The organism is Lonsdalea quercina subsp. quercina, from assembly GCF_000688655.1.
GTDB classification, from domain to species: domain Bacteria; phylum Pseudomonadota; class Gammaproteobacteria; order Enterobacterales; family Enterobacteriaceae; genus Lonsdalea; species Lonsdalea quercina.
Genome location: NZ_JIBO01000001.1, coordinates 57,672 through 173,014, shown reverse-complemented (window position 1 = coordinate 173,014; position 115,343 = coordinate 57,672). Strand labels below are relative to the sequence as shown.

Here is a 115,343-nt window from a genome sequence, read left to right as displayed (position 1 = left end):
TCTCTAATAAAAAAGGATATTATTATGAGAATTGAATCGCCGAAAAATTAAGTCTCTAATAACATAACCACTAATCAAAACCGGATTATATCTAAGCCTAATGCTACAAGGAGTGTAATATTATGGTCCAACGAACGGTAGCATCCACCCATTATTTTGAGATGATATACAAAACCTTGAAAATAATCCCAATCGGTGATCTTTTTCTCGCGCAGGGAACTCCATTGCGGCAGAGGAAACCCGATAAAGGCCGAAGATATCAGACGCGTTCAGCAAGGCCGAAAAGCAAAGAATCAGTTTACTGTCAAAAGCAGCCTACCAAACACCCTTACCTCATCGCCAATACTTTCGAACGCGTTTTCTCTGTAAACGATTCCACAATTTACTTCTCGTTTATTTTATTACCATTAATAGTGTTTTATTCTCTTTACCCTCAGGCTCTGCTTAGGCATTATTTTCGGGCAAAAGTCACCACCGGTTCCCCCCCTTTATTTTCACTTTAACGATGTGAGTTCTATGAAAATCAATTATTTTATACACGATACGATTAAGCCTTATTTCACACTATCGCCTCACCCTCTTTGTCGAGCGATGATTAAACCGCGTACAAAATTCAAGACAAAGAAGATATGGACTCGTCACGAAGATGCGATGCGCCGGGAGGAAAAGACGGGTCACCGTGGGCCGCTGATTATGCGGTCACGGCGCTGGAAATATTTCGCCAACGGGGAATTCTATTTGCTGTACAGTCGACGTCAGCAGCAGGCCGCCAACGGGGTGACTCCACAGGGTGAGAGGGGGATCACGGATGCACTCAAAAAGTGGACTCAAAGCCACCTCAACCTGCTGCCGAGCACGCTGGCTCTCAGACCAGTCGAGGGATCCCATGACTGACGTTAACTGGACCCTGTTTCTCATCGCCTCATTTACCTTTTGCGCCATTCCCGGAAAAGATGTGCGGTGCATTACCGGTAACTTTGATCGGTTTGGCAAGAAAGCCGCGCTGAGCGGAATCGTCGGTCTGGCGCTGGGGTACTCTTGCTATGTCATTTTATCCTGGCTGATCGTCAGCTTCACGCTGGCGGCTTCCCCCGTCGTGCTGACCGTCCTCAAGCTGTTGGGCGCCTTGTTTCTAATCTGGGAAGGTAGTCGCATTTACCGCATGCCCCCGGCGTCGCGTTATTTGTCTAAATATACGAAGATGACGACGGCACATCCGTCATCCTTTTTTCTACAGGGGACAACCCGCAGCCTCCAGAACCTCCAGGCGGGCCTCTTTTCTCTCTCCTTCTTTTCCCAGTTCATGACCCCGAACAGCTCTGGCGATATGTTTATTCTAATGGGAACGCTGTTTTGCCTGGGGACTTCCGCTTTCAATCTGGCGTATTGCTACTTGTCTCCCTGGCTTAAGAGGTTGTCCGTCAACGACATCGACTTTTTCCTTTCCAAGGTCCCGGCAATGCTGATGTTGGCTATCGGCAGTTGGATGACATGTGAAATTGCCTGGGAGGTCATGCCGGAGTAGCGAGAAGAGGACAAACGCCTCGCGATGCGCCAGCCGGTTGACTGTCGGGCGCATCGCGCGGCGCTCGTTAAATAGAAGATCGACCGTTCCATCAGGGAGAACGCGCCCGGTATCAGGCGCGTTCTTTCTGTTGTTTTAGGCCTCAGACTCGCCGGAATACGCAATCCCCTGACGCAGACGCCATGAACTCAAGGCAAAGGCCAGCAGTGTGATCACAACGGCATACAGCATGTTGTCGCCGATAACACAGGCGACGCCAAGACAAAACAGGCTCGCCAACAACGCCATGACTCGTTGATGTCCGCGCAGCAGGCGACACGCCGACAGAGAAGCCGCCAGATAGATCATCACAAAGACACCGTTGGCGCAGGCAATCAGGCTATCCAGACCAATAGACCATCCGTACTTGAGGGCAACCGTGATGGCGACGGGCAGTATCGCGAACAATGTCGCCACGACCGGCGCATGGAAACGGTTACGGTATGCCAGACAACGGCTTAGCGCGCCCTTTCCCTTCATCGAAACAATCAATCGGGTGAAACTGATGATATAGAGATTGACTGCGGNAAGGCAGGTCAAAAACCCCATCAGCCCCGTCACTATCGCTCCCGTTCGCCCAAATGCCTGCCCGATCAGCCGGGGCAACGAGGAGATATTGTCGACTTCGTTGCCAAAGGCGGAAAACCGCAGCACGGTGTAGCTCAGCAAACAGTACAGGCTGAGCGCAATCGTCAAAGAGATAACCATCGTGCGGGGAAAATCTCTTTCGGGAGAAGCAAATTCCGGAGCGAGATGAGCGACGGCTTCAATCCCCACAAAGCACCAGAAAATAATGCCCATCGCCTTGAAGAACGGTAATAGACTCTCACCCCCCGTCGGTATGATCTTAGGCGCGGCGCTCGGTACCGCTATGAATCCCACCACGATGACGCTGATGAGCACCAGCGCCGTCAGCACGGTAATCCCGAATTGCACATTGCCCGACAGCGTCACGTTGAAGGTATTGACGATGAGAATCAGCGACAGCATGAGCAGCGCGAAATAACCGCAGTAAACCGGAGGAAGGCCCAGGCAGTACACCAGATAATTAGCGCCGGTGATCACCACCACCGGCGGCCCGATGGGGATGACAGACAGGTACAGCCAGGAGATGCTTTGCCGCAGGCGGTGTCCGTAGGCCAGTTCAACAAAATGCGCGGTACCGGCACTGTGAGGGAATTGACGCCCCAATAGCGCAAAGGTGAATACTACAGGCAGCACCAGCAATGTCATACCTAGCCATGCCAACCACGCCCACGCTCCGACCAGTCCGGCCACCATCGCCGGAACGATGAATACGCCTGAACCCAATAACGTAGAAACCAGAAAACCGACACCCTGATGTAGGCTTAACTTACCGCACTGCTCAGACACGACATCTCTCCCTTTATCGAATCCCTGTCATCCAAATGACGACAATGACACAAGCCGTGAACACGTAACGCTTTATCATCGGGACGGTCGGCATTCCATATTTCGATCAACGAACGCTCACGAATATTGCCGTATGAAGGCTGGCTCATATTGAAACAGTCGTAAACATCTCCGACAGAATTCACATTCAGATTCGTNCCGATGCGATGGCAATCTCCAGCCAATTCACCGACGATGATCCCGCGATCATTTTCACGCTTGATAATTTTAATCGGCCATTCGAAGCCCATATCCCGATCATACTGCCGGATACGACCCACCTCTTCAACCAAACGCGTATAGGGCACCAGAAAATCTTCATAACGATGTTGTTTAGCACTGCCTTCATACAGCACGGTATCAACCAGCGGAAAAATAGTATGGCTGCGGCAGTAATTCCAAATATCGTAAATTTCATCGATATTCTCAGGCAAAACTGACGTTTCAATCGCCAGTCGAGTATTCCCTTTTTCCAGTCGGTTAAAACCAGCGTCCATAAGATTTTTCAGCCCACGGCGCATTTTAGAAGCAGCATTATGAATATCACCGACAATTTTATTCTGAACATCGTCTTTGAAACTATTGATTTTTCCTATAATGGAAACATCGCGAGCATAAAGTTTCCGTGCGGTATCACTATTAATCGCCGTCATATTAGAGAAAACGATACAGTGTAAACCCTTATCGCCAATATAGTCGATCACCTCCCAGAAGTTACGCGCTAGCAGCGGCTCCCCAGCGCCCGCAACCAGCACCGTTTTAATGCCTAACGCAAGTCCATCGTCCACCATTTTTTTTATTTCTTCTGTAGACAGTTCATTGTCGAACTTTTGGGTCTGGGTATAGCAGAAGGGACATTTAAAGTTACAAATGTTTTCCAACATAATGGTGAGCGTTAGCAACTGACGATCTCTTAGTGCGAAATAAACGTCCTGTTTAGTAAAGGCATTTCCGTGAAGTGAATACATTGCTTCTTTATCCTTAATTAGAAATAGTAAAATGCCTAGATAAACTATATCTATATCCTTAATTTAAAATTGATCAAGGTCAATTTTAAAAAATTGTCAGTTTTAATCATTACCGAAAATATATAAACAAAAAAAACAATTTTCAGTTATAAATGAAATTAAGTTATAGCCAGCGAAGAAAAACCATAAGATGAAATCTTAATGCGAATCAATTAAATAATTAATAACAACCAAAATCTATCACCGCATTTCAATAAAAAAACAATTTAGCGTTTTATTTTTAATGTTATGAACTTATTCTATCGCCCTATTACCCTCTTTTTCGCAGACGAAAATCCACTTCAATAATAAGCCATGAAACCGTTGTTCCATCGTGGTGCCTAAATAGCGTGGCGTGCTGAGAAAGAGTGCAACGACTTCACCATGAACTGCGCCTGTTCATCCCGCTTCGCACGCGGCAGAGTGTCTTTTCCCTCGCGGCATAGGCGATAACAGCGGGAACGTGTATCATCCCGGCCGGATTATTCCGTTTAACACACTGGCGATGGCACATTATTTGCTGCCGTTAGCGCATAGCAATCATAAATTCTTGGATGAAACGGGATAATGTTATGGCGAAAGAGAGCGCAGATAACCAAAGAAAACTGGGGTTATGGCAGGTAGTGATTATGGGCGTCGCATACATGACGCCCATGACCGTTTTCGACACCTTCGGGATTGTCTCTGGCCTCACCGAGGGCCGAGTTCCGCTCGCTTATTTGCTGGCGCTGGTGGCCGTTCTGCTCACGGCGCTCAGCTATGGCCGCATGGTGAAGGCCTTTCCGGAAGCAGGCTCGGCCTACNCCTATACCCGTAAGACCTGCGGCAATCAGGCCGGATTTATGGTCGGCTGGGCCTCACTGCTGGACTACATGCTGCTGCCGATGATCAACGCGCTGCTCGCGGGAATTTACCTGAGATCGCTATTTCCTCAGCTACCGCCGTGGATTTGGATTGTCGCCTTTACGTTGCTGGTCACCTGGATTAACAGCCGCAATATCAAATTACTGGCCAACCTGAACTTTCTCTTTGTCGGGGCGCCCGTATTGCTGATGGGCGTGTTTATCTATCTGGTGATACAGGGCGTCAGCCATCAGGGCGGTCCCGATGCCGTCTGGACGCTGCGTCCCCTGTTGAACGGCGACACCAGCGTGATCCCGCTCATCGGCGGCGCGGCGGTGCTGTGCTTCTCTTTTTTGGGATTCGATGCCGTGACGACCTTGTCCAATGAGACACGCTCGCCGAAGCGCACCATCCCTCGCGCCGTCTTCCTGACCGCTCTGATCGGGGGCGCCATCTTCTTCACCGCATCCTGGTTTATTCAGCTGTATTATCCGACCAACGCCCAGTTCAAAAATCCCTCAGAGGCGATGCCGGAAATCGTTCTTTACGTGGGCGGTACGTTATTTCAGTCGCTGTTTCTGGTTGCGATACTTATCAATACTTTCGCCTCCGCGCTGGCTTCTCACGCCAGCGCCGCGCGCCTGCTACACATCATGGGGCGCGACGGCATTTTCCCCGGTTCGTTGTTCAGCTATGTCCACCCGCGTCTTGGCAGCCCGCTGTTCTGCGTGCTGTTTATTGGCGGACTGTCGATGAGCGCCATGTTCTTCGGGCTGGATACCGCCGTGTCTTTGATTAGTTTCGGCGCGCTGGTGGCGTTCACCGCGGTCAACGCATCGGTCATCGCTCTTCACGTCATTCGAGACAAACGGCTATCTTCGGCCAAAGAGTGGTTATTCAACCTGGTCCTTCCGCTGCTGGGCATCGGCACCATTGGCGTGATGTGGGCGCATCTGGACAAGGATTCGATGATTCTGGGTCTGGTCTGGTCGGCGATTGGGCTAGGCTGGATTATCTGGTTCCGAATCACCAAGCGCGAACTGGTGTTCTCCTCCTGACCTGTCGCGGTTCCCGAACCGCGCAGGGCCGCCCGACTCTTTTTTAGCCGCGACGCCGCATCATATCGTCCCGACGTTCGGCGTCGGCGCGCGACTTCTCACTCACCGCCCGAAGCCAGTGAGCCGCGCGCTCCGCGCTCAAAATAAACACGCCGTCATCATCTGCCAGAGCCATATCGCCGGGACGAACCGTCACCCCGCTGACGACGATGGGATGGTTGACCACGCCGCCGGTTCCCTGTGCCCACGTGGTGATAGCGCTGATACCACGGCAAAACACCGGCCATCCCAACGCCCGCAACGCCCGCGTATCCGTTACCGCCCCTGACACGATCACGCCCGCCACGCCTTTGACCTGCGCCGCCAACGTTCGCAGTTCGCCCCAGCAGGCACGCTCGGCGTCTTCCATCGCGTCGATGACCAGCACATCGCCCGGCTGACTCAGCAACAGCGCCTCGCGCAGCGCGCCGCCGTCCGGCATCCGCAGTCTGACGGTCACCACGTTGCCCGCCAGACTAACGCCCGGAAACAACGGGCGCACGCCACGCAGATAGCCCTCATCCGTCAGATGGCCCAGCGTGGAGGTCTCTATTTGCCGCCACTGGGCCAGTAGATCGTCGCTCACCTTCTGCTGACGCGGCAGTATGTCATAAGTCATCGGCTCGCCTTCTCTGACACGGGNCGCTCGCGGCCAAAAGGAATACACAGCGGCGTCTGGAAAAAGGGATCGGGGATAATACGGCAGTCCAGATTGAACACCGTTTTCACCATTGTCTCCGTTAGAATGTCGGCGGGTCGTCCCTGCGCAAACGCCGTGCGGTTATGCACCGCCACCATGTGATCGGCGTAGCGACAGGCCAGATTCAGGTCGTGCAGCACCATCACAATCGTTTTACCGGCCTGACGGTTCAGATCGCGCAGCAGATCCAGCACCTCAATCTGATGCGCCAGATCGAGATAGGTCGTCGGCTCATCCAGCAACAGCACCTCCGTATCCTGCGCCAGCGTCATCGCAATCCACACCCGCTGCCGCTGGCCGCCGGACAGCGCGTCCACCGGCCGTTCGGCCAGATCCGTGATCCCGGTCTGCTGCAACGCCTGAATGACGCGCGCCTCATCCTCTTGCGACCACTGCTGAAACCAGTTCTGGTAGGGATAGCGCCCCAAACTCACCAGTTGCCGGACGGTGATCCCCTCCGGCGCATCCGGTCGCTGCGGCAGGATCGCCAGTTGCCTGGCCNCCGCCAGCGTGGACTGGCGATGGATGTCCTCGCCGTTGAGCAGCACGGCACCGGCCTGTGGCGCCAGCAGCCGGGCGAACGACTTCAATAGCGTACTTTTTCCGCAGCCGTTGCTGCCGATGAGCACCGATATTTTGCCGCGCGGCAGCCGGATATTGAGCCGGTCGATGATGATCTGCGGCGGATAGCCGAGCGTCAGATCGCGGCTGGTGATAGCGGTCATGCTTCGTTACCTCAATGGCGTTGTTTCAACAACAGATACAGGAAAAACGGCGTGCCTAACGCCGAAACAAAAATGCCCGCCGGTAAGTCCAGCGGCAGGAACAGCGTACGCCCGCACAGGTCCGCCAACAGCACCAGACCCGCGCCGCAAATGGCCGTCATCGCGGCCTGTCCGGCGAAGGCGGGACCCACCAGCCGCTTGGCGATGTGAGGTGCGATGAGTCCAACGAACGCCATCGCCCCGCCCCAGGCGATCGCCGCTCCGGCCAGCGCCACGCTGACGGCCAGCAGCCCGAGCCGGCTCCACTGCACACGGACGCCAATCCCCTGCGCCAAATCGTCGTCGAGCTGCTGCGCCGTCACATGCCGCGCAACGCCCATCCACAGCGGAACGATCGCCAACAGCCAACCGGCGAGCGTGCGGGTTTCCTGCCAGTTGGCGGCGTAGACGCTACCGGTCAACCAGACATAAGCCGATAGCGTGGTCGTCAACGGACTGAAAACCAACAGGAAGGTCGTAACGGCCGTCAGCAGCGCCGAAATCCCCACGCCGGTGAGCACCAGTCGTTGCGGCGAGACGCCCGCCCGCCAGGCCAGCAGATAGACCGCCAGCGCGGCGACGGCGGCGCCCAACATGGCGGCGAACGGCAAATAGCCCGCCCCCAACGCCATCGTTGGGAAAGAGAGAGAGCAGACCATGGCGGCGCTGGCCCCGCTGGTGATGCCCAGAATATCGGGCGAGGCCAGCGGGTTGCGGATCATCGCCTGCAATAACAGGCCGGAAAGCGCCAGCGCCCCGCCCACCAGCATCGCCAGCAGGCTGCGCGGCAGTCTCAGTTCCGTCACGATAAAAGCGATCCCCGCCTGTCGCCCATCCGCCAACGACTGTAATGCCGTCCAGGGCGACAGCGGGATCTTACCCAGACACAGCGACAGCAGCAGCAGTCCCAGCAACACCCCACTGGCGATCAGCAGACGAATCACCGTTGAAAGATTGATCTGTCGGGAAAAGCCTCGACTACGCAGGCACACGATCTTATCCATGTCGACCTCCGCGACGCAGCAGAGACAGGAAGCAAGGCGCGCCAAGCAGCGCGGTCATTACGCCGACCGGCACCTCTTGCGGCAGGATGACGATACGGGCCAGAATATCCGCCAGCAGCAGCAGCGCGGCCCCTAACAGCGCACATCCCGGCAGCCGCCAGCGCTGGTCCATCGGAAATAGGCGCTTGGCGATATGCGGGACGACCAGTCCAATAAAGCCAATATTGCCCGCCATCGCCACCGCGCTGCCCGCCAGCACCACCACCAGTACGCACATCATCAGCCGAATCCGACCGGTACGCTGCCCTAATCCACGGGCGATCGCCTCGCCCGCGCCCAGGACGTTCACCTGCCCCGCCAGCAGCAGTGAGGCCGCCAGCGCAATCAGACAGCCCGCCAGCAGCGGGCGAATCATCGTCAGATCCCGATCCGCCACCGACCCGGCTAACCAAAACAGAATGGTATCCAGTCCCTCCTGACTGACCACCAAAATGGCCTGACTGAAGGCCGCGAACATGGCCGAAATCGCCGCCCCCGCCAGCACCATGCGCAACGGATTGAGGCGTCCCTGCCCCAGCGTACCGGTTAACCACACCAGCCCTCCCGCCAACGCGGCTCCCGCAAAGGCCGCCCCCTGCCCAAACTGCGGCGACACCGACGGCAGCAGCGCCGCGCAGACAATCAGAAAAAACATCGCCCCGGCATTGACGCCGAACAGTCCCGGCGACGCCAGCGGATTTCGAGTCAAGGCCTGCATCAGCGCCCCCGCGACGGCCAGACTGCCGCCGACCACCGCGGCAACCACCGTCCGCGTCAGTCGCGTCGAGGTCACAATGCTGTGACTCACATTCATGGCGTCGGAATGAAACAGTGCTGCCGCTACCTGCGCAGGCGGGATAAACACCGGCCCCACGGTCAAACTCACCAGGGCCAGTAGAAAGACCAGCAGAACACAGCCCGCCAGTGCGATAACACGATAACGCTCCCGAGCGTGGCCCCGCCTCATGATGCGCCGCCTTGCGTGACCCGTTCAACATCCGTCAGTATGCGTTGCGCGCCGAGAATACCGCCGGACAAACTCCAGGTGACGCCATCCNCCCGCCACACTTGCCCCCGCTGCGGAGCGCGCATCTGCCGCCATAGCGGGTGTGCGATAACCCGTTGGTAATGTCGCATGGCGGAAGCGCGTTCCGTGCGCAGAAACACAAAGAAGATATCGGCGTCCACGACCGGGAGACTTTCCAGATTGGTCAGTTTGAGCGAGACGCCCGGCTGCGCGCGGCTGGCTTCGCTCCAGCCAAACCCCAGCTCGGTGAGCACCGATCCCGGGAAGCTGGCGGGCAGATAACTGCGGATGTGATCTTCGCGAATATCCAGCACCGCGACGGTCGGCGGCCACCGACGGCCAAACTGTGGTTGCAGTCGTCCTCGCAACTGCGCCACCCGACGTTGCNAGTCCGCCAGCAATGCCTGTGCGGCCGCCTGCCGTTGCAGCGCCTGCCCCATCGCCAGTACGGTTTGCCTGAACTGATAGATCTCATCCAGCATCGTCACCGGCGCGATACGCGACAGCAGCCCGGAGATCCGCTGGTGCCGAAATCGGGATGCGACAATCGCCTGCGGGCGCAGCATCACGATGTCTTCCAGGCTAGGCTGCGTCTCCAGACCGACGATTGGCACCCCCGACAACGCCGGACGCAAATAGCGGTAGGTCGGCTTCTCACTCCAGGACTCCACCACGCCGACGGGCGTAATGCCCAGCGCCACGGCGGTGTCCGTCGCCCCCTGAAACAGAGTGACTACCCGAGGTTCAGCCGTGTCGGCCCACGCCAGACGCGGCCGGTTCAGCCCCAGCGGCAGCAAACCCAACGACAGCCGCAGTACGCTGCGGCGAGAAAGATGTCGGCGATGCACGTTAGCGGAGACCTCTTTCTAGCTGAATAAACGGGTTCACCACCTCGCCTTTGCCAAACGGCATGCTGCCCGGTCCGCCGGCGCGGGCGAGGGTCGGGGTGATCAGCAGTTTCTGCGGCCAGGTTTCGCGCTCGAACAGCGAATCGTGCAGCATCTCCCGCATATCCGCTTCCACGATCACCTCCGCGATAGCCTGCTCGATTTCGGCGCGCAAGGTGCGCCATAACGTGGCGGGAGCGATGGCGTAGACGGCGGCCAACGTGTCGATGATGGCGCGCAGGTTGACCTGTATTCCCAGCGTTTGCAGCCAGAACAGCAGGTCCGGCAATCGTTGGTGATAAAGCGTGTTGGCGGTGTTGCCGGGCTTGAGACGGTAGACCGGGTCCTGCATGCCATGCTTATTTAGCGTCGGGACGTGGATACGCAACGAGTCATGGTCGCGCAACAGCAGGCCGTGCGCCCGCCCCGCCTTCCAGACCAGCACCGCGTTTTGGCCGTGAATCTCCCCCAGCATCCCCAGCCGAAACAGGCGGAAATTCAGCGTGAAGAAGCAGCGGCACAACTCGGCGAACAGCATCAATACGTTTTCTTCGGCGACGGGCAGCGCGCGGTATGCCAACCAGTCGTCGAAGAAGTGGCGACGGCTGTCGGGCAATAACGTGCCCAACGCCGCCATCGGCAGCAGTCGGCACTCCGCATCCTGCAACAGCTGAGGCGGATAGCGACGCACCATCGCGGACAGGTGGCGCGGCGCCTCGTCGAACAGCGTCGCCTGCGGCGGCATGAATGCCCACCAGCGTCGTTCATCGCAGAGGAACAACCGCGCTTTTAGCTCCTCATCACGCGCCAGCGCCTCATGCAACAGCGCCTCGCTCAAATTGCCATTGATCATTTTGACGGCGGGTAGATAGCGCGACGCGCCCAGCGAATAGATCGCCATCGGCAGCTTCAGGTAATCCGCGCTGGCGAAACCGGGCGTCATGGAGCGCAACGACGAGGNCGGCAATGCTCCGTCGGATCGAAACGCCAGCCGACGGCAGCGCCCATCGTGCAACGCATCGCCCAAGAGCTGATCCAACACGTGCGCGTCCTGCCAGGGGTGTACCGGCAGCGCCACGTGACTTTCGTCCAGTCCGCGATCCACCAATTCGTGGGCCAGCCGGAGGCGATCGTCCGCCGTCAACAGATAGTCCGCCGGGGTTTGTCGCGGGAGATCTTCAATCCCTTCGCCGCACAGCAGGCAGTCGCGGGCGACGGCCACCCAACACAACGTCACTGGCCGGGCGAACTCCGCCACATAGTGCTGATAGTCCTGTGAATTCAGCCCCTGCTTCGCCTTGGCGGTCGGGTGATACGGCCGGTCGCGCAGCGAGGCCCACTGCTCCATGATATGAAAGAAGTCCGCATTATCGCGCGTCAGCAATTCATCGGTCTTGATACGGTGTGACTGCGACAGCGCCGTTTGCTGCACGCTGGTTTCCAGCGCTTCAAGAAACAGCCGCTGTCCCTGCGCGTTGTGCTCCGATGCGCCCTGAGCGGCGAAGACCCAGCGCATGAAGTCTTCCGGCGACAGCGCCTGCCACTCCGCCGTTTCAGGATCACCGACATAGACCGCCGATAGCGGCGCTTTCTCCCATGCCTGCGTGATGCCCGGCCTGAGCGCCACCAGCAGCGTCATCGCCTCCGGCGGTTGGCCGCGCCACAGCCACAGGCGCGCCTGCTCTGACGAAGACAGGCAGGCGCTCAATGGACTGGGGNGACCGTATTGCTGTCGCCAGGCGGTTTCCGACAATAGCGTGAGCGCCTCCGCGCCGAAAAACTGCTCCGCCAGCAGGCAGTCGATCAGATCCTGCATGACGATCTGCTCGGCGCGCAGACGGTGAAAGGACAGTGATGTTTCCATTCCTTAGACTCCTTTATCCGAAGACATTGTGGCGGCCAGTCTGGCCTGTAGAGCGCGGAAGGCGATGCCACGTTCATCCCCCAGAACAAATGTGCCGACGCCGCGCGCGCGCCAGCGTTCGAGGTCGCCCGGCTGGCGTGGAATAGCGCAATAGGGCACGCCCTGTTGTTGCGCCGCCCGCCATACCGTCGTCAGCGCGTCCTGTACCGCCGATTCGTCGATGCGCCACGGCATCCCGAGCGACTGAGAAAGATCCGCCGCGCCCTCCAGAATCATGTCCAGCCCCTCGACGGCGGCGATAGCCGCCGCCTGCGCCACGCCCGGCCCGCTTTCAATCATCGCGACCAGCAGGATCTCATGGTTGGCCCGGCGAACGTACTCCGCCAGACTCGTCTTGCCGAACGCGCCGGGACGGCCTGCGTTCAAACTCCGAACGCCTCTGGGGTGATAGAAGCAGGCGGCCACGGCCTCCCGCACCTGCCTCGCCTGCTCCACCATCGGCAGCACGATCCCCTGCGCGCCGCCATCCAGCAGGCGCAGAATGGTTTTCGGGTTGCCGTCGGCGACCCGTACCAGCGGCGTCAGGTCATAAGATTCCGCGGTGCGGATCATGTTCTCCACCGTTTGCGGGTTTATCAGCACATGTTCGGTGTCGATAATCACAAAGTTGAAGCCTGCCTCCGCGATCAGCTCTATCGACGCGGGCGAGGGAATAGAGGCAAACAGCCCGTAGGCTGGCGTTCCCGCCGCCAGCTTGCGTTTCAACGCGTTGACTCTCAGCATGAGGACGGCCTAAAGGGATAGAGCGGATTCGGCACCGCTTTGAAGCGGCGCTCGCCGTCGCCGAACAGACGGCGCTGGGTGAGCGCTTCCACCTCGTAGGTGGGCGCGAACACGTCAAATAGGGCATAGCGCGAGCGGTGCTGCGGATGCGCGGCCTGATAGTCAAGAATGACGTCGGCGGCCATTCGCCAGAAGCGCGACTCTTCCAGGCCATAGTGCTGACGCAGGAAGATCGCCATTTCCGCCAGACAAATAAAGAAAAAGGCGTCGCAGGTGAAGTCGCGCACCGCGTCGACATCGTCCGTCAGAATGAACGAATTGCGGTTGATTTTGGCATGGCTGGGGGGCAAGGGCGCCAGTTCCGGACAGCGATCCGGCCGCGCCAGATGCTGCGGCGAGTAGCGTACGCCGTCGTGAAAATCTTTGAGCGCGATGCGCTGCGGCCAGCCGTCGCGGGCGATCAGCACAATGTTCTGACCGTGCGACTCCATACCGATCCCCTCGGCGAACAGCATATGCACGATCGGCAAAACCGTGACGTTCAGCATCTGCCGCGTCCAGTTCTCCAGCCCGTACTGCCGTATCCAGGGGTCGATAAACGGAACCGGCTCCCCTTCGCTATAGCGATTTTCGACGTGGCTTAAGCCATTGAATGGGATCGCCTGCTCCCCCGGCAGCAAATAAGAGTGAATGCTTTCGCGCCACAGCGCGCCGAGCACGCCATAGGTCTGCGCGCTGCGGCTGGCGGGGTGCTGACGGGTATCCAGACTTACCCCGGCGATTTCTCCGAGGATGACGAATTTCAAGTCACGCGCGGTCTGATCGCTTTCGATCAGCTGCTGCAACCAGTCGGTGATGATCGGCCCGTTCATGACCGTGTGGCGGGCCAGAATTCGGGTGCTGGAGGTGTTGGTGATACTCAGCGACAGCTTGACGTAAGGCCGAGTGCTAACCGACCGATTCGCCAGCGTGCGGATAGATTGCTGTGCCTGCCAGCGGTCTGGAGTCGTCCCCAGACAAATTAACTCGCCGCTGACCAGCTCGCTATGACAGGCTGGCAGGATCNCGTTGCGCCACTGCCAGGGATGCGCCGGAATCAGCCAGTAATCCGCCAGCCGTTTTCCCTGCTGTTCCAGCCGCTCGGCCCAGACTCGCCGGCAGGCCTCGCCAACTTCTTCGTTTAGAAAGCTAGCCAAATCCAGACGCGACGAATGATTGACGGACGCCAGCCCCTTTGCCACCGCCAGCCAGACCAGCGCAATCGGTTCTGCGAATTCCGGTCCCCACTGCGCGTTGTCATTCAGCGTGAAGCCGATGCGCGATTTGTAGCAGGGGTGGTAGCTGTGGGCGTCCATGAAGTGGCGCTCCAGCGCGTCGAAATCCAGCCGATGCGGCTCCGCAACGGGCGGGCAGGACTGCGCGCGGGACTGCAAATCTTTCAGTTGCGTCTGTTCCAGCTCCTGGACGAAGCGGGCCAGACAGGCCGGATCTTCGCTCTCGCTCAGCAGTTCGGACAGCAGCTGATGCAGCGACGGGATCGCGACCCCACCGTCACCGTCGAACCGGCGAAGGCTGGCGTAGTCCAGTCGAATCAGGTCGAAGCTGTCGCTGAACAGGCCGGTGCAACGATATTCCACCGGCCGGTTTTCCGCGTCGCGGCCCTGAATCACGAACAGCGATTGTCCGCCATCATGCGGCGTCCGCCGAAAGGCCAGCACCTCTTCATACAACAGCGTTTGCAGCAGTTGCCCGACCACGCGCTGTACCACCTGCTGGTAACGCGTCTTATCCATCTGCAACAGCCATTGACAGTCGGCGGCGTACGCATGCTGTCCGGTGGGTAACGATGTCTCCATGAGTATTGCCTTTATCCGTTGACGGTTAATAAAATCCTTCGCTTCAGCGCGGCGCCCTGTGCGGGGCCAGCAAGGCCGCCGCCTCGTCCGCCGACGCCTCCGCGCGGGGGAAGCGCAGAGCGCACGGCAGCGCCAGAAAAATCAACAGGCCGGTGGCCATAAACGTTTCGCCGATGGCCGACGATCGCAAGGACGCCAATGCCGCTCCGGTGCCGGTCATCCGCCATTCGAGGTAGAGCGCGGCCACCACCATCGCCAGCGAGNCCGCCAGCCTGCGCGCGATGTTGTTCATCGCCGCGCCCTGCGTTACCAGCGCATCCGGCAGCACGTTCAATCCGGCGGTAGTCACCGGCATATAAGACAGGCCCAGCCCCGCGCCGCGCAGCACCATCAGGACGAAGACCCCCCAGAGCGAACTCTGCGGCCCCAGCAGGCCCAGCCCACAGGTCGCGAGACCGGTCAGCAACAGACCCGCCGCGACCACGCGCGACGGCCCGTGGCGATCCAGCAGACCGCCGCCGATCCGCCCGAACAGGCTGGCGCTCAGCGCGGTGCACAGCAGCGCCAGACCGGTGTCGATCGCGCTGTAGCCCAGCACCAGCTGCACCAGCAGCGGCAACAGCACTAAACACTCAAACATGCCGACGGACTGAATCACGGNGATCGCCACGCTCAGGCGATAGCCGCGTAGCCGGAACATGCGCAGATTCAGCAGCGGCTCGGCCTTCCCCCAGGCGCGGCGCGTGAACAGCGTCAGGCTGAGCGCCGCCAGCGTAAGCAGCGTGATATTCAGCGGTTCAGACAGCGCGGAGATCGGATGCAGGCGGCTGGTCGCCAGCAGCAACAGACCGATACCGGCGGCGATCAGCGCGTAGCCCTTGGCATCGAACGCTGCCTTAGTATTCAGAGGTGTCATGGGTAAAACACGCCTCCCCATCAGCAGCGCCAACAGTCCGAACGGCAGATTGACGGCAAACAACGCGCGCCAGCTAAACGCCTCCAGCAGCAGTCCGCCGCAAAGCGGCCCCACCGCTGGCGCCAGCATCACCACGGCGCTCCATATCCCCGTGATGCTCCCTCGCTGCTCCCGCGGAAACACCGCAAAAATCAGCGTCAGCGATAGCGGGATCATCAGGCCGCTGGCGATACCCTGAGTCACGCGCGCGCCGATCACCCCGACCATTGACGTCGCCATCGCGCCGGCGAGCGACCCCGCCATAAACAGCGTCACGCCAATGAGATAGAGCCTTTTATGTCCCCAGCGCGCACCAAGATAGCCGGTCAGCGGCATGGTCATCGTCATGCTGACCATGAACCCGGCGATGATCCACGTCGCCAGCAGCGGCCCGACGTCGAACACGTTCATGAAAGCGGGCAACGCCGGGTTGAGCGCGCTGTTGCTCAGGCTGACCGTGATCGTGCCGAACAAGACGTTGGTCACCACCAGCGCACGAGAGCGGGCGCTAGCGCTCATGACGCTCCTCGCCCTCTTCGGGGGCGGACACAAACCACTGCGGCGGACGCGGATGGCACAGGAAGTCGGCGTGAGAGATGTTGTAGCCGTAGGCCCCCGCCATCGGCAGCACCAGAAGATCGCCGATGCGGACATCGGCCAGTCGACGGTCTCGGCTCAGAACGTCTTTGGGCGTACACAGCTGTCCAACCACCGTCCACGTCTGCCAGCGCGTCGGCGCCCTTTCCTCTTCCGTTAGATGAATCACCGGATGATCGTGCCCCTGAGCGACCGGCAGACGAAACTGGTGCGTGCCGCCGCGGCAGACCAAGAATCCCTTGCCGTGGCTGACTTTCGCATCCAGCACCTCGACGACGTAGTAGCCGCAGTAGGCGCTGATGAACCGCCCCGGTTCGAAGCGCACCACCGGCGCATCCTCCAGCGCGGCCAACCGCTGCGCCAGAAAACGGCACAGCGACGGCCAGTCAAACTGTTCCGCGTTGAGGTAGTCCACGCCGATACCGCCGCCGACGTTCAGATGCGTCACCGTCTCCGGCTGCCGCGACAGCGCTTTCCAGCGCGGCCAGCGGCTGAGATAGAAGTCCAGCAGTTGGTGGTGTCGCTCCGCCTGGAGCTGGTGCGACATGGCATGGACGTGGAACCCTTGCAGCCGCAGATGGCTGGCATCGTCAACCGCCGTGACCGCCGCCGCCAGTTCAGACTCGTCGATGCCGAACGGCGTCGGCTTCCCCGCCATTGCCAGCTTGGTGGTCAGCCCGTCGGACAGCTGGGGGTTGATGCGGATGAACACCGGTTGCGTCCGCCCATGCCGCTGCGCGCAGCGTTGCAGGCGGCGGATTTCGTGCTGGCTCTCCACGTGCACCGCCGCCACCTGGCGCTGCAACGCCGCATCGAAGTCGGCATCGAGCTTGCCCGGACCGGAAAAGACGAAGGGTCGCGGCGTCGNGCAACCCGCTACACGCTCGATTTCGCCGCCCGAGGAGATCTCAAACCCATCGACCCACGGCGCGACGGTGTCCAGAATCGGCTTCTCACTGTTGGCCTTAATGGCGTAATAAAGCTCGACGCCGGGCGGCAGCGCGGCCGTGACGGTCTTCACGTGTCGACATAGCGCGGTCAGGTCATAGACGAAGGCCGCCAGCGGGTCGGATTCCTGTTGTTGCAGGCGGCGGATCGCCGCGACGACGTGGGTCGGCAGCTCAGTCACGACGCCCCTCCTCATGCCACGGCGCGGGCAGGTTCACGTAGCCCGCGGCCCGGTCGGCCTCGGCAGAAAGCCGCNCCTTGAGATTGGTTTTACAAGCGATTGGATGGCCCTTAATCAAGGCTTCCAACTCGGGCGCAGGCGCCTGAAGCTCGCTCAGGATCGCCTTCAGCTGTTCACGCACCCGCCGCCACATCTGCGGCGCCAGCGCAGGACGTTCGTGGCTCAACGCCAGTACCGCTTCCGACAGATGATTCACCAGCAGGCAGTACTGAAGACGGTTCCAGCCCTGCTGGCGCGAATAGCGCAGCGAGGCCCGAACGCGGGGATGCACCTCGTCGCCAATCACCCGCATGCCGTACTCGTCGGTTAACTTCACGCCCTCGAAGTCCCGCAACAACACCTGATGCGGTCGTCCCTGCCAGTGCACCAAGACGCTATTTTGCAAGTGCGGCTCCATCACCACGCCGTGGTTGAAGAACAGCGCCAGCACCGGTCGCAACAGCAGCGACTGGTAGTCGTCGAACCAGCGCAGCAGGCTGTGATCGTCGAGCGGATGTCCATAGTGCGCGTGCAGGAAGGGAGGGAGCAGCGGGCGCAGATCCGTCCCACGGGCGAACAACGTAGCGGCCATCAGGCTGTTTTTCGCGCCGGTATGGCGGCAGAAATTTTCTCGCAGAATGGCGCCGGTCTGCTCCCTGAACCAGTGCCGGTCGCTTTCGCTGGCCGTCGCGGGACTCCAGCTCAGCACGCCCGGCTCTCTGGCCGCCACCAGACCGCCCAGCGAGTCTGGCTGTCGCGTCAGCAGATCGGCGAACAGGCGGTCAATCAGCACCGTGCTTTCCAGCTCATACCAGGCATTTTTGCGGACACAATTGGTGATGCGAACGTTCAGCGATCCTTTGATGAAATAGTCGTGATCGTCAAGGTACCAGGTGCGGATCGAGGCGGTGGGACTGGCGACCCGGCTGCTGGCGCCCAGATCGCGGATTTCGCCGTCGCGCAGCCGCTGCTGCACCCGTTGGNCCTGCATAAACAGCCTTGCCTGCACCGGATGCATACAAATGATGGCCCGGTCGGCGCGCGCGTGGCGCTGGTCGGCGAATCCGTCCAGCACCTGCTCAGGCGTAAGGCCGTTAGCGCCGATGTGCAACCCGTCCTTCGGCACCTCGAACTGGTGCAGCGCCGCACGGGCCTGAAACTCGGGCGCCCACGGCGTTTGCCCCAACGCGCTCGGCCACAGGCGCGCCTTGGGCGCTGGGTGGCTGGGATGGCCGAACCACAGGCCCTGTTCACTGAGCAGATAGTGGCTGAGAGGCGAAGCCGCCGGGCGACGACCGTTGTGCGCCACAATCGCTTGCACCAGCCGTTGGCTCTGCCCGATTTGGGCCTGAAGCTCGGGATTGCGGTGGCCGGCCCAGGCTTCGCAGGCGGTGAGCAAGTCCGCGACAAAGCGGTCGAACGCCGGGCAATACCAACATTCGCCCGGCACTTTCAGGTAAACGTCCGAGAGATAATACTGACTGCCGAGGCTATCCCGGCGGTCAACCATAACGAACAGTTCCCGTTCCTCCGGCAGCCGGATCGTCAGGGGAACCCCTCGCCAGTCAGCGCCGTCGAAGTAGGCGCCGGGCGGGATGCCGCGCATATCATCGGGCCAGGTATAGCGCACGTGGCCCTGCGGAATGGCGAACTCTTTGATCAGGCAGTTCAGCAGTCCGTGTACGGCCGCTTTTTCGCCCGTCATTCTGGATAAGACGGCGTGATCGAGGTTATTCATCTCTGCTCCATAAGTGGTGCGTTCGTCCGGGTGCCGCTACCGTGGCGAGCGTTTTTTCATCCTGAAAAGCGAGTTAGAAATCGACGCTGTACCCCAGAGTGAGGGTCCTCCCGCGCCCGGAAAAGTAACGATCGGAATTCACAATCGCGCTTTGCGAGTAGTAGGTGATGTACTCTTTGTTAAACAGGTTGGCCACGGCCAGCTTGAGCTTGCCGCGCGGCAGCGCATAGCCCACCGCGGCATCGACCAGCAGGTAGCCGTTGAAGTCTTTCTCCGCGTCGTCCATCGTGCGGTCGAACGCATAGTTGGCCTGAATAAAGGACGTCCATTTCGGCGACCAGGTGGCGGCCCAGCTCGCGGTCAGACGATCCGGCGGCACATTCAAACCGTCGAGTTTTCCGTCAAGACTGCCGTTGCCGTCGCTGTCGTAACGGCCGCGAATGTGGGAATAGCCCACTTTCAGGCGATGATCGTCGTTGACCTTGTAGCCCAGCGTCGCTTCGATGCCGTCAATGCGGGTTTTCTGACGTTCGCTCTGGTAGGTGCCGTTCACGTCCACCACGCGTTCGCCCAGTTTGGAGGAGGATTCGTAGTAGCTGACCTCAAGGTCGAACGGATCTTGCTGGACGCGAAACCCGGCTTCGATGTTGTCGGTGACGATAGGCTCCAGCGGCAGCTGAGACACCGACTGCCCAGCGGCGCGAATACCGCGCAGCGTACGCCCGACGTCCGGGATACCGAATCCTTGTGAATAGTTGGCGAACAGGCTCAGCGGCGTGTAAGGCGTGGTCCAGACGGCGCCGACGTTATAAAGCGTTTTGTCGAAGTCCAGCTTGCCGCCTTCAACATCGACGCCGTTGTTGGCCGCGACGGTGCGGAAACTGTCGATATCCAACTTGGCGTATTCGTAACGCACCCCGGCAGTGAGCTTGAGCGAGTCAATCGGCTGGATATCCAGCTGGAAGAACGGCGACAGATCGGTGTACTGCATTTCCGGCGCATAGGTGCGTTGGGTCAGCCAGAGGTCTTGTTTTCCCCGATCGAACAGGGTGTCGAAGCCCAGCGTGGCCTTGAGGTAGTCGTCCCAGAGATCGTCTTTGGTCAGCGCCAGTTTGCTGCCATAGCGGCTGGAGACGACGCGCGACTGATCGTAGAGCTGGCCGCGNGGAGCCAGCGCAGGATCCTGAAAGGAAGCTGACCGGTCCGCGCCAAACAGGGATTCATAGTTCTGGTAATAGACCAGCGCATTGAATTTCATGCCGCTCAGATTGTAGTTATCATAGGTCGCGGAGGTGGTCCAGACGCTGTTCTGCGGCGCATCGCCGACCGGACGACCTTTTTCCGAGGTGGTCGCTATGCCGCTGTCGCGATCGCCGGTCACGCTCAGATAGTTCATTTTGCCTTTGATCTGATACCGGTTGAAGCTGAGCTGCACGCGCTGGTCGTTATCCAACCAGTAGCCGACCTTGGCGAGAATGTCGTAGGCGCGAGAGTCCATCAGGTCGCCCTGCGTGTTGTCGACCCCCACCGCCCGATCGTCGCCGTCCAGAAACAGGCCCTGATCTTCGTAGCTCAGCGAGAACAGGTAATCCAGATACTCCTGACGACCACTGAAACCATAGGTGGTTTTGTAGTTCATGGTGTCGCCTTCCAGCTGCGACGTCGGCGTCGTGGCTTCCACGCTGAAATGCTGGCTGAAGGAGTCCGGCGCGGGGCGCCGGGTGATAATATTGATGACCCCGCCGGTCGCGCCGATGCCGTTGCTGGCGCTGGCGCCGTGGATGACTTCGATACGGTCGACCATCGAAAAATCGATGGTGTGCATTTCACGCCCCGTGGGACGCAACGGGTTGGACTGGGGGATGCCATCTACCAGAATCAGCGGTGCACGACCGCGAAAGGTTTCTCCGCTGCCGCTCATTTTCTGGCGACTTGGCGCCATCGTCGGCAACAAATTACTCATGATCTGCGACGAGTCGGAGGTCAACTGACGCTGCTGTTCAATCTGTTCTTTCGAAATAATCGTGACGACCTGCGGCGAGTTCTTTTTTTCCGTATCCGTTCTCGTGGCCGTCACCACCAGTTCGTTGTCATTGTTGCCGACGCTGTCCGCCGCATTGGCCTGCGACCACAGCAATAACGGCGTTAACGCATAAAATGCCCGAGCCTTCATTCAATTGACCTCGTGATGTTTTCCCAGAAATACGGCCCGACCTGGGGACGGTGCCGGAAATGTCGCGTCGGCCTGCATCGCCGCCCGCGTATAAAACGTTATGGGCGGGCGATCGCCAGCGCCTCGCCAAGCGCCCGCTCAAAGCGCGCAACGGCGATTTCACACTCCGCCGGTGAAATCGTCAGAGGCGGCAGCAGCCGTACCACATTGCCGTGGCGGCCGCCCCGCTCCAGCAGCAGCCCTTGTTGGAAGCAGCCATGTTGGATCGCCGCCGCCAGCGGCGCATCGATGGGATAACTGCCGTCGGAGGACGGCGGCAGGCGTTCGTCCACGATTTCAATCCCTAACATCAGACCGCGGCCACGGACCTGCCCCAGGCAGGGGAAGCGTTGCTTCAGAAAAGTCAGCGCCTGCGTCAGCCATACACCGCGCGCGGCGGCCTGCTCGGGAAGCCGTTCGCGGATCAGGATCTCCAGCGTGGTTTTCCCGGTCGCCATCGCCATCTGATTTCCGCGGAATGTGCCGCTGTGCGCGCCCGGCATCCAGGCGTCGAACGCTCGGCGGATCCCCAGTACCGCGAGGGGCAGACCGCCGCCGACGGCCTTGGACATGACGATGATGTCTGGCTCGATACCTGCCTGCTCAAAGGCGAACAAGGTGCCGGTGCGCCCGAATCCAGCCTGGACTTCATCCACGATCAGGACGATACCGTACTGCCGAGTCACGTCTCGGAGCGTCCGTAGCCAGCTGTCCGGCGCAGGATTGACGCCGCCTTCGCCCTGTACCGCTTCCACAATTACGGCGGCTGGCAACGGCATTCCGCGCTCCACGTCGGCAATAAAATCAGTGAGATAGTGATTCAAAGCCTTGACGCCCGCTTCCCCGCCGATCCCCAAGGGACAGCGGNAAAGGTGGGGAAAAGGCAGGAACTGCACGCCGGGCATCAGGTTCTGTAGCGGATCTTTCGGGCCGGTATTGCCCGTGACCGCCAGCGCGCCGTGCGTCATTCCGTGATAGCCACCCGAGAAGCTGATGACGCCGCCGCGTCCGGTGAAGGTTTTGGCCAGTTTGAGCGCGGCTTCCACGGCATCTGCCCCGGAGGGACCGCAAAATTGCAGACAATAGCTGTCCGCGCCGCCGGGCAGCAGCGCCAACAGCGTTTGGCTGAATTCGTCTTTGAGCGGTGTGGTGAGATCAAGCGTATGCATGGGTAAACCGGAGAGCAGGAAATTTTGAATACTGGCGACTACCTCGGGATGATTGTGGCCCAACGCCAATGTTCCCGCGCCGGCCAGACAATCCAGGTAGTCTTTGCCCTCAACGTCCGTCACCCATGCGCCATGCGCTTTGGCGATGGCCAGCGGCAACTTTCTGGGGTAACTGCGCACGTTGGATTCCATCCACGACTGGCGCGTCAGGAAATCTGAATTTTTTTGATTAACATGCCGGTCAATCGCCAAGTGCTGCTGTGCCATCCGTCACCACCTCCTGTGATTATTTTGGATGACAACGATTATCATTAACAATTAGAAGACACAAGTGTTATTTTCTTGATGTAAAAATGAATAAATCCTTACAAATGGCGAACTTTAACCATCAATATGTTGATGATGAAGTGACTTTTATGAAAAAAGTGTGAGGTAAGAAATGCGCGTAAGAAGTGTAAAGAACCATTTTTTGTGGCGGCTGTCTCAAAATCATGTTTAAAAAAATTGATTAAGATACGCGTAAAATAGATAAGCCAATGAAATTAGTGCGGCCTGCCATATAAAAAGCCAGCCTGTTTCCAGGCTGGCTTGGGTCACGGTACAGCCCTAGGCCGACCCGTGCTACATGGAAAATTACACGGCAAATTCCCTATTCGCGGAATTCGTTTCAGCGTCCTTTTCGCATGACGCCCGCACGTTCTCCAGCGCGCTTTCCGCTTCCGCCAAAATCTGACAGCATTGCTGATGCGTGATCGTCAACGGCGGCTCAATGCGCACCGACTTCGCATTGTTTAACGTCCCCGCGACCAGTACGCGACGCTGGAACAATTCGCTGGCGAAGGCGTAACCAATTTCGTTTTCCTGGAACTCGAAGGCCAGCAGCAGCCCCTTTCCTCGCGCCGCCAGAATCAGGTCTGGATATTTAACCGCGAGTTTTTGCAGCCCGTCCAGCAGGAACTTGCCCTCTTTGGCGGCCTGACCCGGCAGATCGTCTCGCAGCAGCACATTGATGGTCGCCAACGCCGCCGAACAGGCCAACGGGTTGCCGCCAAACGTCGTAGTGTGCAGGAACGGGTTCTCAAACAAGACGGAGAACACGTCTTCCGTGGCGACCGTCGCGCCGATCGGCATCACGCCGCCGCCGAGCGCCTTAGCCAAACACAGGATATCCGGCTGTACGCCATAGTGCTGACAAGCGAACATTTTACCTGTACGCCCCATCCCGGTTTGCACTTCATCCAATATCAATAACGCCCCGATTTCATCACAAAGCGCCCTGACAGCCGGTAGATACTCTTCCGGCGGCACAATCACCCCGCCTTCGCCCTGGATAGGTTCCAGTATAACCGCGGCAATGCCTTCGCCGTCCTGCTGGCATTGTTGGACCTGCTGTTTCATCGCTTCGATATCGCCGAACGGAACATGGTGGAAACCAGGCACCAGCGGCATGAACGGTTTGCGGAACACCGGCTTTGCCGTCGCCGAAAGCGATCCCAGCGATTTTCCGTGGAACGCCCCGTTCGCAGCGATAAAGCTGAATTTACCGTGAGGAGCCTGATAGGCTTTTGCCAGCTTCAGGGCGGCCTCCACAGACTCCGTACCACTATTGCTGAAAAAACTGTATTTCAATTTTCCGGGCGTAATGGCGGCCAGCGTTTTCGCCAGCATGCCGCGCAGCGGATCTAACAATTCCTGACTATGCAACGGCTGTTTTGATAGCTGTTTTTCTACTGCGGACAGTACGGTGGGGTTACGGTGCCCGACGTTGAAAATACCGTAGCCACCCAGACAATCCAGATATTCGTTCCCCTGCGTGTCGAGCAAAGTGTTGGCGCTGTTGGAGCGCCATTCGACAACACCGTAACCTCCGTCTGAGGTGACTGATTTTCTATACTCAAGAAAACCCGGGTTAACGTAATCGCGGAAAGAATCGAGAGTTTCTTTATTTAGCGTCTCCATATCTTCCTGACTAAGGGTATCGCTCATGATCCATTCTAATGCCTGCTGAGAACACTCTAGCGGGTTAAGTTGAGAAAAGGGTCTGGACAAAATGCGCTCCTTATTAAACGGGTATCACGTGATACCATTATTAGTAATGCACAAAACAAGCCAACTAGCCACCCCTTTATTTTCTGAACTTTCCGCCGGATAAAAGGTATTTTTCGATAACCAACTCAAGACCATCCTTAATTCATAAAATAAAATTTCCTTAAAATACATAGCATTACATTTAGGTAAAACACAATGAGTTTAATTGCACGCTTTGAGTGCAAAATAATTTATCTCGCCCTAATAAAGGGCAAAATGAGATCTCGATACTGTTATTTAATGACCCGTCACTCATTTGATTTCAAGAAATATATTTACAGGATAAATAATGATGAGCACGCGGAATAATAATGAATATCTTGCTATATCAGCATATTTCTCCTGACAACATCATAAAATTCATTACGATAAAATCTAAAAAAAAATAACACCTTAAACGTCATGTTATGTTTTCGATGACCACAGGCAGCCCAGAGGGAGCGAGCGATGTGCTCCCGCAACACACAATGATTCCCTTCAAGGGACTGATTTTCAGCGGTTTAGCGATGAAAACGAGGGGCGCCGCATGAAAGCACAGAGGAAAATCCAGGGCAAATGCCAGTACCACTTGGTACTCCCCATCTTCACACTCTTTTCCCATCACGCCGCTCCATTTTGCGCACGGAAACGCCGGCGCTCGTTTCGGGGAGAATGAGAGAGTCATGACACCCCAATGAGGCGCGATGAAAAGGCGAAGTGAAATGATGCCCTCCTCCGAAGACGTCACAATAAGGAGGATCGTGTATTCGGCCGCTTATAAAGTAATACGCCCTCTTACTCATCAAAGCCCTGGGGCAGGAGATAGCCCGACACTATGCAAATCACAGGATAGAAGAAACGGCCTCTTTTGTTCTGACGTTTCCCGCAGTAATTATTGAGGATAATAATGTTAAACAGATCNCTCCCGCGAGCTATTGTTTAAATGCTGTCCTGCATCATAATTGATAGGGCTATCTCATCTACTTCATAACCTGAAAAATTAAAGTCGCATTCAATCTATAACTAAACCAACTTAAGCCACGCAGGCCTTCAACAACACCAGGCATGAGCATCTTATTCCTTCCCCCGTGGATGACCCTCCTCATCCTTTTTATAACGCGAAGCATTCATGTCGAATACACACAGGGATTGACTTTCCATAAAAATAAAAATTACGAATAAAAACAGATACATATAAAATACTGATGATATTTCCCCCCACTTCTATGAATACAGCTTATGAATAGCCCCCTCATTCGATACAAAACAAAAACATCCTTTAAACAAAATAAAAACAAGAAAACTCACTAATACCTTTGAATAGCAAAAGAATGAAACATGCCAAATCCCGACGTCTAAACCACGCCACTAAAAATCAGTTTCTTTATTTAAATAATTAAATTAACCCATGGCGTTTGTTATTGAGAGCCACGTCCCCTATTTAACGCAAAGATTGAGAAAATTCGAAATTGGAGAGATAGGTCAAAAAATAAGACGGGATGCGATATCTATAGTACCCACGACAAAAGTAAGTCAATTTTAATTAACGCACTCGTTTCAGTGAGTAATGAGGATTATATGGACTTTATCATTCAACTGGTCATTGTCCTGATCTGTCTATTTTACGGCGCAAGGAAAGGTGGGATCGCGCTAGGATTACTAGGCGGTATCGGGCTGGTCATACTGGTCTTCTTTTTTAAACTCGAACCAGGGAAACCTCCCGTCGATGTTATGCTGGTCATTATCTCCGTTGTCGCCGCATCCGCTACGCTACAGGCCTCAGGCGGGCTTGACGTCATGCTGCAAATGGCCGAAAAAATGCTGCGGCGCAATCCCAAATATGTCTCTATCATCGCACCTTTCGTCACGTGTATTCTGACGATTCTCTGCGGCACCGGTCACGTGGTTTACACCATTTTGCCGATTATCTACGACGTTGCGATCAAAAATAACATTCGTCCGGAACGACCGATGGCCGCCAGCTCCATCGGCGCTCAGATGGGCATTATCGCCAGCCCGGTTTCCGTCGCCGTTGTCTCGCTGGTCGCGATGCTGGCCAACTTTACTTTCCACGGCAAGCATCTGGAATTTCTCGACCTGCTCGCCATCACCATCCCCTCAACCCTGCTCGGCATCCTGGCTATCGGGATCTTCAGCTGGTTTCGTGGGAAAGATCTGGATCAAGATCCGGAATTTCAGAAATTCATTTCCGTACCGGAAAATCGGGAGTACGTCTACGGAGATACAGCGACGTTACTGGACAGAAAACTGCCGCGCAGCAACTGGGTCGCGATGTGGATTTTCTTGACCACCATTGCCGCTGTCGCGCTGCTGGGGGCGGTAGAAGAACTTCGCCCGGCCTTCGACGGCAAAGCGCTGTCGATGGTGCTGGTCATTCAGATGTTTATGCTAGTGTCCGGCGCCCTGATCATCATCATCACCAAAACCAATCCGGCCTCTATTTCCAAAAACGAGGTCTTCCGCTCGGGCATGATCGCCATCGTCGCCGTGTACGGTATTGCCTGGATGGCCGAAACGATGTTCGGCGCGCATTTGGAGCAGATTAAAACCACTCTCGGCACGCTGGTGGTGGAGTATCCCTGGGCCTATGCCCTGATCCTGTTGTTGGTGTCCAAGTTCGTCAATTCGCAGGCCGCCGCACTCGCCGCCATTGTGCCCGTCGCATTAGCCATTGGCGTTAATCCCGCCTATATCGTGGCTTCCGCGCCTGCCTGCTACGGCTATTATATTCTTCCGACCTATCCGAGCGACCTGGCGGCCATTCAGTTTGACCGTTCAGGAACGACGCATATCGGTCGTTTTGTGATTAACCACAGCTTCATTCTTCCCGGCCTGATTGGCGTATTCACCTCCTGTGCGTTTGGATGGGTTTTCGCCGCCATGTATGGTTACTATTGAGTCGCACCGCCACGCCGACGCACTCTGACGTCGGCGGGCCGCCCTCTATTTCAGCGTAAAAAAACCGCCCGGCGTCATCCTGACCGGGCGGTTTTCTATTGCCACAATACGCGTTATCAATACGACGCGCGGGACTGCTGCCAGAGTTCAACGCATGCCTGCGCTAATGCCTGCGTCGTATCAATACTGCGCGCCAGCCAGCGTGAATTGACGGCGGCCAGCCCGGGAGCCACCTCCGTACAGGCCAGAATCAGCCTTGTTGCGCCTCGCTTTGCTAGCCTATCGGCCAGCTGTTCCAGCAAGACACCGCCTTCAATGAGTTCACCGCGCTTGACCGCGTAACATCCCGGCACAAACAGCTCTTCCATCTCTTGCGGCGTCGGTTCCAGCACCTCGTTGCCCCCGGCAGCCAGACGTTGCTGATACCACCCCGCGCGCAGCGTACCGTGCGTGGCAATCAGTCCCGTCACCTGCGGCGGCACGGTGACGTGCTTATGCATCGCTGCCAGCGTGGCGTCCGCGATATGCAACAGGGGCGCGCGGCTCGCCGCCGTGAGTGCGTCGAACCAGTGGTGCGCCGTGTTGCAGGGGATCACGATATGACTGAGCGGCAGCTTATTCAGCGCCCGAATGGCTTCCAACAGCACCGGCAGCGGCGATGGACCCGTCCCCGCCAGCGCTTTTTGGCGATCCGGGATCTGCGGCACATTCCACACGACCAGCGGGACATGATCCTGATCGCGGTCGGCTGGCGTCGACACAATGATTTTCTGCACCAAATCGGCCGTCGCCAGCGGACCCATACCGCCCAACACGCCAATGAGACAGTCGGTCACGATCAGCGCTCCTGCTGTTCAAAGAACTCGCGGTAGCCAAACAGTCCAGCCGAACCGCCCGTATGAATAAAAACGACCTGCTCGCCTTTCTTGAAATGGCCTTTTCTGACGAGGTCGATCAGTCCTGCCATCCCTTTTCCGGAATAAACCGGGTCGAGCAGGATCCCTTCCAGACGCGCCAGCAGTTGGAGCGCCTCCCGCGTCCCCTCGTTAGGGATGCCATACCCTTTGCCGACATAGTCGCTGTTAGCCTGTACGGCAGCGCGCGGCAGCGTCTCGTCAATCCCCAGGCGCTGCCAGATCTGCTTCGCCAGACGGTAGACGTTCTCTTCCTGCTTCTCTTTCGGCGCGCGTACGCTGATACCCAGCACCGGTATGCCACTGCGAACCGCCGTCAGTCCGGCGACCAGACCCGCCTGCGTACCACTGCTGCCCGAGGCATGAACAATATGATCGACACGCAAACGCTGCTGGCTGGACTGAAACAGCAGCTCTTCCGCGCACGCGACATAGCCCAAGGCGCCCGTCACGTTGGAGCCGCCACCGGGAATGACATAAGGGCGGNGGCCTTCTCGACGCAGCTCGTCCGCCAGCGACTCCAGCGCCTGCTGCATGTCCGTGCCCGCGGGCAGATGGTCGACGATCTCCCCNCCTAACAAATTATCCAGCAAGATGTTGCCCGACCGCTGATAAGGCTCGCCGTAGTCTTCAACCCGTTTTTCCAACAGCACTTTGGTTTTCAGCCCCAGCTTCGCCGCCGCGGCGATTGTCTGGCGCACATGGTTCGACTGCGTGGCGCCCTGCGTCAGGATAATATCGGCTTCCTGCTGCAACGCCTCCGCCATCAGGAACTCCAGTTTGCGTGTTTTGTTGCCGCCCGTCGCCAGGCCGGTCGCATCATCGCGCTTGATATAAATTGTTGGGCCGTTGAGATAGGCCGTCAACGCCGGCAGGGGTTCGAGCGGGGTGGGGAAATGCCCCAGTGACAAACGTGGGAAACGAGCAAGGTGCATCTTATTCTCCTTAAGAAAATCGGTATCACGTTCTATTTGAAAGCGGTGTGTCGTCTGCGTTATGGCGCCAGGCAACTTTTTGAATAAATGTAATAAACTTTAATGGCGTCGCTTAATCAGAAAATAACGGGATGCGCCTGCTATGGCGTGCAAATTCCGGTCCTCATCGCTTGTCAGGAATCATCTGACATCAATGCAATAGTTTCTAACTTAAACCGCGCAGCGCTCCGCCGTCATTCATCATCAGGCGACCTGTGTTTGCAGCTGGCTCAATTGGCCCCAGCTGACGTCATCCACATAAATCCCCTCTTCCACCCGCTGCCGGTAAGCGATTTGTTCCGGTTCGCCCGGCAGCAGTAGTTCGCCATCTTCGCGGGACTGCCGGATCCACTCCAGCAATACAGGAATTTCCTGTTGATAGTGCGCGTTGCCCCCCAGACGATCGGGGTCGATCAAAATGGAGAGCATGCTGTTGATGATCTGGTTGCCTTTCCCTGTCGCCGTACGCTCATTGCTGCCGCCGGTTAATACCGCGCCCAGCAGCGAGCAGATAATGGCCAGGCCGGAGCCTTTATGCTGCCCGAACGCCAGCAGCGCGCCAGTGGGCTGTTCCATCAGCCAGCGAGGGTCCACAGCGGGTTGGCCCTGATTGTCCACGATGCAGCCAGGCGGCAGCAGTTTGCCCTCATTCCACGCGATGCGAGCCTTGTTGCCGGCAATCACGCTGGTGGCAAAGTCCAGGATCACCGGCGCTTTACCGGCAACGGGGATACCCGCGCAGAACGGATTCGTACCCAACCGCGGCTGGACGCCCTGCCACGGCATCACCACCGGGCGGTTATAAACGTTGGCGAAATGCAGGGACACCAGTCCGGCGTTCGCCGCCTGCTCCGCCCAGGCGCCAATGCGTCCAAGATGATGCGCATCCGCCAGCCCGACCACGGCGACGCCGTGTTCTTGCGCGCGCTCAATGCCCTCTGCGATAACTTGCCGGGCGACCACCTGACCGAAGCCATGCTGTCCGGCAAAAGAGATCAGCGGCCCCGCATCCAGCGTTTTCTCAGCTACGGCGTGAGGACGCAGCCCGCCATCGCGAATGGCGGCGATGTAGCGCGGCAGCATGCTGACGCCGTGCGAATCATGCCCTTTTAAACTCGACTCCACGAGGTTATCCGCAACCAGACCGGCGACTTCTTCCGTCACCTCAACCGCCAGCAAACACTCGCGCAGATAACCGCGTAAATAGTGATGAGAAAAAACGGGCATGACATTTCATTCCAGGTTAATTGACAGAGATAAATATCATGCACCGTATTTTTTATTCGATAAGTCAAAATTAGTGCTTTGAATAGAAGCAAATTCGCTAAGCAATATTCAGGCTTTCTTTTACCGAGATTGATACAAATAAAATACCGATAAATTATTCCAAAATAACATTTATAAAATTCACTCTCCTGCTCATAGCATACGCAAACTTTCTTTTCGTCCGGCGGACGCCGTTTCGTATTTGTTTATTTTTTTATTTAATATAAGTGAGAAAAATATGAATTCATCAGGCAAGCAGAAAAAGAGGGGATTGACCGGACGACTGGCTGCGTTGACCTTATTGGCAGGACTGGGCCTGAGCGTCGTCCCCTTGTCCGCGAAGGCGGAAGGCAACCTCCGCATCGCTCAGCAGTTCGGCATCGGCTATCTGATCCTCGACGTGGTACGAGACCGGCAGCTCATTGAAAAACATGGCAAGCAACAAGGCGTGGATATCAACGTGGAATGGCGCACGCTTTCCGGCGCCACCATTATTAATGAAGCGTTGCTTTCCGGTTCGCTCGACGTGGCTTCCGCCGGCGTCCCCCCCGCGCTGACCCTGTGGGACCGAACTCGCGGCCGGCAGAACGTGAAAGCCATTGCTTCGCTCGGCTCCATGCCCAATTTCCTCCTCAGCAACAATCCTGCGGTAAAAACAGTGCGAGACCTGAGTGAAAAAGACCGCATCGCCACCCCCGCCGCGGGCGTCGGCTTCCAGTCACGCACCTTGCAAATTGAGACCGCCAAGCTATTCGGGGATGACGATTTCAAGCGTTTCGACACTATCACCGTCAGCTTGCCCCATCCGGATGCCAGCGCCGCGCTGACCGCAGGAGGTTCTGAGATAACGGCCCACTTTTCCAGCCCGCCGTTTCAGTATCAAGCGCTGGAAAACCCGAAAGTGCACAAGATTCTAAGCTCTTATGACGTGCTTGGCGGTCCTGGCTCCTTCAATTTGTTGTACACCACCCAGAAGTTTCACGATGAAAATCCCAAGACTTATCGGGCGTTTTACGCTGCACTGAAAGAGGCCGCAGACATTATCAAAGCGGACAAAGCGGCCGCGGCGGAAACCTACCTCCGCGTTGAGAAATCGCGCCTGCCTCTAGAGCTGGTGAAGCGAATTGTCGAAGACCCTGAAATCGACTTCACCGTGACGCCACAGCGAACCTATGTCTACGCCGAGAAGCTGTATGAGCTGGGTATCCTGAAGAATAAAGCCGCGTCGTGGAAAGACTACTTCTTCGAAGAAATTCACGATCAGCCGGGCAGTTGAGCCATATTTCGGAGAAACGAGAGGCCCCAAGCAAATTCGCGGTTACACGTCTTTCTCTTGGCTGGACGCGTGTGATGGCGGTGCGGCAACAGAGCAAGGAGCAGCCAAAGCATAAAAAAACGCAGCGTGACTCGGTCACGCTGCGTTTTAAACGGGGAGCGCACCTAGGCGGATGTAGTGCACCTAGGCGGGGTAGTCCCGCGATGGAAGCGAGAATATCAGTGGGCGGCTTTGGAACTCAGGCCGCGAATTTCACGCTCGTAGGAACGCGCTTTTTCCGCATCAAACTGTCCTTCCCACTTAGCGATAACCAGCACGGCCAGGGCGTTACCCACCACGTTCAACGCAGTACGCGCCATATCCAGGATACGGTCAACACCCGCAATGAAGGCCAGACCTTCCAGCGGGATACCCACACTGCCCAGCGTCGCCAGCAAAACGACAAAGGATACGCCCGGGACGCCGGCAATCCCTTTCGAGGTCAACATCAACGTCAATACCAGCACCACTTCCTGACTAATAGTCAGGTCGATTCCGTACAGCTGCGCGATAAAGATAGCCGCAATACTTTGGTACAGCGTGGAACCATCCAGATTAAAGGAATAGCCCGTCGGCACCACGAAGCTGGTGATGGCTTTTGGCGCACCGTAAGCTTCCATCTTTTCGATAATGCGCGGCAGGACCGTTTCGGAACTCGCCGTCGAGTAGGCCAGAATCAGCTCGTCTTTAAGGATACGGATAAGCATGCTGACCCGCAGTCCGCAGACGCGCGCCACCAGTCCCAACACCACCAACGCGAAAAAGACGATCGCGCCGTAAACCATCACTACCAGCTTTGCCAGCGGCCACAGCGAAGCGAAACCGAAGTTGGCGACGGTCACGGCAATCAGCGCGAAGACCCCAACCGGCGCATAGCGCATGATCATATGGGTCACTTTAAACATCGTTTCCGATGCGCTGCGGAAGACGTTCAGCAGTGGATCACGCTGTTCGCGCGGCAGAGAAGACAAGCCCAGACCAAACAGCACGGAGAAGAAGATCAGCGGCAGCATGTCCCCTTTCGCCATAGAGTCGAAAATGTTGGGCGGAATGAGCGACAGAATTGTCCCGACCAGGCTATGCGCCCCGCTCTGTACCTGTTCGGTGGTTTTCTCATATTGTGAGATATCGACGCTGGTCAATGTCGACATATCGATGCCGTGTCCCGGCTGGAAAATATTCGCCAGCGTAATGCCGAGAATGATCGCCACCGTCGTCACGACTTCAAAGTAGAGAATGGTTTTCAGACCAATACGGCCCAGCTTCTTGGCGTCTCCCACACCAGCAATACCGACGACCAGCGTGGTGATCACAATCGGGACCACAATCATTTTGATCAACCGAATAAAGATATCACCGGCCGGGCTGAGAACATTGACGATCAACCAATGTTTTTCGCTCGGATGTTCATGCAAAAAGGCCCCAAGGGCAATACCAATAACCAGGGCGATGAGAATTTGCCACGCCAAGCTAATTTTTTGTTTTTTCATGTCACTTTCCATTTCCTGTGCTCCGATCCTCGCAGGCAACGGTTCTACCGGCGCCTCATTCCATCAGCGGATGCTGAATATGTTCAGACGAGGGGGAGGTTACAAAGATGAGGTGGTTTTTTATTATAGCAGCGGCCGAATGAGGCGTGCTGTCTATTTATCATGCAAATAGTTATTCACTTAAACCGAACAACTATATGTATTTAAAAACAAAATCGCTGTTTTTATCAACAACGCATCTTGTCTAAGTTATTGTTAAAACGGGGATGCTACTATCACAGGTGGGTGAGATCAAGCCAATCATAGATAAGCATTTTCATAATTATGCTGTTAAGCAATACGATTTTTCCTGCTTTGGCTACAGAAAATTCAGGAATATCAGTGCTATTTTTTAGCGCCATTCAGAATATAAAAGTACGCGTCATCGCTACAAAAAAAGAAAAAAAAGCGGGGTACGCGTGTAAACAGGCATCAACGGCTTTATTCCCTGCATCGCGACAACGGAAAAGTTACGACTCAGTGGGTTAGGCGCTCGGTGACACCGCCGTTTCCGGTGAGACGTCGCCTGTATGGGAAGTTGATGGCGATAACGTTGTAAATAAAACGGCGCTAGCGAACAAACGGCCTTGTTCACCAGAGCACCGCCCGGCGGACGTCAGATCTGGTAATCGACGACGTTTTCACTATCGCTTTCGGAAAAGACTCGCTGCTTGATTTCTTCCAGCGTCAGTTCCGGGTTGCAGAGTTGTATGAATTGCCAGGTATAGTTGCGTTGCAGCTGACCGCGTTTGAGTCCCAACCAGACGGTATTGGCCTCGAACAGGTGCTCCGCTTCGATGCGTACTAACCCGGCATCGCGTACGGGGTCGTAAGATTTGTCCGCCAAAATCCCCACGCCCAAGCCTAATTCGACATAGGTTTTGATGACGTCGGAGTCCTGCGCGCTGATGGCGATATGTGGAGAAAGTCCTGCGGCGAGAAATGCCCGATCGATGCGCGAGCGCCCGGTGATTCCCTGACGATAGGTGATCAGCGGCACCGTATTGAGTTTATCCAACGTGATGGGGCTGCCGTCCGCCAGCGGATGTCCTGTCGGCACCAAAATGGAGTGATGCCAGCGGTAGTAAGGAAAGGCCGCAAGCGATGTCGTATTCATCAGCTGCTCAGACGCGATGCCAATATCCGCTTCACCTGAAGACAGCATCGCTACAATTTCTTCCGGCGTCCCCTGATGAAGCACTAACTGCACCTGTGGATACTGCGCCCGGAACGACTGGATGACCGAGGGCAGACTATACCGGGCCTGAGTATGCGTGGTGGCAATCACCAATTCGCCCGCGTCGTTGTCGCTAAACACATTCGCCAGCCTGCGGATGTGGTTGGCGTCGTTCAGGATACGTTCAGCCATCACCAGCAGCTCTTTCCCTGGCTCCGTCATCCCCAACAGACGCTTGCCGCGCCGGATAAATATTTCGATGCCCAGCTCGTCCTCCAGCTCACGAATATGACGGCTCACCCCTGACTGCGACGTGTAGAGCGTATTAGCCACCTCGGTCAGGTTATAGTTGCACCGTGCCGATTCCCGGATGATTCTCAGTTGTTGAAAGTTCACACTTTGCTCCGCCTTTGTGCTACTTGTTAGCACTATTCATACGAAGTAATGTTATGCCGTACAAATAAACAAAATTTCCTATATATAACTTTTAAAGATATAGAACAGCGCGAAATGAGTATGCCCGCCCGACAGGCCGCAACGGACGGCCCGCTGCGCGCATCACCGCAACGTCATTCATTAGGATCGAGACTGTGTTATCGGGAATTTTTTTTGCGCTATCCGCCGGATTGATGTGGGGACTCATCTTTATCGGGCCGTTGATCATCCCCGACTATCCTGCGGCTCTGCAGTCTAGCGGACGCTATCTGGCTTTTGGACTGATCGCCCTGCCGCTGGCATGGCTCGACCGCAGCCGACTGAAAAAATTGTCCCGCAGCGACTGGTTCGAGGCGCTCCGCCTGTCTGCCGTCGGCAACCTGCTCTATTATCTGTTCCTCGCCAGCGCGATCCAGCGTACCGGCGCGCCAGTTTCCTCCATGATTATCGGCACGCTGCCGGTCATCATCGCCGTCAGCGCCAATCTGTTATACGGCCGGGAAGACGGTCAACTGGCCTGGCGGCGGCTGGCGCCGTCCCTACTGCTGATTATCATCGGACTGGTGCTGGTCAATATTGCCGAGCGTCAGGGCGCGGCTGAATCCGTTCCGCTGCCGCGCTATCTCAGCGGTATCCTCCTCGCGCTGATGGCCGTCGTTTGCTGGACCTGGTATCCGCTGCGTAACTCCCGTTGGTTGCGGCAACACCCCTCGCATCATCCCATGACCTGGGCGACGGCGCAGGGCATCGCTACGCTGCCGCTGGCTTTCGTGGCGTACGTCATGGTCGGCGGCTATCTGGCGCTGACTTCGCCATCTTTTTCCCTGCCCTTGGGGCCTCAACCTGAACGATTTGTATGGCTCATGCTGGCGATCGGTCTGCTGGGTTCCTGGCTGGGGACGATTTGCTGGAATGCCGCCAGCCAACGGCTTCCCACGGCGTTGATGGGGCCGATGCTGGTGTTCGAAACGCTCTTTGCGCTGGTCTATACGTTTATGCTGCGCCAAAGTTGGCCGCCTGGGATCACACTGGCGGGCATCGCCTGTCTGGTTTGCGGCGTTATCAGCGCTATGCGCATCAAGCCGAAGCCCATCGTCAGCGCCGACGTCATTCACTAACGGCCCCCCCTTTTCCTACTCCGGCGATAGGCGATAATCGACGAGTTCGAGCGCTCGCCATCTCTTGAGGACACACCTCGCGTCAATCGCGTCCCCACGCCTGTTGCCGCGCCGTTTTCACTTGACCGAGCGCCGCTATGACGACGATCAGTAAACCTGTCTTCCGTATCGGTCATCATCAGGCACCAGGACACCGTATCAGTCACTGCCCAGCGTCGTGCCCTCAGCAAAGCCAGCCCGGCTTAAAAAAACCGTTTCGCCTCGGCCAGATCAACGAGAGGCAGACTAGGCTTTAACGCAGGACACGGCAGGCCACGCTGCCGATACGCCATTGGGAACGCTCTCCCGCGAAGAGCGCCGAAGGAGATACCCTCATGAAGAAAGTGATCACCGTCTGCCCTTACTGCGGGTCAGGCTGCAAAATTAACCTACTGGTTGAAAACAATAAAGTCGTCGGCGCAGAAGGCGCTCAGGGCATGACCAACGAAGGCGAACTTTGCCTGAAAGGCTATTATGGCTGGGACTTTCTCAACGATACCAAGCTGCTGACGCCACGTTTAAAAGCGCCCATGATCCGCCNCCAAAAAGGCGCTCCGTTCGAGGTGGTCTCGTGGGATGAAGCCATCGCGTTCGCCAGCTCTCGACTATTAGCCATTCGCGAAAAATACGGCCCCGATGCCATCATGCATACCGGGTCGTCCCGCGGTCCCGGCAACGAAACCAATTACGTGATGCAGAAATTCGCCCGGGCGGTCACCGGCACCAATAACGTCGACTGCTGCGCGCGCGTGTGCCACGGCCCTTCCGTCTCCGGCCTCGACGTCACGCTGGGCAATGGCGCGATGAGCAACTCGATTTGCGAAATCGAACATACCGAGTGCGTTCTGGTCTTTGGCTATAACGCCGCCGACTCACACCCTATCGTTGCCCGCCGCATCCTTAAAGCGCGCGCACGCGGCGCCAAGATCATCGTCTGCGATCCCCGCCACATCGAAACCGCCCGCATCGCCGATTTATGGCTACCGTTGAAAAACGGCTCCAATATGGCGCTGGTCAACGCTTTCGCCAACGTGCTGATAAATGAAGACCTCTACGATAAGACCTTTGTGGAACAACATACCGAAGGCTTTGAGGAATATCGCGCCATCGTCGAGAAATACACGCCCGAATCTGTCGCCGAGATCACCGGCCTGGCCCCCTCGCTGATCCGCGAGGCAATCCGCATGTATGCCGCCTCCCCTTCCGCCACCATCCTGTGGGGCATGGGCGTGACGCAGTGGACGCAGGGGGTGGACGTCGTCAAAGGTCTGTCAGGACTGGCGCTGCTGACCGGTAATTTGGGCCGCCCCAACGTCGGCGTAGGTCCGGTGCGCGGACAAAACAACGTTCAAGGTGCCTGCGATATGGGCGCGCTGCCCAATCTGTTCCCCGGCTATCAGGACGTCACCGATCCGGCGATTCGCGCCAAATTCGCCCAGGCCTGGGGCGTTTCTTCGCTTCCCGCGCACAAAGGTTTCACGCTGACCGACGTGCCGCACAAAATCAAGGCCGGAAAAATCAAAGCCAACTACCTGATGGGCGAAGATCCATTGCAAACCGAACCGGACCTGTCGCTGGTGCGCCAGACATTCGATGAGCTGGAATTGCTGATCGTTCAGGATATTTTCATGACGAAAACGGCGTCCGTCGCCGACGTCATCTTTCCGGCCACCTCATGGGGAGAGCACGAAGGCGTTTATTCCGCCGCCGATCGCAGCTTCCAGCGCTTCTATAAAGCGGTCGAGCCTCAGGGAGACGTGAAACCCGACTGGGAAATCATCAGCTTGATGGCGACCGCCATGGGATATCCGATGCACTACCGCAATACGCAGGAGATCTGGGACGAAATGCGCGAGCTGTGTCCGCTTTATACCGGCGCCACCTACGAAAAAATGGCCGGTTTGGCCTGTATTCCGTGGCCCTGCGAAACGCCGGATAGCCCCGGAACGCCGTGGCTGTATGCCGGCAGCAAATTCGACCGTCCCAACGGCAAGGGGCTGCTGTTCGCCACCGAATGGCATCCGCCGATGGAGCAGACCGACAGCCAGTACCCGATGATCCTCTGCACCGTTCGCGAAGTCGGCCACTATTCCTGTCGTTCCATGACCGGTAATTGCACCGCCCTGCAAACGCTGGCGGATGAACCGGGCTATGTGCAAATCAATCCGGTGGACGCGGCCGAGCTGGGGTTACAGGATCAGCAACTGACCTGGGTGGCGTCGCGACGCGGCAAAGTCATCAGCCGAGCCGCGGTCAGCGAGCGCATCAATAAAGGCGCTGTCTATATGACGTATCAATGGTGGATCGGCGCCTGCAACGAACTGACGCTCGACGAGGTGGACCCCATCGCGAAAACGCCGGAATACAAACACTGTGCGGTGCGACTCGAACCGATTGAGGATCAGAACTGGGCGGAAGAGTATGTGCAGCGGGAGTACAGCAAGTTGAAAGCCCATCTGCGTGATACGGCGGAAGTGGCTCACTAAAACATTACGTCACCCACGCGTCCTGTTTATGGGCGCGTATTAACCGATACACTCTCTTTTAATAAGCACGGCTTAATGGCCCTGACAGGCAATAGTCGCTCGTTCTGCCCCTCAAGAACTTGTCAATAGACGCGCATCACAAGGATGAAAAATAGTGGCGTTATATTTAACGACGAACATACCAACAAATAACATGGTAATTACATGCCTGAGGCGGATTTAATTTTTACTGCAATTGAAGTAATGATATCAATAATATTTGACAGATATTTTCCGCTCATATCGCGAAGTCGAAACGCGTTATTCAAATAACATTGCAGGCGAAATCTCTACGCTTTATTTCATTTAATCAATTACACGAATAATTTAAATTGCTGCTAATTTAACCTGCATCATAAGTAAATCTAATACCTAATCGAGGTGGATAATCCCCCGACAACAACGAACATCAAACCAAACAAAAACAATAAGATAAAAACAAAAATCACACAAGCTACGTAATTTCCATCCACAGTAAATATCAAAAAAAAATCACTTTTCGCTTTTTTTAGCGACTTTTGTATTTCCCCTGGCGGGAAAAAACGGTAAAACCCTTGATTCACTGTTATTAATAAGGCAAACACAATACGCCCAATAACAAGTCAGAGTGTCGGCTGAGTGTGTGAGGAAATACGCATGAACCGCCACGCTGCAATAACACGGTGTTGTCTGTACACATTCATCAACATGAGGTTCGTATGCAAAGGCAGAAGTTACTTTTACAGATAGTGGTCGCTATCGTCGTGGGGATCATCGTCGGATGGGCCTGTCATGAGTACCTGGATAGTGCTCGTGCCAAAGAAATCGCGTCCTATTTTAATCTGATTACCGATGTTTTCCTGCGCCTTATCAAGATGATTATCGCACCGCTGGTCTTCGCCACGCTGGTCTCTGGTCTTGCCAGCATGGGCGACGCTTCTGCCGTAGGACGCGTGGGTCTGAAAGCCATGATCTGGTTCGTCACCGCCTCCATTCTGTCGTTGATTATCGGTATGGCGCTGGCCAACCTCTTCCAGCCGGGCGCGGACATGAATCTGGTCGCGACAACCACGCATGTGTCGACCGGGTTGAGCACCGATGGATTCACGTTGAAAAGCTTCATCAGCCACATCTTCCCCAAAAGCATTGTCGAAGCGATGGCGAACAATGAAATTCTGCAGATTTTGGTCTTTTCACTGTTCTTCGGCTCCGCGTTGGCTTATGTGAAACAACATAACAAGCATGCCACCACGATTCAGTCCTTGATTGATGAACTGGCCAAAGTGATGTTCCGTGTAACAGATTACGTCATGGGACTCGCGCCAATTGCCGTCTTCGCCGCTATCGCCTCCGCCATCACGACACAAGGCCTGGGCCTGCTGTATGACTTCGGCAAACTTATCGGCGAGTTTTACATCGGTCTGGCGCTGCTGTGGGGCGCACTGTTCCTGGTGGGCTATGCCTTCCTGGGCAAACGCATCGTCGTATTGGGTCAATTGATTCGCGAACCGACCGTACTGGCCTTCGCTACCGCCAGCAGCGAGTCCGCCTATCCGAAAACCATGGAAGCGCTGACCAAATTCGGCGTGCCGAAGAAAATCTCTAGCTTTGTACTGCCGCTGGGTTACTCCTTCAACCTCGACGGTTCCATGATGTATCAGTCCTTCGCCATCCTGTTTATTGCGCAGGCCTACAACATTGACCTAAGCCTGACCCAGCAGGTTCTGATCCTGCTGACGCTGATGATCACCAGTAAAGGCATGGCCGGCGTCGCCCGCGCTTCCGTTGTGGTCGTCGCCGCTACGCTGCCTATGTTTAGCCTGCCGGAAGCCGGTATTTTGCTGATTCTGGGCATCGACCAATTCCTGGATATGGGCCGTACCGCCACCAACGTCATCGGTAACAGCATTTCCACCGCGGTGGTCTCCAGTCTGGAAAAAAATGTCCACGACGTTGATGAAGAGGGGGATGAAACCGCGACTTCTACTCCTCCGGCAACGCAAATAGAGCAACAGCACGCCTAACTATCTCGTCAACCACCAGAAACAGCGGCCATATGGCCGCTGTTTTTTTCATCTAATGCCTATTTTCCAGTCTGGGATTTCTAAAAAAACATCACTTTGCGCATTCTGACAGCAAACAAACCTGATTTCGGGTTTCCGCCTTTGACATGCCCCCTGCCCCTCGTTATCATGCGCCCCGTTCACACGATTCCTCTGTAGTTCAGTCGGTAGAACGGCGGACTGTTAATCCGTATGTCACTGGTTCGAGTCCAGTCAGAGGAGCCAAATTCTTGTTTTCATGCCGCTCTGCGAATTCTTATGTGATTTTGATTCAATGAGTTAGCTTGAAAAGTCCTCCCGGTGCATTTTCAGTTTTACCTCCGCATCGGGAGAATTTGGTGGTCAGATTTGGGGTCAAGTTGGTTCGATGACGGAGTGACCCCCAAATGTCTCTTAACGACTCAAAAATCCGCAACTTAAAACCATCCGCTAAACCCTTCAAAGTTTCCGATTCTCATGGTCTGTATCTGTTGGTTAATCCAGGCGGCTCACGTCTCTGGTATCTCAAATATCGTGTTAATAGAAAAGAATCCCGTCTCGGCTTAGGTGCCTACCCTGATGTCTCTCTGGCCGACGCTCGTCAGCAGCGCGACGGCATCCGTAAAATGCTGGCACAGAATATCAACCCAGCACAACAACGTTATGCTGAAAGAGCCACTGCCTCGCCAGAGAAAACCTTCAAATCAGTGGCACTAAGCTGGCATAAAAACAACAGAGCCTGGTCAGAGAACCATGCCATTCGTCTGCTTGCCAGCATGAACAATCATATCTTCCCGATAATTGGACACCTGCCAGTCACAGAACTAAAAACCCGCCATTTCATCGACCTGCTGAAAGGAATTGAAAAAAAAGGTCTGCTGGAAGTGGCAGCACGAACCCGACAGCATATGTGCAACATCATGCGCCATGCCGTGCATCAGGAGTTGATAGAGCATAATCCGGCCGCTAATCTTGACGGTATCATCGCCCCGCCCGTCAAACGCCACTACCCTGCTCTTCCGCTGGAGAAACTACCGGAACTGTTGACTCGCATTGAGGACTACAAGCAAGGGCGAGAATTAACCCGTTTGGCAGTATCACTTACTCTGCACCTGTTCATCCGTTCCAGCGAGTTGCGTTTTTCCCGTTGGTCTGAGGTCGATTTCAGAAACAAAATCTGGACCATCCCAGCCACACGCGAAGCTATCCCCGGTGTCCGCTACTCAGGGCGTGGCGCGAAAATGCGAACACCGCATATCGTTCCTCTCTCCAGTCAGTCCATCACTATTCTGAAACAGATACGGGAAATATCCGGGTATCAAGAGCTGGTATTTCCCGGCGATCATAATCCTTATAAACCGATGTGCGAAAACACGATCAACAAGGCTCTAAGGCTGATGGGTTATGACACAAAAAATGAAATCTGCGGCCACGGATTTCGCGCAATAGCCTGTAGCGCGCTGATGGAATCTGGGCTGTGGTCGCAGGATGTCGTTGAACGTCAAATGAGTCATCAGGAACGTAACGGCGTTCGAGCAGCTTACATCCATAAAGCTGAATATCTCGATGCTAGAAAAGCGATGATGCAATGGTGGTCGGATTATCTGGATACCAACCGAGAAGGACATGTTGCACCATACATTTATGCTCAACAACATAAGACGGCTGGAGCGGCCTGATCGATAATGCACCTAAGAGCAGATCCTGATAACTGGATCTGCTTTTCAGACTGCGAGAAAATCTTGCCTCAACCTTGCAAAAAATCGTGAATTGTCAGGAAATTACTCAGACCGGATAGAGGAACGAAGGTCTATTGAGGGGTAATCAATAACGTAGAATTAGGGTTACTTTTCTTATAACGATGGTACTGCAAGATTAGCATTGCGAGATCCTCATCGACAGCATAAAAATACGCTTCCGGCACATCCAGCACCGCCGCAAAGCGGCGAACCAAACCAAAATCCGGTGAACTGACTTCCCTTTCATATTGGCTTACGCGAGAACTCGACGTCTCTTCATCCAGTCCAGCGAGACAACCGAGCTCGACCTGTTTTAATCCTGCATTCACTCGGGCCAATCTTAATCGTTTCCCAATCACGGCATTACCTGCTTCGCAGATTAACATAAGCCGATTATCGCCGTTCCCGCTAGGCCTCTCTTGAAGTGGTTCTTCACCTAGTAAATTTAAAATTTATTTTTGGTTATTTTAAACTCAAAAATGAAGATTTAATTCATTGAGAGTAGGAATAATTAAATCTAGAAGGGTAAGTGCACAGGAATTGAACACCAGACGCATTAGGACACCAACCTTACTGAGGTGTGATGAGCAGCGTGGAGTTCGGGTTGGCTTTCTTGAAACGGTGATACTGTAAGATCAAGGTGGCGAGATCGTCATCAACAGCATAGAAATACGCTTCAGGAACATCCAACACTGTAGCAAACCGAGAAACCAACCCAAAATCTGGCGCACTGATTTCTCTTTCATATTGGCTCACACGAGAGCTTGCTGTTTCCTCATCCAGACCAGCGAGGCAACCGAGTTCAGCCTGCTTCAATCCCTTGTTCACTCGGGCTAGTCTTAATCGCTTACCAATCACGATGTTACCCACTGTGCTGATTAACATGTACTAATTATCGCCTCTCCAAACAGCCCCTTCTTAAATTATTTCTTTATTTAATAAATTTTGCCTTTATTTTTGATCTTTTTTTGCTCTAAAATAAAGATATAGTTTACCTAGAAAAGCAAAGGTTTAATCTAACAGGAGGGAATATGAACAGTGAACAACGAGTACAACAAGAGGACTGGCATCCTGCCGATATCATTGCAGCCTTACGCAAACGGAAGACAACGTTAGCTGCTGTATCACGTAAGGCTGGTCTCAGTTCATCGACGCTGTCAAATGCACTAATTCGACCCTGGCCGAAGGGTGAACAACTTATTGCGGACGCTTTAGGCATACCAGCGAGTGAGATTTGGCCGAATCGTTACTTCGATTCACAAGGGAAACGTATTCCGAGAGAAATACGCCATAAAAAATAATTAAAGCACTTTTGGGATTTAAAGGTCAAATACAAACTAAAACAGGCGATTATCCAAACTCGACTCAATCGTACCGCATCGTCAATTGGTTCGTTATTGATTTCGAACCAATTGATATGTCCCGATTCAGGATCTTTGCATTCATTTTTAATACTGAGTTTGGTCGTGTTGCTGTAAATCAAATCACAACGCTAAGAATAAAAACCCACATAAGGTACTCACTCCATCTGCTGCTAGCGTCCTAGTTTGAACATTTTAGTGACAAACAGCGAAAAGCGATTGATAACGTCATCGTTTTACCAAAAACCACTCACTTATCCTATTTATCATTTTTAGAATCTTATCTACACGTCATGGCTGCATAAGGAAACGTTAACCACCTATGCGATAGGTCATTTTCATATAAAGGAGATGAATCATGATAATGAAAAATAGGATGTTCAATATTAAGAGAGATGAATTCAACTGGATTACGATACCAGAAGCTATAGTTTTAGCGACAAAGATAGGAAAATCACCATTAACAGAAGCTGATATTTATCGCAGTGCCTTATGTGGAAATATCAACCTTTCTATCTACTTCCAATCATCAGTAATTCTACGAAGAATTAAAACAAAAAATGCTAAGATAAAATTTAAACCGATCAGAAAGCATCTGATTAACCAGCTATGCATTCTCGAAAAAAACTGTCTCATTAATAACCGAAACTTGATAGTCTCTACCGAGGGGAAATATATTCATATTTCTCAAAGAGTGATTGATACTGCACTTATCGGCTATGAATACGTACTGGTTCAACATTTATTAGCAAGATCTCTGAGTATTCCACTACCCGTAATCGGAGAAAATCACATTAACTATGGTTTCACAGTCAACATTGATGACGATCATTTTCAAATATTTGAGAAGGTCAGATATCGTGAAAGGATAAAACAGCAAATCGCGAGACTTCCTAAGAACATCACATCGGATATTACTAAAAAAACCCCATATCTAAAAACAAATCAGTATAGCCATCGAGAATATTTTCCAATTCATGATTTACCAAAGGATGCCTGTTTTGTCATTAAACATACCGAACTTAAAAAATTAATTAACATGCCAGCCAAATATGATACTTCTCCGCCTTCCTCAACGCGTATATCTACACCATTATCGAGGCTGTTCTGGCTTGCCTGTAAAAACAATGAGTCTATAAGCCCATTAATCAGCCAACCTTATAAGCTTCTGTCCATCTTTGAACAGTGGGCTTCAAACGAAGGCATAACCGATCGATTCAGCGGCGATACGTTAAAAACGGCGCTTGAACGTGGTTCACCGACGTCTATTTAAGCACCTAATTAAAATGACATTACACGCTTCAATCTAAAAACCCGTATTAAGGATTGTGGTGTCCGTAATACGGGCTCTTCAACTTTCATACCTTTCCTCACTGTGTTTTTTTGTCATCTCCGGGCATATGCCATTTCTGCACTGGAGGTATTGATGACATCGCATCAGTTATTACGTCTGAAACAAGTGGAAGTAAAAACCGGCCTGAAGCGCTCGCAAATCTACCTATATATGAAAGAAGGCTCCTTTCCTTCTTCAATAAAGATTGGACCGGCCAGCGTGGCTTGGCTCGAATCCGAAATCGACGAATGGATAAATCTTAAATTAACTAACCGTTTAACACGCTCAAGGGAGATATAACATCATGATTCCCTCCCTAAATTATGCGGTGTTAACAAACGCCCTTACCGCTCTTAAGGAAGGCAATTTTCGTTATTGTGAAACGTTAGGATTTACATTCGACGAACTGAACGCTCTCAATCAGCTATCCCTCGACGAACTGTTTATTGTCAGCCGAGCATCAGCACAGTTTATGTCGATTACTGTCCGTCACGACGTTCTACAACAGATCCTGACGCTGTCCCACCAAGAAGCCCAACGCCAGCAGCAGATAAATCGCGCCGTCAGATTGGGAGGATCTATTGCACTCTTGAATCACTTTTTTGGCCTCACCTCGAATGAAGTCTGCGCTCGTCGCCGATTGCTGGGTGTCACCATCCCTTATGGCCGAACGCCTGTTCCAGATGAAGACATTGATGCAGAAATCTGGCTGTCATGGAAAAAGAACCGCTCTGAAAACCTTGATACACCTGAAGCGCTGGAAACAATGATGCTGGTTACTGAGTCCTTATCTTCTAGGGAAAAAGGGCTCTCCCTGACCGCCGTCTGGAACCGTATCACCCTTTGTGAGAAAGAAGCACTGAACAGGAGGATATTGCATGCCAGATGAGATCGATCGCGATCAGGAATTTAATGAGCAACGCCTGGAAGAGATGATTGAACAGAACCGTTTCAAGCCAGCAACTACACCTTCATTACATTATTGTCGTTTGTGTGGTGAACCTATTCCCGAGCAGAGACGCCAAACCCTGCCGGGCGTGACAACCTGTACGGAATGCCAAACCATACTTGAGCGCCGTCAGCGCTGATAACAAGATGACACTCGCGCAGAGTAATTATATCCTCTGCGCGTTTTTTCATTATCCGAATAAGTCACTATTCGTATTTTAAGCAGCTAAGCACTGAATAAAAAACCGTTACCATTGTTACTTAGCTGTATTGCTTCAGACTTGATCTGGCAGATCTTTGTGTTAGAACTCGATAGAACCTCACGGTCAGCAACGAGCGAGGAACGGAAGTTCGTTTTCAGGTAACATACTCCATATGCAAGAGGATCTCTAAAAGAGAATGGGGCGTCTAAGCGGGATACTTACAACGATTCTTGCCGTATTCACAGTAAGCACTCATTTGGGCGTATTTTTATTCAAATAGCAAACACCAATAAAAGGAATTTTCATGAACAATATTCCCTCTATGCCGCAGTTAGGAATTTATGTCTCAAAAATCGATCCCACCCTTCGCATCACTGTAACCGACGTTGATATTGTTGATGACGATGATGACTCTCCTGATGATGAATTGTTTTATTTAGTCCGCTGGATCGAGGGGGAAGATGAAAGTGATATGTCTGCGATGGAATTTGAGCTAGACCCAGTAGAATGGCAGGCTTTCGTTGAGTCTGAGCAATTAGTGTTTGAGCGCGATCCATACATGGATTCAGCCCCCGAAAATTCAAACCTTGCGAAAATTCGGGATTTACTCATGAAGAGTAAACAGAATGATCGTTCGTAAGTACCCATCAGGAAAGTGGCTTAGCGAGTGTTATCTATTTAGGGCAAACGGCAAACGAATTCGCAAGAAATTTGCCACCAAAGGTGAAACACTTTCACATGAACGCTGTATAATAAATAGCACGTCCGNCCTGCCGTCTAATACCCGCCTTGTACGGGGTTTGTGCTTTATGAACCTAAATCTTAACTCAGGAGTAAGGTAGTGGACACTTTGTCTATTAAAGGGATTTTTGAAGTTCTCGTTAACAATTGGGTTCCTGGTATCTTCACCTTCTTTTTAGGTATCTGTTACTCAAATATCGTTGAAAAAAAGAAACTTAAACAGAAGCTAAAGAACGATATTCTTGAGATCTTCATACCGGTCTTCAATGCAGGGAACGAGATCTCATTCGAAATCGCGGAGAATGCTTGCAGGAAGATGAAAGGTACCTTTCAGTCATACAAGAGAATATATCCAGGTATCTTCAACAAAGAGGTAGAGAGTGAGCTTGAAGACCTACTAAAAGATGGTTTCCTCATAAATGGTGAAGTTAATCCGCATTACTTTGAACCAGACAATATTGAGAACCTGATTAAAAGATTGTAGCTTCATTCAAACCCCGCCCTTGCGGGGTATTTGCATCATGCGTCAATAACAGCTATTTGATCTGCGTCCCGTTGATCCGCGCAATATTCTATTAGATATTGCCGTTTTTGGCACAAAGCAGTCTGCAAGAAGCGCAAAATAACTGCTATGAGCGAAGACCTGAATTGTATCCCGCATAATCGTGCCATTCACATTTAGAGGTCATATGCATTCAAATATAAGTATATTTTTCTGTAGCAACGAGCCTATGTCCCATATCCATGATTGTTTCTATGAATTACGACTTTAAGCTCGTCGCTAATAAAGGAAATCAATTTAAAATAAATGGAATATCCTTTCGAAGTTTCTGCGAAAGCTCATGCTCGGGATAATACGCTACTGCCAGCTTCCAGACACGACTTGCTTCATCATAATTTCTCGAATTCCAGTAAAGACCTCCAAGATTGAACAATGCCAATTCGTTATTCTTATTTATTGATAAGCATTTTTCATAAGAATCGATTGCCTCTTGAATATATCCTTGAAATTCGTAGGCAACAGCGACTTGGAACCAGCTAAAATCATCAGGTTGGATTTTTTCAGCTTGCTCAACCAAAATAGGCAAGCTTTCTTGGAAGCGACCAAGATGATTCAGAGCTACTCCAAGACAATATCCATATTCGCCACCCGCAATTCCATATGCTTTACGGAAGTGTATCTCTGCATCTTCCCACTCGTCTTCATCTTGTGCCCAATGACCTATACGATCCCACAGGAAAGCACTATCTTCATTACTAACATTATTTATTCGCAGTTCAAACTCCTTCTTAAAATCATGGTACGAATATTTAGTTAAATTATCATTAACTCTTAAGTAATTTTTCGCCAATAGAATTTCTCTAGATGCATCAGGGTGATTAGGGTAGAATTCTAAAAAGCGAGCCCAAAAAGGCAAGCTAAGTTTAGCAGAAGCAGTCGAAGTTCGACAGAACGCTGCAACTAGCATTAAGCACCATTTCCATAAGTCCTCTTTATTATCATTCCGAGTTAATAGACTATTAATCTCTCTATATGCCGAACGATAATCCCCCATATTGAAAAGAGTGTTTATTCTCCATTTTTCAACATATATTAGTTTATGCTGGTAATTTCCTGGGAAAAGCACTCTGTCTAAATATTCTAATGCCAATTCATAATTACCCCTACGATTATGAATTACTCCCAAAGCTAAATTAGCTTCACTTAAGTTTGGTTCTAACTCAAGTGCCTTCTTATAGCATTCATATGCTTCATTTTTATTCCCTAGCTTTGAGTAACTACTACCCATATTTTTGTAGCATTGCGCAGCTAATTTCTCTGCTTCGATTATATGCTCAAGAGCAGTCTTATACTCTTGAATAGCTTCTTTGTCCCTGTCAAGAGCCGTAAACCCATTACCTATTGAATAATATAAACTTCCCTTTGTTATATTACCCTCTTCCAATCTATCTCTAAGATATTGTATACCATTTAAAACCCTTTCTTCATTGCCATTAACTCTATCCATAGCTTTATTAATTTCCGACATATATGGAATGATCATAGCCGGATGGTCAGGGCCGAAAATAGCTAAAAACTCATAAAAATTAGCACTTATTACATCATCATAGTTATTTTCATACAATGAATTAAGTAATTCATGAGCTAATTTTTTATCTTCTGGTATATGTATCTTCGGTATGACTTTATTAATAACATCGCTAACATTTGAAATATGATTTGTTATCAACTCGATTCTAGCATTACGGTCACTCATGGCATTAAATCTAGCCACCTCTGCAATTTCATGCAAACGAGAGTCAGAAATATCCTCAATGAATTTTACAGTGAGTGTTTCTTGCTCAATCCATTGCTTTTCAGACTGTTCATAGCTTCGAATCACGCTTTCAGCGAATGTTATTTTTAGACTATTACTTGGGGCATGGAAACACACATAAAAAGAATAGGGGTGCATTAATAGATAATTCAGGTTAGCTCTATTAACAGATATGCTGACCGATCCATCATTATTCAATTCTTGCTCAGTACCTTTTAGTTGAACAAACAATCTAATATTAGTTGCTTGACCATTTGTTGTGATTTCGAGTTGATAGTCTACGCCGTAATCATTTATATCCTGACTTTGAATGAAAAAATCATTTGAATCTCTAAGGAAATGTTCAAAAGCTGATATCGCAAGTCTTTCAATCCTGTGGTTTCTATCTCTTTTGGGGAAATCATTTAAATGATGCATTTTGTGTCCCTGTATACTGTGTGCTGAGATATCATCCCCCTATTAAACTCGATTTCAGTATTTTGGCAACTATTTGAAGCAACTGTAACTTAGAGTGCGTAAACTTAAGAATCTCCGATGGAGATGGTAGCGGGCGACAACTTTTGACAACTCACTCCCATCACCAACTGACTGGCTTGCTCCGCGTTGATAGGTATAGTTATGTCAACTTTGTCCCCTTATGGCACAAAGCTGCCTGTCATATTAGGTATGTCCATAAGCGACAACTCAAAATCAAGCCAATACAATCCATCAAATAATTACCACACTATATATTTTCTCTCTCATTCCTTTTTTGATTTTCTCATTCTCATCCTGACGCCGATATCGCACGCTTATCGCGCCACCTTCCCTTGGCGAGCGTTATGGCCGTTTATTCGTCCGAGCCGAGTATTGCTCTTTAAAAAGATGAGTCGGGCTGTCACACAACCACAATTCAGGGTGCCGCTGAATGTTCTCGCTGACCCGTTGAAATCGGAATGCAGAATCGGGATGTGAACGATTGAGTTAATTCACCATAACTTTTGATGAAAGGAAATAGCATGAGAAAACCTACCTATCACGTATTTATCACGCAGGAAAGCCAACCCAATACCAGCAGAGAGAAGAACACGTATTGGACAAAAGTCGGCGTGGCGTTCGTGCATAACGGGAAATCTGGATTGAACATCGTACTGACGCCTGGCATTGCTGTCTCCGGTAAGCTGGTGCTTCTTGAACCCAAGGATGATAGCGATACGCCGCAGGCACCCCAGCACGATTAACGCTCAACTCTCCCTCCTTTTCCCTTGCCATCGACTATCTGATGGCTACGTGTGGCTAGACTTGTTACCGAGGCAACCATGCTTTCACCCACTGCTTTTATGGCGGCGGTCATGCAGTGTGCCGCCACTATTCACCCATCCACCGCGTCTGATGTGGCAAAAGTAGAATCCAGCTTTAATCCTTATGCCGTCGCTGAAATTGTGCCAAAGAAAGAGAGAAAACCCGGCAGCGTAGGCATCATTTCTCATCAACCCACCAGCAAGCAAGTTGCCGTCAACATCATCAAGCAGGTGGCAGCAAAAGGTCGTCGCTATTCGGTCGGGCTGATGCAAATCACCAGTACCAACTTTCGCCATTACGGCGTAACAGCACATGACTTGTTAGATCCCTGTACCAATCTGTCTGTTTTTGAGCGTATTCTCACCGACTGCTACCAGCGAGGTGGCACGCTGAAGAGAGCACTCAGTTGTTACTATTCCGGCAATTTCGATACGGGTCAGCAGCCAGAATCTGCCTTTAACCAAACCAGCTATATCCAACGTATTGGCTATGCGGTCCCGTCAACGCGGGAAGATCTCAAACACAGTACCACCAGCCAATCCAATTCAGAGATTCATTACCCGGCTACCGTCCTGCGCGGTGAGCTTAACGAAAAAACCATACCTGTTTTGACCTCCTTGCACTATCCCGACGCCATCCTTCGCGGTGATATATCCCTGCCTGTGATTAATGAGGAGCAATGACGATGCAAAAACGTAAATACTGGCCTGCGTTTTCTTCCCTATTGATATCAACCCAGACGCTGGCAGCAGGAAGCGGATTTAATAAAGCCAACGATACGCTGAATAATACCTCCACCGGTTTGCTCGGGCTGGCCGCCGTCACGATCACGCTAGCAACCATGTGGGTGGGTTACAAGGTGTTGTTTGATGGTAAAAGCTTGCATGACATGCGCAACGTCATTATCGGAGCCATCCTGATTGTCGGCGCATCGGGCTTTGGTGCCTATTGGGCATCCTAGGAGGAACCGATGACCACCCTGAACAAAGCGCTGACCCGCCCTGCCGCCATTATGGGTATTCCTCTCGTCCCGTTCGTGATCGTCAGCGGTGTTATCGTCCTGCTGTCGGTTTATACCAGCTATTACCTTGCGTTGTTATTGATCCCAGCCTGGCTGGAAATGAAGGCAAAAGCCCGAACGGATATTCATTATTTCGGACTGCTGTGGTTGGCCTTTAAAACTCGCGGGCGATTTGCCACGAATCGCCATTTTGGTGCCCGTGCCGTGCTGGCAAACCACTATGACGCCGTCGATGTTTCGGAGTTTACCGCTAAGATGAAATTAAACGAGCGCATCACGCTGAATAAATACATTCCCTATTCCTCCCACATTCACCCTCACATAATAAGAAATCGCGCCGGTGATTTAGTCGCTACGTGGGAATTGGACGGCACTGTTTTTGAATGTGAGGATGAACATCATCTGACATTGCTGGCAAGCCACCTTAACAACCTGATCCGCTCGTATGAAGGGTTACCGATCACCTTCTATATTCACCGCATACGGGAGAAATATCAGGATGGCTTTGAGGCCAATTCGGGCATTCCCTTTTCCGATGAAGTCACGGAACGCTATTACCAGCCACTAAAAGAGAAACAACTCTGGCGGCATCGGCTGTTTTTCACCATCTGTTATGCCCCTTTCTCCACGCTGGAGAAAAAAATCATGAAGACGCAGCCCGCAGGAAAAAGGAAAGCGGCGCTGGATGATGCTCTGAAAGGGATGCTGGAACACCATGAAGCTATCAACACCGCCCTGTCGCGTTATGTGGCAACGCCATTGGGCCTCTATGAGGAGAAAGGTCGGGTTTACTCTTCGCAACTGGCTTTCTACCATCGTCTGATTACCGGCAAATGGCAGAACGTGGCGGTGACACGCACACCGTCTTATCACACACTCAGCACGCCGGATGTGTTCTTCACTACCGATACCGCCGAATGTCAGACGGTCGGCGGTTCCCACTTCTTCCGCAGTCTGGAAATTAAAGACTATTCACCGGAGACCTACACCGGCCTGCTCGATGCGCTGCTGTATGCCGAAAGCGAGTATGTACTGACGCAGTCTTTTACCTGTATGGCACGGGATGAAGCGCAAAATCATATCCGACTGGCGGAAAAACGGCTGAACTCAACCGACGATGACGCCATTTCACAGCGTGAGGAATTGATCGTCTTACGCGATCTGCTCCAGTCAGGGCATGTGTCTTGCGGCAAGTATCACTTTTCCTTACTGGTCTCCTCCACAAGCGCCGATCAGGTGGTAAAGGAAACCAACGCACTGGCTCAGCCTTTTAACGATCTCGGCATTATGACATCACTATCCACACTGTCGTTACCTGCCGCCTATCTGGCTCAACTCCCCGGCGTCTACTCGCTGCGACCCCGTCTGGTGGTGGTCAGTAGCCAGAACTACGCAGATATGGGGAGTCTGCATAACTTTCATCCTCACAAGCGTAATGGCAATCCGTGGGGTGAGGCTATCGCCATCCTGAAATCTCCCGGTGGTGGCGGTTATTATCTGAACTTGCATGACAGTCAGGCAGGACGGAATGACTTCAATGAGAAAACGCCGGGGAATACCGCCATCATCGGTAAAACAGGTTCAGGAAAGACCCTGCTGATGACGATGATGAAACAGTTGATGCAGAAGTACCGCAATCCGGCGACATTCTCCGCTTCTGCCACCATCAAACAGCTGACTACCGTTTACTTTGATAAAGACAGAGCGGCGGAGATGTCGATCCGCCAGATGGGCGGTTGCTATTTCCGTATCCGGACCGGTATCCCTACCGGATTCAACCCATTTTCACTTACTCCCACTCGGCGGAATATCAGCTTTATCAAGCGACTGATTCGGATGCTGTGCCGTCGTGACGGTAAGCCACTTGATCCCCGCGATGAAGAGCGTATCAGCACTGCGGTGGATACCATTATGCTGGACTATCCGCCGGAATATCGCCGCTATGGTATTACCCGATTGCTGGAAGTGTTGCCTGAACCACCGACCAAAGAGGCACGAACTAATGGTCTGCGTATACGCCTGAAACAGTGGGCGCAGGGCGGTGAGTTTGGCTGGGTGTTCGATAACGAGGAGGACACGTTCAACATCAGCAATATTGATAACTTTGGTATCGACGGTACGGAATTCCTGGATGATGACGACATACGTGGGCCGATCACCTTTTACTTACTGTACCGCGTCACCAGCCTGTTAGATGGTCGCCGACTGGTGATGTTTATGGATGAGTTCTGGAAATGGCTGGCTGATGTGGAGTTTTCTAAATTCTCCCTCAACATGCTCAAGGTGATCCGCAAACTGAACGGCATTTTTATTCCCGCTACCCAGTCACCCGATGAAATCGTCAGGCATCCCATCGCTCCGGCGATTATTGAGCAGTGCAGTACCCAAATTTTTCTCGCCAATCCCAAGGCCAGCCGTACAGATTACGTGGAGAAAATGAAAGTCCCTGAAAGCGTTTACGACGTTGTTCGCAACCTTGATCCGAGCGAGCACTATATGGTTGTCCTGAAAACACCACTGCGTGCTGGTGAAACTCGCCCGTTTGTCGCCATGGCAAGGATGGATTTATCGGGCCTCGGAAACATCACCAAAATCCTGAGCGGCAGTGAAGACAACCTGAAAATATTTGATGCCATTTATCAGGAAGGCATGTCACCCAGCGACTGGAAAGAAACGTACCTTAACCAAGCTATCTGATATTCACCTCGGAGGTCATCACCATGCAATCCAGAAAGATGTGTCTGGCGTTATCGCTATTGATGTCTACACCAGCGATGAGCGCCGGTATCCCGGTATTTGATGCCGCCAGTAATACCGAGTCGATTAACCAATGGATTCAGAAACTCCAGCAATGGCAGGAAACGGTCACTCACTATAAAAGCGAGCTTGACGCCTATAAGCAGCAATTAGCGACTGCAACAGGCATACGGGATATTCAGGGATTTCTCCACGATGCTAAAAACCTAAAAAACGATATCGAACATCTCCGTAAAAATGGTATTTCACTGGATGACCTGCTGACCAACCCAAGCGGTTATTATTCTTCTGACCTTCAGCACCTATATAATAAATATCAATCGTTTGATATTTGTAATCAGTCCAGTTCATCGCAACGGTATCAGGAAAGTTGCAAACAACTTGTCCTCAATCAGGCAGTCTCAATTGAGAATACCAGCGATGTCCAAAACAAGATTAATAGCACATTAAACGATATATCAGACTTATCCGACCGCATAGCCAACGCCAAAGACTCGAAAGAGTCACAGGACTTGGCTAACGCGGTGGCAGCCAAAAGCGTACAATTGAATGCATTAGCCAGCCAATGGGAAATGTCAGTCAAGCAGGCTGAACAGCGTGCCGCGATGTTGACTCAACAGCGGCAAAAAGCATTCAATGAACAACAACTCGCCGCTCCGATTCCTGACTTTAATTATTGAGAGGGTAAGAATGAAAACGTCACTTTGCATTTTTACAGTTCTTTTAGGCTCATTATTTCTTTCGGGGTGTGATAACCCGAAATCAACGCAATGGTACAAAGAACATTCGGATGAAATGAACCAGCGATATAAAGCGTGTGAATCGTCCGGTGATGACTCTCAAGATTGCAAAAATGCACGAGAAGCGCGATTTGAACTCCGTCAGGAAAATGCCAAGGTTCCCGATTTGAATTAAAGGGGTCATCTATGTCAGGTGGTATGTTTGTTGGAATGAACAACACGATCACTGACGGTTTACATGCCGTACTGCGGGGACAAACCTCCGTGTACGGCGATATGGTAAGCGTTATCGCCGTCAGCTCCTTCACGTTATTTGTCACGTATCGGGGTTATCAAACTCTGGCTGGAAAACTTCAAACACCAGTAGAAGATGTCATATGGGATGTCGGGCGAATGCTGCTAATCATGACATTCGTTTTAAATCTCGATGGTTGGTTGGATTTAGCCATTTCGGCCATTAACGGATTAACCGACGGCGTCAGCGGTGATGACAACGTCTGGGTGTTACTGGATACCGTCTGGGCGAAAGCGCAAACGATAGGACAAAAGCTTTATAAACAGGACGATTCCACCTATGTAAAACTCAACGGCGGTATTGCCCAACTGCTGGTCTGGGGAGGTGCAATCGTCACTCTGCTATTTGGTTCGGCAGTTAACCTGTTAGCCGGCATTATCATTGTATTAACGACCACCACCGCACCGTTATTTATTTTCTGCCTGCTGTATGGATTCCTTATTCCGATGTTTAACAACTGGCTGAAAATTATCTTCACGGTGATCCTGACGATTATGTTTTCTGCGTTATCCATCAGGATTGTCATTAATTATCTCAATGGCTTATTAGATAAAGCGGTTAATTTTGCAGATAGCGCCAATATCATTACACTGGGTGTTCAGTGCTGCGTTGCGGGTGTTATTTCAGGTGTCATTATCTGGTTTTCAGCAAAAATCGCGAACGCATTAGGTGGCGTAGCCGTTCAAGCCGCACTACAGGGTGCCGCCATGAGCGGCTTACGTGGGCTGGCGAAGCCCTCTTCTGATGCAGCAAAACCGGTCATGAAAACCGGTGCGGGGGGGGTCCAGTTAGCGGCAAAAGCGGGCGTCAGCGCCGCTACTGCAACAGGTTCACTTATCGCCGCAGGCACCAGCAAAGCCCTACCCGCATGGCAAAAACGTGCGGCTTCTATCGATAGCATGAAGCGTTTCAATCAACAGCGTAACCGCTAATCTCCTTCTAACCCCATTCCTCCATCTCATGCCGCAGCAACCGCCATCGGTATGGTATTTCTGTCTTCGACAAACATAGGTATCGATATGAAATCCAGCCTCGTCTTTCTGATGCTGTGCGTCCTCACGGGCTGTGCGCAGCATCGGCACGACCTCCCGCCGGTATCTGGCGATCCTCAACCAGTTAATTCTCCCGCAATTATTCAGGAGCTGACAAAGCATGTCTGAAACAGAAAACATCATTGCGTCATCCCGCGCCTTTGAATCTGTCCTGCTGGAAAAGGATGAACGGGAAAAAAAGATGGCGTGGCGAATAGCGGCCATAGGGTTTGCTCTGGCCGCAATGGCGATCACCGCACTGATTATTCTGCTGCCGCTGAAAACCACCGAAATCGAATTATGGTCGGTGGATAAACAGACCGGGCGGTATGAATATATGACCCGGATTAAAGAGCAGAGTATTTCCACAGAGAAAGCACTGGCTCAGGCGTTAGCGGCGCATTATGTCAGGCTCCGCGAGGGTTATAACTATTTTGCTCTCCAGCGCGATTATGACGATGTGCAGTTATTCAACAGCGATAGTGTGAACCGGGATTATCTCGACGGGTTCAACAGCAATCAGGCACCCGATGTCATTTTCAATAAAGCGGAATATGTCGTGTCTATCGACATTATTTCCAACGTTCACGCGACCGCGACAGCGCCTGACCATCTGGCGACCTTACGCATTAAACGCACTATCCGCCGGATTGTCGATAACTCGGTTAAAACAGATGTCTGGAACATCCGGCTGACTTATCGCTACCTCCCCCGCAAACAACTGACAGACAGCCAGCGAGAAGTGAATCCTCTGGGGTTCATCGTGACCAGCTACCAACGCGATAAAGAACTGAGGGGTGAATGATGCTGAAAACAACCGTGATCTTGTGGCTTCTTTTGGGTTCATCCACAGCCTGGAGCGCGGCGATACCGCGCAGCAGCACCTATGACAGCCGAATGCAGAATGTCACCTATAACAGCCAAAATGCGACCATCGTCAACACCCGTCCCGGCTACCTCACCACACTCCTGTTTGATGACGATGAAGAAGTCATCGACGCGCAGGCGGGTTTTCCAAAGGGTTGGAAAGTCACAAAAAGNGATAACCGAGTCGGTGTCAGTCCAAACCCTATCACCCAGCCGGTAACCGATGATAACGGCAACAACGTCAATAAAGTTTTTCTGCCAACGGCGAGCGAATGGAGAACCAATCTCTTTGTCGTGACATCAAAGCGCGATTACAGTCTGGAACTGAACGTACTGGAGAATGACTCGCCTTCACAGGCCTTTATTATTCGTTTTCGCTATCCGGATGACGATCGCAGGCGATCAGAGACAGCCAGCGCAGCGCGTTTGAAACTCCTGCGTGAAACACAGGAAAAGCAGCAGATAACGACAGCATTTGAGCAGGCAACCACGCCGCGTAACTGGCTCTATACCAAGCGAGTCGCAGTCGGTTCAGCCTCCATTGCACCAGATTTCACTTATGATGATGGCCGCTTTATCTATCTCGGTTTTTCTCCCGTCAAAATCCTTCCTTCGATCTTCCGGATCGTTAACGGGCAGGAACAGACCGTAACACCCCGAATAACCAAACACGGAAACTACACCGTGGTCGTCGTGCGGGCAATGTCGCCACAGTTGGTATTGCGCTACGGCAGCGCGGTAGTCGGGATTGAGAATACGTCATTCGGCAACGCCACTACTGGCAGAGGTGACACCGTTTCACCTGTCGTCACGCTGGAGGCTAAATGACTGATAAATCCATCCCAGAAACAACGGCAAAAACCGTGGCGATGCTGGAGGCTGAAGCCCGTGAACGCGCCCGTTCAGCGATGGCGAGTCAGGCACCAGAGCAAAACACACCTCCCGGCCAACCTGAAGTGACCCGCTTCAAAAAAGCATCCAGCCGCCGGACGCTGCTGGTCAGTCTGCTGAGTCTGGGCGCACTGATTGCACTGGCATTGGGTGGAGATCGCTTCCTTATCGCATTAAAACAAAGCGATGATAAGGCGGTTGAAACCCCAGCCCCGCCGTCAGCCAGTACAGGACAACATGAGCGTAAAAACCTCGGCATGGACAACAATCCGTTCGGCCTGCTCGGCCAGGACAAACAGGAAACCGCAACAGATAATCCCCCAATACAGACGGCATCACCGTCAGAGCCACCTGCTTTAAATAAGGCGGCGGCACTGGCCGATAGCCCAAGTAGTGCCGCTGAGTCCACACAACGCGGTAATACTCAGGCTTCACAAACTGCTCCTTCCGGCACACAGAGCAAAGACACACCTGCAACCATGTCTGGCACAGAGACTAACGACGCCAATCCCGGTGTCGCAAAAGTGACCAGCGTCAGGCGACTGGGTCTCGATCCCAATCTTTACCTGCCGGTTGATCGTTATATTCCGTGCTCGATGATGCGGCGTTTTGTCTCTGATGTGGGCGGTCGTATTTCCTGCCTTATCGGCGAAGATGTCTACAGCGCTAACCATTACGTGAAGTTGCTCCCTGCCGGAACCGTCGCCAGAGGGTTCTACCGCACCGGGGCGCTGCAACATGGCCGGAGCCGAATGTTTGTCATTTGGACAGAATTACGCACACCGGAACCCGGCAGCCTGCAAATCCCGCTGATTGATACCGAAGCCACCGGCCCGTTGGGTGAGGCTGGGATTAGCGGATGGATTGATACCCATTTCTGGGAACGGTTCGGCAATGCGTTGATGTTGAGCACCGTACAAGATGTGGCTGCCGCCGCATCAGATTCAGCACCGGGGAAAGACCGCAATACCGATTACACCGAAAACACCCGCGCTGCCGCGTCAGAAATGGCGAAAACGGCGTTAGAAAACAGCATCAATATTCCGCCCACGATGTATCTCAATCAGGGCGATGTGATCGGCATCATGACCGGTACGGATATCGATTTCTCTTCCATTTATCAACTACGTCTAAAAAAGAGGTGGTATGAGCGCTGAAAATCTGTCGCTGGATTTTATGAAAAACCAGTTGTTCGGCGATTATCTCAAACTGGATGGCCTGACGGAAATCGCCATTAACCGCCCCGGAGAGATCCACACCAAAATAAACGGTCGATGGCAGAAGCATGATTCTCCGGTTACGTTGCGTCAGTGCCATGCTTTGGCCAAAGCACTGGCCTCATGGAATGAGGACAATATCGATGATACCTCCCCTATCCTTTCCGCCACATTAGGATCAGGTGAACGTGTCCAGACTATTATTCCCCCAGCCTGTGAGCGGGATACCGTATCGATTACGCTGCGAAACCCGTCATTTGAGCAGAAAACGCATCAGTCCTGGATTGATGCTGGTTTTTATAACCGGATAGCCGGTAAGGAGAGAAACGAAAGTAAAGATGATGAACTGACCCGATGCTACAACAATGGTGATATCCCCCACTTTATCGAAAAGGCCGTCGAGTACGGTAAAACGATCTTTATTGTTGGTGAAACCGGCTCCGGTAAAACCACCTATATGAAGACGTTGCTGCACTATATTCCGTCACATCTCAGGCTAACCACGATTGAAGATAATCCTGAAATCCATTTATACAACCACGCTAATTATGTTCATCTGTTTTATCCGGCGGATGCTGGAGACGAGGCGATTATCACACCCGGCAGACTTATCAGAGCGAATTATCGAATGAATCCAGATCGGATTCTGCTGGCAGAAATTCGTGGGCGGGAAGCGTGGGACACGCTGAAAATTATCGGTTCAGGGCATGAAGGCCTTATCACCTCCCTGCACGCAGGCAGTCCGGAAGAATGTATAGAAGGGATCATTGACCGCTGTTATGAAAATCCTGACTGTAAAAATATCCCGTTCGATGTGCTGTTACGCAAGGTACTTAAATGCGTAGATATCATCGTCAGCGTAGATATTCACGGTGATATTCGTCGAATGGGGGATATTTATTTCAAACCTGTACACCTTCATCAAATGAAGAAATCATTCAGATAGCTGAACCGTTAAAGCCCCTCATTCCCAATAAAGGTATTTGATATGAAAATGATCATATTCACCACCTGCCTTTTCTGCATGAGTTTGCTACTGCCCTCTTTCGTAATGGCCGCTGATGCCTGTGAAATTGTTTTATGTCTGTACGGTAAAACAACCGGTAACGGCGGAGGAAGTGAATGTCTGTCTGCTGAACGTTATTTCTTTAAGGTTGTGAAAAAGAACAGACACGGATTTCACCCCAACCGTACTGCCGATGCCCGAAAAACTTTATTACTCGAATGCAAATTAGCCGACCCGAAAATTATCGATCAGATAATTAATAAATTTGGCCGCATACGTAATTGAATTCAAAGAAAACGGTAATAAAGACATCTGGATTATTACTGTTCCCCCAGTCAACTCTGGATGGAAAACTCGACACCGATCGTGACGGTTTTAGGCTTTTAAATTTATGCGAATAGCCGAAATTTAAAAGTGGCGTAAGGCGAGTAAATTCAATTTCAAAGAAATTGCTAATTTGCGTCGCCGATCCCATCTGCAAACAGCCGCGCCCACGCGGATTTTGCAGACCGGGGGGAGCCGAATAAATTTCGCCGCCCCAGCGAGCGAAAAGCTATCGCCCACGATAGCGGTTTATTTGGGGGGCATAGCCCCGCACACCGTCGCAGCTAAGTCTCCGGCCAAAAGCCGGTAGCGTGGCGCGNCCNCCCGCTTTGAAGGCGTTTTCCCATTTTTTCGCTTGGCCGGAACGGACAAAAGAAAAAATAGGCGAAAAACGGCGTCTCAAAGGGGGTGGTCGCGCGTAGCGGGCGACGGTGTGCCGCCTTTGACCTCGGGGGTTTTGGCGCGGCGTTCAACCACGACATTACCCCCATGCGCCAGGCAATAAGGGCGTCCAGCCCGCATGAACTGGCGCACGCTGTTTCGTGCTGGGAAGCATGCTTTCCGACACATGGCCGCAGAGCGGTCACCTTCTTCGCCCCAGACGTTCGCCCCGCCTTTTCGCCCAACATCGTGGGGCGAATTGATGGGGCGATGCGTTGGGGCGAGTCGCGGACAAAGGAGGCACCATGATGTTAAATAAGCTTTCCATTTCACTGTCGCCGATAGTAAATGGTGTGCTGTCCTTTATTGATGTTATGCAACAGCATCAATTGATGCTGGCGCTATTATCGGGACTGACCCTGCCGTTTTTCGCTTCAATGAAAAGCGATGAACGGCAGAAAGTCCCGTTATGGAAAAAGCTGATTATCACTTTTTACCTGCTGTGTTTCCTGTTTGGCACAGTGGGCCCCTTACTTATTAGCGTTTTTAGGTGGCTTTATAACGATCGGATACTTACCCGCACTCCCATTCTGGACTGGTCAATATTAATTATATTTACCATGGCAGGGCTTATTCTCCATATTAGTCTGCGCCGGGTATTAACGCCTGAACTGGATAAAATAAAAAAACAACTCATCAAAAAGACCAGTCTTGAAAGGGAATTACGCACAGATGTACGCACGGTAAAATCCCTGCTGCCGGAAACGCTGCATTATAATCCGCTGGATTACATCAACCTAGATAAGGGTATTTTTATCGGGATAGACAGTGGTGAAAAACCGATGTATCTCCCGTTAAAAGACTGGCAAAGACAACATGCGGATATTATCGGCACCACCGGAGCCGGTAAAGGTGTAGCAACCGGTATATTGCTTTACCAAAGTATCCTGGCGGGTGAAGGTGTATTTATTATGGACCCAAAGGATGATGAATGGGCGACGCATCTTTATCGCAAGGCCTGCGAGGATGCAGGCAAACCCTTTGCCTTAATTGACCTGCGAAAACCGCAATACCAATTAAATCTGATTGAAAATATTACACCTGACGAACTAGAGGAATTGTTTGTTGCGGGATTCAGCTTGGCGGAAAAAGGTCAGGAATCCGATTTTTATCGTATCGACGACCGAAAAGCGGCACGTATCGCGGCACAATTTGTCAGCAGTCATACATCTTCGACTATCCGCGATATTTATAACGGCGAATATGTTCAAGGTATCGCGGAGGATATCAAAGCCTTTTTCGGCAAGATTGAAGAGCTGGCGTTGCTCAATGCCATCAACGCGCCGGCAGGATTTTCACTCCAATCGGTTTTTGATGAAGGTGGCTGCTGCTATGTCATCGGCTCAATGCGCAATAGCAAGATTATCACTGCCCAGCGAATGCTGCTGGTACGTCTGTACCAGTTAGCAGAACGACGTGACCGGGTAAAAGAAACACCCCGCCCCATAGCCATCTTTCTCGACGAATTAAAATACCATCTGTCAAAACCGGCTCTGGAAGGGCTAGGCGCGGCACGGGATAAAGGCGTGCATATTATTATGGCGCATCAGTCCGTCGCCGATTTGAAAGACTGCCCGGCAGATTTAAAAGGCGATGCTGTTGTCGGTGCAGTCGTTGAAAACGCTAAATTCAAGCTGGTATACCGCGTTATGGACCCGGATACAGCTGAATGGGTGGCGAGAATGTCTGGCACCATCTTAGTGGATGATGAAATCCGCAAAGCCAAAACTGATGCCGTACTGACGGAAACCATCGACGGTGAACGTACTATCAGACAGGCCGAGCGTTTCTTTATCGACAGCAATATGATTCTGAACCTGCCCGATTTTGTCAGCTTTATCTTTACGACGAGAACGCTTCCCTCTGCTTCACTGATTTCCCCCATAAAGGTACAAAAACGCGAGCTAGAGATCTATTCCGTTTCTCCGGATATTGCCGCGTCGGCAGCACCGGCAAAAATCGCGCTGGACTTCGACGAGGAAGGAGCGACATCCGCTTCAACAACCAATGTCGCGGCAACACAGCCTGATCTTTTCTTTGAAGGAGAAAGAAAATCAGCAAAACCGAGATCTGATGATGACGAAACACCGTCCTTGCTCAATTTTTAGGAGGCATAATGCTTATCGCAACGCATAGCGAGCGCACCGCTCGCAACAGCGAGAAGATAAAAAGGCTGCTGAATTTCCTGAAGGAAGAAACCTACAGCGACTTTAAAACGCTGATGCTGCTGTTTGGCTTCAGGGATCACAAATCGCTGTATACGCTGCTGACAAAAACTGAACGAATGGGGTTAATACACAAGCATGTGTTTGAATCACGGACGATGAAAATGTCGTTATGGGGCATAACCAGCGACGGACTGGCTATCGTTTTAACGCCGGGCGATGACATTTTCCCGGCACGCTTTGAACCGTCAAAAATCACTGGCTGGACGCTGGAGCACCNCCTTGATAATCAGGTTGCTAGGCTCATCCTGGAGAAAAAAGGCGCATCCGGATGGGTAAACGGCGATCGCTCAACGTTCCTCAGCCAGTATCAGGTCAAACACCGTCCGGATGGACTCATCACACTCCCTGACGGACAGGTCATCGCAGTAGAAACCGAGCGCCGCCTGAAAACCAAAGCTCGCTACCAGGCGATTATCGCCAGCCATTTGCTGGCCCGGACACAAAAGAACTGGATTTACGTCTTTTATATCGTACCGGACCTACAGAAAAAACGGGCGCTTGAACTGCTGTTTGGCAGCATCAAACACGTCATCATCAACCATCAGCACATACCGCTGGAAGCACGTCATCGGAACGTTTTTCGCATTTATACTCTCGACGAGCTGCGACAACTGGAGCCGAGGCAATATTCATAAGCTGGCTCTGACGTTGCCAAATCTCATGGTCGGCTAAGAGCGAGATATAGTCATTCGCACCCTGAGAATTACACTTTGAAGTGATTCAGGGTATGCGCTTACTGGTTACGAATATTGAGCGAGAATCATGTGATGATCGCCGCTTTTCTTTCGAGCCAGTAAGTGCTCCACGTTCGCTAACGAATACTCAGGGCATGCAGATAAACTGCTGGCTATATTTCTTTCGAAGAGCGTGGAATGCATACCAATCCCCGATGAAAAGGAGTTGGTGATGACTGCGACTAATCAATTTGCTGCACATGTTGGTCTGGACTGGGCAGATAAAAAACACGATGTCTGAGTTCAGTTTAAAAACGGCGAACGCGCATTCCATGTAATTGAACATACAGCTGAAGCGCTTGATCTCTGGCTTACCGGGTTACACCAGAAGGTGAAGGGCAGGATCGCTATAGCTCTCGAACTGAAGAAAGGCCCCGTGGTGTATGCTCTTCAAAAATATCCGTTTATTACCGTTTTCCCTGTCCATGCTTTGTCCCTGGCCCGTTACCGGCAAGCTTTCTCGCCCAGCGGCGCTAAAGATGACCCGCAGGATGCCGAGCTGGCATTAGAGTTAATGCTACGCTATCCCCAAAAGGTAAAAGCCATTGAGCCCGACAATGCAGATATCCGGTTACTTCAGCAACTGGTTGAGCAACGTCGTCAGTTGGTTGAAGATAAACGTCGCTTTGTTAATCGGATAATCAACACACTTAAACAATATTATCCTCAGCCCCTGGAGTGGTTCTCACACCGGGGGAGTTTACTGTTGTGTGAACTAATTACACGGTGGCCCAGTCTGCAACAACTGAAACGTGCCAGGCGCGACACAATCCGCAACTTTCTGAATGCCAAAGGTGGCCGTGCAATGGTCCTTACCGAGCAACGTGTTGCGAGTATTGATAACGCGATCCCATTGACTACAGACCCGAGTGTTATAGAGGCTAATGCTTTGATGGCAACAGCACTGGCGACACAAATTAAAGTCGTGAGTGAAATCATCAAAACCTATGACGAGCGAATCGAAACGCTGTTTGACACATTGCCAGATGCGGGGCTGTTCAAATCACTTCCGGGCATGGGGCCATGTATGGGCCCACGGATGCTTGCTGCACTTGGTGATAACCGTGACCGGTTTAACAGCGCTGAAGAAATTCAAAACTACGCAGGTGTTGCACCGGTGACAGAACGAAGTGGCCAGAAATCCTGGGTTCACTGGCGATGGCAATGTGCTAAGTTCGTCAGACAGACCTTTGTTGAATGGGCTGCCAAGACGGTTAACTCATCATACTGGGCCAGACTTTATTACCAGAGCCAGCGAGAAAAAGGGAAATCGCATCAATCAGCTATCCGGGCTCTGGCGTTTAAATGGATAAGGATCATTTACCGCTGCTGGAAGACTAGAACCCAGTACGACGAAGCGAAATATTTGCTGGCATTGGAAGAGCGACACTCGCCCTTACTTAGGCCATAAAAAGCTTGTCGAATGTCTCAGGGCGTGAAGCGGGCGCTCAGCGGATTTTCTAGGTTCTCTGACTCAGACCTAACACTGCAAACAACCTTGTATACAAAACTGTCGAGTGCTAGGAAGTGGCACAATGCCGTGCTATGCGTTAGTGTAAGGCGTAATAGGTCGCGAAACTGCATACGGCGACGCTTCCATACCTCTAGTAAAAAGCAGTTTTTAAGTTAGAACTTCGTCAGCCAGCGAGGGGAAGATGCCTAATTTTTTCAGGGATTCGAATGGTGCTCTGAATCTAGCCGCACAAAAGTTAGTGCCCAACCAAGGCTTTCGTGCGGGTCAACTCGGTGCCCTGCATGCTGCAATGGCGCATTACTCGGTCTATGCCGACCCGGCGATAATCTGCCTTCCTACTGGGTACGGTAAGACATCTGTAATGATGGCACTACCGTTTCTGGTTCAGTCAAAACGAGTGCTCGTTGTTGAGCCGTCTAATGCTCTACGCAAGCAGGTATCATCGCACTTTGCGGAACTTTCTACCCTAAAGCGTATTGGTGCTATTCCGGCGGATCTTGCTAACCCATCGGTGCTCCGACATGAAGGGAGACCTCAATCTGAGGAAGATTGGCAGGTCTTAGAGAGCCACGATGTTGTGGTTTCGACGCCAAGTAGTTCATCACCAGCGGTTGCACTTGGCGCCTCGCCAGACTTGTTCGATTTGATCGTATTTGATGAAGCCCATCACGCTCCTGCGAATACATGGGCTGCGTACTTAGAGCACTACACGAAAGCCCGGTTCGTATTTCTGACCGCAACCCCTTTTCGCCGCGATGGCCAAGTAATTCCAGGGAAGCTGGTCTACCGCTACCCAGTAATGAAGGCCGTAGATGAAGGGGCGTTTCATCCCGTCGCCTTCCGAGCTGCGCCTATTCAAAACACGGTCGATGATCATCACATTGACCAGATCATTGCAGAGACGGCTGTAAACCAACTAAATCAGGACTTAGCTGCAGGGCATAATCATCGCCTCTTTGTGAGGGCAGCAACGACCAATGCAGCCAGGGCTTTGGTTCCAATCTATCAAGCGCTTGGGGTCAACGTTGAAGCAGTGGATAGTAAGATCACGAAGCGTACCCAGGATCGCTGCGAGCAGCGTTTGGTCAGTGGGGAGCTGCAGGGGATCGTGTGTGTGGATATGTTCGGAGAGGGGTACGACTTTCCGAAACTGAAGGTGGCCGCATTACACACTCCACATCGTTCATTGGTACCGACAATTCAGTTCATTGGGCGTTTCGCTAGGGTGGATAAGGCAACCGGCCAGGCAACATTAATTGCGCCGCTCCCAAGAATTCTGGAGGCGCCTAGCACTCTTCTGAAGGAGGGTGTAGATCTTGCGAGTATGATAGATGCAGCTGCTCAAGCAGAGATGGCAGGCGATGCTGCTGAGTTAGAAATGGTTGAGCGGCTCAGGCTGCGGAGAGTTGCCGAGTCAAACTACGATGCAGTGTCCCCTTTAGCAATAGAGCTCTATGCGCACGTCTGCGTGTTCCGTTGCTCCACACCTCCAATCTTCACTCAGATAAAAGAAACCCTGGGGCGTGACCTGCGAGTAGTGAAGCAATGGGCGTCAGATGATGGAGCCCTGACACTAATCCTGACCTCCGACGAAAATCCACCAAATTTCGCCACATCCGATGTGCTTGTGAACATTCGGCATGATGCTTTTCTGCTCTTATACTTTGCGGACTCCCAACTTTGCTATATCGGCTCTACCAGAAGAACAGAAAAGATCTACTTGGGACTGATGGACATGGTTTGCCCTCAGAGTTATCGGTCATTGAGCTACGAGGAAACCAGCCGTGCGCGAGCAGGTTTGGAGGNTGTCCGATTCTTCAATGTTGGACTAAAAAATACGACATTCAATTCACAAAGCGAAACATACAGAACGTTAACAGGGCCAGCAGCGGAACGTGCAGTAACGGCTGGTGATAGCCGGGCATACGCTCAAGGGCACTTCTTTGGAAGCGGTTCGAGCGGCGGAGAAAAAGAGACCATCGGAGCTAGCAGTAGCTCACGTATTTGGAGTAATCAGCGCCTCTCTATAGCAGAGTTTTACCAGTGGGTCGCTCGATTAGATGGTCGGCTTGCTGGCAATACTCCCTTCTCTGAAACACGCCTCGATGTTATTCGATCGGCTACGACGTTGCAGAGGCTACCAGACCTAGTGATTGCAGGGACCTGGCCCAGAGCAGGATTCAAGACAAATCCGAGGATTAGAATTCGTCGCCCTGAGGATCAACGGCCGCTCTATAGCCGCCTCACTGAATGGGACCTGGCAGACTTTGACTGCAGACCCTCAGAAGCCCAATTGCTCTTCAGCATTCACTCAGAGGAAGCGAGTGCCAATATGCGATTTTCGCCTCAGGGGCGAATGGTGGCATTGCTCGATCAGAATGTGGGTTTGGAGATCGAATCAGCTAGCGATCTATGGATGCCGTTAGCTGACTGGTTGAGTGAACACCCACCGATGTTCTATGCCTCCGATAAATCTACCTTTGAAGGGCTGAATTTAATGCTTGCGCCGCAGTTACAGGCAGTTTCGCTCACAAAGGACGATACGCAGGTCATTGGTTGGGACGAATGCGAAATTAGGGTCGAGTTTGTCATCGACAACGACACTGAAAAAGCACGGGAACAGCGCGCAAAGTTGCAGGGTAAAAGGACTGTACAGGAACATCTCGAACAGTACCTGCTTGGCCTCCCTAACGTAGTCGCACTGTTTTACGACCACCGTTCTGGAGAGGCAGCCGACTATATTGCGGTGACCATGGAGGCCAATGGCGACGTGGACATCTCGTTGTACCACTGTAAAGGAGCAGGAGGCGCTCCCAGCGGGGGTCGAGTGGATGATGTGTACGAAGTCGCTGGTCAATTAGTGAAGTCCGTTTTCTATTGCGATGTATCTGTGCTTCTTGCGCATATGGCGGATCGAATGAGTCAACGTTTTAAGTCGCCGTCTAGGTTTGTAGTGGGTGATCTGCAGACACTCAAGGATATACTCGAAGGCACTCGTGCAACTCAACTTGGGTTCACTGTAGTGGGAGTGCAGCCAGGGATAAGCAATGCTGAAATCGATGCTCATCTCGCAGATCTAATGTCATTCGGAATCTCTTACGCCATGCAGGGTGGTGCAACAAGAGCCTATTGGTTAGTGAGTAAGTAGGAATTTTCGCCAAAGCGGAAAAGAGGACAGATTATTTATTGGTTTAATGTCCGCTACTGGAACGGGGCGGACAGTGTGCAACATGATCTGCAGTGAGAGGCCAGTGGAAGTTCGCGATTTTCCTAGCGGCTGATCGATACTTTACGATCATAGCCGCGTATTCATCTATGGGGAGCAGGTCACGGCAGCTATGAGCGAGAAACAGACGTTTCCCTAACAGCTACGTGGCTGCAATAGTAAATTATATATATTACAGCTACTTCTTTATTAAGTGGCAAGCCATCAGCAGCGACTCCCGCGCAATCATAGGCTAAATCCAGCAATTGTCTTTTAATTGTTTTGGCATCTACCGCCATATCTACCGTAGCAAAATGGATCTTATGTCCCTGAGTGACAACATACTCATTGAGCATATAGCCTACGGCGGGATGAAGCAGAAGGCCACTGGCATTGAGCGAAAGTGGGTCCGCCTTACTCTCCTGTGTCCTAAGGTAGGTATATAACTGATAAATATAGCTATTGCGTAGCGATTGTTCCCGATACCAGCCCTTTGTCAGGATCGCATTAAACTTGGTATCGATAATAATGCGCTGCTGTGCCATCTTGTGTTCAAGAATAATGTCTGACTTCATTGTCGGAAAAATCTCTGCGCTGCCCGCACTTTGATCGCTCAACGCCCATTTCAGCTCTTTCCCAGGAGAGACCCCCCAGTTTGTTTTGGCGAGGTTTACACGATAAAAGCCCGCAATACCTTTTTCAAAAAGTCTTCTCATCCAGTAAAGATTATCTGAGGGCGCAGGCAAAAGATGTTGCCCTGGATCTTCGGTCGGCATTAGCAGTTCAAAAGCTAATTGTGCGGCATCGACCATCGGTTTATCAGCGGCATCATGGCGTCCAAAATGCCACACCGAGCGCAGTTCGTGGTTGTCAGGATATCCTCCGTTTATTCCCTCACGGCGAAGTGATATTGCCATAACGTAGCAATCTGCTGCCAACGACGGTTTCGTTATGATCGGGGTCAGACGTTCTAACGCGCAGCGAACATAGCGGTTTCGCGGGGTGTCGAGGGTCATGTTCTGAAAATGGCAGGCGACCCGACCCCGCTCCAGCAACTGATGACTGACCGTGTACAGTACATCAATATGTCCTCTCACCTTGTTCAGGGTCGCATGACAGGTTTGGTATCCCATGCTTAAATTGCGACGACGACGCAGCGCAATCTCATGTAGCAAGATTGTCGCCACCAGGTCGGGTATTTCTGCCGGGTTATCTTCAACCGCAATATGACTGCGTCCCAACTGGCGAAACAGATCTGAAGCGTACAGCATCAGCAACCAAAGATTTCGCATGGGAATACGTGACGCTTTATGTTGCTCACTCCTGGTGATTGTCGTCATTCTGCTAATAACACTTTTCTGGCTTCGTTGACTTTGTTTGGGGCATCAAACCAGTATTCGGCGAGCAAAGGGCAGATCTCTGTATCTACGACCTGTTCATACCATTCCTGAGCTTCGCTGATTTTCTGTCCGGTAGCTGGGGTGACATAGCTGTGACCGATACAAAACTGCGGCCCTAAGGTGACATCTTTTGCCAGCATCTCGTTTAGCGCCGTCAGTCGAGATTCGATGATGGCTAACAGATCTAAATCAATTGCGAATTTATGATTTACCCATTTTTTCCACGCGTCATTAAACGCTGGCTTTAAATCGATAAATGCGAAACGGCGGCGCAGTGCCAGGTCGAGTAGTGCCAGGGAGCGGTCTGCAATATTCATCGTGCCGATGATATACAGATTCTCAGGGATGTAGATTTTTTCATCAGGATTTTCACTGTGAGAGAGCGCCAGCGCCTCGGTCGGAGTGCGTTTATCGGCTTCCATCAACGTGAGTGTTTCACCGAATATTTGCGCCGGATTGCCACGGTTAATCTCTTCAATAATCACCACATATTTCGCGGCAGGATTATTGATCGCAGTTCTGATTGCGTTCACAAAAGGTCCATCGACTAGAGTTAATCTCCCCTCTTTCCCTGGACGCCAGCCACGAATAAAGTCTTCGTAAGAGAGATTCGGGTGAAATTGCACCGCGCTAATACGCTCAGGAGCTTGTTCTCCCATTAAACAGTACGCCAGACGGCGCGCCAGCCAGGTTTTACCGGTTCCTGGCGGCCCTTGTAGGATCAGGTTTTTCTTGTCGTTCAGGCGTTGAAGTGTGAGTTGGATCTTCGCCTTTTCCAGGAAACAGCCCTCCTGAATCAGATTACTGATGGCGTAAGGCGCGTGAGTGAGTTTTGGTGGCGGCGCACTCTCTTCGACTGTTTCCGCAGTTATAGTCTGGGATTCGTTTTTTTCATAATTCAGGTATTCATAATTTCCGCGACCAAGGAATTTTAACTCATCATCATCGCGTAATTTTTGCAGATAAAAGGAGATTGAGTTTGTAACCGTTTTGCTCTCAGGGCGTTCTGCCTTGAATACGTCCAGGTAGTTTTCTTTCAGCTCCAAAGCAGTGAAATAAGGGCTCTCTTTTTTCAGGCATAATGCCTTAATTTTATTCAGTAGAGAGGCTTTCCACGTTCGATTTTCCACTTCATCTTTAGACTGGCTAAGATCGGTATGCCACGCTGACAGAGAGAGTTCCGGGAAGGAATGAACCGGATAGTTGGATTGGATAAAGGCCTCTTTAAGCGCCTGCATAATGCTCAGGTAGTTTTGCCCACTGCAGCGACCTTTTGCCCCGTTTTTAAGGATCTTAATGTTTAACACTTTCTGGATGTAATACTGCGACTGGCTATCTAAAGTGGGGTAGAACCTGGGACGGGCCCAGTACAGCCCCATGCTCAGATTCCAGCCGACATTCGTCACTGCAGAAGCGATGTCATATGCGGAAGTGAAGTCTGCGGAGGTGGTATTCTTGTTATCCGCAAACGTCATTGCCTGTGAGAACATCTCCCACAAGCGTTCAATGTCATCAGGATCGCGCGACTTTTCATAACCAAAGAACCAAGATTTTTGGTTATTCAGCAGCGGGATACCGGCAAAGGAGTCAGGAACCGGTTCGTTCACGCCCAACAAATTCGCCAGCCTGGAGGCAATAATTTTGCGATTGGTGTCAGTCAGGTTGCGATTGAACAAGCCCATGGTAGTAAACGGACAAATGTCTTTTAAAGGAAAGGCCTCACCCTTGGCAGGTTTGTCCTGTAGATGGGACATCCCGTCGACATCAGCGGCAATCAGATGGATGCCTTTGACTAATTCGGCTCTCCGGTTTCGCCAGGCCAGTAACGCGCTGGCAAAAGCCTCATAAAAACGAGCCCATGCAAATTTGACGTCATGTTCTGCTGTGTCCACGGGTGCTCCCTTATGCTTGTTGGGCATTGATAACTTATCTGTGTGAGTTTTAAGATATTATGATTAATCTCGGGAAACTTAAACTACCCGATACAGGGATCGGCATGCGGCTTTCAAGAGATCACACCCCACCAGCCTCACCCGATTACCGTCTGGATCTGCAATCACCGCTCCATAAAACCATCCCCGGTCATGCGTGGTGGGCTTACCGGTGTTCCGTTCAGACGCTCCTGATCCGCCATCCGCTCCACCTCCACCTTGCTGCCGACGTTCAGAGCGATATTCGCTCAACCAGTAAACTCCGGGTGCGCGGGGCTGCGGGGGCAGAAACACCGCTAAACAGATGACGCCAATCAGCAATACCACGCCGTGCGGGATGACAAAAGCCGGGCCGGAATGGCCCACGGCAGCAACTCTTTCAGGCTGAATGCCAGCATCAATATCATGCTAAGAATGTTATAGTGGCACACTGAATTTGGCCTGACCTGCTCCCCGTTGATTAACATAAACTGATTTAGCAACTTCCGCTTTTGGCACGGAGCGGACAGAGAGTAAAATCACCAAGCACCTTGAACAGCGCCGTCTGATGCTGCAATGGTGGGCTAATTTTCTGGATGCTAACAGCAGCGGTCTGGTTAGGCTGTTTGACAGTATCAGAACCGTGGCAAGAAACGGTATTCCGGTTCCGTTTAACGTCAGATGTTTCTGTTCCGCACTATCGACGAACTGGAACAGGCCCCCGTCAGCTACGATTAAAGGCAATGCCTGTTTAACAGAATAGAAAGAAACGTCAGAACCCGTCGATGAGGAAGTCTATTGCAGCCTTTACCTGAGTACGGTACTGCGAAGCATCACAAAACACCGCACCCAAGGCCTGGACAGGGATACTTGCCAGTTCGTGGGTCATTACGGCGTATTCTTTGCCGTCCGTCAGCATGACGACGGGGACAAGGCGATCCGGTCGGCGGCCTGCCGGATACTTTTCAATAGGGAGCAATGGGATCACTATCCGACGATTCAATTGTCCAATAAAGCACTCAGGTTAATACCCCTTCACGCGCTCTTACCAGTAAGGCACGCTCCACCGTCATGGTCACGCTCTGCGTGTTGCGTTGTTTCGCGGTCATGGTTTCTCTCCTGCATGAAACATGTGCGCATTACACGGCACAATACACTTATCATAACACCAAAAAGAGGCCCGGCTACCGTTGCAGTCCTGCAAACTTCACAGTCAGTCGTCATATCTAAGCCGTCGTTTACTGCAATCACCGATGTACAAACGCCGTTTGCGGGATGAGCGGGCTCTTTGCCGCCCGCCCCCGCAGCCTGCGAATTTTCCGGGCATCGAATACCCGGAAAATTCGCAGGGAAATTAATCTCCCTGAGACTTCTGTCATTCTGCCGCTCCGCAATAAGGTTAAAGCCGCACTCCTTTGCGGCTTATCATCTCCGACTCAAATTTTATCCATTAGGTAACGATGTGCTTTTGAGGCGGCGCTGGCCGCTTTGAAAACATAGCGCTTATCGTTTTTCAGCGCCTGGAGCCATGAGGCAATATAGCTTTCATGCTGAACCTCTCCGATGATCCCCAGATCCGCCATCAGAAAAGCACTTCCCAGCTCCGCCACTAATTCCTCCTCCGCATAATCTGCACTGCCAAATTTCCCTTTCATTTCACGGTTAAGTCGTTTTTTACCACCACTCCAGTGAACCAACTCATGCAGTCCGGTAGCATAGAAATTAGCTGCATCTGAAAACAGATGGCGCTCTGGCAGCCAGACTTCATCAGTTAAGGGCCTGAAAAAGGCGTTTTGTCCTTTCTCAATGATGTTTGCGCCGCTCTTCTGGAACAGATTTTCAGCCTCCGGCAACGAGTCAAAGGTTGCTTCTGGACTGACTGTTTCAGTTGTCAGTGGAAGGTCATCAATTTGTTCAACATTGAACACATTGAAGGTTTTCAGCATCGGAATCTGGTCGATTTCACCGTCTTCGTTTTCTTTCTCTAAGGTTGTATAGAAAATTGCCGTCGTGCCGTGCTCGCCTTTGCGAACCTGCCCACCTACTGCCTGCGCCTGTTTGTAGGTCATCCAGCGTGAATCACCGAAGCCCTGTTCTGATGCACTGCACCACAACAGCATGATATTCATTCCGCTATACGAGATACCGGTTGCAAAGTTGGAAGGCAACCCAGACATGCCCGGCACTCGTTGCCACGGGCAAGACCACGGTTTTACACCAGCTTCCAGTGCGGTAATGATGCTATTGGTGACAGTCTGATAAATATCGGTTTTAGTTTTGGAAAATTTCGTTTTTGAGGAGCCTGACTGCTCCAGCGGGGATACGCTGGTCGCCGCTGCGGTGTTAGGGGCGCTAGTCTGGGTATGCAGGGAAATCGTCATGGTTTTTTCTCCGTCAGTGGTGTGATTTTCGTCTTCGTATCGCCTGACGGTTCGCTTTCCCGGCATCGTTCCGTACTGCAAGGGCGCAGAATGCGTGCCATTTACCCTTGCGGGACGGGTTGTGTTGGGAAACGATTAACCGGAAGCTGATACGGGAACGGAAAGCACACGGGAGAAAAAATCTGCCCCTGCATAGGCAGGCGTAGCGCCCCTTAGACCGCAGTGGTGAAAGGGACTGGATAGTGGTGAGCTGGGACATAGATAGACAGTAACGTTTCGTCAGTTGTAGCTGGTATTGGTCCCATAGCCTGCCTAGTAATCCAGTACTTGACAGTTTCCGAAGGAAAATGAATACTATAAGTAGCAAATGCTAGACTATGTACACAACGCAAACTCGCGGAGCATCGAATATGGCTGAAACAGCACAATCACTTGATTTATTTGATAATGAAAGTGCAGAGCTAGAGTCCCAACTAGAGAAAAAAATGACGAATCATTGCGAATTGCTTGTTGGTGATGCCCGTAAACTTCTATTACAGATTCCAGATGGACATTTCAATTGTATTGTTACATCTCCTCCTTATTGGGGGTTGAGGGACTATGGCGTCGAAGGTCAAATTGGAGCCGAAACCACAGTTGATAATTACATAGCAGATCTAGTGACTCTGTTTCGCGAAGCAAGGCGCACTCTTGCTGACGATGGCACTCTTTGGTTAAACATTGGTGATAGTTACACCTCTGGTGGTCGTACATGGCGCGATGCGGATGCAAAAAATAAAGGTCGTGCAATGAACTATAGAGCACCAACGCCAGAGGGATTAAAACCCAAAGATTTGATCGGTGTGCCATGGAAACTAGCATTCGCCCTTCAGGCTGATGGCTGGTACCTCCGGACAGACATTATCTGGAACAAACCTAACTGCCAGCCAGAAAGTGTTAAGGATCGGCCAACACGAGCTCATGAATATGTATTCTTGTTCTCTAAATCGGAGAAGTATTACTATGATTGGAGCGCAATCAAAGAACCCGCTGTTGATCCTAAGAAAAAATCAAAGAATAGACGAACAGTATGGAACATCAACACAGAGCCATTCCCAGGTAGTCATTTTGCTGTTTACCCAAGGGCCCTTGTTCGCTTATGCATAGCAGCCGGTTCCCCTGAAAATGGCCGGGTCCTTGATCCATTTTTCGGTTCAGGAACTACCGGCGTTGTGTGTAATGAGCTTGGTAGAAACTGTGTCGGAATTGAGCTAAATGAAGAATATGCTCAATTAGCTCATAAGCGATTATTAAATGGGCGTTGACTTAAAAATCCAGTGCGCATGCACCTTGCAGAGATCTTTTCGAAGGTGCTTTATCTGGAGCTTACGTTCGGTACCACCATCAAAATATAGAGCGTATTTGAGATTCCCAGCAGTATCCCTCACATAACCATAACCTGGCTGGGGGTTCTGCTTGCTTTTAGTACAAATCTCCAATTCACAAGTTTCGGCCTCAAGCAGGAGTCCTTTGGGAATCTCGACTAGCTCATAGCGAATATTCGTCTCCACATTTGTCAGTCGACGAAGTGTAAATATGCGATCATAACTTTGCATATGTTCAAGAAATAGGTCTAGTAATAAATTAAGTTCCCACTTACCTCGGCCTAACTCCATCCACTTACTTATATGAATTAAATTATCTTTAATATTTGCTGCTGCTTCGGTCTTCAAGCTAACCGGTATACCGCAAATATTAATATCATGCCCTCGATTAGTTCGACTCTTCACTAACTGAGCGTGAATACCTGCCGCATTCAGTACCGACTCAAATGCGAATTCAAATCGATCTTTACTAAGCGCCTGACGACTACCTGCATGATGGCTCAACAATCGATCACCAAATGAAGCAAGAACAGCATCAGTTACCACATCAGAATCTGAAGCTCGTTCAAATTCATACTGGTTATCAAACGCATTCATAACAGACTTTACCCATTGCTGCTGCGATGGGGTCATACGCAGAAAAGCTTCGATAATCTCGTCAATATCTTTATTTGTAATAGACATCCAAGTTATCCACCTATTCGCTACTCAATGCTTGGTAAGTAATTCGGGAACTGTTATGCCTAGCGTGGAAGCTAAAACCTCCAACGTGCTAAGAGTGACATTACGTTCATGGCGCTCTACTGAACCAATATATGTGCGATGCAAATTACATAACTCGGCCAGTTCTTCTTGAGAAAGCCCCTTTTGTCTACGGAAAGTCTTTATGTTCTCAGCAAGTACAGCCCGAAGAGTGTCACTCGATTTTCTAACCATGCTTAGGCCCCAATGGATCATTTTGGGATTATTATAAAATGATGACTATAAGACGACAGACTATAAGTAGCAAAAGGCATACATAACATGCATATAAGGGATTGAACGACTCTCAATCGATTCCCGCCAAAGTTAGTAATTTTTTCATCAAAGGCATGAAGTCACCCATGAAGAAGCGTCTTTCCGACGAAACAGATCAGTATTATTTGCTCCCTTCCCTTTGTTCAGTACCGGCGTAAAGTAGAGTTTTCGGCCCGTCTTCTCCGTCAACAAGAGGTCATTCGGCATGAAAAAGACGCCTCATACCGAAGAACAGATTGCGTTTGCACTGAAGCAGGCCGAAACCGGCACGCTGGTAGAGGAAGTCTGCAGAAAAAAGATGTGAATTTCAGAAGCCACCTTTCACAGTTGGAAAAAGAAGTTCGGTGGCATGGGCGTGACGGAGCTGCGCCGGTTGTGACAGTTGGAGGAAGATAACCACCATCCGAAACGACTTGTAGCGGACCTGAGTCTGGACAAGGAGATGTTGCAGGATGTCATCCGAAAAAAGTTCTGAGGCCCGTGAAAAGCGTGAAGCGGTGACATACCTGTTGGAAGTTTACCGTATCGGACTGCATCGTAGCTGTCGTTTGATGATGCAGAGCCGTATGATGTATCACTACCGCAGTTGCCGTAATGACCGGGCCGCCACACTGCGGATAAGGGAAAATGCCGAGACCCGTATTCGTTACAGCGTTCAGCGTATTCATATCCTTCTGCGCCGGGAATGATGGTTGATTACCCATAAAAAACATCGCATTTATTGTCAGGAAGGACTGAATCTGCGGACAAAACGTCCCCACCTGCATGTCACAGCCGGATACCGACGTGCGCGTCTGGCCTTCAGTGCAACAGATCAGTGCTGAAGCATGGNCTTCGTAGCTGATAATCTGTTCAACGAACGTCGGATCCGGGCGCTAACTGCAGTGGATAATTTTAGTCGGGAATGTCTGGCGCTCCAGATTGGTCAGGGGCTGTGTGGGGATGATGTGGTCGCGGTGATGGAGTGTCTAAGGCAGTTACAGAAGCTCGTACCGGGACGGCTGAAGACCGATAACGGCAGCGAATTTATTTCCAAAACGATGGATCAATGGGTGTACGAGATGATGTGACGATGGACGTCTCTCGGCCCGGCAAACCAACAGATAACGCGCTGATAGAGTCGTTTAACGGCAGTTTTCGGGACGAGTGTCTGAACATTCACTAGTTCCTGCCACTGGAAGATGCGCAGGAAAAAGTCGAATGCTTGCGGTAGGAATATAACCAGAAAAGACCGATCTCTCATTAAATAGCAAGACTCCGGCGGAATTTTCTCGAAGTCTGAAAAATGCCCCGGATCTCTGATTTAACCTGGCACCGATATTGGGACGAAATCAAAAAACTGGGTATTTAGAAAGAGCATGAGCTAAAATGAGTGCGCTTCAAGCTTGACAGAAATATAAAACGATAAGCTCATTAATAAACAATCAAAAAAAATTAATCATAAGGATAAAAAATATGGACAGTAACAATGATTTCACTATAGGAACTTGCAAACTTTGCGATGCTAAGAACACCAAATTGATCGACAGTCATTATTTACCATCATTTTTTTATTCCCGGATATATGATATAAAAGACAGTAATCATACACTGAATCTAATACAGTCCGATTGGACAAAAAGAAACATCGGAGATCATCAAATAACCAAATACATGCTATGTAAATGTTGTGAAGATCTTTTCAGTAAAAACGGAGAAACATCATTCCCTAACTTAGCACTCCCAATAAATAAAAAAAACCCGTTGCTTTTTGTGAAGTTAATTAGACACTTATTACCAAAGACAAATAAAAACTTAACACTTCCTAATTTAAATAATTTTGATAATGATAGCATTTACTATTTTATCATTAGCATGTTTTGGAGAAGCTCACTTAACTGGAATGCACACGAATATGACAAAAGAACATTTCAGTGCCAATTTAAAGAGAAAATAATTGCTGAAATGAAATCATACCTACAAAATAAAACAATCCCTTCAAGTTTCAAAATATTGGTGATTCCATTATTAAAAAAAACATATCACGCTTGTTCTTTCCCAAAAGAATCCAACTTAAAAAATGGAGGAAAATATTATTCATTTAACATATTTCAATATATTTTTATACTATTGGATAATTCCTTGGCTGAGGAAAAAGTCCCAGAGATTCAAAATGGCAAAATAACATATTGTATTTCAGATTACTTTGAAGACAACTTCGCATATCAGTTTTACCGAAGTTATAAAGAAAGCAAGACCAAAGGTAAAAAGAATCTCGATATATCATGGGCAGATCAAAAAAACATTATATTTTGGTCATTCACTGGATCATTACATCCATTGTATTTCATTCCCGGAAATTATTTAATTAAAGAGTCAAATATATCCTGGAATAAAGATAGCATCTGATTAAAGCCCCTACTTCAGAGTGCTAAAATCAGTTCTGTAAAACCCGCTCCGGTTGGTGGTCATTCTGGTGGTCTTGACAGGCAGCAGATTCTTGTTTAGCTTATTTATTAGCCAGTTACTGGCAAAGGCGATCCCAGTCAGAGGAGCCATATTAGAGAAGCCCGCTTAAGGAAACTTAAGCGGGCTTTTTGCTTTTATGCCATTTTCTGAGCAGTAAAACTGCTGACCTCGACTCATCGCGGATTGAGGGTGCTAAGGTCAATGTGCTTCTGCGAACAGTCCGATTAAGTTCAATGATCACGACGCAGTCTAATGCACGAGACCTCGCCTTTATCCTGACCCAAACTGAATTATTGAGCTGGCTGTCATTGGTCAAATACCTGCTGGGGAAGTAAACCAACTATGTGTTCAAATCATGGGTCAGCGTTTCTTTCATTCTTTCTTTCATCTATTCATTCACGGAGTTGAAAACGACAGCCTCATTGAAGTGGAGTTTCGAAGTCTCTCTCTTGTCATCATTTTTGATTGGTGCTTTTTATCGTAAATACATCCTGACGTACAGTTCACCTCTTAATGAAATAGACGTGTGTATTGGATAGGCCGCGTCATTCGAAATAAAAAGTCGATGGTTTTAAATTACAGATTATGTGGTCTTTCAGCTCGTTATTCGTCAATAGTGAGATTGTGTTATTTATAGACAATGTATGGTTTTATGATTTGTATTTCTACAGCATATTACTACTTATATTGTTCTGTAGTTCAAAATTAAATGATGAGATTTAACTCACTATAAAAAAGAAATCTATTGTGAACAAAGAATGAAAATAAGCTAAGCGTGAATGCTGGCGGTGGAAAATAATCCACCATATCGCTCCGTTTCACGGTTAAGTTTTACTCCCACTTGTCGTATTTATTTAATGACAGGCGGATTATCGACTCAGTGTAACTTTCGATGACGCCAAATAGCAATGAAGCAGCGTAATGCTGCCAAACTGGACAATATTTGATGAAGAGGGTATATCGAAGACAACGTGTTCAACGGAAAAATACATGTGAATGAGAGCCTCCAGATCTGGTCTGGAGGCCCGGATAGATTCAATATGCAGACTACTTGCTACCTGACAATAAGGTAGAGAATACTCTTATTATTTAGAAGGATTTGAATGCTACCGTGAGTCGATTGATGGAACCTGATGATTCTGGCAGCGACAGTACGACATCAACGTTTTCTGCGATGCTGTTTATAATATCGATCTCACAAGACTTGTCAGAATTGAGCAGAATATCGGCTGTATTAGTAAAATAACCATCAATTGTGGCAGAACCAGTGACAGATACCCTAACCTGAGTTATTTCGGCGCGAAGACCAGACGACTGCGCAGTTTTAAGATATATGGAACAAGGCGTGATTCCGTTGGCAGGCGCTCCCGTAGAATAGTTTAGGTATTGAATATTACCATTTCCCTGAGTGTAAGACCCAAAACGAACCACTTGACGAACGCTGACACCAGGGTTATTTAAGGCTTCTGCTGTAACTTCTACATTATTTTGCACTGATGAACGAAGCTTAAAGCTGCTTTCACCATTTTGATTGAGAATGGGCTGATACGTGCTAGAACCCGACTCATTGAAAACAGCATTACCTACTGCCGATAAAACAACTGTTGACCCGGCCTGGCCTTTTACGACGCCCTGGTTATATGGATAAAGATGAACAGCATTATAATCTGTATTCACGGCTCCCGTGGAGATGATCATACTGAGTTCATCGACGCTGCCGCTTAAATCAAGTATAGCTTCACTAAATTCTGATACTCCCAATATGACACCATTACGTCTGACCTGATAGCTGGCCAATAAAATACCTTTATCCTTGAGAACTTCGAGTTTACTTTCAGGAATAAAGAAAGTCATTCCCGCAGTGATATTCGAAGCCAATATTATTTGTGATTCTACACCACCATTTGTAATATCCCCTGACGCGCTCTTGCCCATCCAATAGAGCGTCACTGTATCATTTACCTTAATGTCAGTGTATGGGCCAACATAAACATAGGTGCCAGCATTGGCTGTAATACTGCTCTGGTAAATCACACTGTTCACGGCATCACTGAAAACAGGCGCTGGATATTTTATCTCTGGCTTTCCGTCAATAATTTCAACAGTTACCTTGTAAGACGTTCCTGTATTACCTGCCACATCGCGGGAGGTATAGCTAATAGAATGCACTCCGACATCCAGACCTGTCGTTATGACCACAACAATAGGGAAATCGGAGGCCAAATCATCTACGATAACTTCTTTTACAGGCAGGTTATCCCATAATACCGTAATGTAATCACCGCGTGCGGCATCATCATACTGCTGGATACGAACAAATACGCCGCCCGCAACATTCAGGTCATTAAGGCTTATGGAATTGTCTGATGTCATCTGCGGTAAATTCGGCGCCGGGAGGGCAGTTACTGCATTTACCATATAAAACTCCTTCAATGAGGTCGGTAAAATCCAGAGATGGGACTGCCCCACCCCTGGAACCGGGTTTAAGCCTTAGGCAGATGTGGCGGAACCGTATCAATAATCACTGTTTTCGTGAAAGATGATCCCGCTACGGCAACAGAACCCGTTCCTGTCACGGTGTACCAGAACTGTCCACGGACGTCATCAAAGGTATCTTTGCTGTCCATAATTGCATCTTTCGGTATTTCTAAAGGAATCTTTTTATCACTGATTTCATCGTCAGTGACGGTATGGGTCGAGATGGCTTTAGATGGGATAATTTCTGTTTTATAGTTTTTGTCGAACACTCTCATGTAGAGGGTAATGATATTGTTCGCATAAATGACGGCATCGTCCGAACTCTGGGGAAGGATTACGTACGCAGTGACGCCAGTTTCTGGATCTACATCGTCATAGTTGATGGTGTTATTAGAGATGTCGGAGAACTCTGGAGCATCATATAGCGGATTGATATAGGTCCCGCCGGTGACGGTAATCGCCAGAGGCTGTGAATAGGTAATGTTCTGCGCCAAGTCGGTTATGGTGTAGTAAACCGTGTAATCTCCATCGGATAGTACTTCCGTTGCCGAAAAGTCGTTTTTGATGTTGATGATCCAAGGGAAAGTGTCGCTGGTACCATCATCGAAGCGGGAAATTGCATTCTTTCCCCAATAGAAGTTATACAGGTCCCCCGCAACAGGGTCATCGGTATGACGCAAAACCATTGCCTGTACTGTGCCGTTAACCTCTTTTTCGGTCAGTATCCCATTTTTAGCCTGCGGAACGATAGGAGCCGATAAATCATCGGAATAAAAGCCGACTTGCAGGCTTTTTGTATCTTTGTCAGCGTCATCCACGGAAGCTTGGACAATAACGCCCCCTTTTATTTCGCAATCGAGCGTATTTGAAGCAAATCCCGTTGCTGAAGTGAGGCTAGTGGCGCTCCCGAGCGTCGCAGTGGTATGTTCCGGACCTATAATAGTCCATTTGACCGTCATACCCTGCGCGCCTACGCCAGTTTCACTGTTAAATACTTTCGCAGTGAGGTTCAGTGTCGTACCAGGAGCAACAACAGGAACATCTGAAGTTAGTAGAATTGAATTAGCCATAGCATAACCTCTCTTTTCTGATTAATGATTTACTTTCTGAAATATGTTCTGCCTATTTGATATGTCCAGTGACATATTTAGGCCTCGTTAAATATTTAAGCTTATATTTAAAGAATAACTTAATGTAGGATATTATTTTTTATGAGCAATGATCTTTTTTTTAATGAGTTATATCGTGACAATTATCGTGGTAATAATCTAACCTAAAACCATGTGCGATACATCAACGAGATATATACGCATCATCGTTTTACTCTTCTCAGTGTCTCTTCTAAACTGGCTTTAGGAAAACAGGACAAGCGTGATTCATGACTGCAGTTCACAATATTAACCCTCCGTCGTATATCTATTGAATACGATTCAAATTCAGTTTTCCAGCGGCGAACACTGTAGCTGGTAGGATTGTTTAGTCGAGGATGTTTTCCATGCCAGTGAACACCTTTTTCTAAAGAGCAGTCGTAACCCAGAAGAATAATGTTCTCAACCCCTAAACTTATGGCGAAAAGAATCGCCACTATTCCCGTGTTTAATGCTTCTTCCGTTTCTTTATCGAAATAATGTATTTTATATTTCTGTGCTGCGGATTCACTACACGTCCATTTTTGAGCGGGGGAAGTAATAAGATCATAATTATCATTCCACCACGCCTCATCACCTGCAAAAATATATTGACATTCCGGATAGATTGCCCAGCTGGAATTTATCGTTATGACAGGTATTTCATGGTCGCACAGGCGCTGAACATCGGCCTTGCACAACGATGGCCCTGACGCACACACCGCAATGGCATTGGCTGTCATACGTTTCGCTCCACGTTAAGTTTCCCGGCTAAATAGAACGACGGCTGAAAGCATAGCTGCTTATCCCCTCCCGACCAGATTCGCTCTTAATGATAATATTCGGCACAGTCGAACCCTAATCTAAAACCAATGAACCAGATTAGTGCGCTCGGTACCAGGAGTGTTTATCCCGTCGGTCATGCCGTGAATAAAGCCTCGATTTGGGACTCTCAAATACCGGTTCTGAATCAAACACCCATTGATCAGGGTGCTGCACGGCAATATCTGAGTGGTCGATTTGTTTGAACGGATTCCAGAGAGGAAGCGCTAGAAGGCAGCCTGTGTCCAGTTTAGTCCAGAGCCATCGGATAAACAGCCGGCAAACGGATTTACGTCATGACCGAGCGTTTCAGGTCGGGACGCCACAAACTTGCCTATGCCAACGCCTACCTCCACTATGATTTCCTGATAACACCGAGAGACGCCATCCACCTATACTCAGTCCAGGGAGCAGACCCAATCGGAATTCAGTTCATCATTAAATCATTTCACACGAACGCTCCCTTTGGTATGCCGCCGTCATACGTTCAATAAACGGCGTTACCTTAGATGGTAAGTTACTGATGAACTTATTACATTTGTGCTTCATCAGTTGGCAACGGCAGTAGTTATCCGGGTAGATGAAAATGGCCTGGGATAAATCCATGCAACTGCGGTCAGTCACTTTTGAATGATGGTTACTTCCTCCGCAACCTCCCTGCAGACCAATCATTGGACGTCTATAAGCCAGAGCGGCCAGCATCACCACCCCAACGCCACACACCACCATATCTGCCTGCTCGACAAGCGCTAGCATCTGGGTGATTGTTAGCTCACCATGATGTAATTTTTGATGGGCGAAGGGTTCAACGTCAGGGATCCACTCTAGACCCGGTTCATTATCAGCAATACTGACGACATGCCAGCCTTTGTCAGCCAGAATTCTGGCGACGCTGTCGACGTATTCATTAAGAGGGCCACGACTGGCGTTAAACCATTCTGTGCGTACGGTCGTTGGACGGATAACCGCGAGCGGTTTATTTGTGGGGATCCCAATATCAGGCAACGCATAGTGAGGTAAATCAAGATCTGCCGGGGGTATACCAAACTGGCGCTCCATCGTAGTGAAAATGGTGCCCTGTTGCATGTCGACATCACCATAAAAAATACGCTGACAATCTATCCCGGGCGGGACAGGTTCAAAGCGAACCTTCGTCTTATTCTCATTTTTTTTTTGCGTACGTAGGGGGGTGTCTGCCTTAACAAAATGCAGGTTACTGATCCCCTGATAAATTTCCGGCACAGGAGTTTTTAACCAAATCTCATGATTCCTTTGAGCCAATTGCTTTATGAAACAGCGCTGCATGATATTGTCCCCAATACCATGCATTCCATCAAAATAGACTTCTTTCATGGGATACCTTATTCAAGAGATTAATATTATTGGTTCATAAGCAGGTACTCGAGTGTAGGCAAACTTTAGTCGGAAGATGCTCCCTTGTTACAAAAACAGGGATTGCACTGATTAAGCCAACCGGCCAGCCGCCAAGATTTCTCTTGACGGCTTGATAAGCATGATGATCAGTTAACCCTACACATGACGTAACTTGCACCCGGTTGAGGTGACGTCCCGGGAACTCCCGTGGAGTAGATGAAGGCAATATCTTGCTTCGCACGCCATGTCGTGGTTGTCTCTGCGTCCCAGTAGAACTGGTAGTGTGTCAGTGACGAACTATCACGCCATTCACCAAACAACTTGCCCACCACTGATACCGCACCATCCGTCAGGTCTGCTTCAGACTCTATAGTAGGGGATGATCCGAAGGCCCTGCAGGCAGAACTCGCATAGTTAGAACCATTCCTTTCCACAGCAGCACGGTCAGAGACTCTGTACCATTTCAGCAAAGTGAAGGTATAGGTCAGCGGCGTCCCCCCAGATTTAGGCGTAGCGGTGATGGTCACCTGACGCTCCGACTCCGCCGGCGAATCATCACCACTGTCTGCAGATGTCGTAGAAGCTTTCATGGTCGCAACGCCATTATTGTCCACCGTTACCCAAGACCGGTCACTGCTCCAGGTATAATTGATCTGGTCATTCCTGGCGTTATCAATATAGAAATACATCTGCGCGTTGGCAAAGCCCGTTTGTGGGAAGCCTTGCCCCGTCGTAAAGACGTACGTCGTACCGTAAGGCGAGACGCCCGTGATTGATGAGGCCACAAAGGTAACGCTCTGCGTTTTACCTGTATCACGGCTGTTCTCTCTCGCCTGAGCCGTGACCGTCACCTCTTCACCTACCGTATCGGTCAGGGTGACCTGTGCCTGCCCGCTGCTGTTAGTGATGACTGCCTCGGCACTAAGTGTTGCGCTACCCGTCACGCTGAACGTCACTGGCGTATTCGCTATCACTGCGCCGTTGCTGTCTGTAACCGTGGCGGTCAGGGTAGACGAAGCACTACCATCTGCTTTCAGACTCGTGTCGCTGGCCGACAGCGCGGTGACGCTAAAGATGATAAATGTCGTCTGTGCCGTGGCCGTTTTCCCGTTACTGAGCGCGGCGGTGACAGTGACGGTCTCCGCTGTAGCGTCGGTCAACGTGACTACGACCTGGCCATTGCTGTCCGTCGTCCCCGCAGAGGAAGAAAGGACTGCGCCGCCGTTTGTACTCAGCGTGACACTTTGACCGGAAAGGGAATTGCCGTTGCTGTCCTTCAGCGTCACCGTCGCCGTATTGGTTGCGCTGCCATTAGCCAAAGCCCCGGTTGTGGCGGTCACCGCCAGCACTGCGCTGTCCAGATCGGCCACAAAACTGCTGTCTTTCGTCTGACTGCTGCCGGTAGAAAGTTTTGCCGTCACCTGCACCGTTTCGACCACCGTATCGGTCAGTGTGACCTGCGCCTGCCCATTACTGTCAGTGTTGACCGCCGCGCTACTCAACCTCGCGCTACCGCTGACACTGAACATGACGGGCATATTTGTTAGGGGGTTGCCGTTCGAATCCGTGACCGTCACCGTGGCGGTATTGGTGTCGCTACCCGATGCCTTAGCCCCGGTGGTCACAGTCAGGTCTTTCAACCGGGCGCTGTCCTTGTCGGAGACAAACAGGCTCGGTGCCGTAGCGCTGCCACCATTAGACAGGGTCGCCGTCAAAGTCAGAGACTCGGCAATGGTATCGGTATAAGACACCGTCGTTTTCCCGCTGCTGTCGGTGACCGCAGACTGACCAAAGACAACTGTAGATTTATCTGCTGACCATGAAATGGTCTGACCTGCAAGCGCATTGTCGTTTGCATCCGTCACCGTGACCTGAGCTACGTTCGTCGTTTTCCCATCTGCCGGGCTGCCGTCCGAGGTGACACTCAGGATACCGATTTTCGCGGTGGCGTTATTCCCGGTGAAATGCACCGTCGCCTCTGCCGCCTGGCTGCCTGACGTGGCACTGATGGAGGCGCTGCCAGCGGTCGTGGACGACAGGTGCACCGTAGCCTTACCACTGCTGTCTGATGAAGAAGCGTTTTCCTTCATCGTGACGCCGCCAGGCAGGGTCCAGGTAATGTCTTGTCCTGTTGCCGGCTTGCCGTTNCTATCCGTCAACGNGGCCACGACTGTGTCCGTACTGCTGCCATCCGCCACAGCGTTGTCCTGCGTCACGGTTAGTTCGATTTTGCTGACCGATATCGCCACGAAGTGACTATTTTGTGAAGCGCTAATACCGCTACTTTGCACCGTTACCGGCACCGTCTGTGCTTTCGTGCTGGTCAGCGTCACCGCAGCCAGTCCGTTGTTATCCGTGACGGACGATGCCGACATCAGGCTAACGCTGCCGTCAGTGGAAGGTGCGAGCCAGTTGATTGGCGCGTTGCGCACCGGCTGCCCGCTGCGGTTTGTCGCCAGCACCTGTAACACATTTCGGGTGGTTCCATCCGCCGGGCTATTATCCGTGATTTGCGTAAGCAAAAGGTGCGCTACGTCCTGCGCCGGATTTTTACGATACTGCAACACAATCTCGTTGTTACGATTCACCAAGTCATAGCGGCTGGCAGCCAGGGTGCGCATGACCTGCACATTCGCCGGATCAATCTGCCACCGCCAGTCGTGACCGAAGTTCCAGCTCACGTCTAAGGTAACCTGCGTGTCATGGACGCCTTTTCCCTGACGATGGTCGGTGCCCAGTGTAACTAAAGGAATCGGGGTGTATTCAACGCCTGCAGTGATTGCGTTCGGGTTGTGCTGTAAGTGATCTTTATTAAAGAGTGCCACCTGGTCGCCATAATACTGCTCCCACACCAGTTTGCCCCCCAGTTGAGGATAAGCCGGCAACCACCCTTCGGCCCGGATATCGTATCCGTCGGCGGGTTTCTCCTGCCAAGTACCGTCAAAATCGCGTGAGGTGTGCCAGTCTGTAGTCCCAATATAGGTATTGGCCGACAGCCTAAGGTAATCACGCCAGGCTTCTCCGCCAAAACCCACTCGCCGGTTATGCCCGGTAAGGTCGTTATCTAAGAAAACGTTGCCACCATACATCCAGCCATTTTGCCAGAAAGTACGTACGCCCCAACCCAGGTTAGTTGTGAGACGGTCCGATGGTTTGCGGATCCCGCCCTGCGCAAATAAAAGGGCATGCCCATTGTCATAAAATGGAACCAGCAGATCGCCGCTGCTGTGACTCCAGCTCCCGTGGCGATCCATGTTGAGCTGGACACGGGCCGTACCGAAGCCGTTCAGCCACTGTTGTAGCCCTGCAGACGCCTTCCCTACGATTAGAGATCGTGCGGAATCCGATGCATACCCTGAAGACAACATACCTGCGCCCTGAGTCATGATGTCCGAATATGGCAGGGAATCATCTTGTACAGAAGACGGTTCATCGGTATGGCGATCGACGGAGAAAGGCGAGCGGGGTTCAGCCGCAGCGGACTGAGAAATAACAACGGGTATAACAGGCAGGAATGCCTGAAGTACAATCTGAGACCAAACTATAATTTTTTTCAAAGATTTCATCGTATCACTTACAGCATTGTTGCAAGTATCAGAGAGGAACCCATAGCCCGTTAACAAAATCATATATTTTAGAATTTGCTAACCAGGTCCTCCCAACGGAATAACCAAAGTAGAATAATTCCACGCAACCATTACGCAGAAGACTACCTCGATCTCTTTTATCGCAGCGTTGTCGGACGTCATCAATTTAAATACAGCCTGGTGCTGAATTTTCTTTGACTCGCCATTGTCGCATTAAGTAATATTAATTAGATATTTCACCTGCTCAGAAGTCACTTTATATCATCCTCCCTCGCTCTTCAGAAAAAATTAATTTTTTGGGTTAAGAGCGATATATCACTATTGCAGTGCATGGCACCACATATAATCGGAGAGTAAAAAGAACGCCTGAGCGGTAATAGAACCATAATCCTTGACGGTTTTCCATNCCTTTTTTTCTTCAGATATAAAGATTATCTGATATTTTATCTTCGATAATGTATTCATTTCTCGCTTCTCTTCCTCTACGCCAGGTTTCTGCGGGGGAAGTATATTTACTTTATTTTATTCGGCAATAATGATCGGTTGAGACTATTGGATTGAGCATCATCACTTCCGACTGAATTAAATAGGACTTAAACCATGAGCCTGAAAAGAGGTTGCATTAAAGGTTCTAAAAATCATGACCTTAATCAATAAAAAGCACTCACAGAACTATCACAAGGGTGATTAAAACCCCTATTTACACAAAGAATTTAACGCAGGAGACACGAATGTTTTACACAATTCGTTTAGGCAATATTTAATTTGAAAACTGAACACCCGGTAGGAACCTGATTAAACTTAACGTAAAAATGTGAATTAGGTACGAAAATTTCTGTTGATCGTTTTAGCTACTTACTTTATAGGCTAGACATTCCCGTCACAGTGATTAAATTTTGGAAACCTCGGATTCCATAATACTTTTTACCTATAGAAACAAATTTTCACTTCGCATTAAACAGGTTTTAATTTAAGGCTGTGTTAGTTGATATCTTACCCTGTACAAATAAGTCTCGTCATCCTAGAGTTATATAGGTTTATCCAAGCGGAGTAAAAACAGAAGACAGCAGTCCACCCTAGTTGAGATATTTTCTATTTCGTAATATTGAGCTATAACTAATGATTGATAACCCCCTAAACAATATTCACGGTGTAATCGACTAGTATTGGCTACATATTACCTACTGCTTTATTTCTGCGCCGGATATTGTACACAAAAGAATATTGCTCTGAACATGCCGCACCTTAATGGTTTCATGTTTTTGCTTCCTAAGTAACAGGCGGTCACAAGTTCATGACTGCTGGATTTATGTAACAGAAACACCTTAGCTCTCCTGCATAAACGGGGGGAATTCAATTTGACTCATAACATTTCAAACGAGGAAATATTTATGTATACCCTGATTTTGACAGCCACCTCTACGGCATCAGCCAACGGGTCCGATACAAACACCGCAACAGCCATACTGATGAACGATGGTCAATATGTCAGCGGGAAAGCGGTTGAATTCAGATTAGTAAGCGGAAACGCGATTTTTTCTGATGGAACTCAAATCATTAAGGTGACAACCAACGCTTTGGGACAAGCCTCCGTAGAATATACAGACACCGTGGAAGAAACTATTTCAGTAATGGCTATAATGGCAGACGATGCATCAGTTTACAGCATCACGACCTCTTCTTTTAAGGCTAGCACACCGACTCCGGGACCCCTTCCGACGCTCGAGGTTACACGAATTTATAACGACAACAATAAAAATTTCGAGATTGGTGGCCCCCATCATCTGTTCATAGGCGCAACGTTTTATATTGAAATCAGCGAACCGTCGCCGTCCACCATCTGGACATGTGATGACGTGAATGTGCAAGTGAAAAATGTCAATGGTTTAGGGCATGTTTCGATAAAAGGCACGCCAATATCCGACGTGATTCAAATCAAATTCAGCAATGCATCAGGCAGCGGCGAATATGATATCGCTTGTAATCTTTATCTAGATAATGTTCATGCCGGATTAAATAAAGCGATGCCAACCAGTGCTGAATATATCGCGATATATGGTGAGTGGGGTGATATGACTACGTTCGGCTGGGGAAAAGCATCGGGGGCTTATTATTATTACGCTTTCCACAGCATCTTGTCGGGGAGTACTGTTGATATGACCGATGGCCAGAAAAAAGTCATTGGTCTTGGTTCATGCAGTTACGCGTCTAAACAAGTGCTTAGTAAAGTCCTGCCAGACGGAGACTAATGTACAACTGACCAACAATGACTAATGGGGGTAACCGCCATGAAAATTGGCGGTTACCCCAACGATGAACGCCTTGGCATTTCCTCAGCCACATGGCCCGGTCATTGTCATGACGACAGACAACGGACCTCGCTGGCTAGACTTACACGTAATCCTGAGACCTGTGTATTCGGTCACCCCATTTTCAATGAGCCGACGGTGCGTTACATCATGAGGTCGACAATCCCCAAGACTCATTGTTCAACGATGCCGTTCATCCTCTATCGCTCTTTAGCGATACACGCTTGTTATTAAACAATCAGTAGGGTTAGGCAGCCCAACTGTGCTTCCACATGTATCGGTTTGCGTTTTCATGATAATGGACAGTTTATCGATAGAGTAAAGACTCCTGATGATCAGGTGAATGGGAAACGCCTCTACCGAAATTCGTTTCTGGAGTTAATGACTTGGTTGCCGATGATATTTTGCGCATGGGTCGACGTCGTGGTCCGTTCTTTTTTCTTATATTGATCGGGAGAACAATATGGATGTATCGCAAATTGCCTCGCTAGCTACCCGCGTTGATAACCAAGAACTCAGTCGTCGGGTGAGCACCACCCTACTGAAAAAGACATCGGATAATCAAGAGTCAACCGCAGCCAATCTTCTCGAATCAATCCCATCGTTGCCGGCTAATCCGGCGGTGGGGCGAAATATCAACACCACTGCCTAAGTCGCGTTGTGAGCGGCTGCGTTCAATAAATGCCGGTGCTTTGCCAATCAATCGCTGATTTGTTCTTAGGTAAACTTGATTGATAGTCGGTGAGTCGCCGCGGCCTCAACCTGCGACAGAGAGTCCCGGGTTGAAGCGAGCAGCAGGCGATGGTGGCTTGGGGTGGCGCATAGCCTACCGCTAGTTTCAGCATTAAAGTTTCCATCAAAATACCTGAGGCCATTGAGGTACCTGATTGACGAGCTGTATACATAATATACTATGAACTGCGCTAAACTCACCGGAGAGATACTATGGCCTCATCCAAAGTCGACGTCCTGTTTCAGCCTTTCCATTTGAAGAATCTCGCACTCAAAAACCGCATCGTGATGGCGCCAATGACGCGTTCATTTGCCGTTAATGGCGTTCCGGACGAGAAAATCGCCGCTTATTATCAGCGCCGCGCCAAAGGTGATGTGGGTCTGATCCTCTCTGAAGGCACGGTCATCAACCGACCTGCCTCACGCAATGACCCTCAAATCCCCTTCTTCCACGGTGAGAAAGCCTTGGCAGGCTGGAAACGCGTCATCGACGATGTCCACGCCGTGGGCGGGAAAATGGGGCCGCAGCTGTGGCACACGGGATCAACCGTCAGCTTGTTGACGGACTGGACGCCGGATGCCGAGGTGGAAAGTCCTTCTGCATTGGTTGCCCCCGACCAACCGCGCGGTGTGGCGATGAGCGAGGAAGATATCGCCGATACCATCACCGCTTTCGGTCAGGCCGCGGCCGACGCCAAGCGTCTGGGCTTTGATGTCGCGGAAATCCACGGCGCGCATGGCTATCTGATCGATCAGTTTTTCTGGGCGGGCACCAACCTGCGCACAGACAGCTACGGCGGCGCAACGCTAAAACAGCGCTCCCGTTTTGCGGCCGAGATCGTTCAGGCCATGCGTAAAGCTGTCGGGCCAGACTTCCCGCTGATTCTGCGTGTCAGTCAATGGAAGCAGCAGGACTATGCGGCGCGTCTCGCGCCAACGCCTGAGGAAATGGCTGACTGGCTGGTTCCGTTGGTGGACGCCGGTGTCGATATCCTTCACTGCTCACAGCGCCGGTTCTGGCAACCCGAGTTTCCAGAAATCGACGGAGAGAAGGGATTAAACTTTGCCGGTTGGGCGAAGAAACTGACCGGAGCTGCGACGATCAGCGTGGGTTCCGTCGGCCTGTCGAGCGACTTCATGGGCGCGTTTGCCGGTGAAAGCGCCAAACCTGATAACCTCGACAACCTGATTGCACGTATGGAACGCGACGAGTTTGATTTGATTGCCGTCGGCCGCGCTTTGCTGAGCGACCCGAATTGGGCTGCCAAGATCAGAACGGGTCAGCAGGATGCATTGGAAGATTTCACCGCCGATGCGTTGAAGACGCTGGTTTAAACTTCAACTGACAGCGTCAGTTGTGATGTCGGCTCCTCTCTGTCCAGGGCATTCATCGCCAACGCCCTTCCCCTGCGGTCAGCGTCCTGCTGGCCGTTTATTTTGGGGCGAACTCATACGTTACCCACGCTAAAGTTTTCCTCACGGTTTTTCTTCATAATGCAGATGGTTGCACCACTATCTTGACCGATAAATAAAACCATTGGTTACCGTAGCCCGGTAGGTCCGGAATAATCACCGTGAGCGCGCTAAGCAGTGCCGGAACAAAAACGATGAGACTTTTTCAGTTTTCATGGACAGGACCTTTTTGGTTATGAGCATCGTGCTGACGAACTAGTGATGCGTGGCTTCAACAAACTTGGCCAGTTCCTGGTTAAAGCGCCGTGGCTCTTCAATAAACGGCGCATGTCCCGAATCAGCAAATATCAGTGACCGAATGCGCGGATTCACCTTTTGGGCTCTCGACAGCGCAGCCTGCGGGTTGACCAAAACATCATGCTTGCCATAAACAAACAGCAGCGGAACGCGGGCAGAACCGAGCCCCTGAACAAGCGGAATATTCATGCCCTGTACGGCTCGCTGCATTGACCATGAGGCCATCGCGGCGCTCGCAATTAGACGCTCAAACGTACGAATATCCGGCTGTTGGTGAAAACACAGCTGGACAAAGCGGCGCTCGCCATCAAGGTGAGTTCTTAAATCGCCGGACGTCATATCACGATAAACGGCAGGGTGAGCTGGAATTTGTTCGGGAACTAATTCAACCACGCCATCGACGTACATTGCTCCCCTGATATTGCCGTCACCGTAGGCAGCCAGATAATGGGTAATGACAGCACCACCAAGAGACCACCCAACGAGCAATGGCTTTGCGGCATGACTGCCTTCTATCACCGTGGCAAGATCTTCCGCCCAGCGCTTGCCGTTTTGATACGATGATTCCTGCTCAGGTTTACCAGAAATCCCGTGCCCCCTAAGGTCATAGGTGATGAGCCTTAAGTGATTGAGCTGCACATCCTGCACCTGCTTCTCCCAATTCAGATGGCTTCCCAGCAGCCCGTGAATAAAAATAATGGGCGTCCCCTGGGGGTCACCTGATTCTTGTACCGCCAGCCGGGTCCCATCCGGTGCGGTCAAGAAGTAGTTTTTTGCTGCAACGGTCAGGGGCAGAAAGAATATCAACAGTAAGCACAACCGTGTGCGGAGAGAGCGAAATAGCAGCATGATAGAGTCCTCAAACAGAGATTTCAGGCTATGCTGAACCCTGACATTAATGTCAGGGTCAAGCGAAAATTCACGGGGGTAGGTATGTCTTTATCAATCGGTGAGGTTTCAGTACGGACAGGCGTCAGCGTGAGGGCAATTCGCCATTACGATAAAAAGGGGCTCGTCNCCTCAGTGCGGGGAGACAACGGCTACCGTTACTTTAGTGAGCAGTCGGTTGCACAGATCTGCCAGATTCGCCGGCTGATACTTGCAGGGTTCACGCTTGCCGAGATTGAGACGTTCCCTGCCTGTATGCGTAGAGAAGAGAATAGGGAGTTTTGCCCTGAAACCCATGATGTTCTGCGAAAGCATCTCGATGAAGTTGATAAACATCTGTGTTCACTGGAAACACAACGCGAACGTCTTCTGAAAGCGTTGACCGGACGAAAAGCAAATTAATCATCATGCAGAGTCATAAGCATCATAAACTGCCCCTGAAATGCCCGTTCAGTTCGTCTTTATTTATGGTTACTATGAGGTCAACATCCTATGGATTCCGGTTTCGCCGGTCAGACAAGGTACCCCCAATAGATAAACAGGTGACCGCTGAACGGGTCAGCCCAGCGCGCAGCGCGTCCCTGCACCTTCGCCGACAGTTCGCTAAAGCTGCACCGCTTATCTGCGAACAGGGCTGATCAGATCACATTGGCAGACGATGATCGACGGCCTCAAAGCTCATGACGAAAAATACGAGGTTGTTTGATTTCTCATGATTAAGTCAACGCAAGGTTACCTTATTTAAGTGACGGTGACGTGCGCCACTTAGAGCACAAAGCCATAGTGAGAACCGTCCGGCAGTTCGACATCAAGCCGCAGCTTGCCGCCGGTCGCCTCAACATAGCGTTTCAGAGTGGAGAGTTTCAGGTCCCGGCCCCGTTTCTCCATCCCCGCCACGGTCGGCTGCTTCAGACCCAGGGCCTGCGCCATCTCCACCTGCGTTTTCCTTACCTTCTCACGCAGTTCGGCAAGGTGGATATTCAGCAGCATATCCGTGGCCATTGCGTGCGCATCCGCAACGACGTCCGGTTTTTCATCCGCAATAAGCTGTTCTAGCGTTCTGCCCATAGCGTTACTCCTTTTTGTGTAATCGATTGAGATAATGAGTGAACTCCCGGTCGGCCAGCGGGATCATTTCATCGTAAAAGCGTTTTTCATTACCCGCCTTATTGCCTGCACACAGCAGAATTCCGGTACGGTGCGGATCGAACGCGAAAAAGGCGCGCAAGGGATCCCCCCGGCTTTACACTCTCAGCTCTTTCATGTTGCTGTAGCGGGAGCTTTTGACCGTATCTGCATAAAGTCTTGGCAACAATGGTCCCTTTTCCCGCAACACAATGAGCGCCGCGAGTACGCAGGCCCTGTCGATGTCGCATAACGAACAAAACCATGCGTCAAATGTATCCGTTGTTTCAATGATCCACACACGACCTCCTCATCACCATAGGTTAAATGCTATATAGGTGAAAACCTATATTTTGATTGTGTCGTGATAAAACGCGTGATGCACTCACGCAGGTCGGAAAGCCCGAGAAGCCTTGAAATGTGAGATGAGGGTTGGGACGACTCGACACGCGTTTTGCGAACGGTGCCGCGTTTTTCAAGCTACACAAAGTACGCCGATGGTACAGCACGGTGTCCCTCGGTCGGGACAGCGATGTCAGGCGGTAGAAGGGACAAGCAGGAAGCGGCGGAGAGAAAAAGAAACGCCTCGCCCATTTGCGGCGAGGCGTCATTACGGCTGTTTTTACGGCTAATAAGGGAAGCCGTCGCCCCTAACGACGTTCCCTCGCGGTCTAGAGCGACCATTCATGCAGAACAAACGATATTGCGCGGCAACGCTCAGTTCAGCTTCGCCGCAGATTGTCTATACCTCGGTCGCTTTATCGCTGTCTTCACCAAATTTGTGACGCATATGGGATTCGATTTGCTCCAGGCTTTTTCCGCGGGTTTCAGGCACCATCGCCGCGATAAACAGCAGAGAACACACGTTAATCACCGCGAAGATGAAGAAAGTCTGACTCCCGGCAAATGCCAGCACGGGCGGGAAGCTCAGCGCCACCAGCGCATTGAAAATCCACTGAACCGAAATGGCGGTGCCCGACAGGCGTCCGCGCAGCTGCATAGGGAATAGTTCCGACATCAGCAGCCAATAAACCGGCGCGATAAACATCTGCATAAAGAACAGGAACACCAGAATACACAGTAGTGCGATGTAACTTTGAGTCAGATCGGCGGGCAGGAAAGTCAGCACGGCCCCCAGCGAAACCTGCGCGACGATGACGAAGACAAAGCCCGTCATCAACATCCGGCGTCTCGCAAAACGGCTGACGGCCCAAATCCCCGCCAGCGAGGCAATCACTGACACCACCCCGTTCCCAATGGTGGCGGTGATGGCCGCCGTGGTGCCGAGACCGGTGGATTTCAAGATAATGGGCGTGTAGTACATGAACGCATTGACGCCGGTGAACTGGAGCGCAAAGCCCAATCCGATGCCGATAACGAGCAGCCTCAAGACCCATTTCTCGCGCAGCAGCTCGCCGACCTCCGGTCCGCGTTCGGCTTCTTTAACCTGCTCTCTCATATCGCGCAGCTCTTTGCGGACCTCGTGCGGCGTCTCGCGAAGTTCCTGCAACACTTCTTTCGCCTCGGCGTGACGTCCTTCAGAAACCAGCCAGTGGGGAGAAACCGGCACGAAGAATGTCCCGATGAAAAGCAGAATGCCGGGCACCATAGCGATGGCCAACATGTAGCGCCACATATGTCCTTCATTCAACAGGTAGCTGAGCGCGGCGCTGACCACATAGGCAACCAGTTGCCCCGTCACGATCATCAGCTCATTGCGGCTGACCAGCGGCGCTCTGAGCTTTGGCCCGGCGATCTCGGCAATGAAAACCGGCACGGTCGAAGATCCCCCGCCGACAGCCAGTCCCAGCAGGAATCGCATGACGACCATCGAAGTGACGGAGGGCGCCAGCGCGGTGCCCACCGAGCCTGCGACAAACAGCACCGCAAGGCTACGCAGCGTAATACGACGGCCAAACTTATCGGAGAAAAAACCGCTAAGGAAGGAGCCTACCGCGGCGCCGAAGACCAGTGAGGAAGCGACCAGTCCCTCAGTAAATGACGTTAACCCTAATCCTCCCTCGGCCGACGGCGCCGACATATAAGGTAATGCGCCTGAAATAATCCCCGTATCGTAACCAAACGCCAATGCGCCCATAGTCGCCACCAGCACGACAAAAAAGATTCTCTGCCTGACGACTTCAGCTCGGGTTAATTCTTTTGTTCCTGGTGAATCAGTGTTTTGGGCATTCATAGTTTTCTCTTTTAATTAGTAGCCTGATGAAACAGCGCTCCCGAAAATGCAAGGTAACCATCATCAACGCACAACGTTAAAAGTGTAGACGCCACTATGCTGTATAAAGGTTAATGCGAAAAATAATATAAACTTACGACTGCGCGCCTTCTCAAGGAGCCGCTCAAGCCACTGACGCAAGCGAACATAAAATTTCATTCAATTTTAATTAATTACACAATTTACACTTTCTCTTTCCGGCAATGCTGCGCTGGGGATCGGCACCCACAGAAAAGCGTAAATTCGGAGTCATCCGGTTCGTTCACCGCAGTCGGATGCCGGAATCTGTTCATAAAATAGCCTACCGTAAGGTTTGCTCAGCCTCATTCATTTCTCATCCCTCTCACAATAACCGAGCAACTTTGGTGAGACGCAATATGAGCATGCACTCCGCTTACTCAGATAAAACGGACCCGCGTCACCCGCACTTCCCGCGGTATCGGACGAGTTTTCGCTCTGCTGCCGTCAGCCGACGGCTTTGAGGTTGTCGTGGATTACGCCGTAAACACGGCCAGTTCGCACGACATGGTCGATAGTATCCGCCAGTCCGGAGGCGGCTCGCGCCAATGGAGACTTCGTCTGATCGTCGCGTGTGCGCCGCGTCATAGGCCGCATCGCGATCGCCGCAGGTCGTCGTTGCGCCACGGCGAAAAAAAGAAACCATGCTAAGGTGCTCTCAGGACAATTCACTGAAAAGGTCAATCATGTCTCGTGTCATCGAACGTCTGTTCTTCATGCTGGCGCTGTCGTTCTGCGGTGGGCAAACCGCTCTCGCCGCACCGGTCTATGGCCCGCAGCTTGAAGGCTTCACCTACCCCTATCCGCTGCACCACTTTGCCTTTACGTCTCAGGGCGTCTCGCTGGACATGGGCTACATGGATGTCGCGCCGCAAGGGCCGGCCAACGGCAAAACCGCTGTATTCCTGCATGGAAAAAATTTCTGCGCCGCAACCTGGGAAGACACGATCAAGGCATTGAGCCAACGGGGCTACCGGGTGATCGCCCCCGACCAGATCGGCTTTTGCACTTCCACCAAACCCGAACGGTATCAATACAGCTTTCAGCAGTTGGCCGCTAACACCCACGCGCTGTTGCTGAGTCTCGGCGTCGATAAAGCGATGGTGGTCGGCCATTCCACCGGCGGGATGCTGGCGACGCGTTATGCCCTGATGTATCCCGAGGCGGTGCAGAAGCTGGTGCTGGTGAACCCCATTGGTCTGGAGGACTGGAAAGCCCTCGGCGTCCCCTACCGTACGCCCGATCAGTGGTATGAGCGCGAACTGAGGACCTCTGCCACCAGTATCCGTAACTACGAACTGAACACCTATTACGTCGGACGCTGGAAACCCGCCTACGATCGTTGGGTCGACATGCTGGCCGGTTTGAATCAGGGGCCGGGACACCAGCGGGTCGCCTGGAATTCGGCGCTGATTTACGACATGATTTTCACCCAGCCGGTCGTCTATGAATTCCAAGCGTTGCAGATGCCGACCACGCTCATTATCGGGACGTCGGACACCACCGCCATCGGCAGCGATATTGCCTCCGCGGCGGTCAAAGCGAGGTTAGGCCATTATGACCAGCTCGGCAAAGCCACGGTAAAACGTATCCCGAACGGTGAGCTGGTGGAGTTTGCGGGCCTGGGACATGCGCCGCAGATGGAAGAGCCTGAACGTTTTAACCGCGCCCTACTGCAGGTCCTGGACCGCTAATCGCGAAGGCTGGCGGTGAACTGAAAACGCCGCCAGCACCCATCTGGTATTGCCGCGTCCGTGCCGACGCGTTCAGGTCTTTGTGTCATGCCACTCGTATAACGCGAAGGACGCGTCGTTCTCTCCAATAGACGCGTCCACTTTGCGGCGAGTCGCTTAACGGAGCGTTGAACATGTTAAAAATAGCCATTCTTGATGATTATCAGGGTGTTGCATTGGCCAGTGCGGATTGGTCCGCCGTGCAATCGCGGGCTAACATCACGGTGTTTCGCGATCATCTGGCCGACGAGTCGGCGCTGATCGCCCGGCTGCGTCCCTTCGATGCCCTCTGCGTAATGCGCGAGAGGACACCGCTCACGGCCCGCCTGTTAGCCCGGTTGCCAAACCTCAAATTCATCGCCTCAACGTCCGCCCGCAATGCGTCTATTGATATCGCGGCGGCACGCGCTCAGGGCATCACGGTGAGTGCCACCCAAGGACGCGGCAACGGAGCGCCGGAGCTGACGTGGGCGTTGTTGCTGGCGGCAGCCCGACATCTTCCCGCCGAATGCGCTTCGCTGCGCTCCGGAGGTTGGCAAGTGGGTATAGGGGCGGATTTGGAGGGCAGCACGCTCGGCATTCTCGGGCTGGGGAAAATCGGAGCTCGGGTCGCGGCGATCGGCCGGGCCTTCGGCATGAACGTGATGGNGTGGAGCCAGAACCTGACGCCAGAGGCCGCGCAGGCCGCAGGGGTGACGTGGGTCGATAAAGCGACGTTGCTGCGTGAATCCGATTGGCTTTCGCTGCATTTGGTGCTTTCTGAGCGCACTCGCGGCATTATCGGCGCGTCCGATCTGGTGTTAATGAAGCCCACGGCGTGGTTGATCAATACCTCGCGCGGGCCGTTGGTTGATGAAGCCGCGTTAATCGAGGCGTTATCACAACAGACGCTCGCGGGGGCGGCGCTCGACGTCTTCTCGAGCGAACCGCTACCTGACAACCATCCCTTTCGGACGCTAAATAACGTGATAGCGACGCCTCACATCGGCTTCGTCACCCATCNCACCTACCGTGTTTTCTACGAAGAGACGGTGCAAAACCTGCAAGCATGGCTGGACGGCTCGCCGACGCGCGTAATGACATGATGCGCCGCGCCGCCGCCTTCCTCGCAGCATCAACGAGGACAGTGTTGGGGAAAAGTCGCTCAAGGCGCACCAATATTGCCGTAGAGAACAAAACCGGAACGTTGACAAAGCGTCTGGTAAAAAACGCGCGACGGCGGGCAACTCGAATTAAGCACGAATAATAAGCCGGCGGCCACACAAGGCGGCCGCCGGACAACGTCATGACGAGTTCGGACGTCGCTGGCTTATTTCTCGACCAACTTGCCGTCCTTAACCGCATACTCTTTCTGATTATCAGGGCCGATGTAGGTACGGGCCGGATTCACGAATGCCACGCGGAAAAACGCCTCTGACAGCACCGGTCGATACTGGCTGGCGTCGTTGGGATCGCCCTGCCCGGTGTAACGCGCGATGTAGGGGTAAGGGTAGACCGGACGGGTCGCTTGAAGCTCAGCGGCAGGCGATGCTATCGGCGAGCTTTTCTTCTGCACACCGTGGAACTGTACTTCTGCCGTGGGCTTCCCTTTTGTCGACGCGGCCGGTGGCGGCACCGGGCTTTTCGCGTTGGCGGCTTTACCGGTCACAATCCATTTCGGCGCGTCACCCTCTTCGGTCCAGGCCATCAACGGCGTCAGCAGGTCCATCTGGTCATAGCCTTCGCCATTCCCGCAGTGGCCGACGCCGGGCAGCAGGAACAAACGCATGAACTTATCAACCGCCGCTTTGCCAAGCGTCGTGTTGACACCACGATAGTAGGCCAGAGAGAACGCCGGACTCACCGAATCATCCGCCAAACCATGCCACATGATCAGTTTGCCGCCATGTTGCATGAAGGGACGCAGATTGGTATTGGCCGCGTTATACAGCGGCGCCAGCTGCGCTACCGCATCGAAGTTTCGGCGATTCAGCGGGAAATCACTCATCTTGGAAATGGGCTGCTTCCCGCCGGGCAACAGCACGGACTGCAGTGCCGGCAGCACCATCGATTCCGACATGGAGCGCTCCGTCGCTTTTGCCGGCGCGGGCCAGCGCATTTCGGATCCCAACGGCAGACCGCCGAGCACGAAGCGATTACCCGAGACATCGCCCGCTCCCGCATACAGTTTTCGGGCGACTTCGATCTCTTCCTGGGTCAAGCAGTCCGACTTGTCGCTCTGCTTTTCAGCACAACGCTTGACCCAGTTGGCGGAAAACGAGCAGGCATACGGATTCTGCAGCAGGCCGTCGTGAACGCCGGACAGCGTCGGGCAGTGTTTCAGCACCGCCTTATGCAGAATGGCCAGACGATCCTGAAGCAGGATCGCCGTGCCGTCCTTGCGCTGATTCGCCACACTATTCCAGCCGTGGAAGAACGAGTTTTGGAACTGGAAGAAAGCGGCCGGCGCACCCGCCGAAATACCGTTGAAGTCTTCCGGGTAGCGCTGCGCTTCCATCAATGCTTCGCGCCCGCCGTCGGAACATCCCATGAAGTAGGCGTAACGTTGCGGCTGGCCGTAGTAGGCCGTAATCAGCGCTTTGGTGAGCACCGCCGTCAGATGGTTGGCGCGGTAGGCGAAGTCGATACGTTTTTGCGGATCTTCCGCCCACGAGGCGTCCATCATGCTGCCCTGATGACCCATATCGGTTGCGGCAACCGCGAACTCCCCGTTCATAGCGGGAACGCAGCCGTTGGCGTTGGACAGACTCAGGTTGATGCTGCCGCAAAGNCCGCCGCAGCCGACCTGTAGAAAACGCTGAGTCCACTGTTCGGCAGGAAGAGCGATTTCAACGCCGATGGACGGCGCGATCGTCGCTGAAATTTGGCAGAAGTTTCCCTTCTCGGTTTTCGTCAGGGTGGCCGAATGAAGGGTGACCTTTTCCCCGACCGCATTGGAAAACGCCATCGCCCCCAGTTGCTCGCAGGAGACGACCGGCTGGACGGCGGCTAGCTCGGCGGCAGACGCGTTCGACGCCGTCGCAACGACAAAAAGGCAGGCGCCCAGCAGTTGCCCTAGCCCGGTTAGATATTTCATCTCGATCCTCATGGTTCTGTTCCTGTCATTCGTGCGTCGTGCCGCAGCCCGGCTCGCTATTGTGTCCTGACTACGCGGAGGGACGCCGATGTTGCGACATCCGTCACAGCCCCGCGGCGCGCGTTATCCGCCTGGAAATAATAGACGTTTGCGTCTTGACGTGAGTGCGGATTTTCACAACCTTTTCAGTCGGCTGAGTGACGCTTATCACGTTAACCTGACTTCACAGCTCAGGCTGCAAACCGCTCAGCGCCCATCGTTTCAGCGTCCTCAGGCCGAGCCGCGGCGCGGCCCTGCGCCCACGATCACGCCGGGTCGCCAAGGCGTACCACCACCTTGCCGCCGACATTGTTGTAATAGACATCGCTCTTTCGCCCGTGCGCCTTCTAACCGGACTATCTGCCCGACGACGGAGCCGACAGCCCCGTCGCCGCAGCGACCGCCCATCAAGCGGGGAGCGAACGCTATGACGACAGTTTGCCCGCGCCGTGATAGGTCTCCAGCCAATGTGCATAGGGTGCGGGCAGCACCCAGTCAGGGCGGTCGATGTTCAGCGCCTGCGCCAGCCAGTACGGATAGTGCGGATTCGCCAGCATCGCCCTGCCGATCATCACCAAATCCACTTGCTTCTCCGCCACGACGCGTTCCGCCAGCGTAGGCTCATCAACCCCCCAGCCGACCGCGACAGGAATCCCGGCGCCGCGGCTCNCCCTCTCTGCGAGCGGCGCCAGCAGCGCAGGCGTTTCCCACGGGATTTGGGTATCGGGAATGACGAAGTTGATGCTGACATTCAGCAGATCCAGCCCTCCGGCCCGCATCCGCCGTACCCCTTCAATGGACTCCGCCAACGTGCGTTCGTCGTTTCCGTCGTACTCGATCACGCCAAAACGCGCGGTCAGCGGCAGATGTTCCGGCCAGACATCGCGAACCGCCGCCAGCGTTTCCAGCATGAACCGGCTGCGGTTTTCCAGATTCCCACCATACCGATCGTGACGTTGATTACTGTGGGCAGAGAAGAAGCTTTGCGCCAGATAACCGTGAGCGAAGNGCAGCTCCAGCCATTCGAAACCAGCATCGCGGGCGCGACGCGCCGCGGCGGCGAAATCCCCCGTCACCCTGGCGATATCCTCAAATGTCATCTCACGCGGGACCCGCGGCAGATTCTGCCCATAGGCGATAGGCGACGGCGCAATCGTCTCCCAGGCGCGGGGATCGTCCTCGGGAAGATGATCATCGCCGTCCCACGGACGATTGGCGCTGGCCTTGCGCCCTGCATGTGCGATCTGGAGGCCGGGAACGGCGCCCGCCGCTTTAATCGACGCCGCGATGCGCGCCAACCCTTCCGTCTGCGCATCATTCCACAGTCCAAGACAGTGGGCCGTGATGCGGCCTTCAGGCGACACCGCCGTCGCTTCGACGATCACCAAACCGGCCCCGCCCCGCGCCAGTCCCGCATAGTGAACCTGATGCCAGGTGTTGGTGAACCCCTCATTGGCGCTGTACTGGCACATCGGCGGCACCGCGATGCGGTTACGCAGGGTAACGTCCTTCAGTGTGAATGGCGTGAACAATACCGACATATCGAACCTCGCTTTCTGTGAATGGAGTCAGCGGACACGCTCGCCGCACAGGGGCGGCGCTGGAGGCTGCACGACGGAAGCCGACGAGTTGGGAGGTCAACGTGTGGGCAACGTCGGACAGGCCGCAGATCAAGCATGGTTGATTTGTGGATCTTTTGCCCGATTAACTATTCGTCACGCCAATCATTCATCAGGCAATCACTGTCCGGACGACGCTTTCTTGATCATCAGAGAATCTGTCATGGCCGGGCTGGCTGCGGGATCGGGCGATGTCCGTCCTCGGTCATCGCCCATATTCAGCAGGATGAGGAAAGTGGGCGGTGCCTCTCGCCAAGACAGACGCGGCGCCGCCGATACGGTGTGACTCAATCATATCGACTCGCGCCCGTCAGGCGTGTGCGCCTTAGCGGTGCTGGCGGAACAGCCACTCCCGAATGGGTTCAATGGTGTAGGCGATGCGCCAGGTATTGCGATGGCCGCTCGCGCCGGCACTCGACTGGTTGGGGGGAATGACCGTGCCTTTGGCAAACGACACATAATTAATTGGGCACTCCTCAGACTCGATAGCCTGGCTGGCCTTGCGGAACTGGTCGGCCGACCACCGACCGTCCCAGACGGCGGTCGCTATCTTCGCGCCCTCTTTTTTCAACACCTCGGTGATCGCGTTCTGTCCCGGAAAAGCCTTGTCGTCATCCTGCGACACCAGAATCCACAGTTTTTGCCGGGCAAGCGGTTTGACCAGCGCCGGGTCCCACTGCCCCGCCACGAGAAACGAAGCGGCGAAAAAGGTCGGGTACTTGATGTTCATCGCTATCGACATCATGCAGCCGCCGGACTGCCCGGTTGCGTAGCATCGGTTGCGATCGATATTGTACTGTTCCGACAGCGACGTGATGAGATTGAGGGTGGCATCCAGCGCATCAGAAGTTTTCGAGTCGTCATCCGCGATAATTTCTGCGTATTGCGGCGCCAGCACAAACGCCGGACGTTGAGCCTGATCGGCCGGGCTGGCCCACGCAATCGCCCCCAATCCCTGATAGAGCGTGGAGCGAGTCACGTCGCTGGTGGCCCCGGCATCGTGCATGAACAAGACCAGCGGATACTTCTGTTTCGGGTCGTAGTGCTTGGGCACAAACAGGTTGTAGCGCAATGTTTTACCCGTTTTCGCATCGGTAAACATCAGCGACTCGAAGTCATCGACGACAAGATTTTCAGCTTGCGTCGTCGTCAGCGGTGCGGGCATGGCGGCAATGCGGTCCCCTTGCACGCTCTTGATATCGCCGGTTTGATGCACCTTGCCGACGGGGAGCGCATACGTCGTGTCGTATGCCGGAATATCCCCTGCTTTGCCGGGGCCGCCCTTGCCGCCGGACGACGGCGGCTGCGTACCCTTTTTGACGTCCTTGCCGTTCTTCGCGTCCATTTTCTCCACCAGCGGTGCATTCGCATCATCCGGCGATAGTGTAACGATAACGAAATGACCGCCGGCCGCTTTGTCGGCGGGGTTGGCGGAAGCGCTGGCGAACACGCCGGTGACCGTTCGGCCTTCCACGCTGAAATCGGCCTTGCTAAGAGACTCGCCGCTGACGGCCTCGTCATATTCCACGGCAACGGCGGTCAACCGAATGCCATCGCCAAAGACCTGCGTTATCGCGCTGGCGCCTTTGACCTTAGCGCGGATGCCCTGCTGGGCCAGCGCGGAGGAATTGATGGCAATCATGGCTCCGGAAAGCAAACTCATCATCAGAAAATCACGACGTGTGGGCATGGTTCATCCTTTCATTGCAAAGTCGTTAGTCTCGTTGGTCATATACCGTACCGGCACTTTTCTTCCACCTTGCCAACCGCGCGGGATCAGGCCGTGGGACAAACGCCGTCGACACACTATCTATCCTAGACCGTTGCCAATCTAATTCGTTGCAATCCACTGATGTCATTACGAATTTTTTACACTCAGCGCTTTCGGAAGCGAGAGGGAAGACAGCGGAAAATGCCAAACAGCCGGGGAAAGCGAGCGTTCGCAAATGAGACAGGGACAGATCACTGCGGGCGAACAGCGTGAACGTCCCGGCGCCCTCTCCTCTTCTACGGCGACGTTAGCGCCAGCCCAGTCCCGGCGCAACCTGCGTCAGTATCGATTCGATCACGTGCGCATTGTAGTCAACGCCCAACTGATTGGGCACGGTTAACAGCAGCGTGTCCGCTTCGGCAATCGCCTCATCCTGCGCAAGCTGCTTGATAAGCTGGTCTGGCTCGGCGGCATAACTTCGGCCGAAAATCGCCCGCGTTTTGTCGTCGAGGAACCCCACCTGATCGGCATCCTGTCCCCCACCGCCAAAGTAGCCGCGATCCCGATCATCCAGCAGCGCGAATATGCTCCGGCTCACCGACACACGGGGTTCGCGCGCGTGTCCGGCCGCTTTCCATGCGTCGCGGTAGGCGCGGATCTGTTTAGCCTGCTGGATGTGGAACGGCTCTCCGGTTTCGTCGTCCTTTAACGTGGAGCTTTGCAGATTCAGGCCAAGTTTGGCCGCCCACTCCGCCGTGGCGTTCGAGCCAGCCCCCCACCAAATGCGTTCACGCAATCCTTCCGAAAAAGGTTCGAGGCGCAGCAGCCCTGGCGGATTGGGAAACATCGGCTGCGGATGCGGCTCGGCAAAGCCTTCGCCACGCAGCGCATCCAGCAGGACCTCGGTGTGGCGACGCGCCATGTCCGAGTCAGTCTCACCCTCCGCAGGCTGGAAGCCGAAATAACGCCAACCGTCGATCACCTGCTCGGGGGAACCCCGGCTGATGCCGAGCTGAAGGCGCCCGCCGGAGATCAAATCAGCCGCGCCGGCGTTCTCTGCCATATACAGCGGATTTTCGTAACGCATGTCGATGACGCCAGTGCCGATCTCAATACGGCGGGTTTTCGCCCCCACTGCCGCCAGCAGCGGGAAAGGCGAACTAAGCTGACGCGCGAAATGGTGCACTCGAAAATAGGCGCCATCCGCGCCCAGCTCTTCCGCAGCGACGGCCAGCTCGATGGATTGCAGCAGCGAATCCGCCGCTGAACGCGTTGCCGACTGTGACGAGGGCGTCCAGTGGCCAAACGACAAAAAGCCTATTTTTTTCAAGAAGTTTTTGTCCTTATAGNGAAGATGGCGAGCCAAGGAGCCACGCGACCTTAAAAGGTATCGCCGAGCTATAAATTTTAGATGAGACTACGCAGAAAGACCAAAACTGACCGGTTCCGCCGCACAGCAGGTCAACCTGGCCCTGCGGGGTTCACGTCGCCGTCACTGCCGACTCTTTCTCCCCTACTCCAGCCATTCGGGCAAAACGTGGCGCAGACTCGCCGTCCACGCCACCCGGCACGCGCTTATTGTTGTCGTTGCAGCGCTTTGCCTATCATCGTGGTGAAATTATTGACGATGGCGTCTTCCGCACAACCTGCTTTCAGCGGACTCGCCTTCACTTCAAAGACCTCATTGGGGTATGCGGCGTCGTCCGGGATATAGCCGATACGATCGTTGACGATAGAGGTCAGGATAGTTTTGAGTAGCGGCGAACTTTTCGCGAGTCGATAGCCGATGCGGGTCATCACTTCGCCCGAGACGCCGGCAATCGCCGTGTCGTTCAGCATCACCAGACCCAGGCGAAGATCCACGTTATCGACTTGGGCTTGATTCATGTTCTCGGTGGTCTCCGTGCCCTGCTGCGTCGGACAGCTGACCACTTTTTCCTCTGCATGAATGTTCACCCGACGCGTCATGTCACTGGGCTTTATCGCGCTGGCGACGCGCACAATCGCCTCGCCAGCGGCCAGCCCCTGAGTTGTGGCCGCATTCCAGGCGAACGCCGCGTCTTTCTCATCGGTGTCCGACAGACCCGTGCGGAAAATCCTCGGATTCTGGTCCGCGACCATGCCTGCCGACCACAGCGACACCACATTTTCCCCCAGCGTTTTCTCTACATAGTCGGCGGCGACCCCGGTCAGATCCCCGGTAACCTGCTTGATGCCCAGCGTCGCCATGGAGTGAACTGCATAATTCGTCAGCAGCGCGATTGGCTGACCGTCTAGCGAATCAAACTTCATCACCCACAGGCCTTTATCGGATGGTCCGGTGGGGTTGACGCCCATAATCCAGCCATCGGCGGTATATTCATCGCGATTGACGTTGATGTTGACCGTCCCTTTTCCCACGCCGAAGCGTGCGGGTTTGGCCTGCTGGTCAGACTGACGAAGCGCCTCGACCATTTTAGTGTAGAGTACTTCGCTCCAGGCCAAAGACGTCGTTGTACCCTCATGCGCCATCGCGCCTGGAGAGACATTGCCTACCCGCGGCGCGCTATGATCGTGCGTGGCGAAGATCAGGATGTTGGCGAACGGTATCTGCAACTCTTTTTCTATCCGCTGACGCACTGCGGTCGTGTCGCCGACTTCCATGGCGTCCACTGAAACCAGCGCGACCTTGTTGCCGCCGCTGTGAATGAGCAGCGTGCGCATATAAATGGGGTCGTGTACCCCGTTGAAATCCCCGCCCATCGGGTTCATGTCTTTCAGGGTGGTGGGCGTGATATCCACTTTGGCGGCACCGACGCGCAGCAAATCGTTGTTCGCCGCCAGGGCAGGCGAAAGCAGGCTGCTGGCGCACAGCATCACGCCGAACGCGACGGAGGTTGGATGTAAAAGGGGAAGGCAAAAACGCGTAGACATAGGTTGTTTCCTTTCAACAAGTTGTATCCGAGAGGGTAAACCGTTGCCCGACAGGCCAGCTACCGGCTGAGATCGCTCACCACACCGCGGCGCGCAATATTCATTTTTGCCTGCGCAGGACGACGGCAAAGAATGCCTTTTCCATGGTACTCTTCGGTACCAAGTATTGATTCACGACGGTACCCTGTCAACGGCATGGCAATGAGGAAGCCTTACGATGAAAAAGAAGCCGCTCATCTCGCCTGATGGCATGGCGGATGCGACGCTAAAACGGCGCACCCACATTATCGATGCCGCTGACCGCCTGTTTCGTCAGCATGGCTTCACGCGCACGACCACCAGCATGATTGCCGCGCAGGCAGCGGTATCAAAGCGCGATCTGTACGCGCTCTTCCAAAATAAAAACGAAATTTATTATTCGGTCGTCGAAAAAAATCAGCGCCTGTTTCTGGATCTTCCGCGCCCGGAAGCCGAGGACCTGCCGATGTTGGCGTCGCTGATAAAAATTTTTCGTCTGGATATGGATGACGCGGCGGGGCGACGTCGGCTGGAGTTCATCCGCGTTTTTATGAAGGCCGCCGTAGAAGCGCCGGAGGCGTCCGGTCGCCTTTATGCCAGCGGACGATTCCATCCCCGTGAGGCGCTCATGGCCTGGCTGCTGACGCAGGCCCGACGCGGCAAGTTACCGCTAGAAGACGAAGAGGATGTGAAGGTCTATTCCGGCATGCTGATGAACATCGTCTTCGGCGCGCTGCTCCCCGTGCGACACGACGGCGAGGAGATAGGCGACCGCACTACGCATGTCATCAAAGCGCTGACCATTTTCCTTCAAGGTGTAGGCTGCGACATAAGCTAATCTATTTTTTATCTATAAGAATCATACACCTGGCAAATAAGGTTATCCGGAATTCATCTATGAGACGCGGCGGAGCGATTGCTAGGATGAGGGCTACGGCGCCGTTGCGCCTTCGCCTGCGAGGAGAAATACTTATGTCCACCATCGAAGTGACCGCCACTCAGCCGGAAGTCCGGGTCAATTCCGCCGAACCATTTACGCCGCTCCCCCGCCCGACGTCGCCTGCGCATATTATCGCCAGCGATGAAGAGGCTATCGCCGTCGCCGAACGGCTGGCTGCGCAGTTTGCGCAGGGTGCCGCGCGCCGCGATCGTGAAGGCATTTTGCCGATTGCCGAGCTGGAGACGTTTTCACAAAGCGGGCTATGGGGCATCACCATACCGCGCGCCTACGGTGGTGCTGGCGTTTCCTACTCCACGGTGGCGCAGGTGATCGCGATTATCTCTGCGGCAGATTCGGCTCTGGGACAGATCCCGCAGAACCATCTGGCCGGCGTAGCGCATTTGCTGACTGACGGCACCGAGAATCAGAAAAAAACGCTGCTGGCCGGGATTCTCCAGGGCATACGCTGGGGTAACGCCTTCTCAGAAAAGGGCGGGGCCACCGTGTCCGACTTTAAAACCACGCTGCGACGCGAAGGCAAGGAGGTCGTCGTCACCGGAGAGAAGTTCTACGCAACCGGCGCACTGCTCGCGCATGTCGTTCATACGGTCGCCATCGACGAGGAAGGGTTGCCGCATCTGGTCGTATTCGATCGCGACGCGCCGGGACTGACGGTGATCAACAACTGGTCGAGCTTCGGCCAGCGCACTACCGCCTCCGGCACCGTCATACTCGACCATGTTCGCGCCCCCATTGAACGCGTTATTCCTGCCTGGCGCGCCTTCGATCGCCCGACCCCTTCCGGGCCGATTTCGCAGATCATTCAGTCCGCCGTAGACGTCGGTATCGCTCGAGGCACGATAGCCGATACGATGTCATTCGTGCGGGAAAAAACGCGCCCCTGGATCGACAGCGATAAAGAGACCGCAGCGGAAGATGTTTTCACCATCGCCGCCGTAGGCGATTTGTCTATTCGCCTGCACGCCGCCGAAGCGCTGCTGGCGCGCGCCGGGCGACTGATTGACGTTGCCGTGGCGACGCCAAATGAAGAAACGGTGGCCGCCGCCGCTATCGCCACCGCCGAGTCGAAAGTGCTTTCCACCGAAATTGCCCTTCTGGCCGGGAACAAGCTGTTCGAGCTGGCCGGAACGCGCTCCACGCTGGCCGAATACAATCTCGACCGCCACTGGCGCAACGCCCGGACGCACACGCTGCACGACCCGGTGCGCTGGAAGTATTTCCACGTCGGCAACTACTATTTGAACCAGGTGAATCCCCCGCGTCACGCCTGGAACTGACCGAGTAAGCCACGACCTACGAATAGTTGAAAAGAAGGACGTCAATGAAAGATCTGAGCTGAAAAGTGGAGCAATGAAACCGTTTCGCCGCCAATGTCGCGTATCGCCCAGACCTCGTCTGGGCTGATTCACGATGCAAACGTCATCGTCATGAGCCGTTAAATGGTGACGGGTTGAAGCTCCCGTCAAAATGACGGAATACCCCATCGGGCGAAACCACATCGGCCGATAATCTAATAGCCGCTGGCCGCGCCCTCGGCGTCTCTCTCAGAATAAAAACGCCGGTTTTAGTAGGACGAGATCAACTCCATCACCCCGTTGATGATGAACTGTACCCCCATGCAAACCAGCAGAAAGCCCATCAGGCGCGAGACGGCGTCGATGCCGCTTTTACCAATCAAACGCATGATAAAACCGGCGCTTTTCAGGCACACCAGCAGGATGAGGGCCACCGCAATGAACGTCACCACCGGACTCACGACCAGCACCCAAGGTTCGAATCCGAGCGAGTTGGCTTTCAGCGTCGATACTGAGCTGATGATCATCGCTATCGTCCCCGGCCCTGCGCTTCCGGGCATTGCCAGCGGCACAAACGCGATATTTTCCGAATCCTTTTTGGTCACGTCCGGCACTTTTTGATCCGCCGATGCCGTCTCGATATGCGACTTCTGGGGAAACAGCATGCGGAAACCGATAAAGGCGACAATCAACCCGCCGGCAATCCGTAACCCCGGGATTGAAATGCCGAAGGTATTCATGACCAGCTGACCCGCATAAAAAGCCACCATCATGATCAAAAAGACGTAAAACGCCGCCTTGGTGGACTGCTGGCTGATGTCCTTGCGGGTCATGTTTCCCGACAGGCTCAACAGCAGCGCCACCGACGTCAAGGGGTTGACCAACGGCAATAGCAGCACCAGCCCCAACCCTACGGCTTCAAACAATTCAGAGATCCCGGTCATACGGCTTCCTTATAATTCCAGCGATGCAATGAACCTCAGCCTAGCATAGGAAAAATGGCAGAGAACAGGGCGTTATCGCCAGAGAGGGGTCCAACCCGACCCGGCCATGGCTGACCCTCGCACGGTATGCGACCCGCTGTCACGACGCGGGAGACCGGTCTTTCGTCGCCGCTTGTCGGGAGAGGTTATCGCTTATCTAGACGACTACTCATCGTCCATAACGCACAATAACGCTGTTACAATGGCATCGGCGGGCTTTGCCCAAGATTCACTTATTTAACACAGGGAGAATCGTGTATGTCTGAATTACCCCCCGTGGTCGACCATGTGATCATCAACGTCGCCGACCAGTTGGATGAAGCCAGCACGCTGTTTCGTCGTCTCGGCTTTCAACTCAGCGAACGCGGTCATCACACGATGGGCTCCAGCAACCATTTGGCGATCTTCGGCGAAACCTATCTTGAACTGCTGGGCTATGAACCCAAAACCGGCAAAGACTTTTGCCAGTCCCCGCTCGGCCTTAGCGGACTGGTATGGAAAACCCCAGACGCGGACTCCGTCTATCGGCACCTGCAACAGCAGCAGCTCGCCGGGGAAACGCCCGCGTCCTTTTCCCGACCGGTCACGCTACCAGACGGGAGCCAGATAGAGGCGCGCTTTCGCATCGCCCGTTTGCGCGCCGACGCCATTGGGAACGGCGTCAGCTTCTTTTGCCAACATCTGACGCCGGAAGCCGTGTGGCAGCCCGAGTGGCGCAAACATCGTAACGGCGTCGTCGAAATCACAGAATTCGTCATCGCCGCCGAGCGTCCGGAGGACGCTGCCGCGGTCTACCGGCGACTGTTTGACTCCGCGTTGTTCACACCCGCCGCCGACGGTGAATTACGCTTACAGGCAGGAGAGACGCGGGTTCGCTTTATCAGTGCCGACTCCGCCCGCGCCGAATTCGGCACGCTGCCCAGCGATGACAACGGTAAACCCCGCATGACGGCACTGAGCTTCAAGACCCGTTCGCTTGACCAGACGCGTCAGAGCCTGCTGGCCGGCAATCTGCCGTTTGTTGAGAAAGAAAACGACATTCTGGTGCCGACGGAAGCCGGGTTTAATCTCGCGCTAAGGTTTCATCCCTAACACCCGTGAAAATCTGCGGCAACTGACGGAACGCTCACGTCCGACGGCGGTCGGATAAATAAGGAGAGGGAGCGTGACGTCAGGATTACAGATGCGAATGCCATCCGGAGCCTCGTCTGACGCCGTTTGCCCCGCTATTTCCGACGAATTTTTGCAATTTCGTCGTCCTCGTTGCCCGCCCTTGTCAAGCGGTTTTGCGAGGGACGGCGACGATCACACAACGATTGATAGCCGCCGCCGTGAGCGGCCATACGATGGACCGATGATGAAAAAAACGTTTCTGCGCGCCTCCCTGGCGATGGGCTTCATGCTGCTTTGCGAACTGGCTCAGGCCACGACATTCACCGCCGGCGCAGGCCGGGCGGACATCGCCATCCCAGNCGACATCTACCCTATCGACGGTTTCGTCGGGCAGCACGATCCGCTGGCAACACGCGTGATTCTGCTGGATGACGGGACGACCCGGCTGGGCATTATCGTCGTGGATCAGACGTCGCTGTCCGACGAATCGATCGCCAACATGAAGGACGCCCTCCAGCAGGTGGCGCAGGTCGCCCCGGCGCAGACGATCGTCAGCGCCAGCCACGGCTTTTCCGCGCCGCACGTTTTGCCGCATGAACATACCTCGCCGGACGTTCAGGCTCAGTCCACGCGGATGCAGCAGGCGCTCCTAAATGCGGTACGCTCGGCGGCACTGTCGGCGGTCAAATCCATGACCATCGCCCAGGTGGGCTACGGGGAAGGCGTCAGCCGGGTGAACGTTAATCGCGACGTCTCGACGCCGTTCGGCTGGTGGCTCGGCGCCAACGGAGAAGGGAATAGCGACCCGGCGTTGTCCGTGTTGCGGATCGACACCGCTCGGGGTGCGCCGCTGGCCGTTGTGATCAATTACGCCGTCCAGTCTTCGGTGATGGATGGCTCCACGCTAAAAGCGGGGGGCAAACTGATCACGTCGGATCTGGCGGGCGTCGCCACGCGCTACGTGGAACAGCACGGCGGCGCGCCGGTAGCGGCATTTTTGGTGGGCGCGGCGGGCGATCAGGCGCCTCGTCGTCAGGCTAACCGGCATGTCGTCAACCACGACGGCAGCGTCACACGCGTCGATAGCCATGAAGAGGGCTTTACGCTGCTCGATCAACTCGGCACGGAATTAGGTCGCGCGGCGACTGAAGTCTCCGGCGGCATTCACGCCGCCGCCACCCCCACGCTGACGCTGGAAAGAAAAAGCGTCACGGTGACGTCGCAAACGAACTCGCCCGGAAATGCGCCCAAAGGTCCGGTGACCACCTATACTTACACGCCGGGCCGCCCCGTCGCACTGCCGGTGGNGTTGATCCGGATCGGCGATATCGCGCTGGTCGGCGTGCAGCCGGAGCTGGCGGCGCAGATCGGCGAACGTATCAAGGCCGAGTCGCCGTTTGCGCACACATGGGTGCTGACGATGGTCGACGGCGCGGCAAAATACCTGCCGGATGACGCCAGCTACAACCGCTTTACCTACGAGGCGCGCAGTTCCGGCTTCGCGCAAGGTTCGGCAGACAAGCTGGTTGACGCCGTTCACGGCTGGTTGAACGATTTACATCGCGCCGCGCCGCATCCATAACCTAACCGCATGGGGCATTTTTCCTAACATGCGTGGTGCGACACAGAGACGACAGAGGATTTGACGGCGGGAAAACAACGGTGAAGTCATACCGCGGGACGGCATCGCCGCCTTTATGTTGTGTCATCGTCCTCGCCGTCCCTTCGGCCTTCAAGGGCTATTTCTCACTGCCAGTCCGCGTTACCGACTTCCGCCCGTTTCGGCGGTCATTACGCCCTACGGTCATTACCCAATGA

At 52.6% G+C, this 115,343-nt stretch carries 87 protein-coding genes, 1 tRNA gene and 6 pseudogenes; 46 read left to right on the top strand and 48 right to left on the bottom strand.

The features are described from left to right. Window positions 1-516 precede the first annotated feature (516 nt). Together RZ35_RS17885 and RZ35_RS00645 are read left to right on the top strand one after the other, a co-directional pair. Complete coding sequence (locus RZ35_RS17885) at window positions 517-894, top strand: hypothetical protein (RefSeq protein WP_026741564.1); 378 nt, start codon at window positions 517-519, stop codon at window positions 892-894. Further along, complete coding sequence (locus RZ35_RS00645) at window positions 887-1,525, top strand: LysE family translocator (protein WP_026741563.1); 639 nt, start codon at window positions 887-889, stop codon at window positions 1,523-1,525. Before RZ35_RS17885 ends, RZ35_RS00645 begins: the two co-directional genes overlap by 8 nt. A 135-nt stretch (window positions 1,526-1,660) precedes the next feature. Here RZ35_RS00645 and yjeH read toward each other — a convergent pair whose 3' ends face one another. Next, window positions 1,661-2,938, bottom strand: a complete 1,278-nt coding sequence (gene yjeH / locus RZ35_RS00640) for an L-methionine/branched-chain amino acid transporter (RefSeq protein WP_026741562.1) — start codon at window positions 2,936-2,938, stop codon at window positions 1,661-1,663. Next, entirely contained in the window at window positions 2,914-3,861 is a 948-nt protein-coding gene (locus RZ35_RS00635) for a radical SAM/SPASM domain-containing protein (protein WP_455709672.1), read from the bottom strand. Before RZ35_RS00635 ends, yjeH begins: the two co-directional genes overlap by 25 nt. A 677-nt stretch (window positions 3,862-4,538) precedes the next feature. On the opposite strand from RZ35_RS00635, the gene RZ35_RS00630 reads away from it, so the two are divergent. Beyond that, complete coding sequence (locus RZ35_RS00630) at window positions 4,539-5,885, top strand: APC family permease (RefSeq protein WP_036152266.1); 1,347 nt, start codon at window positions 4,539-4,541, stop codon at window positions 5,883-5,885. A 43-nt stretch (window positions 5,886-5,928) separates the two neighbouring features. Here RZ35_RS00630 and RZ35_RS00625 read toward each other — a convergent pair whose 3' ends face one another. From RZ35_RS00625 to ygjG, 14 genes are all read right to left on the bottom strand, one after another. Next, window positions 5,929-6,543, bottom strand: a complete 615-nt coding sequence (locus tag RZ35_RS00625) for an RraA family protein (RefSeq protein ID WP_026741559.1) — start codon at window positions 6,541-6,543, stop codon at window positions 5,929-5,931. After that, a complete protein-coding gene (locus tag RZ35_RS00620; RefSeq protein WP_026741558.1) occupies window positions 6,540-7,349 on the bottom strand; it encodes an ABC transporter ATP-binding protein in 810 nt (269 codons plus the stop codon). Before RZ35_RS00620 ends, RZ35_RS00625 begins: the two co-directional genes overlap by 4 nt. Before the next feature lie 11 nt (window positions 7,350-7,360). Continuing rightward, window positions 7,361-8,392, bottom strand: coding sequence for a FecCD family ABC transporter permease (locus tag RZ35_RS00615; protein WP_026741557.1), 1,032 nt, complete (start codon window positions 8,390-8,392; stop codon window positions 7,361-7,363). Next, a complete protein-coding gene (locus tag RZ35_RS00610) occupies window positions 8,385-9,398 on the bottom strand; it encodes a FecCD family ABC transporter permease (RefSeq protein ID WP_051625422.1) in 1,014 nt (337 codons plus the stop codon). Before RZ35_RS00610 ends, RZ35_RS00615 begins: the two co-directional genes overlap by 8 nt. Then, on the bottom strand, window positions 9,395-10,306 hold the full coding sequence (locus tag RZ35_RS00605; protein ID WP_026741555.1) for an ABC transporter substrate-binding protein: 912 nt from the start codon (window positions 10,304-10,306) through the stop codon (window positions 9,395-9,397). The genes RZ35_RS00610 and RZ35_RS00605 overlap by 4 nt, the downstream gene beginning before the upstream one ends. 1 nt (window position 10,307) lies before the next feature. Further along, a complete protein-coding gene (locus RZ35_RS00600) occupies window positions 10,308-11,693 on the bottom strand; it encodes an IucA/IucC family protein (RefSeq protein WP_455709671.1) in 1,386 nt (461 codons plus the stop codon). 519 nt (window positions 11,694-12,212) lie between these two features. Beyond that, window positions 12,213-12,992, bottom strand: a complete 780-nt coding sequence (locus RZ35_RS00595) for an HpcH/HpaI aldolase family protein (RefSeq protein ID WP_026741553.1) — start codon at window positions 12,990-12,992, stop codon at window positions 12,213-12,215. Beyond that, a complete protein-coding gene (locus RZ35_RS00590; RefSeq protein WP_455709670.1) occupies window positions 12,986-14,785 on the bottom strand; it encodes an IucA/IucC family protein in 1,800 nt (599 codons plus the stop codon). The genes RZ35_RS00595 and RZ35_RS00590 overlap by 7 nt, the downstream gene beginning before the upstream one ends. Window positions 14,786-14,891: 106 nt before the next feature. Next, window positions 14,892-16,322 carry a DHA2 family efflux MFS transporter permease subunit gene (locus RZ35_RS00585; protein WP_026741551.1) on the bottom strand — a complete coding sequence of 477 codons (1,431 nt, stop codon included), beginning with the start codon at window positions 16,320-16,322 and terminating at the stop codon, window positions 14,892-14,894. Next, window positions 16,312-17,544 carry a type III PLP-dependent enzyme gene (locus tag RZ35_RS00580; RefSeq protein ID WP_200873736.1) on the bottom strand — a complete coding sequence of 411 codons (1,233 nt, stop codon included), beginning with the start codon at window positions 17,542-17,544 and terminating at the stop codon, window positions 16,312-16,314. Before RZ35_RS00580 ends, RZ35_RS00585 begins: the two co-directional genes overlap by 11 nt. Beyond that, window positions 17,522-19,078: an IucA/IucC family protein gene (locus tag RZ35_RS00575; protein WP_455709669.1), complete on the bottom strand. Its 1,557-nt coding sequence runs from the start codon at window positions 19,076-19,078 to the stop codon at window positions 17,522-17,524. Before RZ35_RS00575 ends, RZ35_RS00580 begins: the two co-directional genes overlap by 23 nt. Window positions 19,079-19,379: 301 nt before the next feature. After that, on the bottom strand, window positions 19,380-21,479 hold the full coding sequence (locus RZ35_RS00570; protein ID WP_026741549.1) for a TonB-dependent receptor: 2,100 nt from the start codon (window positions 21,477-21,479) through the stop codon (window positions 19,380-19,382). Between the two features lie 98 nt (window positions 21,480-21,577). Continuing rightward, window positions 21,578-22,954: a diaminobutyrate--2-oxoglutarate transaminase gene (locus RZ35_RS00565; RefSeq protein ID WP_051625420.1), complete on the bottom strand. Its 1,377-nt coding sequence runs from the start codon at window positions 22,952-22,954 to the stop codon at window positions 21,578-21,580. 366 nt (window positions 22,955-23,320) lie between these two features. Further along, window positions 23,321-24,736, bottom strand: a complete 1,416-nt coding sequence (ygjG, locus tag RZ35_RS00560; RefSeq protein ID WP_026741547.1) for a putrescine aminotransferase — start codon at window positions 24,734-24,736, stop codon at window positions 23,321-23,323. A gap of 1,596 nt (window positions 24,737-26,332) precedes the next feature. Between ygjG and RZ35_RS00550 the strand changes: the two genes are divergently transcribed. Beyond that, window positions 26,333-27,673: an anaerobic C4-dicarboxylate transporter gene (locus RZ35_RS00550; protein ID WP_026741545.1), complete on the top strand. Its 1,341-nt coding sequence runs from the start codon at window positions 26,333-26,335 to the stop codon at window positions 27,671-27,673. A 116-nt stretch (window positions 27,674-27,789) separates the two neighbouring features. On the opposite strand, the gene cuyB is transcribed toward RZ35_RS00550, so the two are convergent. The 3 genes from cuyB to RZ35_RS00535 form a co-directional block, all read right to left on the bottom strand. Next, complete coding sequence (cuyB, locus tag RZ35_RS00545; protein ID WP_026741544.1) at window positions 27,790-28,509, bottom strand: cysteate racemase; 720 nt, start codon at window positions 28,507-28,509, stop codon at window positions 27,790-27,792. Between the two features lie 2 nt (window positions 28,510-28,511). Beyond that, window positions 28,512-29,522: a D-cysteate sulfo-lyase gene (gene cuyA / locus RZ35_RS00540; RefSeq protein WP_026741543.1), complete on the bottom strand. Its 1,011-nt coding sequence runs from the start codon at window positions 29,520-29,522 to the stop codon at window positions 28,512-28,514. A 243-nt stretch (window positions 29,523-29,765) separates the two neighbouring features. Then, window positions 29,766-30,788 (bottom strand): malate/lactate/ureidoglycolate dehydrogenase, encoded by a 1,023-nt coding sequence (locus tag RZ35_RS00535; RefSeq protein WP_026741542.1) that lies wholly within the window; start codon window positions 30,786-30,788, stop codon window positions 29,766-29,768. Window positions 30,789-31,065: 277 nt separating this feature from the next. Between RZ35_RS00535 and RZ35_RS00530 the strand changes: the two genes are divergently transcribed. Next, a complete protein-coding gene (locus tag RZ35_RS00530) occupies window positions 31,066-32,103 on the top strand; it encodes an ABC transporter substrate-binding protein (RefSeq protein WP_036152260.1) in 1,038 nt (345 codons plus the stop codon). 218 nt (window positions 32,104-32,321) lie between these two features. On the opposite strand, the gene gltP is transcribed toward RZ35_RS00530, so the two are convergent. Next, on the bottom strand, window positions 32,322-33,632 hold the full coding sequence (gene gltP, locus RZ35_RS00525) for a glutamate/aspartate:proton symporter GltP (RefSeq protein WP_026741540.1): 1,311 nt from the start codon (window positions 33,630-33,632) through the stop codon (window positions 32,322-32,324). Between the two features lie 655 nt (window positions 33,633-34,287). Then, window positions 34,288-35,244 (bottom strand): HTH-type transcriptional regulator Cbl, encoded by a 957-nt coding sequence (gene cbl, locus RZ35_RS00520; protein WP_026741539.1) that lies wholly within the window; start codon window positions 35,242-35,244, stop codon window positions 34,288-34,290. A gap of 194 nt (window positions 35,245-35,438) precedes the next feature. Here cbl and RZ35_RS00515 point away from each other — a divergent pair, with 194 nt between their 5' ends. The 5 genes from RZ35_RS00515 to RZ35_RS00495 all read left to right on the top strand — a co-directional run bounded on the left by RZ35_RS00515 (window position 35,439) and on the right by RZ35_RS00495 (window position 42,665). Next, window positions 35,439-36,401 (top strand): DMT family transporter, encoded by a 963-nt coding sequence (locus RZ35_RS00515; RefSeq protein ID WP_026741538.1) that lies wholly within the window; start codon window positions 35,439-35,441, stop codon window positions 36,399-36,401. A gap of 374 nt (window positions 36,402-36,775) precedes the next feature. Further along, window positions 36,776-38,926, top strand: coding sequence for a formate dehydrogenase subunit alpha (fdhF, locus tag RZ35_RS00510; RefSeq protein WP_026741537.1), 2,151 nt, complete (start codon window positions 36,776-36,778; stop codon window positions 38,924-38,926). Between the two features lie 737 nt (window positions 38,927-39,663). Further along, a complete protein-coding gene (locus RZ35_RS00505) occupies window positions 39,664-40,968 on the top strand; it encodes a dicarboxylate/amino acid:cation symporter (RefSeq protein WP_051625419.1) in 1,305 nt (434 codons plus the stop codon). Between the two features lie 188 nt (window positions 40,969-41,156). Continuing rightward, a tRNA-Asn gene (locus RZ35_RS00500) sits at window positions 41,157-41,232 on the top strand. 161 nt (window positions 41,233-41,393) lie between these two features. After that, on the top strand, window positions 41,394-42,665 hold the full coding sequence (locus RZ35_RS00495; protein WP_026741536.1) for a tyrosine-type recombinase/integrase: 1,272 nt from the start codon (window positions 41,394-41,396) through the stop codon (window positions 42,663-42,665). 131 nt (window positions 42,666-42,796) lie between these two features. Here RZ35_RS00495 and RZ35_RS00490 read toward each other — a convergent pair whose 3' ends face one another. Together RZ35_RS00490 and RZ35_RS00485 are read right to left on the bottom strand one after the other, a co-directional pair. Next, window positions 42,797-43,111, bottom strand: a complete 315-nt coding sequence (locus RZ35_RS00490) for a helix-turn-helix domain-containing protein (protein WP_026741535.1) — start codon at window positions 43,109-43,111, stop codon at window positions 42,797-42,799. Between the two features lie 184 nt (window positions 43,112-43,295). Beyond that, a complete protein-coding gene (locus RZ35_RS00485; RefSeq protein WP_026741534.1) occupies window positions 43,296-43,610 on the bottom strand; it encodes a helix-turn-helix domain-containing protein in 315 nt (104 codons plus the stop codon). Between the two features lie 146 nt (window positions 43,611-43,756). Between RZ35_RS00485 and RZ35_RS17030 the strand changes: the two genes are divergently transcribed. The 7 genes from RZ35_RS17030 to RZ35_RS00455 all read left to right on the top strand — a co-directional run bounded on the left by RZ35_RS17030 (window position 43,757) and on the right by RZ35_RS00455 (window position 47,795). Then, window positions 43,757-44,026, top strand: coding sequence for a helix-turn-helix domain-containing protein (locus tag RZ35_RS17030; RefSeq protein ID WP_071999722.1), 270 nt, complete (start codon window positions 43,757-43,759; stop codon window positions 44,024-44,026). Window positions 44,027-44,444: 418 nt separating this feature from the next. Then, window positions 44,445-45,359 (top strand): hypothetical protein, encoded by a 915-nt coding sequence (locus RZ35_RS00480; RefSeq protein ID WP_026741533.1) that lies wholly within the window; start codon window positions 44,445-44,447, stop codon window positions 45,357-45,359. A 153-nt stretch (window positions 45,360-45,512) separates the two neighbouring features. After that, window positions 45,513-45,719: an AlpA family transcriptional regulator gene (locus tag RZ35_RS00475; RefSeq protein ID WP_026741532.1), complete on the top strand. Its 207-nt coding sequence runs from the start codon at window positions 45,513-45,515 to the stop codon at window positions 45,717-45,719. Window positions 45,720-45,723: 4 nt separating this feature from the next. Then, window positions 45,724-46,308 carry a DUF2857 domain-containing protein gene (locus tag RZ35_RS00470; RefSeq protein WP_026741531.1) on the top strand — a complete coding sequence of 195 codons (585 nt, stop codon included), beginning with the start codon at window positions 45,724-45,726 and terminating at the stop codon, window positions 46,306-46,308. Then, a complete protein-coding gene (locus RZ35_RS17025; RefSeq protein ID WP_015730135.1) occupies window positions 46,298-46,507 on the top strand; it encodes a TraR/DksA family transcriptional regulator in 210 nt (69 codons plus the stop codon). The genes RZ35_RS00470 and RZ35_RS17025 overlap by 11 nt, the downstream gene beginning before the upstream one ends. A 367-nt stretch (window positions 46,508-46,874) precedes the next feature. Continuing rightward, window positions 46,875-47,210, top strand: a complete 336-nt coding sequence (locus RZ35_RS00460; protein ID WP_026741530.1) for a hypothetical protein — start codon at window positions 46,875-46,877, stop codon at window positions 47,208-47,210. A gap of 201 nt (window positions 47,211-47,411) precedes the next feature. Continuing rightward, window positions 47,412-47,795 (top strand): hypothetical protein, encoded by a 384-nt coding sequence (locus RZ35_RS00455; RefSeq protein ID WP_051625418.1) that lies wholly within the window; start codon window positions 47,412-47,414, stop codon window positions 47,793-47,795. Window positions 47,796-48,105: 310 nt separating this feature from the next. Here RZ35_RS00455 and RZ35_RS00450 read toward each other — a convergent pair whose 3' ends face one another. Beyond that, entirely contained in the window at window positions 48,106-50,046 is a 1,941-nt protein-coding gene (locus tag RZ35_RS00450; protein WP_026741528.1) for a tetratricopeptide repeat protein, read from the bottom strand. A 581-nt stretch (window positions 50,047-50,627) separates the two neighbouring features. Between RZ35_RS00450 and RZ35_RS00445 the strand changes: the two genes are divergently transcribed. From RZ35_RS00445 to RZ35_RS00375, 16 genes and pseudogenes are all read left to right on the top strand, one after another. Continuing rightward, window positions 50,628-50,849 (top strand): hypothetical protein, encoded by a 222-nt coding sequence (locus RZ35_RS00445; protein WP_026741527.1) that lies wholly within the window; start codon window positions 50,628-50,630, stop codon window positions 50,847-50,849. Between the two features lie 78 nt (window positions 50,850-50,927). Next, on the top strand, window positions 50,928-51,593 hold the full coding sequence (locus RZ35_RS00440; protein ID WP_026741526.1) for a lytic transglycosylase domain-containing protein: 666 nt from the start codon (window positions 50,928-50,930) through the stop codon (window positions 51,591-51,593). Next, a complete protein-coding gene (locus RZ35_RS00435) occupies window positions 51,590-51,871 on the top strand; it encodes a TrbC/VirB2 family protein (protein ID WP_026741525.1) in 282 nt (93 codons plus the stop codon). Before RZ35_RS00440 ends, RZ35_RS00435 begins: the two co-directional genes overlap by 4 nt. Window positions 51,872-51,880: 9 nt before the next feature. Further along, a complete protein-coding gene (locus RZ35_RS00430; RefSeq protein ID WP_026741524.1) occupies window positions 51,881-54,628 on the top strand; it encodes a VirB4 family type IV secretion/conjugal transfer ATPase in 2,748 nt (915 codons plus the stop codon). Window positions 54,629-54,651: 23 nt separating this feature from the next. Continuing rightward, window positions 54,652-55,368 carry a type IV secretion system protein gene (locus RZ35_RS00425; RefSeq protein ID WP_026741523.1) on the top strand — a complete coding sequence of 239 codons (717 nt, stop codon included), beginning with the start codon at window positions 54,652-54,654 and terminating at the stop codon, window positions 55,366-55,368. A gap of 10 nt (window positions 55,369-55,378) precedes the next feature. Beyond that, window positions 55,379-55,603 carry an EexN family lipoprotein gene (locus tag RZ35_RS17020; protein WP_071999721.1) on the top strand — a complete coding sequence of 75 codons (225 nt, stop codon included), beginning with the start codon at window positions 55,379-55,381 and terminating at the stop codon, window positions 55,601-55,603. A gap of 11 nt (window positions 55,604-55,614) precedes the next feature. After that, the gene (locus tag RZ35_RS00420) at window positions 55,615-56,655 is read left to right on the top strand and encodes a type IV secretion system protein (protein ID WP_026741522.1); all 1,041 of its coding nucleotides are present in this window, start codon (window positions 55,615-55,617) and stop codon (window positions 56,653-56,655) included. A 220-nt stretch (window positions 56,656-56,875) separates the two neighbouring features. After that, a complete protein-coding gene (locus RZ35_RS00415; RefSeq protein ID WP_026741521.1) occupies window positions 56,876-57,559 on the top strand; it encodes a virB8 family protein in 684 nt (227 codons plus the stop codon). Continuing rightward, the gene (virB9, locus tag RZ35_RS00410) at window positions 57,556-58,449 is read left to right on the top strand and encodes a P-type conjugative transfer protein VirB9 (RefSeq protein WP_394296464.1); all 894 of its coding nucleotides are present in this window, start codon (window positions 57,556-57,558) and stop codon (window positions 58,447-58,449) included. The genes RZ35_RS00415 and virB9 overlap by 4 nt, the downstream gene beginning before the upstream one ends. Continuing rightward, entirely contained in the window at window positions 58,446-59,669 is a 1,224-nt protein-coding gene (gene virB10 / locus RZ35_RS00405; RefSeq protein ID WP_026741519.1) for a VirB10/TraB/TrbI family type IV secretion system protein, read from the top strand. The genes virB9 and virB10 overlap by 4 nt, the downstream gene beginning before the upstream one ends. Next, window positions 59,659-60,675, top strand: coding sequence for a P-type DNA transfer ATPase VirB11 (gene virB11 / locus RZ35_RS00400; RefSeq protein ID WP_026741518.1), 1,017 nt, complete (start codon window positions 59,659-59,661; stop codon window positions 60,673-60,675). The genes virB10 and virB11 overlap by 11 nt, the downstream gene beginning before the upstream one ends. Before the next feature lie 42 nt (window positions 60,676-60,717). After that, window positions 60,718-61,020 carry a hypothetical protein gene (locus RZ35_RS00395; RefSeq protein ID WP_026741517.1) on the top strand — a complete coding sequence of 101 codons (303 nt, stop codon included), beginning with the start codon at window positions 60,718-60,720 and terminating at the stop codon, window positions 61,018-61,020. 725 nt (window positions 61,021-61,745) lie between these two features. Next, window positions 61,746-63,608 carry a type IV secretory system conjugative DNA transfer family protein gene (locus RZ35_RS00390; RefSeq protein ID WP_026741516.1) on the top strand — a complete coding sequence of 621 codons (1,863 nt, stop codon included), beginning with the start codon at window positions 61,746-61,748 and terminating at the stop codon, window positions 63,606-63,608. A gap of 8 nt (window positions 63,609-63,616) precedes the next feature. After that, on the top strand, window positions 63,617-64,363 hold the full coding sequence (gene mobC, locus RZ35_RS00385; protein WP_026741515.1) for a MobC family replication-relaxation protein: 747 nt from the start codon (window positions 63,617-63,619) through the stop codon (window positions 64,361-64,363). A gap of 271 nt (window positions 64,364-64,634) precedes the next feature. After that, a pseudogene (locus RZ35_RS00380) lies at window positions 64,635-65,873 on the top strand (IS110 family RNA-guided transposase). 244 nt (window positions 65,874-66,117) lie between these two features. Beyond that, entirely contained in the window at window positions 66,118-69,084 is a 2,967-nt protein-coding gene (locus RZ35_RS00375) for a DEAD/DEAH box helicase (protein WP_026741514.1), read from the top strand. Window positions 69,085-69,272: 188 nt separating this feature from the next. On the opposite strand, the gene mcrC is transcribed toward RZ35_RS00375, so the two are convergent. Continuing rightward, window positions 69,273-70,481, bottom strand: a complete 1,209-nt coding sequence (gene mcrC / locus RZ35_RS00370; protein WP_071999720.1) for a 5-methylcytosine-specific restriction endonuclease system specificity protein McrC — start codon at window positions 70,479-70,481, stop codon at window positions 69,273-69,275. Continuing rightward, the gene (locus RZ35_RS00365; RefSeq protein WP_026741513.1) at window positions 70,478-72,433 is read right to left on the bottom strand and encodes an AAA family ATPase; all 1,956 of its coding nucleotides are present in this window, start codon (window positions 72,431-72,433) and stop codon (window positions 70,478-70,480) included. Before RZ35_RS00365 ends, mcrC begins: the two co-directional genes overlap by 4 nt. Window positions 72,434-72,995: 562 nt before the next feature. On the opposite strand from RZ35_RS00365, the pseudogene RZ35_RS18195 reads away from it, so the two are divergent. Further along, window positions 72,996-73,082 (top strand): annotated as a pseudogene (locus tag RZ35_RS18195) (mobilization protein mobC); the annotation flags it as partial. A gap of 141 nt (window positions 73,083-73,223) precedes the next feature. Here the strand turns inward: RZ35_RS18195 and RZ35_RS00360 are convergent. The 3 genes and pseudogenes from RZ35_RS00360 to RZ35_RS00355 form a co-directional block, all read right to left on the bottom strand. Continuing rightward, window positions 73,224-73,463 (bottom strand): annotated as a pseudogene (locus tag RZ35_RS00360) (CcdB family protein); the annotation flags it as partial. After that, window positions 73,460-73,560 (bottom strand): annotated as a pseudogene (locus RZ35_RS17880) (type II toxin-antitoxin system CcdA family antitoxin); the annotation flags it as partial. The pseudogenes RZ35_RS17880 and RZ35_RS00360, both read right to left, overlap by 4 nt. A gap of 327 nt (window positions 73,561-73,887) precedes the next feature. Beyond that, complete coding sequence (locus tag RZ35_RS00355) at window positions 73,888-74,832, bottom strand: ArdC family protein (protein ID WP_026741512.1); 945 nt, start codon at window positions 74,830-74,832, stop codon at window positions 73,888-73,890. A gap of 410 nt (window positions 74,833-75,242) precedes the next feature. Here RZ35_RS00355 and RZ35_RS00350 point away from each other — a divergent pair, with 410 nt between their 5' ends. Then, window positions 75,243-76,136, top strand: a complete 894-nt coding sequence (locus tag RZ35_RS00350; RefSeq protein ID WP_026741511.1) for a DNA-methyltransferase — start codon at window positions 75,243-75,245, stop codon at window positions 76,134-76,136. On the opposite strand, the gene RZ35_RS00345 is transcribed toward RZ35_RS00350, so the two are convergent. Then, complete coding sequence (locus RZ35_RS00345; protein WP_026741510.1) at window positions 76,122-76,880, bottom strand: hypothetical protein; 759 nt, start codon at window positions 76,878-76,880, stop codon at window positions 76,122-76,124. The genes RZ35_RS00350 and RZ35_RS00345 overlap by 15 nt on opposite strands. Window positions 76,881-76,904: 24 nt before the next feature. Continuing rightward, a complete protein-coding gene (locus RZ35_RS17010; protein ID WP_071999719.1) occupies window positions 76,905-77,132 on the bottom strand; it encodes a helix-turn-helix domain-containing protein in 228 nt (75 codons plus the stop codon). 286 nt (window positions 77,133-77,418) lie between these two features. On the opposite strand from RZ35_RS17010, the pseudogene RZ35_RS17580 reads away from it, so the two are divergent. Both RZ35_RS17580 and RZ35_RS00325 read left to right on the top strand, forming a co-directional pair. Further along, window positions 77,419-78,515 (top strand): annotated as a pseudogene (locus RZ35_RS17580) (IS3 family transposase). Window positions 78,516-78,668: 153 nt separating this feature from the next. Further along, the gene (locus tag RZ35_RS00325; protein ID WP_026741508.1) at window positions 78,669-79,601 is read left to right on the top strand and encodes a hypothetical protein; all 933 of its coding nucleotides are present in this window, start codon (window positions 78,669-78,671) and stop codon (window positions 79,599-79,601) included. A gap of 1,149 nt (window positions 79,602-80,750) precedes the next feature. Here the strand turns inward: RZ35_RS00325 and RZ35_RS00320 are convergent. The 5 genes from RZ35_RS00320 to RZ35_RS00305 all read right to left on the bottom strand — a co-directional run bounded on the left by RZ35_RS00320 (window position 80,751) and on the right by RZ35_RS00305 (window position 88,830). Further along, window positions 80,751-82,079: a hypothetical protein gene (locus tag RZ35_RS00320; RefSeq protein WP_026741507.1), complete on the bottom strand. Its 1,329-nt coding sequence runs from the start codon at window positions 82,077-82,079 to the stop codon at window positions 80,751-80,753. Window positions 82,080-82,144: 65 nt separating this feature from the next. Continuing rightward, on the bottom strand, window positions 82,145-83,209 hold the full coding sequence (locus RZ35_RS00315) for a hypothetical protein (protein WP_026741506.1): 1,065 nt from the start codon (window positions 83,207-83,209) through the stop codon (window positions 82,145-82,147). Window positions 83,210-83,451: 242 nt separating this feature from the next. Beyond that, on the bottom strand, window positions 83,452-84,009 hold the full coding sequence (locus RZ35_RS17875; RefSeq protein WP_139171486.1) for a hypothetical protein: 558 nt from the start codon (window positions 84,007-84,009) through the stop codon (window positions 83,452-83,454). 517 nt (window positions 84,010-84,526) lie between these two features. Continuing rightward, window positions 84,527-85,441: a hypothetical protein gene (locus RZ35_RS00310; RefSeq protein WP_051625416.1), complete on the bottom strand. Its 915-nt coding sequence runs from the start codon at window positions 85,439-85,441 to the stop codon at window positions 84,527-84,529. Window positions 85,442-85,608: 167 nt separating this feature from the next. Further along, window positions 85,609-88,830 carry an Ig-like domain-containing protein gene (locus RZ35_RS00305; protein WP_455709668.1) on the bottom strand — a complete coding sequence of 1,074 codons (3,222 nt, stop codon included), beginning with the start codon at window positions 88,828-88,830 and terminating at the stop codon, window positions 85,609-85,611. A 1,610-nt stretch (window positions 88,831-90,440) separates the two neighbouring features. On the opposite strand from RZ35_RS00305, the gene RZ35_RS00300 reads away from it, so the two are divergent. The 3 genes from RZ35_RS00300 (at window position 90,441) to RZ35_RS00295 (ending at window position 93,425) form a co-directional block, all read left to right on the top strand. Beyond that, window positions 90,441-91,298: an Ig-like domain-containing protein gene (locus RZ35_RS00300; RefSeq protein WP_026741505.1), complete on the top strand. Its 858-nt coding sequence runs from the start codon at window positions 90,441-90,443 to the stop codon at window positions 91,296-91,298. A 523-nt stretch (window positions 91,299-91,821) separates the two neighbouring features. Continuing rightward, entirely contained in the window at window positions 91,822-92,010 is a 189-nt protein-coding gene (locus tag RZ35_RS16995) for a YjfB family protein (RefSeq protein ID WP_071999716.1), read from the top strand. A gap of 293 nt (window positions 92,011-92,303) precedes the next feature. Then, a complete protein-coding gene (locus RZ35_RS00295; RefSeq protein WP_026741504.1) occupies window positions 92,304-93,425 on the top strand; it encodes an NADH:flavin oxidoreductase in 1,122 nt (373 codons plus the stop codon). Window positions 93,426-93,758: 333 nt separating this feature from the next. Here RZ35_RS00295 and RZ35_RS00290 read toward each other — a convergent pair whose 3' ends face one another. Then, on the bottom strand, window positions 93,759-94,649 hold the full coding sequence (locus tag RZ35_RS00290; RefSeq protein ID WP_026741503.1) for an alpha/beta fold hydrolase: 891 nt from the start codon (window positions 94,647-94,649) through the stop codon (window positions 93,759-93,761). 30 nt (window positions 94,650-94,679) lie between these two features. Here RZ35_RS00290 and RZ35_RS00285 point away from each other — a divergent pair, with 30 nt between their 5' ends. After that, complete coding sequence (locus tag RZ35_RS00285; RefSeq protein ID WP_455709667.1) at window positions 94,680-95,090, top strand: MerR family transcriptional regulator; 411 nt, start codon at window positions 94,680-94,682, stop codon at window positions 95,088-95,090. Window positions 95,091-95,453: 363 nt separating this feature from the next. Here the strand turns inward: RZ35_RS00285 and RZ35_RS00280 are convergent, their stop codons facing one another. The 4 genes and pseudogenes from RZ35_RS00280 to RZ35_RS17870 all read right to left on the bottom strand — a co-directional run bounded on the left by RZ35_RS00280 (window position 95,454) and on the right by RZ35_RS17870 (window position 98,652). After that, complete coding sequence (locus tag RZ35_RS00280; RefSeq protein ID WP_026741501.1) at window positions 95,454-95,756, bottom strand: helix-turn-helix domain-containing protein; 303 nt, start codon at window positions 95,754-95,756, stop codon at window positions 95,454-95,456. A 4-nt stretch (window positions 95,757-95,760) separates the two neighbouring features. Further along, a pseudogene (locus RZ35_RS00275) lies at window positions 95,761-96,114 on the bottom strand (type II toxin-antitoxin system RelE/ParE family toxin). Between the two features lie 441 nt (window positions 96,115-96,555). After that, on the bottom strand, window positions 96,556-98,007 hold the full coding sequence (locus RZ35_RS00270; RefSeq protein ID WP_026741500.1) for a sugar porter family MFS transporter: 1,452 nt from the start codon (window positions 98,005-98,007) through the stop codon (window positions 96,556-96,558). 504 nt (window positions 98,008-98,511) lie between these two features. After that, a complete protein-coding gene (locus RZ35_RS17870; RefSeq protein WP_157755364.1) occupies window positions 98,512-98,652 on the bottom strand; it encodes a hypothetical protein in 141 nt (46 codons plus the stop codon). Between the two features lie 128 nt (window positions 98,653-98,780). On the opposite strand from RZ35_RS17870, the gene RZ35_RS00265 reads away from it, so the two are divergent. Together RZ35_RS00265 and RZ35_RS00260 are read left to right on the top strand one after the other, a co-directional pair. After that, window positions 98,781-99,758 carry an alpha/beta fold hydrolase gene (locus RZ35_RS00265; protein ID WP_026741499.1) on the top strand — a complete coding sequence of 326 codons (978 nt, stop codon included), beginning with the start codon at window positions 98,781-98,783 and terminating at the stop codon, window positions 99,756-99,758. A 173-nt stretch (window positions 99,759-99,931) separates the two neighbouring features. Further along, the gene (locus RZ35_RS00260) at window positions 99,932-100,882 is read left to right on the top strand and encodes a D-2-hydroxyacid dehydrogenase family protein (protein ID WP_036152245.1); all 951 of its coding nucleotides are present in this window, start codon (window positions 99,932-99,934) and stop codon (window positions 100,880-100,882) included. A gap of 224 nt (window positions 100,883-101,106) precedes the next feature. Here the strand turns inward: RZ35_RS00260 and RZ35_RS00255 are convergent, their stop codons facing one another. From RZ35_RS00255 to RZ35_RS00235, 6 genes are all read right to left on the bottom strand, one after another. Continuing rightward, window positions 101,107-102,744, bottom strand: a complete 1,638-nt coding sequence (locus tag RZ35_RS00255) for a tannase/feruloyl esterase family alpha/beta hydrolase (protein ID WP_051625425.1) — start codon at window positions 102,742-102,744, stop codon at window positions 101,107-101,109. Window positions 102,745-103,096: 352 nt separating this feature from the next. Further along, window positions 103,097-103,237: a hypothetical protein gene (locus RZ35_RS17865; RefSeq protein WP_157755363.1), complete on the bottom strand. Its 141-nt coding sequence runs from the start codon at window positions 103,235-103,237 to the stop codon at window positions 103,097-103,099. Between the two features lie 100 nt (window positions 103,238-103,337). Then, window positions 103,338-104,453, bottom strand: coding sequence for an NADH:flavin oxidoreductase/NADH oxidase (locus RZ35_RS00250; RefSeq protein WP_026741496.1), 1,116 nt, complete (start codon window positions 104,451-104,453; stop codon window positions 103,338-103,340). Window positions 104,454-104,856: 403 nt separating this feature from the next. Then, window positions 104,857-106,221: a carboxylesterase family protein gene (locus RZ35_RS00245; RefSeq protein WP_026741495.1), complete on the bottom strand. Its 1,365-nt coding sequence runs from the start codon at window positions 106,219-106,221 to the stop codon at window positions 104,857-104,859. 328 nt (window positions 106,222-106,549) lie between these two features. Beyond that, window positions 106,550-107,572 carry an LLM class flavin-dependent oxidoreductase gene (locus tag RZ35_RS00240; RefSeq protein WP_026741494.1) on the bottom strand — a complete coding sequence of 341 codons (1,023 nt, stop codon included), beginning with the start codon at window positions 107,570-107,572 and terminating at the stop codon, window positions 106,550-106,552. 245 nt (window positions 107,573-107,817) lie between these two features. Then, complete coding sequence (locus RZ35_RS00235) at window positions 107,818-109,155, bottom strand: neutral/alkaline non-lysosomal ceramidase N-terminal domain-containing protein (RefSeq protein WP_026741493.1); 1,338 nt, start codon at window positions 109,153-109,155, stop codon at window positions 107,818-107,820. 217 nt (window positions 109,156-109,372) lie between these two features. Between RZ35_RS00235 and RZ35_RS00230 the strand changes: the two genes are divergently transcribed. Together RZ35_RS00230 and RZ35_RS00225 are read left to right on the top strand one after the other, a co-directional pair. Then, window positions 109,373-110,011 carry a TetR/AcrR family transcriptional regulator gene (locus RZ35_RS00230; protein WP_051625414.1) on the top strand — a complete coding sequence of 213 codons (639 nt, stop codon included), beginning with the start codon at window positions 109,373-109,375 and terminating at the stop codon, window positions 110,009-110,011. 134 nt (window positions 110,012-110,145) lie between these two features. Continuing rightward, window positions 110,146-111,411 (top strand): SfnB family sulfur acquisition oxidoreductase, encoded by a 1,266-nt coding sequence (locus tag RZ35_RS00225; RefSeq protein ID WP_026741492.1) that lies wholly within the window; start codon window positions 110,146-110,148, stop codon window positions 111,409-111,411. 287 nt (window positions 111,412-111,698) lie between these two features. Here the strand turns inward: RZ35_RS00225 and RZ35_RS00220 are convergent, their stop codons facing one another. Continuing rightward, a complete protein-coding gene (locus RZ35_RS00220; RefSeq protein ID WP_026741491.1) occupies window positions 111,699-112,373 on the bottom strand; it encodes a MarC family NAAT transporter in 675 nt (224 codons plus the stop codon). Between the two features lie 297 nt (window positions 112,374-112,670). On the opposite strand from RZ35_RS00220, the gene RZ35_RS00215 reads away from it, so the two are divergent. Continuing rightward, complete coding sequence (locus RZ35_RS00215; RefSeq protein WP_026741490.1) at window positions 112,671-113,504, top strand: VOC family protein; 834 nt, start codon at window positions 112,671-112,673, stop codon at window positions 113,502-113,504. Window positions 113,505-115,343: the final 1,839 nt, after the last annotated feature.

Bases quoted from the DNA above. Each gene is read 5' to 3' on its own strand.
- RZ35_RS17885 (WP_026741564.1), top strand. From the start codon at position 517: ATGAAAATCAATTATTTTATACACGATACGATTAAGCCTTATTTCACA.
- RZ35_RS00645 (WP_026741563.1), top strand. From the start codon at position 887: ATGACTGACGTTAACTGGACCCTGTTTCTCATCGCCTCATTTACCTTT.
- RZ35_RS00625 (WP_026741559.1), bottom strand. From the start codon at position 6,543: ATGACTTATGACATACTGCCGCGTCAGCAGAAGGTGAGCGACGATCTA.
- RZ35_RS00615 (WP_026741557.1), bottom strand. From the start codon at position 8,392: ATGGATAAGATCGTGTGCCTGCGTAGTCGAGGCTTTTCCCGACAGATC.
- RZ35_RS00610 (WP_051625422.1), bottom strand. From the start codon at position 9,398: ATGAGGCGGGGCCACGCTCGGGAGCGTTATCGTGTTATCGCACTGGCG.
- RZ35_RS00595 (WP_026741553.1), bottom strand. From the start codon at position 12,992: ATGCTGAGAGTCAACGCGTTGAAACGCAAGCTGGCGGCGGGAACGCCA.
- RZ35_RS00550 (WP_026741545.1), top strand. From the start codon at position 26,333: ATGGACTTTATCATTCAACTGGTCATTGTCCTGATCTGTCTATTTTAC.
- RZ35_RS00535 (WP_026741542.1), bottom strand. From the start codon at position 30,788: ATGCCCGTTTTTTCTCATCACTATTTACGCGGTTATCTGCGCGAGTGT.
- RZ35_RS00530 (WP_036152260.1), top strand. From the start codon at position 31,066: ATGAATTCATCAGGCAAGCAGAAAAAGAGGGGATTGACCGGACGACTG.
- gltP (WP_026741540.1), bottom strand. From the start codon at position 33,632: ATGAAAAAACAAAAAATTAGCTTGGCGTGGCAAATTCTCATCGCCCTG.
- RZ35_RS00505 (WP_051625419.1), top strand. From the start codon at position 39,664: ATGCAAAGGCAGAAGTTACTTTTACAGATAGTGGTCGCTATCGTCGTG.
- RZ35_RS00495 (WP_026741536.1), top strand. From the start codon at position 41,394: ATGTCTCTTAACGACTCAAAAATCCGCAACTTAAAACCATCCGCTAAA.
- RZ35_RS00490 (WP_026741535.1), bottom strand. From the start codon at position 43,111: ATGTTAATCTGCGAAGCAGGTAATGCCGTGATTGGGAAACGATTAAGA.
- RZ35_RS00485 (WP_026741534.1), bottom strand. From the start codon at position 43,610: ATGTTAATCAGCACAGTGGGTAACATCGTGATTGGTAAGCGATTAAGA.
- RZ35_RS17030 (WP_071999722.1), top strand. From the start codon at position 43,757: ATGAACAGTGAACAACGAGTACAACAAGAGGACTGGCATCCTGCCGAT.
- RZ35_RS00480 (WP_026741533.1), top strand. From the start codon at position 44,445: ATGATAATGAAAAATAGGATGTTCAATATTAAGAGAGATGAATTCAAC.
- RZ35_RS00475 (WP_026741532.1), top strand. From the start codon at position 45,513: ATGACATCGCATCAGTTATTACGTCTGAAACAAGTGGAAGTAAAAACC.
- RZ35_RS00470 (WP_026741531.1), top strand. From the start codon at position 45,724: ATGATTCCCTCCCTAAATTATGCGGTGTTAACAAACGCCCTTACCGCT.
- RZ35_RS17025 (WP_015730135.1), top strand. From the start codon at position 46,298: ATGCCAGATGAGATCGATCGCGATCAGGAATTTAATGAGCAACGCCTG.
- RZ35_RS00460 (WP_026741530.1), top strand. From the start codon at position 46,875: ATGAACAATATTCCCTCTATGCCGCAGTTAGGAATTTATGTCTCAAAA.
- RZ35_RS00450 (WP_026741528.1), bottom strand. From the start codon at position 50,046: ATGCATCATTTAAATGATTTCCCCAAAAGAGATAGAAACCACAGGATT.
- RZ35_RS00445 (WP_026741527.1), top strand. From the start codon at position 50,628: ATGAGAAAACCTACCTATCACGTATTTATCACGCAGGAAAGCCAACCC.
- RZ35_RS00440 (WP_026741526.1), top strand. From the start codon at position 50,928: ATGCTTTCACCCACTGCTTTTATGGCGGCGGTCATGCAGTGTGCCGCC.
- RZ35_RS00435 (WP_026741525.1), top strand. From the start codon at position 51,590: ATGACGATGCAAAAACGTAAATACTGGCCTGCGTTTTCTTCCCTATTG.
- RZ35_RS00430 (WP_026741524.1), top strand. From the start codon at position 51,881: ATGACCACCCTGAACAAAGCGCTGACCCGCCCTGCCGCCATTATGGGT.
- RZ35_RS00425 (WP_026741523.1), top strand. From the start codon at position 54,652: ATGCAATCCAGAAAGATGTGTCTGGCGTTATCGCTATTGATGTCTACA.
- RZ35_RS17020 (WP_071999721.1), top strand. From the start codon at position 55,379: ATGAAAACGTCACTTTGCATTTTTACAGTTCTTTTAGGCTCATTATTT.
- RZ35_RS00420 (WP_026741522.1), top strand. From the start codon at position 55,615: ATGTCAGGTGGTATGTTTGTTGGAATGAACAACACGATCACTGACGGT.
- RZ35_RS00415 (WP_026741521.1), top strand. From the start codon at position 56,876: ATGTCTGAAACAGAAAACATCATTGCGTCATCCCGCGCCTTTGAATCT.
- virB10 (WP_026741519.1), top strand. From the start codon at position 58,446: ATGACTGATAAATCCATCCCAGAAACAACGGCAAAAACCGTGGCGATG.
- virB11 (WP_026741518.1), top strand. From the start codon at position 59,659: ATGAGCGCTGAAAATCTGTCGCTGGATTTTATGAAAAACCAGTTGTTC.
- RZ35_RS00395 (WP_026741517.1), top strand. From the start codon at position 60,718: ATGAAAATGATCATATTCACCACCTGCCTTTTCTGCATGAGTTTGCTA.
- RZ35_RS00390 (WP_026741516.1), top strand. From the start codon at position 61,746: ATGATGTTAAATAAGCTTTCCATTTCACTGTCGCCGATAGTAAATGGT.
- mcrC (WP_071999720.1), bottom strand. From the start codon at position 70,481: ATGACGACAATCACCAGGAGTGAGCAACATAAAGCGTCACGTATTCCC.
- RZ35_RS00355 (WP_026741512.1), bottom strand. From the start codon at position 74,832: ATGACGATTTCCCTGCATACCCAGACTAGCGCCCCTAACACCGCAGCG.
- RZ35_RS00350 (WP_026741511.1), top strand. From the start codon at position 75,243: ATGGCTGAAACAGCACAATCACTTGATTTATTTGATAATGAAAGTGCA.
- RZ35_RS00345 (WP_026741510.1), bottom strand. From the start codon at position 76,880: ATGTCTATTACAAATAAAGATATTGACGAGATTATCGAAGCTTTTCTG.
- RZ35_RS17010 (WP_071999719.1), bottom strand. From the start codon at position 77,132: ATGGTTAGAAAATCGAGTGACACTCTTCGGGCTGTACTTGCTGAGAAC.
- RZ35_RS00325 (WP_026741508.1), top strand. From the start codon at position 78,669: ATGGACAGTAACAATGATTTCACTATAGGAACTTGCAAACTTTGCGAT.
- RZ35_RS00320 (WP_026741507.1), bottom strand. From the start codon at position 82,079: ATGGTAAATGCAGTAACTGCCCTCCCGGCGCCGAATTTACCGCAGATG.
- RZ35_RS00315 (WP_026741506.1), bottom strand. From the start codon at position 83,209: ATGGCTAATTCAATTCTACTAACTTCAGATGTTCCTGTTGTTGCTCCT.
- RZ35_RS17875 (WP_139171486.1), bottom strand. From the start codon at position 84,009: ATGACAGCCAATGCCATTGCGGTGTGTGCGTCAGGGCCATCGTTGTGC.
- RZ35_RS00310 (WP_051625416.1), bottom strand. From the start codon at position 85,441: ATGAAAGAAGTCTATTTTGATGGAATGCATGGTATTGGGGACAATATC.
- RZ35_RS00300 (WP_026741505.1), top strand. From the start codon at position 90,441: ATGTATACCCTGATTTTGACAGCCACCTCTACGGCATCAGCCAACGGG.
- RZ35_RS16995 (WP_071999716.1), top strand. From the start codon at position 91,822: ATGGATGTATCGCAAATTGCCTCGCTAGCTACCCGCGTTGATAACCAA.
- RZ35_RS00295 (WP_026741504.1), top strand. From the start codon at position 92,304: ATGGCCTCATCCAAAGTCGACGTCCTGTTTCAGCCTTTCCATTTGAAG.
- RZ35_RS00290 (WP_026741503.1), bottom strand. From the start codon at position 94,649: ATGCTGCTATTTCGCTCTCTCCGCACACGGTTGTGCTTACTGTTGATA.
- RZ35_RS00280 (WP_026741501.1), bottom strand. From the start codon at position 95,756: ATGGGCAGAACGCTAGAACAGCTTATTGCGGATGAAAAACCGGACGTC.
- RZ35_RS00270 (WP_026741500.1), bottom strand. From the start codon at position 98,007: ATGAATGCCCAAAACACTGATTCACCAGGAACAAAAGAATTAACCCGA.
- RZ35_RS17870 (WP_157755364.1), bottom strand. From the start codon at position 98,652: ATGACGCGGCGCACACGCGACGATCAGACGAAGTCTCCATTGGCGCGA.
- RZ35_RS00265 (WP_026741499.1), top strand. From the start codon at position 98,781: ATGCTGGCGCTGTCGTTCTGCGGTGGGCAAACCGCTCTCGCCGCACCG.
- RZ35_RS17865 (WP_157755363.1), bottom strand. From the start codon at position 103,237: ATGTCTATTACAACAATGTCGGCGGCAAGGTGGTGGTACGCCTTGGCG.
- RZ35_RS00245 (WP_026741495.1), bottom strand. From the start codon at position 106,221: ATGCCCACACGTCGTGATTTTCTGATGATGAGTTTGCTTTCCGGAGCC.
- RZ35_RS00235 (WP_026741493.1), bottom strand. From the start codon at position 109,155: ATGTCTACGCGTTTTTGCCTTCCCCTTTTACATCCAACCTCCGTCGCG.
- RZ35_RS00230 (WP_051625414.1), top strand. From the start codon at position 109,373: ATGAAAAAGAAGCCGCTCATCTCGCCTGATGGCATGGCGGATGCGACG.
- RZ35_RS00225 (WP_026741492.1), top strand. From the start codon at position 110,146: ATGTCCACCATCGAAGTGACCGCCACTCAGCCGGAAGTCCGGGTCAAT.
- RZ35_RS00220 (WP_026741491.1), bottom strand. From the start codon at position 112,373: ATGACCGGGATCTCTGAATTGTTTGAAGCCGTAGGGTTGGGGCTGGTG.
- RZ35_RS00215 (WP_026741490.1), top strand. From the start codon at position 112,671: ATGTCTGAATTACCCCCCGTGGTCGACCATGTGATCATCAACGTCGCC.